Below are 115,343 nucleotides of genomic sequence, written 5' to 3'. Positions count from 1 at the left end.
CCGGTTCTTGTGCAGGAACGTTATTTTCCTTTAGTATGACATCGGATCTGAACTATAATATTACCGTAAAACCGGTTCGTACTGCAAAAGCACGTACAAGTTCAAGTGTGGATAGTAACGGGAATTTTGTGATCCAGATCAAAACCCCGTTCTCTCCTACGGATCCAGATACAGGTAATTTTTACGTTTCAGAATGGGCCGTGAATCTTACTACTCATGATATAGTACAAAGGAGTTCCGGTTCTTGGTTGGCAAACCTGATCACTTCTATCGGTACTGATTTGGCGAATAGTATGGTGGCCGCTCTTGCTCCTAAGATCACGCAAGCGATGTTAGGAGATGTGATCCAAGGTGTTGCTCCTAAGGCATTGAACTCTGTGGTTCAATCTTTAAAAACCCCTGGTTTGGACATCACTCTTCCAAATTATCTACCGGCTCCTCTGGCAAATTTCCCTTTAAGTCTTCAATTACAAGTAGAACAGGACGCTGTAGTTAGAATGAGCGGATCGAATAAAGCGGTAGTCGCCTCCGCAGATCTAGGTCTCGTGACTCCGGCAGGAAGTAGACTTGCCAATACGAATCCGAATTATCATGGCCAAGGTGGCGCTGTAGGTTTTGTGAGTACTCGTCCGGTACCTGCAACCCAAGCTTTGACGGGAGAGTATGCTTTTAATAATAGCGCCGCAAATCCAGGATTACTTCTCACCTTAACCGCTGATACAGTCACTCAAGCAGCTTTCAGTCTTTGGCAGAATGGAGCCTTGAACTTAAGGATCAATCGTCAATTCATAGATACGATTGTTGCTTACGCAGGAGACGATCCTTTATTCCAATTGACCCAAGAGTTGGTGAAAGTTGGGACCTTGATGAACGTACTTTCTCCAGGAAGGCCGCTTAACGGATTGAATCCAACTGATCCTACAAAACTTATCCGAAGTGTGAATTCTACGGACGATGTGGACATAGATGTGTATGCGATCCATGCTCCGAACGGTGAATTCAAGTGGGTGGGAACTGCTGCTCAGAAACCTACATTAGTAGTTAACTTTACGGATCTGGAATTAAGGATTTTTGGAAGAAGACCGAACGGAACTAATATCGGGACTGATGCCGCTCCGGTGATTTGTAGCAGTGCAGCTGCGGATACCGCTGCAAATAGTTGTCGTTATCTTTTGAATAAGGCCAGGGTAAGTATTAAGGCGGACGGAGTTTTTGATTTCGTACCTTTTGTGAACCCTACGGGAAATACAACGTATGATAAGCTCAATGCGTTAAAGTTGGTGTTGAACAAAGATGTGGGAAAGATGTCTTATACACTGGACATTTTAGAGGGTAACGCTTTCAATCCATTCGGTTTAGATCCTAAAGGGATTTTCCAAGTAGTGGATCCATTGATACGTTCTTTGATTGTTCCTTTGGTGAATAACGTGTTAAGACAGGTGCCTTTGCCAAGAACATTAACGATCAGTTCACTATACCATCCTACGAATAATACAACCTGTAATATAAAGGCGGATACTGATAATCTCATGTTGAAAACTTTCAATGTGACCCCGGGTTCCGAACCTTATCCGTATCTATTCGGAGCATTACAGTTCCAAGGAACTGCGGCTTCTAATCCGGCCTCTACGATTGTTTGTCCTTAGGGTAAAAAAAAAGAGGCTCGGATTTTCGAGCCTCTCATGCATTCCAAAATCTTAATATGTTAAGATTTACATTTTTCCTCCGCCGTACGTCTCATCGCTTGGAACGGAATCCTCCGGAGTCCAACCTTGAGGGGTATGACAGGATAAACAGTTCTTTAGGGAAATATTCTTTTTCATAAGATCCTTAAAAGGAGGAAGAGATTTAAATTTTACGATAATCCCTTCATACGAGCTTCTTTTTGGTTCTGCTCCGTCTCCGGGATAATAACCGCCATTTCCTTTTTCCTGCATGGTCCCGTCTTTAGGATCTCCTGTCCCGTTCATCAAAACCTTACCTTCGCAAGTACAGAAAGAAGAGTCCTTGGTTTTATGATCGTGGAAAGCAGAGAATGCAGTTCCTCTTACCCCGGCAGTGGTAGTAGGGGTGGTGACTTCGAATTTTTTACCTTTTAGGTTCACAAGCTGGAACCAGGCAAATCCGCTTTGCACTTCCAGCTTACCGTCCTTGGATTCGTTGTATAGACTGGAAATTTTTAGTTTTGTATTCGGCAGGACTTTAAACTCCGAACCCTTATAGAGTAGGGTGGTTTTAGAAGCATTACCCGTGGAAACTATATCTCCTTCGGAAACAAGGTCCCCAAGTTTTAAAATGTTCCAACTTCCCTTACCGCCTTTTTGCAATTGTACTTTTCCGATCAGGAAGGAAACTCTTGCGTCCTTCTCCTTATTCTCTTGGCTCACTAAAACCAAAGAACCGATGGAAAGCATTAAGCTTAAGATCATCCAAACTTTCAGTTTCATAAACTTCTCCTTAAAATTCGATGGTGGTCCAAAGAGTTAACTCTTTGGTCAGACGGCCGTAGGATACGATCCCATTGTTCGCGCCACCTTGAAATTGTTGTAAATACTCCGCTTTGGTCCTTTCATTTCCGGACCCGTCCACATAGGATTGTTCTCTGTCTCCATCCTTATCCCTGTTCCTGGATTCAGTGTATCCTAAAGAAACACGTAAAGAATCCGTAATATTCCATTCCATGAATACGGAACCTCTTCTGAATGAAGAGTGGACAGAATAACCGGAAGAACTTACCAGAGGCCCTATTGTATTGGTTTGTATATTCCAATAGTCCGATTCGGGACTTCCTGGCATGATCTGGTTGATCTGAGCTCGGTTTGCGGCAAGCATTCCGTCTCGTCCGCTTCCTCCTTCTAGTCTACCCACGATCCTAAAATCTCCCCATCCTAAAGACAACCAAGCGTAAGCAGCATTACCTGTGGAATCCAAACCTGGAGTCACAGCTCCGAAAGGTTTGGAAATATCCCGGACTTCTCCGCCTTTTTGTTTTCTGAACACGTATCCAAGTCCGAAGTTAAGAATTTTTTTACGATCAAAATTAGCTTCCACAGCATAAGAGTCACTTTCTAAGGAACGAACATCTTTTCGGAGGGTGGTAGAAGTATTATTATCCGACGCAAGACAGGCTGTTCCTTCCTTACAATCGGAAGAAGAAGCACCAGTTAAATTAGAAGACCTATAAAAGAAATGAAGTCCGATACGGTTTTCATCTCCTATTTTAGGTTCGTAAGAGATTCTAGAAGAAAGATCGAAACCTGTGGAGTCGGTGTTTTGAGTTTGCCTGTAACCTTCTCCATTGGAAAGAATAACCTGAGCGGATACTGTATCCCATTTTCCTGTTCCGCCTAACCCGATATCTGCGGGAGCAGGTGCAAATCCTAAACTTTCCAAAGGTCCCTTGTCCACATATCTCCATCTCCAATAATTTTTCCATTGGGTGTATGTATGTGGAAGTTCCTGCATTCCGAAAGTAAGTGAATATTCTCCAAGTCCTGTCTCCCAGGTCTTGCGGATAAGTGCCCTTCTGATCCCTAAAATGTAGGGATTAGATTTAGTCCCTCCGTCCATTCTTGTGTCAGCGCTTACTTGCGCAGAACGTAATAATTCTCCCCATAGTTCTAGGCTTACCCCTGTTTCCTTAAACTCTTTATTAATCGTCAAAAGGGTCCAAGGTGTGGAGAAGCCCGGTTCTTCATTAGGATACGCGTTAGTTAGTCCTGAGCCGCCGTCTCTCATTCTTTGGTTATAAGAAGGGGAGAGGATACCTCCTATCTTCAAACCGTAAAAACCGTCTGGTTCGTCCTTCTTAGTGGTAACGATTTCCTCAGCGGATAAATGTACGGATCCCATAATAAAGCAGGCAGCGGTGATGAATTTTCGAATAGATGTCCGTTTCAAAGAGGTCCCCCTCGATTACTTGCCGACAAAAGTCGTAAAGAAAAAATTTCGTTTAGATAATCCTATCCTTACTCTCTTGTCTACCAGACTTTCTATTTAACAATCGGGTCGATCCGATTTCCGTAGTTTTCATTCGATTGGAATAAACGATACTTTCCCTGGAATAAGATTGTAAAAAGGGAATCGACGGGTTAAAAGAATAAAGGATCAGTGGAGTCGGACCGGAAAAAATTTCGACCATTATTCTATGCGCACTTTTAAGATATTGTTCTGGCTAACCATCAACACCGTGATTGGCACGATGAATTCGCTGTTAGTCGCTCATAATTCCAAAGCCCCTTTTTGGAAGGTGTTCTTGGCCACTCAGGTAACCACACATTGTGTATGTTCCATAGTGGAGTTTTCGGTAGAATTTTTGAACCGATTGAACAAAGGAGCATTCTTTACAGGGGCCTTTTTGGTAGTCGCTTCGGCGATCGCTTCCGTTCTGGGAGTTGCGTCAGGCGGGATCATTCATGTATTATTATTGGCTGGAGAAGGTGTGGAAAGGCCCCACGGAGGATCTTATAATATCCTTCTCAGCAGCTTAATATTGGCGTTATTCATTTCCTTTTTGGAAAAATCCATGCAAATCCTGATAGAAAGAAGGAAGAAGATGGAAAGTGAGTTGAAGGATATCCAATACAGGACCTTTCAGAACAGAATGGATCCACATTATCTATTCAATACATTAAATACAATCCATTCCTTACTCGTCACCGATCCGCAAAAAGCGGATAACGCGCTCATTCTACTTTCTGAAACCTATAGATTTTTATCCGATCGTATCTTCGAAAAAACCATACCTTTTTCTGAAGAATGGGATTTCACGGTAAACTATCTGGAACTGCAAAGGATACGTTTTTCCGATTCCTTGACGATCAAGATCAGGAAAGTGGGAGACTTCTCCAGACTTAGGATACCTCCTCTCACATTGCAGCCGTTAGTCGAAAATAGCTTTAAGCACGGACTAGAAAATCGTTCAGAAGCAGGGATATTGGAGATCAGTGCCACTGAAAGTTTCGGAAGGATAAAAATAGAGATCAAAAATAACGGGAACGATAAACAAGAACATCATCTATTGCCGGAATACAAAAAGTCCGAATTCTCTCGAACCTTAAATAATATAAAATCCAGGTTAGAGTATAATTTCGGAGAAGCGGAACTCAAATTAGAAAAAGATAAATTCGGGATCACCACATTAAGATTGGAATTCGCATCAAGATGAATAGTGTGCTATATAAAGTTTTAGTGATAGAAGATGAAGTTCCTGCTAGGGACCTTCTCCGCAAATTTTTGGAAAGTTGGCCCCAGTTCGAAGTAGGGGGGATCGCAAGAACAGGCTCCCAGGCGATTGATCTTCTCAAAAAGGAAAAATTCGATCTGGTCTTTTTGGATATTAATCTTCCGGAAAAAACAGGACTGCAGGTTTTAGAAGAGATAGGGGAAAATTTTCCCGTATTGGTATTCACAACCGCTTATAGGGAGCATACGCTCAAGGCATTCGAAGTGGGAGCCTGCGATTATCTTTTAAAGCCGTATACAAAGGAAAGATTTTCCTCATGTATGGAAAGGGCACTTCATCATCTTCAGTTAAAATCGATTTCTAATTCCAGAGCAAGCGGCGAGCCTGATCCAGTATTCGTTTTTCGTGATGGAGGTTTGATCCACAGGGTGTTGTATGCGGATCTCTACTATCTCACAGCCAACGGAAAACGTTCTGTTCTTCATACCAAGGATGGCGATTACGAGACTGCTAAACTGCTCGGCGACTTAGAAAAAGAATTACCTAAAACGGATTTTTTGCGTATCCATAGAAAACATATGGTAAACCGAAATCTTGTCTCTGCGGCAAAATCCCAGGCAGGTGGTGCATATACAATTTACCTAAAGGACGAGGACGAGACAAATCTACCGGTCGGAAGAGAGTTTGTAGAAGGAGTCAAAAGCCTCTTCGGTAAGTGAGGTGTGAATGCAATGTTGGAGTTCCTACATTGCGGATAAAACCGCCCCCACCCAGCTTCGGGAGGGGGGAGTGGCTCGTGGGAGAGCGCTTACACGCCTATCACATAATCCTTCTTCCGTCAACGAAATCCTCGTCCTCGAATCCATGTAGGAATTCCTACAAATCTATCTCAGGGCCACTGCGCCTTCCTTCACCAAGGAATCTCTTTTTTATCTCTCAGGAAAATTCCGGAAGGACCGCTCTTATCTAATTGAGCCGCCCAAACAATTGTCTCCGCACCATGTTCCACGGAGCGAGTCGCGGACTTACCTCCCATATCGGTTCTTACCCAACCTGGACAAACAGAATTCACTTTGATATCTTTTCCGGAAGATTCGGAATGAAGGATGCGAGTGAGAGCATTCAAAGCGGTTTTAGAAATACGATAAGCGGAATAGCCTGAACTCATGTCATAAAGTTGGCCCATTCCAGAGCTTACATTTACGATCCTTCCGTAACCGTTCTTTTTCATTAAACCTAAGATCTTTTGGGAAAGAAGGAAAGGCCCGATCAGATTCGTGTTTAAGGTTCCTTGCAACATTTCTAAAGTAGTATTCTCGATAGATCCGCTATCCAAGTATACTCCTGCGTTATTCACAAGAATGTCGATTTTAGGATATTTTGAGAGAATCTCTTTCAGGAATGTTTGGATGGAATTCGGATCGGAAACATCCAAAGCGAAAGCTTCTGCGGAGCCTCCTTCTTTTTGGATGGAGACGACCGTTTTTTCAGAATTTTCTTTTTTGCGGGAAGCGCAGATGATGTGGATCCCTGACCTGGAAAGTTGTTTAGAAACTTCTTCGCCTATGCCGCGGCTTGCGCCGGTAACGATTGCAATTTTTTTGTCCATAAGACTTGGACTAATCTTTGAACCAATTTTTATACTTAAAATATAAAATCATACCACCCGGGATGGTAAGCATTGTGATTATAGACGCGCTTAAGACCAGTTTGTTCTCATAAGGAAGTTCGGTAAAATTCATCCCGAAAAACCCGGTCAAGAAGGTGAGTGGCATAAAGATCATCGAAACCAGGGTTAGGCGTTTGATGATATCATTTGTTTTCTGGGAAAGAATCGAAAAGTATGCGTCCATGGAGTTCCCGATCAGATCCCTATCCATGTCTATGGTCTCCACTAACCTGCTCAAATGATCATACACATCCCGGAAGTAAAATCGTACCCTTTCCGAAAGGAATTTGTCTTCGTGTCTCATGATCAGATTGAGCACTTCTCTTTGCGGAGAAAGCACTCTTCTCATTCGGACCAGATTCCTTTTCACATATAAAATATTCATTATGAAGTCGGGTTCTATCTCGCTCGTCAATATCTGGTTTTCCAAGTCGGTGATCTGCTCGGAGATCTGGTCCAGGATTGGAAAATTGGAATCCACTAAAAAATCGAAAAGAAGATAGAGAACATGGTCAGTTCCCTTGGAGTTAAAATTCTGTTCCGTCAGAGTCCGATTCCAAAGAGAATCTATCAGAGGTTCCTTATGTTCATGGACGGAAACGATAAACCTACGATTGAAAAACACATGTGTTTCTGTGGCTGAAAAAGATTGTTCTCCTTCCGATCTGAAACTATGGAGAACGATAAATGCATGGTCCTCATAGTCTTCGAACTTAGGCCTTTGGTTCCTATTCACACAATCTTCTATCGCAAGATCATGGAAGCCGCAGTTTTTAGATAAAAAAAACAGATCTTCCGGACTTGGATTTTCTACGTCGATCCAGACTTTTTCTTTGTGTAGGGTTTTTTTAAGAGAGAAGTTCTTATAGAATGAAGCGTCCGTTTTATGAAGGACAGCCTTGGGAGACGGATTTTTTTCTTTGGGAGTAGGGAAGGAAAGAAAGCGCATCATCTTTTTGCTCTAATACGACTCTTTCCTAAAATCTGGAGATCAGGTATTCTCCAATGCGTAAACAATGTACGCACGGAAATCTTCCAAAGTGAATTCTCTCTTATTGGTCAAATGATTGATCATATAACCTATAATGGCAGAAGTGAGATTTTTCACTTCGAACTCGGTGTAATTCGGTTTTAACGCCAAGATGATCTTTTTGGAATTTTCATAAAAGATCAGATTTACCAAATGAATATTGCGTTTTTTTAATCTATGGATCTTCGGCTGGAGCATAAGGCTCCAATACAGACGGAGATATTCTTCATTCTCCTTTACCAATTTGATGATCTGTCCACCCAGAAATTGGATGAGCTCGGCTCTATTCTCCGTAGAGTTCAATTTTTCGGGGAGATATTTTTTTAGGATCGTATCGTGAGACTCGATAATCCCTTCTAAGATCGATTCCTTGGATTCGAAATAGCGATAGGCAAGCCCCAAAGACAGACCGGCCCTCTGGGCGATTTGCCTCATGGTAGAGCCGTGATACCCTTGTTCTGAAAATAATTTGAGGGAAGTTCTTAGGATTAGGTCTCTTGTATCTTTGGCCATTGTTTACCGAATGGAATAGAGAACCTTTCTGGATCCGATCCTTTCCCGATTGGTTTCCATTCTATTCTTATAACCGTAGGCCTTTTCAGGTTTTAAAAGAGAGAACAGATCGTACAATTCTATCTCGAATTGGAGCATAACTTCTGCTACTTCTTCCGGAAATTTTTCCAGAGATTTTGCTGCGTCTACACAAACATGCCTGGAGTTGATCTTGTCCGGACGGATCTCTTCTGCGATCTTTCTAAAATTTTGTTTTGTGATCGTCCCACCCACAGAAGTTTTTTTACCTCTGTCTTTGGAGATAGCAATGATGGTGCGAGTGACTTTCATCACTTCTTTATCATCGGGGATCATACCCATAGATGAAGAAAGATCCGATCTTGCTGCAGTCACTTGGTCCAGATCCTCGAATGCACTCGAGTCGGCGATCTCTAATAAATTTTTGTAACCTGTGATAGTCTCCAGGTTGATCGCCTTTGTGACCTTGGAAAAAGTCACAGGACTTAGCATACTTTTAAGGGTAGAAATAAAATTTTTCAGTGCGTAAGAAGATTCGATCATAGGTGCGGAAATCCCCTCGATCTCTTCTTTTACAAGCATACGGATATCGGTCCTGGCTTCTGGCCCGCCGATCTTAACCGTGACCGGAACCAAATCCTTGGCAACGATATGAAGCGCTCGGATCTCGTCCGAATCCATATCTTCCGTTTCCGTGCCACCTTTCAATCCAACGATAGGATAGCTCTGTTTCAGAGAAATCAGGTGGCGGCGAAGTTCGATAATTTTGCGGTCTATCTGCTCTTTCACGTTTATAGTATCGTCCGTTTCCAAAAAAGAGTAAGGATTTTTGAAAATTTTAAACTTTTGGAGGGGTCTTTTAGGGGAAGGTTTGGCCGCGTCCTCGCAAAAGCTCGGACCAGGCTCTCGCCTCCGGTCAAAAAATCGCATTCACGATTTTGTGACCCCGGCTCGATCCTTCGCGGGAACTTATTGAATTGCTACGGGATCTCAATAACTAAATGGCTCAAAAACTTCCTTTATTACCAACACTTAGTTTATTTCTCTTTTTGGGATGTTCCGGAGAGGAGATGGACAAGCTTAAAGGAAAGAAAAAGGAAGAATTCAATCCGGTTGCTAACTATTTTGTTTGTGTAGCTTCGACCCAGGCCTGCATAGATACAGATGGAGAGGATTGTTTTATCATACAAAATGATCCACAATACTTCACTAGCGGAGGTGGCGGGGTAGAAGCTTTCTGTTTCGATAGAACAGCAGAAACATATCTCGTCACTGAAACCGGCGGAATGTAACGATTGCCTCTGTGATCTCAGTGCGAAACTGAATGGGGAAAGTGGGTTTCAGTCTTCCGAATTGACGGGAAATACCGATTCCGTATCAATAGGCCTATGAGCCAGCCGAAGGGCAGTACCTTTTTGAAAAAACTTCTTACTTGGATCCAGGAAATATTTGGAGAAGAATCCGTAGATTCCACTTTCTCCTTCTTTTTTATCGTTTTATTAGTCTTAGCTTTTAAATCTTCCGTACTGGACGCGAACAATATTCCTTCCGGATCCATGCTCCCCACATTGAAAATCGGGGATTTTCTATTCGTAAATAAGATGAGATATTCTCTTCGACTTCCTTTTACGGATATAGAACTCAAAAGATATGATGATCCAAAAAGAGGGGATATCGTAACCTTCATCCCTCCCGATGGAGCTGTCTCTCCGGAGGAAAAGGAAGGCTGGTTCCCGAAAAGATTCGTTAAAAGAGTGATCGGTCTTCCCGGTGATAGGATCCGTATTGTAAAAGTCCTGCACGAAAGAGATGGATTCCCTACAGTTTATGGCAGAATAGAATACATGGAAAAAGGGAGTACAACCTTCTCCGCTTATGATTTTAAGGACGAAGAAAAGAGAAATCTATTCGACGACTTGGACGATGATGCTGCAGTCCAATATTATCTTTTTAAAGAAAAGAAACCTGGCTTCGATCATTACGTTATCGAAGGGAACACTCGTCCTTATACTCACGAGTTCAAAGATGCTGAATGTTTTCAGGTCACTGGTTGTGTGATCCCTGAAGATCATTATATGATGATGGGAGACAACCGCACAAATTCTTCCGACTCCAGATTCTGGGGATTCGTTCCTAGAGACAATATACTCGGAAAAGCAGCATTGATCTATTTCTCCATCAATTGGAAGGATCATGTATGTGCTTACAAAAGTGCAGAAGACCTTGGAATGAACGGAGACTCCGCACAAAAATACGATCCGGAAGAATTTAGATCGAAATGTGGGGATATAGGCTCTAATATGAACTGGTTCAAGAGTACTATATTTTATAGAATTCCTAGAATGCAGGTCCGTTGGTATCGAATCGGAACCGTACTGGAATAAATATGAGCGAACCGGATCAAAAACCTCCTGAAAAGAAAGATGTCTCCCCTTGGCAGCTTGCGAGCGTAGGAACCGAGTTCGCTTTTATCATCATAGCTTCCGTTTTTATAGGAAGGTATTTGGATGGACGTTTCGGTTGGTCTCCTTTTGGGATCTTGTTCGGCGCAATTTTCGGATTCGGTTACGGGATTTATTATCTTCTTATGAGAGTTGGCCAATTCGACAAAAAGGAATAAGTCCGGTCTTTGGGATGAAGGACTTGGACGGGGTATTACAACCTAAAAAGTATTATATAGGTTTTGTTTTACTTCTTATAGTCTTCGGATTATGGTTTCGACTCTACGAGGTTTCCGACCTAAGCTTTTGGAAGGGAATTGTAATATCTCTTTCAGTATCTTTGCTTCTTTATAATTTTAGATTTTATCTACTTTGGAAACATTCCAAAGAAGGTTTTTTGATCCAATTTGGAACGACTGTTCTGTCTTTTTTTATTCATTTAGCCGTTTTAGTACTGTTTATCTGGAGAGGCGAACGTGAAGGTTTTGTGATCGGTTTTTTTATTGCCCATTTCGCCAACCTTTTAATATTGGTATTCGCAAGGTAACCGCTTAAAACGCTTCAAAGAACGTTTTAAAGGTATATTGCGGGAAATAGAACCCTGGGATGGTGCTCCCAAAACTCTTCTTTCCTGTCGTTTACGAGAGGATCCATTTACAAGTATGTTGAAACAAATCTTCGCGACCGCATTATTATTGTTCTCACTTCCATTATTCGCCTCCGAGGGAGGAGCCTCCAAACCTTTTGATCTAAACGAGGTTTTAGTTCATCACTTGATGGACCATGCGGAGTTTCCTTTCAATATAGGCGGAAAGAAAGTTTTCGAGGGTCACGAAGGTTTCGATCCTCATGCAGAAAACATTTTTGTTGAGCATTCTACCGGCCATAAATTCCATTTTGTTGGCGGTTTGGATCTGCATATCACTCGTCGTGTCACGATGATGTGGATCGTTTCCTTCCTTCTTCTCATCGTATTTATTCCTGCCGCTCGACTGATTGCAAAAAACCCTTTAAAGATACAAAGTAGATTCGCTAACGGCGTAGAAGCTTTCGTGAGTTTCTTGAAAAAGGATGTAGTGGATGCAAATACAGACGGTCACGGACACGCTTATTATCATTATATTTTTACATTATTCTTCTTCATTCTATTCTGTAACTTAATGGGACTCATTCCTCCGGTGGGAGAAGTGATCCAACTCGGAATGGAATCCATAAATGCAGGAGAAGAAGTTCCGGCAGCTGCACATACTGACTCAGGTCACCATGAACCGATCTGGATCGCAAAAGTTTGGAACGGTATCACAGTGACAGGTGATGTTTCGGTTACCGTTACACTCGCACTCATTACTTTACTTCTGATCTACGGAACAGGATTTGTTTACCAAGGACCAAAGTTCATTCTTCATTCCGTTCCGAACGGAGTGCCTTGGCCTTTATACATCCTGATGTGGCCGTTGGAGTTTATCATTTCTCCGCTTGCTAAAGCATTCGCACTCACTGTGCGTCTTTTAGCGAACATGACTGCGGGACACGTAATCATATTAGCGCTACTCGGATTCATTTTCCAATTCCAATCCTGGGGAGTGGCACCGATCTCGGTTTTCGGAGCAACCGCGATCTATTTCTTAGAATTGTTCGTAGCCTTCTTACAGGCTTACGTTTTCGCTCTTCTAACCTCGCTCTTCGTGGGCTCGAGCATGCATAGGCACTAATTTTAATTATAAGCGTTTTGATTTCAAATAGGAGAATATAGTACAATGGAATTCGGACTAGGATACATCGGAGTAGGAATCGCAGCTGGACTCGCTATTTTAGGCGCAGGTCTCGGAATCGGAAGAATCGGTGGCTCTGCCGCTGAAGGAATCAGCCGTCAGCCTGATGCAGCTGGAAAGATCCAAACTGCGATGATCATCTCTGCAGCACTAATCGAAGGTGCGGCTCTGTTCGCAATCGTGATTGCGTTCCTCGCAGGTGGAACTCTGAACAATGCAGTTAACAAAGCAGCTGCTAAAACTGAAGTTTCCGCACCAGCTGAAGGTAAGTAATCTTGTTTCTCTTAGCAGCTGATAAAGGATTAGGCGGGCTACTAGACGTTAATCCGGGTCTGATTATTTGGACCCTGGTTACCTTCGTTATAGTCGTCATTATCCTTAAAGTTTTCGCTTGGGATGTGATCCTCAAAGCTCTGGATGAAAGAGCTGAGACCATCCAAAACGATATTCGTAAGGCTGCTGACGTACGTTCCGAAGCGGAAGCTTTGCTTAAAGATTATGAAACAAGAATCGCACAAGCAAAAGACCAAGCTAACGGAATCGTAGCGGAAGCGAAATCGGACGCTACTAACCTGAAAAACAAAATGTTGGATGATGCTTCGAAAGAAGTGAAGGCGCTAAAAGACGGCGCAATCAAAGACATCGAACTTGCAAAATCCAAAGCATTAGCAGAACTCCAAGGACAGATCGTAGAAATGACCGTTCAGGTCGCTGGATTGGTTTTGGAGAAACAGTTAAAGGCAGACGATTACAAGTCCTTTATTGAGACCGAGTTAGGTAAGATCAAAAAACTGAGCGCGTAAACAAATGAGCTATTCAGCGATCCCAAAAACATACGCGGCCGCATTTGCGGACGCTAGCTCTTCACCGGAAGAAGCCGAACAAGAATTGGATTCGATTGTAGGAATTTTCCGCGTTGAACCTTTGTTTCGTAATTTTTTCGATACTCCTGCGGTTAAAAGAGAAGAAAAAGAAGCGGTTTTACTCAAAACCTTCCAAGGAAAAGTTTCAGATCTTACTCTGAACTTTTTACAAGTGCTTCTTCGCAGGGGAAGATTTTCCTTTCTTTCCGAAATCCACGATGCCTTAAAGGAAGAGCTGGATCGCAAAGCCGGAAGAGTTCGCGCTAAAGTTAGAAGTTATCCGTTATTGAGTGAGGCTGAGCTCTCCAAATTACGGGAAGTATTAAAAGAAAGATTCAAATCAGAGTTTATCTTGGAAGTTAAGGAGGACCCCAGCCTTATCGGTGGGTTTGTGGTTCGTTTCCAGGATTTGGCAATCGATGGTTCTATGAAGAACCAACTCAGAAAAGTAAGGCAAACCTTGCTGGATAGTAAATTACCGGTCGGAGTTGTGTATGAAAATTAAAACAGACGAAATCACGTCGGTTCTCAAGCAAGAAATTTTAAATTATAAAAAGGACCTCGCCGTAGAAGAAGTAGGTACCGTTCTGGAAGTAGGGGACGGTATCGCGAGAGTTTTCGGTCTTAGAAACGTAATGGCCGGAGAACTTGTGGAATTCCAAAACGGGATCCGCGGTCAGGCATTCAACCTGGAAGACAATTCCGTGGGTGTGATCATTTACGGTGAATATAAGAACATCAAAGAAGGTTTCTCCGTTAAGAGAACCAATAAAATCTTAGAAGTTCCGGTCGGTCCCGAATTGCTCGGTCGTGTGGTAAACCCACTCGGAGAGCCTGTTGACGGTAAAGGCCCGATCAATGCAAAACATACCCGCGCGGTAGAAAGTCCTGCTCCTGGTATTTCCAAAAGACAACCTGTAGAAGAGCCTCTTCAAACAGGTATCAAAAGTATCGACGCAATGATCCCAATAGGCCGAGGCCAAAGGGAGTTGATCATCGGAGACCGTGGAACTGGAAAAACTTCCATCGCTCTGGATACGATCATCAACCAAAAAGGTTCCGGAGTTATCTGCGTTTACGTAGCGATCGGACAAAAAGCTTCCACTGTTGCAACCATCGTGGAAAAACTAAAAGCTGTAGGAGCTTTGGAATATACAATCGTAGTTTCCGCGACTGCAGCAGAGCCTGCTCCTCTGCAATACATCGCTCCTTATTCAGGCTGTTCTATGGCCGAATACTTCATGTATAACGAGAAAAAAGCGACTCTGGTTGTTTATGATGACTTATCTAAACAAGCAGTAGCATATCGCCAGATGTGTCTTCTTCTTCGCCGTCCTCCGGGTCGCGAAGCTTACCCTGGAGACGTTTTCTATCTTCACTCTCGTTTGCTGGAACGTGCTGCGAAATTAGATGAAAAATACGGAGCAGGATCACTCACCGCGCTTCCTATCATCGAAACCCAAGAGGGTGAGGTTTCCGCATACATTCCGACTAACGTGATTTCCATCACTGATGGTCAGATCTATCTTCAATCTAACTTATTCGCATCTGGGGTTCGTCCTGCAGTGGATGTGGGTATTTCAGTATCTCGGGTGGGATCCGCCGCTCAGATCAAAGCGATGAAACAAGTCGCAGGAAAAATGAAACTGGAATTAGCTCAGTTCCGCGAGTTAGAAGCATTCGCTCAGCTTGGAACCGATCTGGATCCTGTCACACAATCACAGTTGGATAGAGGATATCGCATCGTAGAGATGTTGAAACAGCCTGTTTCCAGCCCTTATCCTGTAGAAGAGCAGGTAGTAGAAATTTTTGCGGTTACCCGCGGTCATATGGACAAGGTTCCTGTACCTAAGGTGAGAGAGTTCGGAGCACATTTATTGAATGTTCTTCGCACCCAACAGCCTGAAGTATTGAACGCAATTCGTACTGAAAAGAAAATTTCGGATGAAGGAAAACTGGGAGAGGTAATCGCCTCTATCGCAGCGGACTTTGTTAGGAACCTGAAGTAAGCGGAGAAAAATCTTGGCTACACCCCGGGAAATAAAGAAACGGATTAGTTCCGTTAAGAACACTCGGAAGATCACTCGAACTATGGAAATGGTCGCTACGGCCAAATCCAAAAAGTTGAGTGATCGGGTGAACGCGTCTCATCCGTTCTCTAATAAGATTAAAGAACTGGTGGGTGCGCTTGCATCCCTAGCTTCCGTGGTAAAAAGTCCTTATTTAAGAAAACCGAATACGATTCGTTCCGTCGCTATACTTGTGATCACCGCTAACAGAGGTCTTTGTGGAGGATATAACTCCAAAACGATCAGGTTGGCGAAAATACGTATCCAAGAGTGGAAAGACCAAGGAGCGAACGTAAGACTTTTCGTTGTGGGTAAAAAAGGAATTTCCTATTTCCAATTTGCAAAAGAGAAAATAGAAAAATCCTACACTCATATAGATGATAAGTCCGGTTATAAGGAAGCGGAGGAATTCGCGGACTTCTTCCTGAATCTATTCGCAAAAGAAGAAGTGGATGCGGTGGAAATCGTATCTACAGTATATCATTCTTCTGCAAATCAGGAGCCGGAAGTAACTAAGGTTCTTCCGTTCGAAGCGCAAGGTGAATCAAATATAGGTTCCAACGTATTATACGAGCCGAGCCCGGCAAGTATCCTGGAATCTCTTCTTCCCTTAGTTGTTAAAACAGCATTTTTAAAAGCGATCTTGGAAGCGAATTGCTCCGAGCAGATCGCAAAACGCGTGGCCATGAAATCCGCAACGGACGCGGCCTCCGAGATGATCAAACTCCTGACCCGCGGTTATAACCGTATCCGTCAGGCGAAGATCACTCAGGAGATCTCGGAGATCGTAGCGGGTGCGGACTCGCTAAACTAGTTCTGGTATTGGAGTACTTGGATGAGCATAGGTAAAGTAAAACAAATCATCGGATCCGTTTTGGATATCGAGTTCGAATCCGGACATCTGCCCGAAATTTTTAACGCATTAGAGATCAATGCGGTAATCAACGGCCAAAAGGAAAAAATCGTCGCCGAAGTGCAACAGCATATCGGCGATAGCGCGGTGCGCGCGATTGCACTTTCTTCCACCGACGGGTTGACCAGAGGCCAGGAAGTTTCTGATACAGGAGCTCCTATTTCCGTTCCGGTAGGGGACGTGACTCTCGGAAGAATTTTTAACGTATTAGGTGAGCCTGTAGACGAAGGCGCTCCGATCCAAGTAAAAGAACGTATGCCAATCCATAGAGCGGCCCCTACTTACGAAGAACTTTCTCCTAAAACAGAAGTATTCGAAACAGGGATCAAGGTAATCGACCTTCTTGCACCTTATATCAAAGGTGGAAAGACCGGATTATTCGGTGGAGCCGGAGTTGGTAAGACGGTTCTTATTCAGGAATTAATCAATAATATCGCAAAACAACACGGTGGATTCTCAGTATTCGCAGGTGTGGGCGAAAGAACCAGAGAAGGAAACGACCTCTGGAGAGAGATGAAAGAATCCGGAGTTATCAACAAGACCGTTCTTTGTTATGGTCAGATGAACGAGCCTCCTGGTGCTCGTCTTCGTGTGGCTCTTTCTGCTCTTACAATGGCGGAACATTTCCGTGATTCCATCGGAACAGACGTACTACTATTCGTAGATAATATCTTCCGTTTCTCCCAAGCGGGATCGGAAGTATCTGCACTTCTGGGACGTATGCCTTCTGCGGTTGGATATCAACCGACTCTTTCCACAGAGATGGGTGCTCTTCAAGAGCGTATTACTTCTACTCGTAAGGGATCCATTACTTCCGTTCAGGCGATTTATGTTCCTGCGGACGACTTGACTGACCCTGCTCCTGCAAACGCGTTTGCTCACTTGGATGCAACTACGGTTCTTTCTCGTGCGATCTCAGATAAAGGGATTTATCCTGCGGTTGACCCACTCGATTCTACTTCCCGCGTAATGAACGCAGAAGTTCTGGGTGCGGAACATTACGGTGTTGCTCGTGAGGTGCAAAGGATCCTTCAGCGTTATAAAGACCTACAAGATATCATCGCGATCCTTGGTATGGACGAACTTTCCGAGGACGATAAGGTCCTGGTGGCACGTGCAAGAAAGATCGAGAAGTTCCTTTCTCAGCCTTTCCACGTAGCGGAAGTATTCACAGGATCTCCTGGAAAATACGTAAAACTTTCCGATACAGTTCGTTCTTTCAAAGAATTGATCGCCGGAAATTGCGACCATCTTCCAGAACAAGCCTTCTACATGGTAGGAACCATAGAAGACGCGATCGAGAAGTCCAAAAACCTGAGAGCATAATCGATGGCAGCCAAGCTAGACGTATCGGTAATCTCTCCAGAGAAACTACTCTTCCACGGCGATGCGGACAGTATCGTCGTGCCTGGAAGCGAAGGGTTTTTCGGAGTGTATCCGGGCCATACCTCTCTTGTCTCCCTGCTTGGGATCGGCGTGTTGGAAGTCCGACAAGGAAATAAAACCAAAATCGCCGCGATCGAAGGCGGGTTTTTCGAAGTAAGAGACAATAAAGTTACGATTTTGACGGACCATGGTAGCTTGAAAGAAGATATCGACCTGGCTTCCGCCCAAAAAGCCCTAGAAGAAGCGGAAGCTCTTCCTGCCTCCAGCGAGAAAAATACTCTCGTCCTAAAAGCAAAAACCCGAATTTTAGCGGCTTCCCGCTAATATTTAGGGGTTCCAAATTCCGAAAATTATTAAGGGACACTTCTGTCGGTTAAGGCCGAAGAAGTTTCCCATGTAAGTGAAACGGTCCTCTAATATATAAGGGGATTGTCTCGGAACATTTTCGGATTGTATTTCCTGCAACTTAGGAGATCCTCCGAATTATAGAGACGGATTTTTAGCATACTGTAGGAAGCATGGCGGACGATTTTACGATAGACGAGGGAGAGGGGTTTCCAGCTGGAAACGGAGAGGATTTTGATCCGAGTGAAATGAGCTTGGACGAAATAGATTCTCTCTTGGCTAGCGATGGCGACTCCTCCGATTTTAATTTCGATTCCGTTCCAGGAGATTCTCCGGATAGCCAAGGCTTCGAGGAATTACTTGCTTCTTCCGGAGACGATTATCCGGACGATATTCCTAACTTTGAACCGGAAGAAACTGACTTTGGCTCCGACCTAAGCCAACTAGATGAGTCTGTTCATCTAGACGAAGACTTTGATTTCGAACTCACTGATCCAATGATCGATGCAGAGATCGATAGACTTCTGGATATTGACGACGATCTGAATTCTACTGCGACTTCTTCGTCCTCCGCTCCTTCTTGGAGAGAATCTGCTCCTTCCGTATCTTCTCCACCTATCGAAAGTAATGAGGAAGCATTCGGAGACCTGGGTTCCTTGGATCTGGGAGATTTTTCTCAGCCAGGAGATATTCCTTCCTCTGCATTCCATTCTGACGACCAACCATTCGATTGGGGGGGAGAAGTTTCCGACCAAGACGAAGTAGTGGGACTCTCCGACGTAGACCTGGATGATGAGGCTCCGATCTCACTATCCGACGACGAATTACATAATATTGATATAGGATCGAATCTTGCGGACTTTTCCATGGACGAGGAAGAAGTTTCCGCTCCAGAAGATTCAGGTTCTAAAGCCTACGAAGACGAATTGATCTCCGACGACGAAGGTCCAATTTCTCTCTCCGAACATGAGTTAGACGATATCATGGCAGAGGACTTCAGTCCTAACCTGGAAGAAGAAGGATTTGGAGATCTAGGCGGGGACGATATTTCTACTCCTTCTTCCGAATTAACGGAAGATATTAATTTTGAAGGCGAAGAAGAAGAGGACATCGCACTTTCGACAGATGAATTGGATCATCTTTTGGAAGGCGATGGGTCTTCTTTCGAAAACAAAAGTTCTTTCGAAGAATTGGGAGATTTCGGAGACCTGGATATAGGTTCCGTTTCGGAAGAGCATACTTCTACCAGCTTAGATATGGAAGAAGAAGCTAACGAACCGATCGCACTCTCAGATGACGAGCTAGGAAATTTATTATCCTCTGGAGATGAGGACGAAATCGAAAGTATCCAACTAGACGATCTTGATTCTGTAGGAGCTCCTACAGCGGATTCAGAGTTTGGAATGGAAGAGGCAGATTCTTCTTCCGAATTGGATCTAAGTGATTTTAATTTTGATTCCGAGCCGGAAGAAACCAAAGACGAATTCGGCGGAGAAGATGAATCTATTTCTCTCCCTGTTTCCGATTTCGAAAACTTCGGAATGGGCGAAGAAGAAAATCCTTTGGATACCGGATTGGATCTGGAAGATTTCGAGGATAATGCTAAGTCCGAAGAAAAAGCATTCGAAGAATCTTTAGGAGACTTCACTTCCGCAAGCGACGAGGATATTCTTGGATCTTCAGATTCCGATTTAATGGATTTTTCTCCTACGGAAACTGCCGAAAAAGATTTCTTCTCCGAAACCGTGGAAGCGGACGAACCGATTGCACTCTCCGACGATGAACTTGGAAATTTATTATCTTCCGGAACAGAAGAGGAAGAAGAACATACTGGAACTTCCTTAGATCTTTCTTCCGACTTAGACGATAACGAACCGATTGCACTTTCAGACGATGAACTTGGGAACTTGCTCTCCGGAGAAGAAGAAACAGTTTCCACTTTAGATTCTGAAGAAGACGAACCGATCGCACTCTCGGACGACGAACTGGGAGACCTATTATCTTCGGGAGAAGAAGAAGCTTCAGATGCGGATATATTTGCAGGAGCTCCACCGGAAGAACATGACGATGCTGCTCCAGTAGAATTCGGAGATTTCAGCTTAGACACCGAAGCAGACGAACCGATAGCCCTTTCCGAAGATGAGTTAGGACATTTATTGGAAGAAGAACCTGAAGCGGAAGTCGCGTCTTCCAATTTGATGGAAGATTCTGACGAACCAATTTCACTTCCGATCAACGAGTTAGACGACATCGGAACGCCTGATGTTTCTTCGGAGTATGATATTGATTGGGACGGGCCTGTTGCCGATCTAAGCGGTCTTGGAACTGCGGATGAGAACGCAGTTGCCGCACCTTCTGACTGGGATCTGACAGAAGAAGCGGATGAACCTATCACTTTGTCCGACGATGAGTTAGGGAATTTACTCTCTGACGAAACTCCACAAGAAGTGGATTCAGAGGACTTGGATTCATTATTATCATCTCCTCCTGAAGCAAATGAATTAAACGCGTTAGGCTCCCTGGAAGACGATATCCAAATTTCAGGTTTGGATTTTGCGGGAAATATAGGCGGAGAGATCATTCCAACGATAGAGAAATTAGCTCCGGAACCGGAACTAAACTTTATCTTGGACGAGTATGCAGATGAGGATGAACTTTCTCCTCTGGAAGAAATTCGCCAAGCGGGAGCTGCAGCTGAAGAGCCTGAATCCGGTGAAACAACTCCTACTCAGGACGAGATGAAACGTATCCTTCTATATCTGGATGAACTATTAGGAAATCTTCCGGATGAAATGATTCGTGACTTCTCTCGTTCCGACTATTTCGAACTTTATAAGAAATTAATGAAACAAATCGGCGTTTGACGATGGGGTTGCTGGACAAGGTCACTCGTCTCATTCGTTCCGGGAATTTGGAATCCGGAGCTAAAACTTCTTCGGTTGCAGTTTCCGGAGAAGAAAAACCTTCTCTTTTAAAAAAGTCCATGGCTTTACGTGCTAAAGGGCTGTTGGAAAAAGCGATGGATTTCGGCGGCCGAAAAGAGAAAGCCGCTTCGGCCTACGAAGACCATACTAACTTTGAGCCTGCAACTGCATCCACTTCCTCCGAAGAAGATTTTAGTTTCGATTCTCCTTCTGCCGATTTCGGTGATATCGATTTTGGTGCGGATGCTTCGAGTGATAACTTTGGAGAAGAACATACAGATGCAGAAGTTTCTTTTCCAGATTCGGCTTTCGGCGAGGAAAGTTTTGGAGAAGAAGCGAACAGCGATTTCGATCTATCCTCCATGGATTTCGGTAATACCGCAGAAAATGGATCCGATTTTGAATCAGATCCTGATCTTGGGTTAGGATTAGAAGATTCGGATCTGGGTGCGGACTTCGGCGAACTTCCTGAGGAAACTCCAAGCAAAGGATTATTATCCAAAGCGGAAGAAGCAAAAGAAGAAGAAAAGTTCCCGCCAGGGCTTTCTAAACCGGATGCGATTAAAGATCCTTTCGACGATTGGGTCAAGGATGCGGAGAACCAAGCAAACCAAGAAGCTGGTCGTCCTTTCAGCAAAGAACAGAAGGACGCGGAGAACGCGCAGTTCTTATTCGATGATGATTCCGACTATTCTACTCTGCCTATCGATGTGCAGATCGCCTCCCGTAAAAAATTAGAGAACTATTTATCTGCATTCGAAATTTCTAAAGAAATTTCCGCTTCCAAAGACTTTACCAACTTTTTTGAGAATTTAAGTTTTTCCATCCAAGGACAGATCGGTGCAGAATCCATAGTCATTTTCTCTTCTACAAATGGAGAATATGATGTTCTCCGAGTTGTAGAAGCCCAAGGAATAGGGGCAGATCCTGATTGGGTTTTAGAGGTAGGGGACGAAAGTTACCAGGCAGCGTTAAAAACTCCTTCCGTTGTGTATGCGAAAGAGATCTTAAAACATTCTCCTCCCAAAAAAGAGAAAGAGATCCTGGAAAAAACCGAAGCAGAGATGCTCGTTCCGATCCGTAGTTACGACGAATTTTATGGAATTATAATATTAAGCAAAACTGTAGCAGGCGAAGACTATACGATCGAAGATCTGGAGTTTTTGAAGATCGTAGGAGAAATGGCAGGATCCGTTTTAAGAAGAATTATGGATCTGGAAGCGCTTCACTTGGAAAACGATCGCCTGAACCAAGTAGTCAAAAGTAACGAAAGAATACTCGCAACTGCGAGAGACCTAGCCGGAGTCCGCGATATGGACGAGGCATACGACTATCTGGTAGAAGTATTAAAGAAAGAACTCGGACTTAGACGTTGGAGTTTCTTACTTTTGGACAGAACTACTAGAAAGGAATACAAAGTATTCGGAACAAACCTTCTCACACCTGATACTTCCGGAAAATTTAGATTGGGGTTGGATTCTAATTTAGTCGGAATTGTAGCTAACGTCCCTGGAGTATTTAGAATAGCAAATTTCAGAAAGAATCCGGAACTACTCTCACAATTGTCCAACGATGAGATCGGGTTAATGCACGATTTCGATATTCTTCCGTTCTTGAATCTGAACTGGCTCGTAGGGATGTTATTCATTCACGAAACAGAAAGACCTTGGACGGACACTGATCGAGAGACAGCGGTAGGGATCTCAGAAATTGCCTCTCCAGTACTTTCCAATTTATTAATGCTGGAAGAAAGAGACGCAGTATTCAGGGACCCATTCAGTCCTGTGGAATCCAGAATAGATGAGGCAATTTCTAGAGCTTCTAAGATAGGAACTCCTTTCAGTCTTACTGTTTTTAAAGTTCAAAACGCAACTAGAATGGTCCGCATGAAGGGCGCAGGTTTTTTTGCACATTACTGTGAAGAGCTTAGAGCCTCCATTCAGGAAAATTTGGGTGAGACTGATTACTGTTACCGAGTTGGCCAAGGAAAATATGTTGTCGTTCTGGATGGAAAAGACAGAGAAGAAACCCAGATTGTAGTCCGTAAGATCCGAAACAGAATTGTAGAATTGGACAGAAAAAACAAAGACTTCCAGACTTCTACTGCCAACCAAACTCTTTGTTATCCTGCGGATACCAGAGAGAAAGAAAGAATGTTGGAACTGATCGAAGAGTCTTGATCATATTTTGAAAATCTTGTAGGAGTTCCAACACCGTTTTTAAGACCGCCCCCGCCCAGATTCGGGAGGGGGGAGTGGCTCGTGGGAGAGCGTTTACACGCCTATCACAAATACCCTTCTTCGTCAACTAGATCTCTTCCTTCTCCCTCATGTTGGAACTCCTACATCGACGATATCTCTCGTTACAAATCCTATATTCGACGGTCCTTCGCATTTCTCCTTTTCCAAACTCATTCCGTAAAAGAGCCAGAAATCTATTTTCAAAATCCATTATTTAAACATTGACTTAATTAAATGATTATTTAATTAATGGATTCATGAATGCTTTTGCCGCACTTGCGGATGATACAAGAAGGGAAATTGTGAGATTGGTAGCCAAAAACGGCGAACTTACCTCAACCGAAATCGGGCAGAATTTTAAGATTAGTCCTCCTGCCATTTCGCATCACTTGAAAGTATTAAAGAGCGCTAAAGTCCTTAATATGAAAAAGGAAGCACAAAAACGTATCTATAGCCTTAACGGATCAAGCATTAATGAAATGGAAGATTGGTTAGTGGATATAGTCGACCTATGGAACAAACGTCTGGATAAATTGGATAAATATGTATTAAAGATCAAAAAGGAGAGAGCTCGTGATAAAAAATAACGTCGAAACAATTGTCGAAGGTAACAAGGTCATTTATAAAAGATACTTTGATGTGCCGACAGAACTTCTCTTCGAAGTATGGTCAATGCCGGAACATCTTTCCGAATGGTGGGGGCCAGACGGATTTACATTAACTACTAAGAGTATGGATTTTACCAACGGCGGAATTTGGGAATTTATTATGCATGGACCAGATGGGCACGATTATAAAAACAAGATCCAATTCACCGATATCAAAGAGCCTCATTACATTTATTATAAGCATCTAGGAGACGGCGAAGGCGACCAGGACGTCCATTTCGAATCAAAAATTATATTCGAAGGTGCGGGAGAAGGTACGAACTTAACAATGGAGCAGATCTTCCCGAGCAAAGAAGAACTTGAAAGAGTAAATGAAAAATACGGCGCGATCGAAGGTGCCAAACAACATATCGGTAATCTTAGCAAATATTTGGAGAAACTCAAATAGTCGGGCCGCAAGACTTATTTGTATGGAAATCTTATGTTTCAGTCAAAAATAATTTTGCAGTTAGTATTTTTAACAAGTTTCGTACTCATGCTTGGCTGTGCGACTTCCAATTCTATGAAAGGTTCGTCGGTTGACGATACTTCCGAGAAAGACAAGTTTATCATCAGTCATTCTTTTGATTCAGATATCAAGACAGTATTCGAAATGTGGGTTAGGCCCGATCGATTTTCAAAATGGTTGGGCCCCGCAGGTGCTTCTATGACTTTCATCAGTGTTGGAGTGAAAGAAGGCGGAACTTCTCAATGGTCGATGACAACTTCCGATGGGGTTACAAAATACGGGAAATTGAATTATAAAAAGATAAGTCCTTCTAACCTTTTGATCTATACTCAGAACTTTTGCGACAAGGATGGAAATTTATCTAAACCTCCGTTTGCTCCAACTTATCCAGATATACTTTTGACCACTGTGAATTTTACAGAAGAGGGTAATAAGAAAACGAGAGTAACAGTGAAATGGGAAGTTTTTGGAGAGGCTACTGAAATGGAGCGTCAGACCTTCAACGGACTAAAACCTGTCATGACAGTGGGTTGGAATAGTTCTTTCGATAAACTGGATTCTTTCTTAAAATCTAAAAAGTAAAGGAAACTTGTAGGAGTTCCTACAAGTGAAGAATGCAACCTTCGCAGGACTTTACTTCTTCTTAGTAGAATCCACTAAATCGTAGAATTTCTGGAACAAATACCTACTATCATTCGGACCAGGAGAACTTTCCGGATGGTATTGAACCGACAGGAGAGGATAACCAGATTTCAGAATACCTTCAACTGTGTCGTCATTTAGATTGATAAAAGAGATTGGTTCCGTTTCGGAAGATTCGGCAACCACAGCGAAGCCATGATTTTGGGAAGTGATCTCAACCTTACCGGTCTCCAAATTTTTAACCGGTTGGTTTCCACCTCTATGACCGAATTTCATTTTTTCGGTCTTCTTGCCTAGGGTCAAACCGATGATCTGATGACCTAGACAAATCCCGAAAAGAGGATAATTGTTTTCTAATATAGCTTTCGTTGAATCGATCGCGTAAGTGCAAGCTGCCGGATCTCCGGGACCATTGGAGAGGAAGAAAGCATCCACACCATCTTTCATAATTTCAGACGCTGGAGTTTGGGCAGGATAAACAGAAACCGCGAAACCCGCAGCGTCCAAGAGCCTAAGAATGTTCGTCTTTACACCGTAATCATAAACTGCGAGTTTATATTTTTTTCCAGCGCGAGATCCGAACTCATATTTTTTATCGGTTGTGACAACTTTCGCAAGGTCTGCATCTGCAATCCCCGGGAACTTCTTCACTTCCGCTAAGAAAGAATCAGAGTATTCATTCGCTACGAAGATCCCACCATTTGGAGCTCCGTTCGTACGGATAAAGCGAGTCAACTTTCGAGTATCGATCCCTTGGATCCCTGGGATTTTATAATCTTTTAAAAATTGAGATAATGTCTTTTGGGCTTTGAAGTTGGAAGGACGATCCACATATTCCTTCACGATCATTCCGGCGGCTTGGATCTTTCCGGACTCCATGTTTTCAGGATGGATCCCGTAGTTCCCAATCATCGGGTAGGTAAGAGTTACGATCTGATTGGCGTAGGAAGGGTCGGTCAGAATTTCCTGGTAACCCGCCATGGAAGTGTTAAAGACGATTTCCCCGACGGAGTGGGTTTCGTAGCCGAAGGATTCACCTTCGTATACGTCCCCGTTTTCTAAAACCAAGAACGCTTTCATTAAGGACAGGCTTTCGCACCGAAGGCAAGGGTCAAGTGGAATCACCCAGAATTTTGTAGGAACTCCAACAGGTCAGAAAGGTAAAGATTTGGGCGGCCCGCTCGCTATCGCTCGGACCAGGCTGCTACGGGCTACGCGTTCGCTTCGGTCCTTCGGACTTCCCCTTCGCATCCTTGCCGCAGGAACTGTTAGGGAATCTTCTCGCCTTCGCGTGAGAAAAAGCGGCAGCGATGCGTAGATCTTTAGTCCGGGTGAAGCCCGGATGAGCGCGAATGCGCAAAATCGAAGCAGCGCGACCCGAGCAAAGCGAGCGGGCCGCCCCGCAAAATCCGAACGCCAAAAATTCTTTCTATGTTGGAGTTCCGACACCGTTTTTAAAACCGCCCCCACCCAGCTTCGGGAGGGGGGAGTGGCTCGTGGGAGAGCGCTTACACGCCTATCACAAATTCCCTTCTTCGTCAACAAACTCACTTATGTTGGAATTCCTACAAACTGGCTCTTCTAAGACGCTTGCGAAAAAAACCGTGTATCGACGGAATGGAAGCAGGGGTAGCTGTGGCAGTTCAAAATCAGTCAGTCAAATTTATTTTACCGGATGGAAGCTCTAAAGAAGTATCCGCCGGCTCCTCATATAAGGATTTTATAGAATCCCAACTTCCGTTCTTAAAGAACAAGGCGCTAGCAGTCCGTTTGAATGGGACAGACGTTTTGGATCTTAGCCGGACCATTGATTCCACAACCACCTCTAACACCACACCCAAGTTGGAAGTTTTGACCTTCCAAGACAAAGAAGGTTGGGAAACCTTCCAACATTCTGCGGCTCACTTACTAGGAATGGCGGTCCAGAATTTATACAAAGATGCAAAATTAACCGTAGGTCCCGTCATCGAAAACGGCCCCGGCTTCTTCTATTACGATATTGATTTCACAGAGACCGTGATCACTCCAGAAGATTTTCCGAAGATAGAAGCGGAGATGAAGAAGATCGTGGATTCAGACTTCGAAGTTTTCCGCAAGGTCTGGGACAAAAAAGAAGCAATTTCCGTTTTCGAAAAAATGGGAGAGAATTACAAGATCGAGATCGTGGGTCAGATCCCTGACGAAAAAGTTTCCATCTATGGAATGGGAGAATGGTTCGACCTTTGTAGAGGACCTCATATTCCGCGTTCCGGATTTTTGAAAGCATTCAAGTTGACTGCACTTTCCGGAGCTTATTGGAAAGCGGATAAAAACAATCGTATGCTCACCCGAATTTACGGGATCGCATTTCCAAGTAAGAAGGAATTGGACGAGTACGTCTTCCAATTGGAAGAGGCCAAAAAAAGGGACCACAGAAAGATCGGAAAAGAAATGGATCTATTCTCGTTCCAACCGGAAGCGCCAGGATTTCCATTTTGGCATCCGAAAGGGACTACTCTATGGAACGCATTAGCTGATTATATTCGTAAAGAATGTGCCAGACGAGGATACCAAGAGATCAAAACTCCTGCTGTACTTTCTTCTGAGTTATGGAGAAGGAGCGGTCACTGGGACAATTTCAACGAGAACATGTATTTTGTTGCAATCGACGAAGAAGAATTCGCGATCAAACCGATGAACTGTCCTGGCTGTAGTTTGATCTATAAGCACCATCTTCATTCTTATAAGGAACTTCCTCTTAGATTCGCGGAATTAGGAAGCGTGCATCGTCATGAATTGCATGGAGTTCTTCACGGACTTTTCAGAGTGAGAGCCTTTACCCAAGATGATGCGCATATCTATGCACCTTTGGATTATCTGGAAACAGAAGTATTGGATATTATAGACTTCACTTTTAACGTGTATAAGAAGTTCGGATTTCAAGAATTTAAAACTTATATAGCCACTCGTCCGGAAAAATCGCAAGGTAAGGACGAAGATTGGGAGTTTGCGACCAACGCTCTCAGGCAAGCTTTGGAAAAGAGAAATATTCCATTCTCCATTAAAGAAGGAGAAGGCGCATTCTACGGACCTAAGATAGAATTTAATATCAAGGATTCTATCGGAAGAATGTGGCAATGCGGAACTGTGCAGATAGACTTCTCCATGCCGGATCGTTTTGAATTGGATTATACCGATTCTGACGGAGCCAAAAAAAGACCGGTCATGATCCATCGGGCGATCTACGGATCATTGGAAAGATTTATCGGGATCCTAATCGAACATTTCGAAGGAAAGTTCCCACTTTGGATCTCTCCCAACCAAATACGTGTTCTGACCGTAACCGAAAATGTGCAGGATTACGGATCCGAGATCTTGAAAAAGCTCATTGATTTGGGCTTTAGGGCAGAAGGCGATTTCCGTAACGAGAAGATCGGGGCCAAGATCCGTGATTCCATCCTCAAAAAGGCAAATTACCTTCTGGTATTGGGCCAAAAGGAGAAGGAATCCGGAACGGTTGCAGTGCGTAAGCGAGGAAGTGAGGAAACGATTTCTATGTCGTATTCCGAATTTTACTCTTTGCTCGAAAAGGAAGTCTCGGAAGGACTTTGAACTAAATTCTACTTGATGTACTTGGCCGTCTGCGGAGAAAATCGCTTGAAACCCAGCCTATTGGCCAAAAAATTGGAAAAAACCGGAGATTGAATGCAGAAGAGGCCTCAACCGAAAAACACCGATAAGATATTTAATCATAGAATTAATGAAAAAATTACCGGGGTATCCCAGGTAAGATTGGTGACGGACGACGGTGTAGTGATCGTTTCTTTTGACGAGGCTCTGCGGCGTGCAAAGGAAGAAAACTTGGACCTGGTAGAAGTATCTGGAGACCAAGAAATCCATGTATGCAAGATCATCGACTACGGTAAGTACAAGTTCGAATTACTTAAAAAAAGTAAGGAAGCGAAGAAAAAACAACACGTAATCAACGTGAAAGAAGTGAAGATCCGTCCGCGGATCGAGCAACATGATTACGAGATTAAGAAACGCCATGCGGTGGAGTTCCTTCAAAAAGGGGACAAAGTAAAGGTCAGTCTTCGCTTTCGCGGCCGTGAGATGATGCATTCCGAACTCGGAATGAACGTTGTCAACAGAATGGTAGAAGATCTGAAATCCGTAGGTACTCCGGAAAGAGAACCTGTGTTAGACGGACGTCAGATCGTTGTAGTTATTTCGCCTCTTTCCGCGAAGTAAGAGAAAGAGTTAGAGTCAGGAGTTATCGAGGTAAGGAAATGCCTAAGCTTAAAACAAATAGAGCCGCAGCAAAACGGTTCAAGTTTTCCAAAAATAACAAAATAAAACGGAAGAGTATGAACACCCGTCACATTCTTACCAAAAAAGGCCCTAAAAGACGTCGTCGTCTGAGAGGAATGACTTTGGTAGTGGATGCGGATTGGAAAGCAATCGTTAGACTCATGCCTTACGGAGTTCGATAATGCCACGCGCAACAAACGGAACCATACACAAGAATCGTCGTAAAAAAATCCTAAAAACCGCTAAAGGTTTCAGGGGAGCGAGATCCAAACTTTACAGAACCGCAAAATCCGCGGTAATGAAAGCGGGTCAATGGGCGTACAGAGACAGAAGAGCTAAAAAACGTGATTTCCGCAAACTGTGGATTATTCGTATTAATGCTGCAGCTCGCGAAGCTGGACTTTCTTATTCTCAGTTCATCCATGGTCTGAAAAAAGCCAACATTTCCTTGGACAGAAAAGCCCTGGCAGAACTTGCATTTAGCGACAAAGAAACTTTCAACGCTTTAGTTGAAAAAATCAAGGTAGCGGCATAATCATATTGCCCTAACGGAGGTCCGGTTTTCGGACCTTCTTTGCCTGAAAAAGCCCGTAATTCTACGGGCTTTCTTCGTTTTTAGAAAAAAAGGTTTTTCTCTTTTTTAGAAAGATGAAAAATGGGATGGATTTTGCCGATGGGCAGTCTGAAATATTTAGACGAAATTTCGCTCTAAGTGTATTTTTATAAAAAAAAACCACTCCAATAAAGGAGAACGAGGTTCGCACTATGTTAACTATGGAGACAATTGAGGAGCTCGAGAGTAAAGTCCTAAAAGCACTCGAACTCATTAGCGACCTTCGGGCGGAAAACGGTCGCCTGGAAACAGAAAACGAATCTCTTCGCGCAGAAAACGACCAGATGAAACTGGCGATGGAAGAGAAAGAAAAAGAACTTTCTTCTCTCCGTGAACAACTCCAGAAAGCAAATGCTGAATTGGAAGGAATTAAAGAGAGAGAGCGTGCACTCGAGGCTAAGATCAATCAGCTTCTCGGACGTTTGGATGGTCTTCCTGCTTCCGGTAGCGGATCTTCTCCCTCTTCTTCACCTAAGCCTAGCTCTACGAGTTCATTTGCTACAGGCGCTGCAGCTGGCGCAGTTGCAGGAGCGGCAGCAGCATCTGCGGCTCCGTCTGTTGTTAGAGATTCTTCGGACGAGGACTTTAACGAAGATGATGAGATCATTCTTCTAGATGATGAAGACGATGATATTTCTGTTCTAACTGAATCTTCCGATTCTTCCGGAGGAGACGACGAGATTATCATCACTGACGAACCTATCGACGACTTCAGTCCTGTTTCCGCCGACGATGATGATATCATTATCGAAGACGATGATGATGCGATCAGCGTATTCGATGCGGACGAGGACGACGACTTCCTAGTCATCGAAGACGATCCTAAGTAATTTTTATGAGTGAGAGAGTCAAAGCTCGTATACTGGGCGACGACTATACCATAGTAGGCGATACCGATCCGGAATATATCCATAGGCTCGCCGAACTGGTGGACCGAAAAGTCCGAGAGTTACAATTAGGAATGCCTAATGCACCTAAATTGAAACTTGCGGTACTCGCCGCTTTAAACTTCGCAGACGAATTAGAACAATCCAAAAACCAAACCGGCGAATCAGGACCTTCTTCTCCCGAGGCGGAAGAAAAGACCAAAAAATTGATCACTCTTTTAGAAGAAGGTTTGATCGGAGATCTTTGATTTGGTTTCTAAATCGGAAGCCAGAAAAAAAATAAAATCTCTTCTCCTGGAAGTTCCTTCCAGGAAAGAAAAAGAAGAAAGGATCCGTTCCAATCTTTTGGAATTTCTGAGACATAGCTCAAGTTCTTCTAACCTAAAGATCATCTCCTATGTTGCTGATGATTTTGAAATTTCTCCTTTTCTACCGTTAGATTCTTCTTCGCAGACGGGGAATTTTGTTTTAGACATATTTTTTCCAAAAGTAACAAATTCAGGACTGGAATTTAAGCCAGGTTCCGGATTTTCCAAAGGTGCTTTCGGTATTTTGGAACCGACGGGAGAAGGGAATCTAAAACCGGAAGATGCGGATTGGATCTTAGTTCCTGCTCTGGGTTGGAATGGGGAAGGGGCGAGGCTCGGAAGAGGAAAAGGTTTTTACGATCGTTCTCTAAAGGATATAGTTTCGGAAAAAATGATTGGCCTTTCTTTCGAGGACCTATACCCTTGCGATTTTTCCGCGGAACCCCATGATCTGAAAGCAGGTACTGTGATTACGGAGAAAAAAAACCATTGCTTTCCCGGTAAAATGGGAGAAAAATCAGTCGGATAATTCGATGGGGAGTTTCTTTTTCAGGGGGCTCTCTACCGACAATGTACTAAGCCGGGAACTTGGCCCAAGGTTTCCGTTTTGAAAGAGTAAGTGGCGGAGAACCGGTGAAAACCTTAGATAAAAACAACCACGCGGAACAAAACCAAGAAGAGAGAGAATTAGAGTCCCTCCAAGAATTTCTTACATTCGAAGTGGATAAGGAAATTTTCGGGATCGATATTCTTTACATCCACGAGATCCTAAAACCGGTACCGATCACAAGAATTCCCAACGTGGAAGGTTTTATACTGGGAGTGATCAACTTAAGAGGTGAGATCATTCCGATCATGGATCTGAAGGAACTTTTCGGATTAGGTTTTTGTGATATTCTTCCTTCCACTCGGATCATTGTAGTGGTCGCAGGAGAAAAAAGGGCAGGGCTCCTAGTTGACTCCGTTAAACAAGTGGTTAAGATCCGTAAAGACAAGGTCAGCCAAGCTGACGAAGACCTGAGTGTGAATTATAGCGAACTTATAGAATCTGTCAGCCAGTTCGAAGAATCTCTGATCCTGAACTTGAATCTTTCTAAGGTCATGGATTATGCAGGGGAGGAAGCGTAAATGGCAGGAGTACTCGGCGAATACACAGAACTCTTTTTGGAAGAATCCGAAGACCAGATAGAAGAGCTAAATGCGAATCTTCTAAAGCTGGAAAAGGACCAATCCGATCCTCAAACCATCAATGATATTTTTCGCGCGGCTCACTCTTTAAAAAGTTCCGCTGCTTTCGTTGGATTATATAATCTTTCCGACCTGGCCCATAAAATGGAGAACCTTCTCCAAAGTATCCGGGATGGAAAACTTGCGGTCAATCTATCTCTCGTAAATCTTTTATTCCAATGTTTTGATCTTATCAAGAACGTGATCGTGAATGTTTCTGCCGGTAAAAAAGTGGATACTCCGTATACGGAAATGATCCAAAGACTAGAAGCTTACGAAAAAAATCCGGATGTTGCGGCCGCTCCAAAAACTTCCGGAAGATCTATCTCTCAATCTGCTACTCCTGTCGCTAAACAGGAAGAACTCCCAGGTAACGGAATCGACTTGGACTCGGACGATCAGAAAGAACTGGAAGAAATCCTTAGAAACGGTTCCGGAAAACCTTGGCTCTTAAAAGTGGGACTCAAAAAAGATTCTCCAATGAAGGGCTTACGTTATACTCTTATTGTCCAAAACCTGAAAAACTTGGGCCATGTATTCCGCACCAAGCCCAGCGGGGAAGAATTGGAGAATGGAACAGAGGCTCCGTATCTTTCTATCCTGATCGTAAGTTCCGAATCCCAAGAAGAACTTACTAAAGCTGCTAATGTAGACATGGTAGAAAACCTGATGATCCAAGAGTTTAAGCTCAGCGGTTTTTCGGAATCCGGAATTGCTTCTTCCTACCAACTGGATGAAGAAGAGAGAAGTAGCGAAGCAAAAATCACTTTAAAAAGTATTAAGGTATCTTCCGACAAGTTGGACCAGCTCATGAATAACGTGGGCGAGCTTGTGATCACAAACTCTGGCTTCCAGAAAATTTACGACGATCTTCTCCGCACATTCGGGGATGATCAGTTGTTCAACGAACTCAAAGGCCGCATCGATCTTATCAATCGTATTTCCAAAGAACTCCAATCCGGTATTATGAATATCCGGATGGTACCTATTTCCACAGTCTTCCGTCGTTTCTCCCGTTTGGTCAGAGACCTTTCTTTAGAAACTGGAAAAACAGTGGATCTGGTCTTGAACGGAGAGTCCACCGAGCTGGACAAAAAAGTGATCGATGCATTAGGAGAGCCACTTCTCCACTTGATCAGAAACTCGGTGGATCATGGTATCGAATCTCCCGAAGACAGAAAACGGTTAGGCAAACCTGAAACGGGAATCGTAGAGCTGAACGCTTACCAAGGCGGTAGCAATATTATGGTAGAGATCCGTGACGATGGTCGCGGATTGGATCTAGATAAGATCCGCAAAAAAGCAATAGAGAAGGGACTCGTTTCCGAAACGGATGCTCTTGCTTTGGAAGAAAGTGATATCTACCAATTCATTTTTGCGCCTGGTTTCTCCACTGCTGACAAGATCACCGATATTTCAGGTCGCGGCGTGGGAATGAATGTGGTCAATAGCCTCATCCAAGAATTCAAAGGTAAAATTCTCATCCAATCTCAGAAAGGATCCGGAACTTCTTTCGTTCTGTCCTTTCCTCAAGCACTTGCGATCATTCCTTCTATTCTAATCGTAATGGAAGAAGAAGTATACGCGTTCCCACTTTCTGAAGTGAACGAGACCATTAAGGTAAACAACGAACAGATCACTACTTTAGAAGGAAACGAGATCATCAATCTAAGAGGAGAGGTTCTTCCTATCTACAGATTGAATCGTATCTTGGGTCTTCAGGACAAAACTGATAGGGAAGAATTCCCAGTTGTAATCGTTCAATACAAAGGCCGCAAGTTAGGCTTCATGGTGGACGAACTCGTTGGAAAACACGAAACAGTCATCAAGTCCTTGGAGAAAAACTTCAAAAATATCAAGGGACTTACAGGAGCTTCCATCATGGGAGACGGAACCATTATCATGGTTTTAGATATTCCTGGGCTTGTGGAATTTGCCGCAGAGTTAGAAGAGAATGCAAGATATGTAAACTATCATCTGGAAACGATGAAACGTATCAGCACGATCCGAACCATCGAAACGGAAGAAGAGAAATATATCCAAAAAACTTCTAATCCAACCAACGTTTATAATCATAAACTTCACGAGATCACTACTCGAGAAAGAGAACGTCGTAAGAAGAACGAACGTAAAAAATCGGACGACTCCAAAAAAGTGATCGTAGCAAAAGAAGAACTAGAAAGAGAAATTTCTTCCACTCCGATCAAGTCCACTATGGAGATCCGACCTTCCGAGGACAAATTGATCACTTCTTCGGATAGTACTTCCGAACTTTCTTCCAACACCGCGGTTCTGGAAAGACCTGCCGCTAAAAAAGAAGGAATGGAAGAAGCTTACAGATCTCATATCAATGAATTGATCTCTGATTCTCCCGTCTCGGACGAAGAGAGAAAAAGAGCAGATCATATTATAGAAGGTTTCTTAGAGCAGAAAAAACAGAGAATGATGTCTGTTTCTCACACTAAGGACTTCACCGGAAACCTGACCAAGGAACAGATCAAGAAGATAGAATCGGTTGTAAACACAGGTATGATGAATGCCGGTATGGTCCTTTCTCAGATCCTGAACAGGAACGTGGACCTGTTTATTCCTGAAATTATCATGAATGATAAGGAAGGTCTGGCTTCTGAGATCCGTTTTTCCGACGATAAATTCTACGGAATGAAGGTCAGAATGAACGGAGATCTGAACGGGAATATGCTTATGATGTTCTCCAGAGAGAACGCCAAGAATCTGGCTATAGAACTTTTGGATACTACCGCAAGCGGAGACGCTTTGGACGATGATACTAAGAGCGTTCTATCCGAGATTGCAAACATAGTTTGCGCTTCCGTTTTGAACTCTATTTCCAATAAGGCGAAAGTGAGTGTGATGCCTGATGTTCCTGAACTTGTGGAAGGAACCTTCCTAGAAGTTCTAGATGCAGTTAAACCAGAAAGAACTAAGTTCTTAAGTATGCTCACTGAATTTAATCATGAGGGAAACAACCTGTTAGGAGTACTTTTATTCCTTCCGGACTTCGATGAACTCATGAGTTTGCTTCCGAAATTTTAAACACTAGGATTTTGTCGTGGTAGGAACTCCCGCGGATCATTCGATTCGGGTCGTGATCATAGACGACTCTCTTTTGGTGCGAAATATTATTTCGGACCAGATCAAAAAAGAAAGTAGGATCCAAGTTATAGCTACCGGTAAAACCGGAGTGGATTGTATTGAACTCGCCACAAAACTCAGACCGGACATCGTCATTTTAGATGTGGAGATGCCTGTGATGGATGGGCTTTCCGCGTTACAAGAACTTCAGAAACGAAAATTGGGTATTCCGGTAATGATGCTTTCCGTTCTAACTCAACACGGAGCGGAAGCAACTTTCAAAGCGTTAGAATATGGAGCCATCGATTTCGTTCCGAAACCTTCTTCCAGTAACCAATTCAATCCGGAAGAAATCGGTACAGTCCTTAGGAATAGAATACTTGCTTATTTCGAAAGCTTGAGACCAAGTCATGCGGGCCTTGATCCAAAAAAACTAGTAGATGCGGTCAAAAGTAAAATTTTCAAAGATGGAAAAAAAGCTGTGGAAGCTGTTTGTATAGGAACATCTACCGGCGGCCCAAAAGCATTACAGACGGTTTTTTCTGATTTTCCTGAGAATTTTCATCTACCAATTTTCGTCGTACAACATATGCCTGTAGGTTTTACAAAAGCTTTTGCTTCTCGTTTAAACGATCACTCTAAAATCAACATAAAGGAAGCCGAGGATGGAGAAGAAGTTCGTCCCGGAACAGGTTACGTGGCTCCGGGTGATGCACATTTGAAGATCGAATCTAAGGCAGGACGTAAATGGATTGCCTTAGGTAGGGAAGCACTGGTAAATGGACACAGGCCCTCAGTCGAAGTTTTATTCGACAGCGCAATCCGGGAATACGGGAGCGCCTTAGTCGGTGTGATTATGACCGGCATGGGTAAGGATGGAGCGGCGGCGACTTTCAGAATGAGAGAGGCCGGAGCTTCTACCGTCGCCCAAGACGAGGACAGCTCCGTGATCTTCGGAATGAATCGCCAAGCCATCGAAATGGGTGGGGTTCAGTTCGTAGAACCAGTAAGCGCAATAACATCAAGGATACTTTCCATTCTTAAAGAAAGGGGAAACTAATTATGGCCAGAATTCTCGTAGTAGACGATGCAAAATTCATGAGGACCATGGTGAAGGACGCACTCGTCGCCGGAGGGCATGAGATCGTCGGCGAGGCCGAAAACGGAAACATCGCTGTTGATCAGTACAAAGCGATCAAGCCGGACCTAGTCACCATGGATATCACCATGAGAGAAAAAGACGGGATCGAAGCAGCCCAGGAAATTTTTAAATTGGATCCGAAAGCGCGTATCATCATGGTAACTGCTCTTGGTCAGGAAGAACTTCTTGCGAAAGCGATCAAGATGGGAGTGAAGGATTTCGTTGTAAAACCTTTCTCACCTGAAAGATTGCAACAGGCGGCAGAAAAAGCACTGAATTCCTAAAAAGATGGAAAGAGAAAACGCCACACAATCCTTCGTAGTTCAATGGAATAATTCCGAAGGTGGTATTACGGAGGGACCTTTAAGTCTTCTCTGGTCTCTAATCGAAAGTTATAAGGTGGATATATTCGAAGTAACCCTTTCTAGGATCACCCAAGACTTTCTAAACTTCATTAAGATTTCTGCAAGTATTCATATAGACATGGGAGCGGAATACGCTCTTATGGCCGCTAATTTAGTTTATCTCAAATCTAAAGCTTTATTACCCGATCCGGGTTTCGAGGAAGAAGATTATGATCCTCCTCTTCCTCCCGAACTGGTCGAAAAACTTCTAGAACATAAAAAATTTCAATTAACTGCCCAGAAGATGGGAGATGTGGACAAGGTCCAAGCGGGAGTATTTTCCAGAGAGACCAATCAGGTTATAGACGAGTCCGAATCCTGGCTAGATCTAAGCCTTTTAGACCTGATCTCCGCATTTAATGAGATCTTGGAAAAACGAGAAGATGAAGGCGAGATTCCCGCTTTACTTACCGCGCCCCACCGGTATTCTGTCGAGGAAAAGATGGGTACCATTTCCGAACTGCTCGTCGAACGTTCGGATATCTCCTTTGAAGAATTGTTTTCTACGGTCAAGCCCGAGAAAGCCGAGATTGTAGCCGTCTTTCTGGCAATGTTGGAGCTCTGCAAGCAGAGAATTGTATCCATCCGCCAGCATAAAACTTTCGGCGAAATCCGTATATTCTTGGTGGGAGAACCGTGGAACGCGACAAAGCCGGCTTAAAAGGACTGATAGAAGCGCTGCTTTTCCTTTCCGGGGAGCCGCTTAAACTAGCAAGTATCGCAAAATCCATAGACTGTGAAAAACAGGAAGCTCGTGATATATTGGACGAGCTGATCTTGGATTACCAAGAGAAGGACGGAGGATTCGTTCTTAGAGAGATCGCAGGCTCTTACCAATTTTCCACGAACGAAAAATATTCTGAAATTTTAGCAAGGCTCTTCAAAGAGAAGAAGAGAGAACAACTCTCCCGTTCCAGTTTGGATACTTTGGCGATCATTGCTTATAAACAACCCATCACATTATCTGAAATTGATGATATACGCGGAGTTTCTTCCAGAGCAATGGTGACTTCTCTTATTTCTAAAAAACTGGTAAAACCGGTGGGTAATAAAGAAGTTCCAGGAAGGCCTGCATTGTACGGGACCACTAAGGAATTTTTGATACATTTCGGATTAAATAAACTGACCGATTTACCTGCTCCTGTGGAAGTGAAGGAATTAAAATTCGAAAACCTGGATGATTTGATAGAGAATGGCCAAGAATGACGACAAACTGAAAGAGTTCCGGGAAAGGATAGATTCCCTGGACAAAGAAATCGTAAAGGCTATCCAGGCCAGGGCGGAGATTGCCTCCGAGATCGGAGAGATCAAACGAGAGAATAACGAGCCGATCTATCGTCCAGACAGAGAAAAGGATGTATACGAAAAGATCCTTGGACTAAATGGAGGACCTCTTCCGGATAAGGTTCTCATTGCAATTTATAGAGAGATCATGTCCGGCTCCTTCTCCGTGGAGAAGGGATTAAAGATAGGTTACCTAGGACCGGAAGGATCTTTTTCTCACCAAGCAGTTCGTGCTAGATTCGGAACTTCTGTCGAAGCTACTGAGTTTCCTTCTATTCCGGAAGTTTTCCGAGCGGTCGAAACCGACAAGGCGGATTACGGAGTGGTCCCTGTGGAAAATTCTTCCGAAGGACTTGTGAACTCCACTCTGGATCAGTTCTTAGTTTCCGATCTAAATATTTATTCTGAAATTTATCTTAAGATCCATTTGAATCTTTTAGGATTCGAGCACGATCTTTCTAAGATCAAAACTTTATACGGGATCAAGATCGCAAATTCACAATGTCGGAATTGGATCGCTGCAAATCTTCCTCATGTGGAAATTTCGGAAACTCCTTCTACTTCTAGGGCTGCAAGTATTGTTGCGGAGAAGAAGGAGGCCTGCGCTGCAGTAGCTTCTTCTATCGCTGCCGAAATTTACGGCCTAGATTTGGTTCGAGAATCTATCGAAGATATGTCGGACAATACCACTAGGTTTTTGATCATAGGAAAAAATCAATGTCCTCCAACCGGGAGTGATAAAACCTCTGTTGTGTTTTCCATCCCGGATAAACCCGGATCTTTGTACAATGTATTAAAACCGATCTTTGATAAAGGGATCAATATGACCAAGGTGGAGTCCAGACCTACTCGTAGGACTTCTTGGGAGTATAACTTCTTCATAGATTTCTTAGGTCATAAAACGGATCCTAAGATCGAAGAGGTACTGAACGTATTAAAAGAAAATACAATCTATCTCAGGATTTTGGGGTCTTATCCGATCTCTCCACCTAACCCGTGAAAGCTGAATTTTCTAGAATCCTGATTTACGGCCTGGGAATGATGGGTGCCTCCCTCTCTTTGGCCTTACGTAAAAAAAACTCCTCCGCAGAGATAGTGGGAGTGGTAGGATCTCTCTCCAGTAAGGAGAAGGGGATCCGTCTTAAATCTGCGGATCAAATTTTCACTTCCGAAGAATTTTTGAGATCTCCGGACTGGGAATCTTATGACCTGATCGTTTTCGGAGTTCCTGTCAATACAACTGTTGAGGTGATCTCCAAACTTCCTTCCGGTTTCAAAGGCCTTTTGACGGATATGGGTTCCACCAAACAAGAGATCGTTCACGAGGTTGAGTCGGTTCTGAAAGGAGAACATAGATATGTTTCTTCTCATCCGATGTGCGGCTCCGAAGAATCCGGTTTGGAATTCGGAAATGCTGACTTGTATGAAAATCGACTTTGTATTTTGACTAGACCAAAAGGTGCGACTGACGAGGCATATTCAGAGATAGAAAATTTTTGGAAATTTTTAGGAATGTCTACTACCGAAATTCCTGCAAAGGACCATGATAAGATTTTGTCATATGTTTCTCACGTTCCTCATTTGATCGCTTCTCTTATGACAAACTGGGTTTGGGAAAACAGGTGTGTAAGGGAGTTCACACAAAATTCCCCTCTGCCTTTGACCGGCGGAGGGTTTAGGGACATGACAAGAATCGCGGGTTCCAATCCAAAAATGTGGTCGCCGATATTTTCTTCCAACCAAGAGGAGATTTATAAGGCGCTTTTGGACTATAAGGATAGATTGGATAAACTTCTTTCCGAGCTGAATCCGGAAAAGCCGCTCGACCTAAAACATTGGGAGTCCTTCATGGAAAAATCTCATATCGATAGGGACGCAATTTTAAAGAAACAAAATGATTCCAAGAATCCTTAGTTCTTCCGGCAGAGAGATCACAGTTCCGGGAGACAAATCTCTTTCTCATAGAAGCGTATTATTCTCCGTATTGTCCAAAGGGACTTCTCATGTTTCCGGGTTTTTGGAAGCGGAAGATCCTTTGAACACGATGAAAGCTTTCACCCAACTCGGATTGAAAGTCGAAAAAATTTCCAAGGGTGAATATGTTTTTACAAGCCCAGGTAAAAACGCTCTCCATTCTCCTAAATCCGTTTTAGATTTTGGGAATGCGGGAACTGGGATCAGACTATCCGCCGGATTACTTTGCGGAATTTCAGGGATGAAGGCAACCTTAACCGGAGATCATTCTCTCCAAAAAAGGCCGATGTCCCGTATTATAAAACCTTTAAATTCCATGGGTGCTTCCATTTCCGGAAAGGATGATAAGGCGCCACTCGATATCGTCGGAAAAAAACTATCCGACTTTCATTATAAAAGCCCTATTGCTTCCGCTCAGGTAAAATCCTGTCTGATGCTGGCCGCTATGGCTTCTGAAACTTCTTTGGAGTACGAAGAGGATATTCTTTCCCGGGACCATACGGAAAATATGTTCCGATTTTTGGGAAACAAACTGACTTATCTTTCTCCTACTCATTTTAAAATGGAACCTCCTTATATTTTCGAGGCAAAAGAGTTCAAGGTGCCTGGAGATATTTCTTCTGCTGCATTCTTCTTGGTGCTCGGAGTTTTATTAAAAGAAGGTTCCGTCCTTGTGAAGAATGTAGGATTAAATCCTTCTCGTATCGGGATACTTCATGCGCTCGAGGCGATGGGCGCAAAAATTATAGTCCATAACAAAAGGATAGAATGTGGGGAGCCTGTTGGAGATCTGGAAGCGGTCTCATCTAATTTACATTTTTCTGAAATTAAAGAAGAATGGATCCCTTCTCTCATTGATGAGATCCCTATCCTTACGATTGCAGGTCTGTTTGCAAAAGGTGGATTTGTGATCCGTCATGCAGAAGAACTTCGTGCAAAAGAATCCGATCGAATTTCCGCCATGGTGGAAAATCTTCGAAATTTAGGGATCACAGTCCATGAATATCCGGACGGGTATGAGATCCCTGAAATCGGCTCTAGTACACAATCTTCGGAACTTTCTTCTTGGCTTTCCGGAAATGCAGTGAATATTTTTACTAAAATGGATCATAGGATCGCAATGAGTTTTATGATCGTCCAAGCGGTGAGCGGTTTGGAAATTCGCCCGGATGAAACTTCTTGGATAGAAACTTCTTTTCCTGGATTCGAAACTTTGTTGGAAGGTTTTGTGCAATGACGGAAAACGTGATCGCATTAGATGGACCAGCCGGAACGGGAAAGAGCACAGTAGCTCGAGAACTTTCTAAAAAACTGGGATTCGAATATCTAGATTCTGGAGCATTCTACCGCGCATTAACTCTTCATATTTATAAGATCTATAAATCCAAAAATTCTTCGATCTCCTTTTCGGATTGGTTGTCCGGTAAGGAGTTCCTACCATTAACCGAAGGTGTAAAAATTTTCTGCGAATTTTCAGAAGCAGGTGAGAATCATATTTTCCTAAATGGAGAAGATGTTTCCGTAGAGATCAGAACTCCAGAGATCACAAGAGAGATCAAATACATCGCCGACAAAGCCATATTTAGAGAATTCGTAAATTCTCAATTGAGAAAACTTTCCGAGACCCATCGTTTGGTGATGGACGGTAGAGACATAGGTACCCACGTATTTCCGGACGCTCGTTACAAATTCTTTTTAACAGCATCTTCCAGAGTTCGGGCAGAAAGAAGATACAATCAATTATTAGAGCAAGGTATTCGTTCGGATTTAGAAGAAATCGAAAAGGAAATCGTGATCCGTGACAAATCCGATACGGAAAGGGAAATCGCCCCCCTCCGGAAAGCAGAGGACGCAATCCTCATTGACACAGATAACCTGCCAAAAAATAGTGTAATTAGTAAGATCCTTGGGTGCCTAGAGCCTGGCATTTATAACGATTCGCACTAATCCCAAACAACACCGAGTAATTCAATCCGTATGAGTAGCCAACAAGACAAATCCACTTTTGCTGAAGTTTTCAAACAGTGGGAAGAAAAGAAAAACGACGAAGCTGAGATCCGCAAAGACCAAGTGGTCGAAGGTAAAGTCGTATCCGTAGACAACGATAACGTCTATGTGGCAATCGAGGGATTGAAACAAGAGGGAAGAATTCCTCGCTCCGAGTTCGATGAAAAGCCGGAAATCGGATCTTTAGTTACTGCACTTGTAAAAAGAAAAGAGTCCACAGACTCAGGATGTATCCTTTCCAAAAAAGAAGCCGACCAAAGAAAAGGTTGGGAAGTTGTTAAAGACGCATTCAAAAATAATTACCAAGTCAGCGGACGTCTGGTAAACGAGATCAAAGGAAAAGGTTACATCGTTAACGTAGAAGGTTCAGAACTTTTCCTTCCTGCATCTCAACTTAGTTATAAATTCTCCGATGGAGAAAATTACAAAGGTGTGGAACTCGATTTCAAAGTGATTGAGATCAACGAACGCACCCGCTCTGGAGTCGTTTCCAGAAAAAAACTTCTAGACGAAGTGAATAACGAGAAATGGGACGCACTCGCTGAAAAAGTTAAAGTAGGAGACAAGGTTAAAGCAACCGTTTCCAAAATTGCAAGCTTCGGAGTTTTCTGTGATCTGGAAGGAGTTGTAGGACTTCTCAGACAAAGAGATATCTCTTATAAAAAATTCGCACCATTCAAACAATACTTCACCATCGGCCAAGAGATTGAACTTCAAGTTCTGGAAATGGAGAAGGAAAACAACAAACTCGCTCTCGGACTTAAACAATTGTATGAAGATCCTTGGGTTTGGGCGAAACGTTCCTTAGAAAAAGAAATGGTGATCAGAGGAACTGTAACTTCTCTCACTAATTTCGGAGCATTCGTTGAATTGAAAGAAGGCCTCGAAGGCTTGATCCATACTTCCGAATTGACCTGGGCTAAAAAACCTCCTCATCCAAAAGAACTTCTGAAAAAAGGCCAAGAAGTAGAAGCACTTATCTTAGATATCGATTTCGAAACCAGAAGACTTTCCTTAGGCTTAAAACAACTCCAGCCAAACCCTTGGGACGCATTAGGTCCTGAAGTTAGAGTTGGTAATGTTCTTACAGGAAAAGTAACCGGCATCACTAAATACGGCGCATTCGTAGAAGTGGAAAACGGGATCGAAGGTCTGATCCACATCAGCGATATCACTTGGGATGAAAAACAAAAGAACCCAACTTCTCTACTGAAAAAAGGAGAAGAGGTTAAATACATCATCCTAGACATCAACTTCGATGCACAAAGGATCTCTTGCGGATTAAAACAACTGCAAGAACATCCTTACGAAGCATTAAGAAATCGTTATCCTATCGGTTCCGTAGTCCAAGGAAAGATCAAAAGTATCGTGGACTTCGGTATGTTCGTAGAAATCGAACCTGGTTTCGAAGGACTGGTTCACATCTCCGAGATCCCTGGCGGAAAAGACACCAATTTGGCTGAGTCTTACAAGCCTGGCGATATCGTAAAATGTGCAGTCGTTAAGATCGATTCCAAAAACAAAAAGATCTCTCTGTCTATCAAAGATTTCGACAAGGCTTTAGAAAGAGAAGAGATGGCGAAGTATCTAAAAACTTCCGACACTCCTTCCAGAGAAAGTTTAGGCAGCTTTATCAATTCTTCCTTAAAATAAGGACGACTCTCGGAGTTTTGGATGAAACGATTCGAACCTAAAACAGGTGCTTCTATTCAGGATATAGATCCTTATCCAGGTCTAACCGGAGCAGAAAGATTTTTTGCGATTTTATTCTCCAAGATTGGAGAGAATAAGAAGCAGGTTTTATTTGGGATCGGTGTGTTATTCGTTACCGTACTAACTGTTGTTAGTTGGAACGAATACAGAGCGGAACAATTCCGTAAAGGAACTCTTGCCATCGAAAAAGTGGAGAAGGAGCTTGCTCTTTCTCCGATGACCGAGATCACCGATAAGATCAAAAAATACGAAAGTATCGCTTCTTCCTATAGTTCCCCTTCTTTAGATATCAGACTTTCCAAAACTTTGGGGGATCTATATGCTAAAAACGGAGAATACCAAAAAGCGGCAGAGAAGTTAGAATTTGCGGGTAAAAAAATAGACGAACTTCCGGAAGTGAAGGCTTACTATTTTTATATCGCAGGAAACTACAGAGAAAGCGCGAACCAACTTGCAGAAGCTGAATCCGATTACGGAGTTTCCGTTTCTCTCTTAAGCAGTCGTAAGAATGTAGCGGGATTTTACGCTTGGAGCCTATACCAAGCAGGTCGTTTGAAATTGCAAAACGGCAAAAAAGAAGAAGCAGTAGATCTGCTTAAAAAAGTCTTAGACCAAGATATCGCTTCTCCTTCAGAAGAATTTAAATCGGTTAGAGAACTCGCTACTTATCTTCTATTAAAAAGCAGCCAGGGGAACTAATGCTCACTTTGGCCCTTCCGAAAGGACGGCTTGCCGAAGAGAGCATAGAACTCATGCTCCAAAGGGGATGGCTTTCCGGTCGTCCTGACCCTGATTCCAAAGAACTTATCTATAAAGACCAAAAAGGAAAGGTCCGGATCTTACTCGTCCGTTCCCAGGATGTGGCGACTTACGTGGAGCAGAATTCCGCGGATGCCGGTATTGTCGGATGGGACGTATTATTGGAAGGAGGTTACGACCTTCTTCTTCCATTGGACCTCGGGATCGGAAAGTGCAGACTTTCTGTGGCAGGACCGAAAGGTTGGAGTCTCAGCTCTGGAGAAAGAAAAGTCCGTGTGGCGACAAAATATCCTAATATCGCTAAGGACTTCTTCCTGAAAAAGGGGATCAATTGCGAGGTCATTAAACTTTACGGAAGTATTGAGCTCGCTCCTTTGGTGGGTTTATCGGATTGTATCGTGGATTTAGTATCCACAGGCGGGACTCTCAGAGCCAATAATCTGGAAGAGATTGAAGTTATTATGGAATCTACGGCGAGATTGGTGTTCAATCGTTCCGCCTTATACACCAAACGGGCCGAAACTGGTGAATTCTTGGATTCTTTTACTTCTGTTTGAAAAACAGTTGTGAAATCGGCTCATAAAAAAAACATAGTCGTAAATCGACCTTATCTATAGAGAAAAACAATGGCAGTTCCTAAGAGACGAAAATCTAAATCAAAAGTGAGGATGAAACGGGCCCATCATGCGATCGGCAAACCGAATCTAGTTCCTTGCCCGAACTGTAATTCCTTCAGACCTCCTCATAGAATCTGCCCTGTTTGCGGTTTTTACAAAGACCGTGTAGTGGTAGAACCGAAAGTCAGGAAGACTAGCGAAGAGAACTAAGCAATATGTGGGTCGCCGTCGATGCAATGAGCGGCGACTACGGTCCTGACCGGATCGTAGAAGGTGCCGTTAACGCGGTAAATCAAGACGGCAGAAACGTCATACTCGTTGGTAAAGAAGAAGATATCAGCGAGACTCTCCTCAAATACGAATACGATACAAACAAGATCCGGATCGTTCACGCTAGTGAAATCATAGGCATGAACGATTCTCCTTCTATTGCTGTGCGTGCGATGGAAGATTCTTCCGTTGTACAAGCAGCTCAATTAGTCGCAGATAAAACATGCGTTGGTATGTTCTCTCCAGGAAACACTGGAGCTACAATGGCGGCAGCATTATTATATCTGGGTAGAATTCCTGGAGTTCTTAGACCTCCAATTGCCGCTCCTATTCCGAGAGAAAAAGGAGCTCCTACACTGCTTCTGGATGCAGGCGCAAACGTGGATTGTAAGCCGGAATATTTGGCTCAATTCGCCATCATGGGAGAGATCTATTCCAGACTCATCTTCAGTATTCACAAACCAAAAGTCGGGATCTTATCTAATGGAGAAGAGGACAAGAAAGGAAACTCGGTCACATTAAAGGCTTTTGAATATATTAAAAAACTACCGATCGATTTTGTTGGAAATGTAGAAGGTAGAGATCTCTACGGTGGTGGAAGGGATGTGGACGTTGTGGTCTGCGACGGCTTCGTGGGGAATATTGTACTGAAAGCAACCGAAGGTCTTTCCAAATCCATATTCAGCGTCTTAAGAGAAAGTATCGCTCAGTCTAGCCTTGCCCAAACAGGCGCACTTCTTCTCAAACCTACATTTACTGCGATCAAGAAAAGATTGGATTACGCGGAATACGGCGGGGCACTTCTCCTTGGTGTAGATGGAACTTGTTTGATTGGCCATGGTTCTTCTAACGCACATGCAGTCCGAAACGCGATCCGAGTGGTAGTGGAATGTGCCGAAAGGGACGTGAACCAGCGCATCAAAGAAGATATAGAGAAAGCGAAGTTTTAACTTAGCTCGCTTTCTTTGCCAAGCCCAGGGTGAACGCTACACCCAGAATCACTTGACCCCCCAGGCCTGAAAAATACGCTAACCGCAGAATCTGGTAAGGAAAAAACCAATGATCGATTTGAAAGGCAAAAACGCCATTATAACCGGGGCTGCCCGCGGAATCGGTAAAGCAACCGCTCTTAAACTAGCGCAAGCAGGCGCAAACGTTGTCATAGCCGACTTAAACGAAGAGGCAAGTAAAGCTACTGCGGATGAAATCGCAAAAGCAACAGGTGTAAAAGCAATCGGAGTTTCCGTAAACGTAGCAAATGCGGAATCCGCTCAAGCAGGTATCCAAGCTGTAGTGGATAATTTCGGTTCAATAGACATTCTAGTGAATAATGCTGGTATCACTAAAGATACTCTTATGCTTAGAATGAAACAGGAACAATGGGATGCTGTAATTGCAGTAAACCTAACTGGTACATTCAATTGCATCCAGTCCGCTATAAAATTTATGGCAAAAAATCCGAACGGCGGATCCATTATTAACCTTTCTTCTATCGCTGGAGTAAATGGAAATATCGGACAAACCAATTACTCCGCTTCTAAAGCTGGTGTGATCGGTCTGACCAAGGCAGTCGCTCTGGAAATGGCAGGTCGTAAGATCCGTTGTAACGCGATCGCTCCGGGATTTATTGCAACTGAAATGACAGATGCGATCCCAGAAAAGATCCGTACTGCAATGGTAGCTGCTATTCCATTAAAAAGAGCAGGGCAGCCGGACGATATCGCGAACACCATCGCTTTCCTAGCTTCCGATATATCCTCTTTTATTACAGGACAAGTAATCGAAGTGAACGGTGGGGGATTCCTTCCAGGAGTCCAAGCCTAAAATTCGGATCTCAATCTGAATCAATCAGGCAGAAAGCCCGGAATTTTCCGGGCTTTTGTTTTTTTGCAGAACCAACAATGCCTTTTTCTTAGAAAGGTTCTCATCAATTCCATCAACATAAATCCGAACGGCGTTCGAACGAAAGATCGAGAACAGTCTCTCAAGATCTAATATTAGAAATGTGACTTTTTGATTATTTGAATATGAGGACTGAGCCGGAATTTCAGATCCTTTGAGTCGATCGAATTTGTAAGTTATAGAACATCTTCTTTGAAAAAATATGAAAAAGAAACTTGGATAATATTCTGTTTTTTTCCCGTTTCCAATCCGTTAACGCTTGCCAAAACATTTGAGAAAAAAATGTTTAAAAATCGGTGGATGAATTCATCCCCGATTCTAAACCTAACTAAAACTTACATACCACTCCAGTGGTACGGAGGAAACAAATGGCAGATTTCGAAAAGATTAAGTCTATTATCGTTGAGCAACTTGGAGTGGATGAGTCCGAAGTGACTCCTGAAGCACACTTCATTGATGACCTCGGTGCAGACTCTCTTGACACAGTTGAACTCGTTATGGCTCTTGAAGAAGAGTTTGGCGTTGAAATTTCCGATGAGGATGCTGAAAAGATCCAAACCGTCGGAGACGTAATTAAGTTCATCGACACTCTAAAGTCCTAATTGACTGGACCTCCGGGTTCTTACGGGAACTCGGAAGTCTTTCCTTCCTTTTATCAAAATCCTTTGATAAAAAAAAATTACATTAAAAATCAAAATAAATCAGATCCTAAGATCAGAAAGGATCCTTCCCTACTTGCGTCCGAGCTTGGTTTAAGATTTAATAAACCTTCTTACTTAGAGATTGCATTCGTACATAGTTCTTACAGAAACGAAAATCCTGAATATAAAGAAGATAACGAAAGATTAGAGTTCTTAGGAGACTCAGTTCTCGGACTTGTAGTCGCAAAATATTTATATAGAACAAATCCTTCTGCAAGTGAAGGGGAACTTTCCAGAAAAAAGGCCACTTTAGTTTCTACCGCAATGCTAAACGGTCTCAGCGAAAAGTTGGAACTAACTTCTTACGTCCTATTGGGAAAAGGAGAAGGCCAGGGGAGCGCCCAAAAAAAACTGGGAGCCAATCTATTCGAGTCCTTGGTAGGCGCAGTTTATTTAGACCAAGGAATGGAAGCTGCGGAGAAGTTTATACTCGAACATCTTATAGATTACGTCAAAAATTCCGATAAGGTAAGAGAGGCTACGGATTATAAATCCATCCTCCAGGAAATTTGCCAAAAAAAATTCAAACTTCTACCTTCTTACAGATTACTAAAAGAGATCGGACCGGATCACGAGAAAACATTTTACGTTAGCGTATCCATCCGGGACAAACATTCTGCGGAAGGTAAGGGAAAGAACAAGAAGTTCGCAGAACAAGACGCTGCGAAACAATTATTGAAGGCCCTGAAGATCAAGGTTTAACGAAATCTAATATGGAATTCTTTTTTAAAAAGAAAGGTTTGAGGGTCAGGGTGGCCGCTTTGATCCGAAATCGTAAGGGGGAGATCCTTCTTCTGCAGCAAAAAAAGAAGAACGCTTATTATTGGTTATTGCCCGGGGGCGGAATAGAATTCGGAGAAAGCGCCGAAGACGCATTAAAGAGAGAATTAAAAGAAGAACTTTCTCTCGATATTACGAGTTCTAATTTTTTATTTTTGAATGAGTCCATAGATCCTAAGGGGAATCGTCACCTTCTCCAATTAGTATTCTTAGCAACCGTCAAAAAACAGGATCCGGAAGTGAACCTGAAAGAAAAGGCGATCACAGGATTCGGCTATTTTCCTTTGGGAGCGGTTTTAGAAATGGATATAAGGCCGGATATTAAGGAATTTCTTTCTTCCGGAAAATACAAGCCGGCTCCCTTTATACGAAGCCAATGGGTATATGATAAATGAATCCTATCCGGGAAGTACAGATCAGAGCATTTTCAAAAGAATACAAGGTCCAGATCCATTCAGACTTCAGAGGTTTGGGAGAAACGATCAAAAGGTTTTATCCGATCTCTTCCATATTTATACTTACGGAAAGAAAACTTTCGGGATTGTTTTCCAAGTTTTACGAATCGGAACTATCCCTTCTCGGAATTCCATATCACGAAATTTATATAAAGGGCGGGGAGAAGAATAAACATATTCTTCGCACCGCAGAAGTTTATAACAAACTAATAGAATTAGGAGCGGATCGTAAAAGTTTGATCCTTGCCTTGGGCGGCGGAGTCGTAGGCGATTTTGCGGGATTTATCGCTTCCACATTCCAAAGAGGGATCCGTTTTGCTCAAATTCCCACTACCTTGCTCGCCTCCGTAGATTCTTCCGTGGGTGGAAAGGTCGCAGTAAATGCCGACCTCGGGAAAAACATGATTGGCTCCTTCTACCAACCTGAGTTTGTATATTTGCCTCTGATCGCATTATCCACTTTGCCTAAAAGAGAATGGAGATGTGGGATGGCTGAGATCGTAAAACACGGTCTTTTGTCAGGAGGAGAATATCTGGAGAAGGTCCGCTCGAGCGATAAATATGTCTACGATCATACTTCTAATGAACTTCTGGAACTGATTGTAGGTTCTATTTTATATAAGGCTAATATAGTTTCCCAGGACGAAAGAGAAACCGGTTTGAGAAAAGTTTTAAACTTGGGGCATACTACCGCACACGCGATTGAATCTCTCACGAATTACAGAAGATATTCTCATGGAGAAGCGGTTTCAATCGGACTATTGACTGCGATCATTCTTTCCGCCGAAAAGCAAGGATTGGATCCATCTTGGATAGAAGGTTTAAAGAAGATACTGAAGGCATATGATCTTCCGTATCACGATAAGAGTAAATCCACTCAGGTAGCAAAACATACTCTTCACGATAAGAAGAATGTGGGCAATTCTGTTCGTTTTGTTCTTCTTCAATCTCCCGGAAATCCGATCTGGGACATTCCGGTCGAACTGGAAGAGATTGCTTCTGCTTTCAGAAAGCAGAAAAAAATGGATTAGAATTCGCCTTGCCTTGGCTTAGAGTTTCTTTAGCCTGGGTTCTCTTATCATGGAAGAGATACTTCGACTTATAAATCCGATTTCCCTCTTGAACTCCAAGGAAAGATCCATTACGGAGGAGTTCATTCTGGTTGTGTACTTTATCCTGACCTTGGTGATCGTTTATAAAACTTTCGTTTTGAGTTTCGATAGGATCAGTCCTCCTGCTGATAATGCAGTACGATATAATCGCAGAAGAGTCACTCGGATCTTATTTGTGGTCGTGGGAGCAGTGTCCCTTCTGCCCGTAATTTTTTCCGGACTTTCTTATCTTCCTACTGTGATGGGTCTTGCGGGAGCAGGTATCGTAATCTCCTTAAAAGATATCACTTTGAATTATGTAGGTTGGCTTTTGATCCATGGTAGCAACGGTTTCGAAGTAGGGGACCGCATCGAGATCGAAGGTGTAAAGGGGGACGTAGTCAATATTGGGATCAATCGATTTACTTTGATGGAGTTAAGCCAGGATCCTAAATCGGAACAATCCACCAATCGTTTGGTGCATCTTCCGAATCACACGATCATTCTTCATAAAGTTTATGTGGTGAAGGAAAAATTAGGATTTGTTTGGGATGAGTTTCGGATCAAGATCCCTTACGGTTCCGATTGGGAAGCCGCGGAGAAGATCCTGAACGGGATCCTAAAGAACGGTTCTGTGATAGACCAACATAAAATAGATTATTCAGTAAGAGAACTTTCTAAAAACTATTTAGTTCGTTTAGGCAAGACTACACCTATAGTTTACATAGGTGTAGAAGAAGGCGGAGTGTTATTCTCTCTTCGTTATCTCACCCATATCAAAGAAAAAAGAAATCAGAAGGCAAGTATTTCCAGAGAAGTCCTGAAGGAATTTGCAGAAGCCGGAATACATATCCTCTAATCTATCTTGATCGATCTGCGACTGGATTGGTAAAACAAGACGGGAGAAATTACTAGCCAGATTAGGATCAAGATCCAAAATTCACCCGCAAAAATATTATGGACCTTTAGGAAATCCTTATATGGATTTTCTGAAACCCGAAAGAACATTAAGAATTCGAAAAGATCCGTCATAAAAAACCAGATAAGACCTATTACAAAGGATTGCATCCGGTCTTTAAAAGGCCATTTTTTGGAAATGTATAATATCGGTATGGAAATAAGTATGAGCCCGGTAAAAACGGAAATCTGGTGAGAGAGATGTTCTTCGAAAAAATCCTTATAAGCCAATTCTCGGATGGCAGCGTTCAATAACGCAGCTAAAAGAAGAAGGAACCAACTCAGAATATACTTGATCATGATCAGTTTTTATCCTCTTCTATAGGAATAAAAAAGGAAAAAACGATCTTACGGAGTTGATATATGTTGGTTTTCGGATCTTAAGGACGACCCGACTTATCGTATTTTATAAATTTGTAAAAAGTCTACGGACTTGGCCTCTCCTCCCGGTGCTCCGGAAAGAATTACCACGATATCACCTTTGGTTAGCATTCCATCTTCCGGAAGTTTTGTTTCCATATAACGGATCATATCGAAAAAAGTTTCCATGAACGGCATAACGTAAGGCTGAACTCCTCGATACAATTTCATCTTTCTTGCTGTAGCTAAATAAGGAGTAAAAGAAAGGATTGGGACCTTAGGTCTCATCTCTGAAGTGATGAGTGCAGAATATCCGCTTCTTGTAAAATTCACGATCGCCTTTGCATTGATACTATTTGCGATCTCTCTCGCCGCGGAGCCAAGAGCGGCTCTTTCAACTTCTAGATCGGATTTTTTTAAATTCCAATGGATCTCATAGATATGATCTAGATTTTCCGCTTCTCTCAGGATTTTTACCATCATCTCTGCGGATTCTACCGGATATTTTCCGCTTGCAGATTCTCCAGATAACATGACTGCATCCGTTCCATCCATGACTGCATTTGCGACATCGCTTGCTTCCGCTCTTGTAGGTCTAGGATTTTCCACCATAGATTCCAACATTTGAGTAGCTGTAATCACAGGTTTTCCTGCACGGTTTGCTTTATAGATAAGTTCTTTTTGGAGGACAGGAACTCTTTCTGTTTCCACTTCTACTCCTAGGTCTCCCCTTGCGATCATGATCCCGTCTGCTGCTTCTAAAATTTCATCTATATTACGGATCGCTTCCGGTCTTTCAATTTTGGCAATGAGTCCGATTTGGGTTCCTCTCATAATTTCTCGGGCGAGTTCTAGATCGGAGGCTCGTCTTACAAAACTTAATGCGACGTAATCCACTCCTAAACTTAGGGCAAACTTTAGATCCAATAGATCCTTTTCGGAAAGTGCAGGAGCTGAGATAGGAGTTCCCGGCAAATTAATTCCTTTGTTGCTTTTTAGAATTCCTCCTATTATAACTTTTAAAACGGCTTCTTTGCTTGATTTGGATTCGACCTCTAGTACGAGTTTACCGTCATCTACTAATAGTTTGTCTCCCGAACGAAGATCTTCTATCATGGCAGGATAGGTAGTGCCAATCGCCTCGGAATCTCCTAGATATTCCGCGTCGGGTAAAAGTCTGATTTTGTTTCCCTTTTCTAATTCGATTTGGGGAACCCGGAGTTTTCCGGTTCTGATTTTAGGGCCTTGCAGATCCGCCATGATGCCGAGGGGAACGCCGGACTCGGATTCGCATTTTCGCAAAGTTTCAAAAACTTTTTTGTGAACTTCGTGAGTGCCGTGAGAGAAATTCATTCTCGCGATGTCCATTCCGGCTCGGAGAAGTGCGGTGATAATATTTTCATCTGAGGAAGAAGGACCTATGGTACAGACCATTTTGGTTTTTTTTTCCGGGCTAAACATGAATGGGAACCTCCGAAAATTTGGACGTATTTAAGAATGCTATTTCGTTCTTTACGGGGCGAAACGGAAGGGTAAGCTTGGGAAAAAAAAGGCACACCCAATTGCGCCAACAGTTAGAACGGCTCGCCCTAGTTTATCATCCGGAATACAATATGGATCTTGGTCCTCATGTATTCCCCGCACGTAAATACGCAATGATATACAATCTAGTCAAGGAAGATCCTAAACTTTCTTCTTTGCCTGCCCTTCAACCGGCCCCGGTCGGAGAGGAAGAATTAAGCCTAGTTCATACTCCTGAATTCATTTCCGATTTTATGAATTTAAGATATACGGATAGAACCATGTATTCGGAGCTTCCCCTCAACCAAAACATGGTCAGAAGTTTTTGCCTCGGAGTGGGAGGGACCATTCTTGCGACAGAGATGACAGAAAATTATAAATACGTGTATCATATCGGGGGCGGGTTTCATCACAGTATGCCGGACCGAGCAGAAGGTTTCTGTTATCTGAACGACGCAGCCATCGCGACGAAACTTTATCTGCAAAAATATCCGGAACGAAAGGTTTTATTTATAGATTTGGATCTTCACCAAGGAAACGGAAATGCGAGAATTTTCCAAGGTGATCCGTCAGTTTGGACTTTTTCCATACACCAAGAAGAGTTATATCCTAAAAAAGAGAAGTCCAATCTGGATATACCTTTGGAAAACGGGACAGGAGATAAAACTTATCTTTCTCGTTTGGGGGAAGGTTTGGAAAAGATCCGGAAAGAATTCAAACCGGATCTGATCTATTACTTCGCTGGCGCGGACCCTTTCGAGGACGATTCACTCGGGGATCTGAAGCTTACTTTTGATGGGTTGAAGGCAAGAGATAAAATGGTAAAAACTTTCGCGGATTCTTTGGATATTCCTGTGGTAGTTATGCCTGCGGGCGGTTACGCAAGAAATTTCCACGATACTGTACGTATCCATTTTAATACGATACGAGTTTTCGCTTCCTTAATTTAATTACATGAGTATATTTTCCGGTTCAGATAAATCCAGCTCCGGCCAGAGTTATATCGATCCTGAAGCTCTCGGTCTTATAGATGTAAACAGAGAATTCAAAACCCATTTGGGGATGGAAGATACATTATTCAATCGATTCTCTGTGAAAGAAGTCCACGAACTTTTGACCGAGTCGGGAATGTTCGAAATGTTGGAGTTTCGAGGATTCAAAAAAACTAAATTAGAGATTCATGGAATTTCAGAAGTGGATAATCGGATCTATATCAAGACCGAAGAGAACGAAATTTTAGTTCATATGCGCCTCAAGTTCTCGGACTTTTTATTCAAAAAGATCAATGAGTCCTTTCCGATGATCTATATCGATTGGCTCTTAAGCCAAAATGTGAAACTCGGAAAATTGGGAGAGAAAAAGAAATTATTCGAAGGTCAGGAATACCCCGGTCTGAATATTATGAATGAGATCACTTCTTTTATCCGATTAGTTTCCGGAAAAATCGGAGCAGCTGGGGCTTTTAATATTCCTGAATATTTTCATGACGCGGTTCTATTTCATAAAAATTTCAGATATTTATCTCCTGAAAAAGAGGGAGAATTCAGAGCACTACTCAGATGTTTTAAAAAAGAAAATCTGAGATCTCTCTCCGGGGCCATCCATTCCGGAAAAATTTTAGATCGCCAAACCTCTGCAGTATACTCTTGGAGTTACGGAGAAATGGTGTCCGCAACCAATCCGTACCTCGAAAAATCCTTGTTTGACGAACAGTATGATTCTATCGTTGCCAGAATTTCCGAGACCAGGGAATTTTCTAGGATCGATTAGATGACATCAATTACGATTAAGCCGGAAATTCTTATTATAGACGACGATCGGGACGTAGGAGAGGCCCTGGAAATTCTTCTCTCCAAATTAGGTTACAATTCTACTTTTTTTGATTCAGTAGAGAAGGGTAAGGAATATTTCGAAAAAGAATCCAACCCAATCGTATTTTTAGATATCCACATGCCAAAAACCAGCGGGTTGGACGTCCTACCTTATTTCAAAAATTTGAATCCTGCCACCCAAGTCATCATGATGACCGGAGAAAGGGATATCAATAATGTGGTAACTTCTCTCACTTATAAGGCTTCCGATTTTCTTTTAAAACCATTCTCTCTCCAAACAGTGCGCATTGCGGTCCAAAGAGCATTGGATTATTACACTTTGCTAAAGGAGAAGGAAGCAAGAGACGAAAATATCCTCCGGGATCTAAGACTTGCCTCTAAGATCCAAAAAAAGATCCTTTCCGTTCCTGTAATTTCTCCTTTAGAAGTGGCTGTGGATAATACTCCTGCTTCCTTTGTTAGCGGAGATTTTTATGTTCTTTCTAAAATAGAGAATAAGGTAATGGTTTTACTCGGAGACATCGAGGATCACGGAGTGACTTCGGGACTTATCGGACTTCTCATGACAAGTATTGCAAGAGAAGCGTATAAAGAGGACCAGAACCCTTCTAACGTTCTGAAAAGAATGAATCTAGAACTTGCCCAAGAGATAGGGACTCATAGTTTAACCGCTGCAGTTGCTGTGATCGATCTGGAAAAAAAGACGATCTGCTATGCGAGGGGAGGTCATCCTTTTCCTGTTCTATACCAAGCAGCGGGCCAAAAACTTTTGAACGAAAAATCGGGACAATTGCTTGGGATCATGGATAATCTGGAGTTCGAGTCTCATGAGATCCCCTACGAGGCTGGAGACGTTTTATTCTTATACAGCGACGGGCTATTGAATAGTCTTTCCAGTCCTCTATTCAAGGAATTGGAAGATGTACGCAAAAAAGGTTTAGGGATAGAAGATTACCAAGAAGCAATTCAAACTTTCAGTAAGGTAAGCTTGCCGACTAGAGAGTTCAGGGACGATTCAAGTTATCTACTTTTAAGGCTCTAATTTTCGTTCGGAACGTTCCGGTTTTGCATTCGGAAAGGTGCCTTTTCGAATATTGAAAAATACTAATTCAGGCAAGGAGAAGAATGCTGACTGCAGTCCATCCTTGGCTCTTTTGCCCTTGTCGAATGGGCTAGTAAATATCCCCAAGGCAAAATTCCCAATTCCCCAACCTAAATTTACGATCCCATAAACAGGCCTAAGCAGAACTGTATCATCCGTAAAAAATACGAACATCTGATCGTCCGGATTAGGTCGATAGATACTCGAACTGAAAACATTAGATTCCTTTAGATAGGTTTTCCATTTTGGACTCGATCCGTACAATTTTTCCAAAGCGGATTTTCTATGAGAAAGTTCCAAGGTTTCTTCTTTTATTTTCCATTTTTCCGTAATTGAATCATAAGCAATAAATGGAATAAATGTGAGAGAAGAATGAGGATCTATTCTTTTTCCCAGAACGTTTTGGTATTCCTTTTCATTTAGGATAAATTCTAAGGAATCGAAAATTTCGGAGGTGCAGTTCTTTGTGATAAGTTTGAACGTGTAAAAACGTTTTAGGTTCTCATAATATGTTTCTTCTTCTTTTTTGGATCGGTTTAGGAATTCTAAAATAAGCTCCTTCTCAGGAGTCGGAAACGAAAATACAAAATTGCCTGAAAGATCTGGGGAAAGTCTATCAAACGTATTTCGGATCGAAATTCCTCTGCTTAATCCTGTTCTCAATTCCCAGTCCCTGTTTTCTAAATCTTCCCAGGTGAGATAATTTTCTTCGTTCAGATTTTCGGATCTTACTCTTTCTTCTCTGTATGTTTTAGAAGCTTCTAATAATAAAGTAGAACTTGCTTCGACTCCTTTTTTGTCTTTGGACCAAGTAGTAGGAGTGATCTGGGAAACGGATTCGGGGAAGGTCACTAAAAAATAAGGTCTTCCTTCTTCGATGCTCTTTTCTAAAACCAAAAATCTTGCCAGGTTGACTAATACGCTATGACCCCAGTTGGAATTTTCTTCTTTTATCAGTTCGGCTATGGAAAGTTTGATAGAGTCTCGTAGGGAGATCAGTTTTGATCTTTCTTCTTCGTTTAAAGGTTTTCCTGAAGAAAGAAAGATCGTCTCCGGATCTAAAGAATATCCCGAATCTAGGATCTCTAAAACGGAAAGTTTTTCTAGTCTGGGCAGAAACCAGGAAGAAATTCCTTCTTTATAAAATGGATATATTCCGTTTTGGACGGAAGGAGCTTCGGAGAATAATGTAAATTTTCCCTCAGCGAACGCGGAGTTTAAATCCTTTTTGATCTGGGTCCTGACTTTTCCGAGCCAGCCTTTACCGAGGGCAGAGTTCAGTTCTTCCTTTAAGTAAGAGATAGATCTGGCTTCTCCCTCTTTTCTGAAATAACCGAACGTCCTGATTCTTATATTCTTTTCGGGTCTTTGTAGTTCTTTTAGAAATTGTACATCTGATCGAATCGATTCTAAATTTTTAAGATGTTTGAATTGTATAAGAGCTAATTTTTCAAAACCGGTTCTGATCTTGTCCAGATCCTTTTCTGAGATCCCTACGCGTGCAATCTTGCTTGTTCGATTAGAGTATGTATTATAAGAATAGGAAAATCTTTCGTAAGATTCACGGACTACTCTGAATATTTCGTCAGGATAATATTGGAAATGGATAACAGTATCATCAAATCTAAGTGCGGAATGCCCTCCGCTGGATTGACCTGTATTTGCATCCACATAGATGAAATCCAAATAGCTGTCTTGGGAATGGATGGAAAAAAAGGGAAAAAATAAAAAAAGAAGAAGTAAGCGACCTTTTGTTAAAGGTCGCCTATACACACTCGATCTCAAATTAGAGGGAAAGATAGCCTCTTTCCAAAGCTTTTGCGATCTCAGGTTTAGAGTTTACGTTTGCCGCAAATTTTTTAAAACCTTCGGAGTCCACTCCTGCTTTTTTGAGTCCTCTTCCGATGGAAACATAAGTGCTTTCGGAATTTTTCCAGTTGGTCACTCCGTTTTTAGAAGCGAGTTCTGCCAGATCGGATTCGAATTCTGTAGAACGAGTGGATCCTGTTTGTAAATAGAAAGCGGTTAGGTTTTCTACATCTCTTTTAAATCCTTTTTTTTCTGCAGCTTCGTCTTTGGAAGAAGAGGAAACAGAAGAAACTACGGAGACTATAGCGTTGGAAAGACTTTGTAGTGAGTCCGAAGATTTAGAAATGGAATTTGAAATAGTATCTAAAAAACAATTTTGGGAGAGAAGGATCCCGAATATTAGAAAACCTATTCCCAGAATTTTGTGAAAAAATTTCATCTATGTACCTCGCCTTGGATCTTCCAAATTTTGGAAGAAAGTTTCTGACACGTTCGCGTCTATTCTCACCCTGATTTAAGTAAGAGTCAACTTTGTTTTCCGGAATATAGGACCACTGTGGACCAAGGTTCCATTTCAATTTTGAGAATTTTTTTACGAGAATCTATTTCCAGGGAGTCCGGTTTCTTTCCGGTCCAATAATCTATCGAATTCTTTTTATCCCAAGGAAAGAATAAGGAGAGCGAGATCTCTTTTTTCTCGTCGCTTGGATTCCAAATCCCTAAATAACCGGAAGGATTGTAGAGAGCGCTCGGGAAGAATTCGCTCCCAAGCCCAACCGGTAGAGGAGTTTTACCTCTACATTTGGATTGGAGTGCTAAACTTTTTTGTAATAATTCCAAACGATCTTCATTTACCAGAGAAAGATCGTCTGAAACGAATAACATTCCTCCGGAGACGGACATGATACTTGCCATGATCTTTGTCTGGGCCTCTGTCATGCTGTTTTTCTTTTTTCGGACCAAGAGACAATCCGGATCGTTCAGCCAAAGCGTTCTGTGCATAGAGGCTCTGGTAATATCGTTGATCAATGCTCTTTCGGTGCAGAGTCCGTTCCTATCTTTTACTAGTATTCTCGATTTTTCTCTGTACCAGAAAGGCGCTACATCACAGGAAATTCTCATCGCATCGAATAGTCCGATGGAAGGAAGCATTGGAGCCCCACAACCTAGGATGAATATATCTTTTCCGACCACTTTTCGGATAAACTTAATCGCATCCACATAACGAGTATGAGGTGATACGCTTCGGTCGTAAGTCCAACCTGGCAATAATGCGGAATACAAGAAGTCCAGTTTTAAGTATTTGTATCCGTACTCCTTTACGATAGTTTTGAAAACTGTGGCTAAAAATTCTTTAGAAGCAGGGTGGGTCACATCCAAACTATACGTATAATCCACTCCCCAGTTCGGATTCCAAAGCGCAGGCACTGGATTTCCATCTCTATCTTTTAATACCGCTTCCGGGAATTTTTGGAAAAATTTGGATTTTTTGCGAACTAAGAATGGAGCAAGCCAGATCCCAGGGAGTAATTTTTCGGAACGGATCGCTTCTGCCAAAAGTCCCATCCCACCCGGAAAACGATCGTTAGTTTCCAGCCAATCTCCGATCTCAGCTTGGTAACCGTCATCTATCTGAAAAACTTTCAAGCCTAAGTTTTTGGATCTGAGTTCTTTCAGATTTTGTAGAATGATCTTCTCTGAAATTTTCGTATAGTAATGATACCAAGAGCACCAACCGGTAGGCACCTGAGTTTCCGGAAGTTTGACTTTTAGATTTTTTGCAAGTTCAGCAAAATAATTTTTTATAAAGATCGCTTCGTCACCCGTAAATTTAGAAACGCGGATCTGAGTAAGAGGGAGTTTATTCCCTTTGAAATCTTCGAAGCGGTAAAAATCATAAACCACTCGAATATCTCCGCTGAAAAAATTGTCAGAATTTTTTTTGGAAGAAGGTGAAGTTAGAATTTTGAACTTAACTCCTTCTTCTCCTTTGGAGACCGCTCCTGCGAAAAATTTGGAGTCTTCGTTTTTAGGTAATAAGATAACGTAGGCCTCTGAGATCCAGTCACCTTCTTCTCCCGAATGCTCTGAATAGATATTTTCTTGGGAGAATTGTAAAAATCCTAACTTAGGCGAAATATCTGCGTCTTCTAAATTTTCGGAAGCGGAGAGGCTCCAGGACTGGTATCCATGTCGGAAGATCCTACCTTCTTTGATCCCATGAGAAGGAAGTTCCCATTCCAGGGTCAAAAGTTCCAAACCTGCAGGAGGTCTCCTTTCCGCTATCCATTCTAAAACGGGAGCGTATGTGGATTTGCCCTGGGACTTGACTAATTTAAAGGAAAACTTGTAATTCCCGCAATCGCTCTTGGTCTCGGTTTTTCCTGCCGGGAACTCAAACTGAGATCTTTGTTCTTCTTCATAGATACGGGTTCGCAAAACTGCTTTCATTCTGGGACGATGGTTTACGGATTCGAAAGATAGAAAAGGAAAAAAACCGGTGGAGGGCCCAGACTTTTCTTGCGGACCTGAGATCTGGTTCGATTATTTTGGCTTTATGGCATCTAACCGCGCGAACAATAAACCGGATCTGTTTCCGGGAGATCTTTCCGAAGAGAGACTAAATGAATATTTAGAAGACGATCATTTGGCAGTAGATTGCGAAATGATGGGTTTAAATCCCAGAAGAGATCGTCTTTGCGTGGTCCAGATCTGCGATTCTAAAAATAGGGTGAGCCTGGTTCAAATTCTACCGAACCAAACGGAGGCTCCAAGACTAAAAAAATTATTCGAAAATCCTGATATTATCAAAGTATTCCATTTTGCCAGGATGGATACTCTGTTCTTAAGATACAGACTTGGGATTTTGACCAAAGGGATTTTCTGTACAAAGATTGGATCTAAACTTGCACGCACTTATACCGACAGACATGGCCTGAAAGATATTATCAGAGAATTTTTCGACGAGACTTTGGACAAAAAAAATCAGTCTTCCGATTGGGGAGCCAAAACTCTTACTAAAGATCAGATCGATTATGCTTCCGGAGATGTTTTGTTCCTAATATCTCTTTCCCAAAAACTCACTCAGATACTTATCAGAGAAGGAAGATATGAACTCGCCCAAGAGGCGTTCCAATGTCTTCCTGTATTCAACCAGATCGATTGGCTCCAAATGGAGAATTTATTCGAACATTGAAAAAGAAAATTTCCAAAACCTTTCTTTGCCAATCCTGCGGACAGGAATTTTCCCGTTGGGCAGGCAAATGTGAATCCTGCGGTAAATGGAATACGATCGTGGAAGAATCGGGAGGGGATCGTTTTTCTTCTTCTCCTAGTTATAAAAAATCCGCGGTTTATAAGGAACCCGTTCCTATAAATTCCATTTCGCAAGACGATACAAAACGTCTGAGTTCTGGTCTTGCCGAATTGGATTTGGTTTTAGGCGGGGGACTTGTTCCTGGAAGTTTAATCTTAGTAGGTGGAGAACCTGGAGTAGGTAAGTCCACTCTTATCTTAGAGATCAGCAGAAGTATGATCTCTAACGGAAAGAAAATATTATACATATCCGGTGAGGAATCTGCGGCGCAAGTCGGGCTCAGAGCCGCAAGGATGAATGTTCTATCAGAGAACCTTCTTCTTTCTTCCGAAACATACGCAGAGAATATTTCCGCAATGGTCGAGGATGTTTCTCCCGATCTGGTATTCGTAGATTCTATCCAAACTCTTACAAGAGAAGCACTTCCGAACCAAGCCGGCACAGTTACACAACTCAGGGAATGCACACAGGTTCTTTTGGAAACTGCAAAACGCACCGGCATTCCGATCTTAATGACAGGTCATATCACTAAAGATGGTGCGATCGCAGGCCCTAAGGTGTTAGAACATTTAGTCGATACGGTACTATACTTCGAAGGGGACAAGCTGAATTATTTTAGACTTCTTCGTGCCGTAAAAAACAGATTCGGCGCGGTAGGAGACCTTGCTGTTTTTGAAATGTTGGAATCCGGATTAAAAGAAGTAAAAGACAGACAAAGAGTATTTATCAGTTCGCTTACGGAAGGAAAGAGCGGTTCAGTCATCAGCTCCGTCGTAGAAGGAAGCCGCGCACTCAGTGTAGAGGTCCAAGCCTTAGTGAGTAGGACCAACTATTCTCAGGCAAGAAGAATGGCAGAAGGTCCCGACACCCGAAGGCTCATCCTGCTTGCAGCAGTCATCGAAAAATACTTGGGACATACATTATCAGAATGTGATATATTCGGGAACCTGGCAGGCGGACTACAAGTAGACGAACCCGCATTGGATCTTGCCATCTGTGCTTCTATACTTTCGAGTTATACGGAAAGACCGGTCCAGTCAGGATATGCTGTCATCGGAGAAGTAGGTCTTTCCGGAGAAGTTCGATCCGTGGGACAGGTCTCCCTCCGCTTAAAAGAATTAAAAGGTGTAGGAATAGAAACCGTATTTCTTCCAAAAGGAAATTTGGCAGAACTCGAAAAAATACCTGGAATGGAAATTGTGGGGATCAGCGCCCTAAGAGAACTAGAAGGCCTTTTTAAATGAAACCTCGGTTTTGTCCAAATCTGTCCGCGCGAGCCTCATATATTACAAAATTATTATATACAATCCTTCCGCTTTCCGCCTTGCTGATCTTTGTTTCACCTGCTTTCTCCCAAGAAGTGGATCCGCTACTTCGTCAGCCTTGGTTTGGAGATCAGGAAAAAAAAGAAGAACTACTTTATAACAGACTTCAGACTGCGTTTCGTTTAAGCGCTCATTATGTATGGAAAACGGATTCAAGATCCAGAAATTATCGTTTTTACAAAGATGGAAAAGTGGAAATGATCCTGGATCGGAATTATAGGGAAGTATTTCCGAACAGACAAGAATTGGATCTGCATTACAGCGAAGCGGAAAGTCTGCAAAAGCATGCAAATCCATATTCTGCCATTCGACTCTTAAAAGGTTCTATGTATTGTTATCGATTAAGATACGGAAAACTGGTACCGGAAGGTTATGAAAGAACCGCAAAACTTTTGGGAAAATTTTTGGACCAATATTCTCATAAAGAAAAAGAACTACAAAGATTCACAGACCCATTCGGCTGCTGGACACCTGAAGTTTTAAAGATTAGAAGTTCCGACTTTGCATATTCATTGGATCTTCCTCCGGATCTGACCTATTTATTTCCGGACGAGGACAGAGAGTTTTCAGGAGAAGACTCGGATTATCTCTGGCAGGTACATAGATTCTATCAAGACTTCCCGGTGGAAGGAGGACCTTCTAGTTGGGAAAAAGAATATAGAAAGAGTAGCGAAGGGATCTTATTCTTTCGACCGGATCGGATCGTATTCACGATAGGCACCACACTTCATTTTCATCCTTCGATCTTTAACGCTCAAAACTACTATATTGTATGGGATTCTCTCAGAGGGATCAATTCCAGAACGATGAGAGAATGGAATTACCTTCGCAAAAAAGAAGGCGATCTATATAGAACAAGTTTCGATTTCGTGGGAGAAGATGGTCGTAAGAGCAAGATTATCGTTTTGGAAAAATTTTATTTAAGAGGAACCAGAGGAATACTATTCTCTTTGGCTTATCCGAGCAAATTAGAAGCCCTTGGCACAAAAATCTGGAGTGGATTTTCTTCCTCTATCGTCGTAGAATAGGAAGGAATGTTTGCCTTAGTTAAAAACTGGGAAAACCAAAAACCTAAAAAGCCGGAACCTCCTTGGAGATTATTGGGTTTGGGGCTTCTGTTTGTTAACGGAATGGCCGCTCTATTTTTGCCTATCGGGCTTTTCGGAACCTTGATCTCTACAATCGCCTGCCTTGGTTTTTTATTTCTGCCCATGTTCTTCTTCACCTTGAGGCTGACCAAGTTTTATGGAAATAGTATATTCTTCGCCTTGTTCCTTGGGTTTATATCTGCACCAGTATCCGCTCTTTATTTAAGCCATGCATTCGGTTTTTTCCTGGGGTTAAAATCCCCAGAGCAAACCATCTTCCAAAAAGATAGCGGTGTTTCCAATTCTCATATCTATAGATTCACAGATTCTAAGTTTTTATACAAATACCAGGTCACTAAGACCACTCCAGGTTCTATTAAGAAAACATTGTATTTTCATGTGGCGCCTTGGGTTTCTTCGGATTGGAAAGAAGGAGACGAGGTCCTCACCTGGGCGGTCTGCCCACAATTCTCCGAAAAAGTATGTGATTGGGATAAACAAAACGCAAGGGTAGGGCAGTCTCTGTCCCATTCCAATATCGCAGGATTAAACTCGTATTATGCGGAAGCTGTCCAAGAAGCTTGCAAAAAATTCGGATTCGATCCGCCCAAAAACCCAAGGATCCTTCTACCTATCTCCAATCCGGAAGAAGTTTTGTTCAATATGGGGGTTCTGGGGCTTGCGGGCCTTCTCGCCTTAAACTATATCTGGATTATTGGGATCCTTGTATGGAATAAGAGACGCGGAGCTTGAAAAGAGGTCCGAAGTTTATATTCACACAGAGGCACAGAGCCGCGGAGGTTTGGTTTTGTTGGAGTTCCTACAAACTCAAAAATCTCTCTGTGACTTAGTGTCTCGGTGTGGCAAAACCTCAGTATCTCTTATAAGCTCTGTCTTCTCCATGCGAAACCTTTCAAGTGTCGAATTATGTCTCATAAATTGGGCGGGGCTTAAGGCCACTTTTCGGTCTAAGGGGGGAATTCTTTCGATTTTTTCTTCTGAACCGCAAAAAACTTTTTACTTGGCTAATTTTGGAACTTAGGCTACCGATATTTATACACAGAGACGGGAAGGAGAAATCTATTTGGACCCCGAAATCCTAACGGAGAAGGTCGCCACTCAGAACAAAAAGTTTCTGGTAGATCTAAAACGGAACGAGAACGGATACTACTTAAAAGTTTCCGAATGGTCCAATAGTAAAAAATCTTCCATATTCATTCCGGCAGAAGGTGTCGGAAAGATGATCGAGGTATTGCGTAAATTCCAAGACCTGATACAGGATGGGGAAGTTACGGACATCCCTCCCTCTCAGAATTAGATTGGATTGCACTAAATCTTTAGGAGATGTTCTCATGGGGAAAAAGACGTACTTATTAGCTAGCGTTCTCTTTTTCTTGGCGATTACCGGAACTTCCGGTCAACAGCCTGCGGGAGGGAACCAAGGCGGCCAAGGTGGCCAAGCACCGGATCCCCTCGAGAAAATTATACTCGAAAACTTCGAGGAGTCCGAAGACTGGAGAGCTAAGTCTACTACTCCCCTGGGAGAGACTAAGACTCTTAAGATGGTTCAAAGAGGTCTGATCCGAGACGTATTCGATGAGAATACTGTTCCGGATAATGGTGGAGACCAGTTGGAAAAGAACCATATCCTCGGGATCAAAACTTATTATAACGATAGAGGATTCGATCGTGTAGAAGTTTTCCCTCCTCACGAATATATCGTAAAAGGAAAAGCTCGCCAGGTCTCTATTTGGGCTCTGGGAAGAAAATTCCGCCACACTCTGTTCGTTAAACTGAGAGACTATAGAGGAAAAACCCATAATATCAGAATGGGCCGCTTGGATTATTTCGGTTGGAGAAAGTTAACTGCAACTGTTCCGGGATTCGTTCCTCAAAGTACCAGATTTGCATTATTGGACAAGAACCTAAGATTCGTTTCCATTTTCGTGACCTCGGATGTTCATGAAGTGGGAGGGGGCTTCTACTTTTATGTGGATGATTTGGAAGTTCGTGCCGATAAATCTGATACAAAGTATCCTGGTTCTGAAATTAAGGACAATTGGTGATCTTTCGGTAGGACACGTATGAAAAACCTCAGCAAAAAAATTAAAATCACCGCGGCAATAGCAGTAGGTATTTCTTCCATCCTTCTACTTGGGACCGTGAGCGCGCAATTTATCAAAAAGAAAAAAGGCGGGATCGAATCTCCTACCGGTATCGACGTAAGTGGAATGGAGTTACGCTCCATCACTGTAGAATCCTGGGACAATCCTCCGGGTTCTGCTCCTTACGGTTGGGAAGTTACTACCGATAAGGATACCCAAGTTCCTCAAGGACAACAGGGGCAATACCAGGCTACTGCTTCCAACGCGCAAGCATTGAGAGAAGTTAAACTTCTTCCCGGAAAGCCTGGAGACATCAAGAATGTAGACTCAGCAACCGGAAAAGTTTTGGGCATAAAATTCGCCTTCACTTTCCCTGGAGACAACTCGGTTAGCATCCGTCCTCCTCGTACTCCTGAATACGAGATCACTCGTAAGATGGCCTACTTGGATGCGAACAACAAAAGAAAAGAATTCAAGATCTATGGTGTTGAATTCCCTGGGATCGTAAAAGCGGTTTCCGTTTGGGTTTGCGGTCGTGGTAACGAGTATAACTTGGAAGGTTGGTTAGAAGATTGGAAAGGTGATTCTCATATCTTCCAATTCGGAGATCTGGACTTTATCGGTTGGAGACCTCTTACTTTTGAAATTCCTCCGGGAGTTCCGCAAGACGTAAACTCTTTCCCTCAGGTGAAGACACTTGTATTCAAACAATTTAAAATTCGCTCTCGTAACGATACGAGTGGAGAAACTGTTTATCTCTTCTTCGATGAGCTAAGAGTTCTTTCTGACGTATTCGAAGTTCACTTCGACGGAGCTTCTATCGACTTCGATGCGGATGACTGCCGCTCTAAACGTAAGTTGGATAAGATGTTGAAAGTGAAAGCAGAGAAAGAATGTGAAGGTGGTGGAAACGGCAAGTAAGCCTTTCCTCTCAATCTGATTCTGACAAAAACGCGGGAACTTCCCGCGTTTTTTTATTTTAGTCCTTCCTCTAAATTTTTCCCACGCAAAGGCTTTAAAGAAAAAAGAGATTTTTATAAGAACAAACTACCTTCTTCTCTTAGCGGCTTGGCGTGAAAATTGCTCTTTTTCACCCGAATTCTTACCTAAGTAACAGCGAAACGCCTCCTGTACAAGCCTAAGCCCAAATTCTGGTTTACGGATAAGCCTAAGCTGCTATAATTGATCTGAAAGGGCTCTTAAGAGACAAAAAAACCGCCCATCCGAACCTATTTTTGAATGCCGACCCCGTCGGCGGAGTAATTCCTATGTCTAACGAAACTGCGACAACCGCGGAAACTAAGCCTGCCAGCGAACTGGACAAGCTGACTTCTCTTTTCAACGAGGAGATTTATGTACGCTCGGACGCAAATTCCATTCCCGCATCTAAATTTAAAATTTACGACGATCTTATAGAATCCTTTCAATCTTCCGGTCTTATAGATTCAGCCAAAACAAAATTGGAAGAACATCTTGCGGATCATCCTGAAAGTATTTCTGCAAGATACATGCTCGGGTTACTCGGACTCCAAAAAGGAAGTATAGACGCAGCTTCTTACTTCAAGACTCTACTGGATTCTTTCAAACAAGCCAGCAAATGGGTCATCATAGAACATATCACTGACAATATTTTAAAGTTCGGAGAGGATCGTTACGCTCTTCGTTTCAAAGCAGAAGCTCTTGAAAAACTAAAAAAGAACAAAGAGCTGAAGCCTATCCTGGAAAAACTTGCAAAACAAGACCGCAAGAATCCGGAGATCGCTAAAAAATACGCATTAGCAATTCTTGATGAAAACAAGGAAAAAGCAGTCGCTTATCTAAAACAGGCGATCGAAACTTTTGCGAAAACAAAGGAATACGTACAGTTCGAAGAGATCTGGCCGATCTTTGTCGCCAACAGTCACGATGATATCCAGTTCGTAGAAAAGATAGAACGAATCCTTTTAGGTCATCGTGAAAAGACCCGTCTTGCAGGTTATCTTTATCCTTTAGTCGATCCATTCAAGATCACCGAAGATTGGGACAGAGTGATCTATCTTCTGAAAAAGATATTAGATCATGAACCTGTTTCCAACAAAGCTAGAAACGAACTAATTAGAGTTTATAAACTGAAATATGCCAACCACAGCTTGTTGGAAGATTTCTTAAAAATGTCCGAGTTAGGAAATAACAGAAAACCTGTTAAGGTCTGTATTTCCAACTTCGAAAGAAACATCGTATTCGATACCGGTAACTACGTTCTTCATAGGAACTGGGGAGTAGGTAAGATCGTTTCTATTTCGCCTAACGGAGATTCTATCTTCGTGGACTTCAAGGATAAAAAGAACCATAAACTTTCGATCCAAATGGCGATCACCAGTTTGAAACCTCTGAAAGGGGACCATATCTGGGTAAGATATTACGAGGACAAGGCTTCCGTCGTTTCTCTATTCGAGAACGATGTTCCTGGGTTCTTTAAGGAATTATTAACTTCTTTCGAAAACCATATGTTGGTTGCAGAAATGAAAGCGGAGATCGCAGGAAAATTTATCCCTGCTGCTGATTGGTCTAAATGGTGGAACAAAGCTAAGAATGTTATCAAAAAAGAAGATAACCTAGGCTTTAACCCTAAGAAAAAAGACGAACTTTGGTATAGAGAGAAACCGATCACTTACGCGGAAGAATTGACCGAAAAATTCAACGCGAACTCTGATCCTGCCAAACGTTTGGACATCGCGATCGAGGCCCTCAGAAACAAAGAAGAGGCAGAATCTGCGATCGATACTTTTGCTCATCATTATTTCGAAGAAGAACAAACCCACGATTCTTTCCGTAAGATCGTTGCTTATCTGTATTTGGACGAAGTCGCTTCTATTATGGAAGGTGATGACGGAAGTCCTTACGATTTCCAAAGATACCAGAAATTGGATGATGTTTCCAAACTCGTTAAGTCTCTGAAAAGAGAAGAGGTTCTGGAATATTCTTCTAGGATCAGCAACTTGGATATCAAAAAGTCTTTCGTGGACTTAGTTAAGAAATCCCATTCTGATTGGGTCAATATCTTGGTCGGTCTTCTCTTCGAAGTGCCTGTTAAGAATAATAAATACGTTGTTTCCGTTCTGGAAGCTGACGGAAAGTTTGCTGAACTAAACTTATTCATCGAAACTTCATCTAGTCGTGCAAAAGAAAATCCTGAAGTATTCCTATGGGTGGCAAAATCTATCCTTCTCAAAACTTGGGAAGAAGAATGGATGAATGTTTCTAGACAGGATTTGATCCTGAGAGTTCTTCGTTTATTAAAACCTCTCAACAAAATCGAGGAAAAAGGGACAAAGCTCAAGAACACCTGCCAAGAGATCCTTTTCGGAAATGATGCGGCTGTGATCAGCGAGGCAATCCAAAACGGAGACTCCGAATATATTCGTAAAGTTTACGCTCTTTATAGAGAAGTTCCTTATATCGAAGAGACTGAAAAAGACAAACTGATGTCTCTTATCCAAACTCTGAAACCGGATCTGATCTGGGAAGAAGATGACGACGACGAAGAAGAAGAGGACGTTCTGGCAAGAATTCCAGAAAACGCAGTTCTTGTTACTCGCCGTGCTTTGAACGCAAAAAAAGCAGAGTTCGATCATTTGGTCAACGTAGAGATGCCGGAAAACTCCAGAGATATCGGAGAGGCTCAGGAAAGAGGGGACTTACGAGAAAACGCGGAATACAAAGCCGCCATGGAAAAACAGGTCCAACTCCAAGCTCAGATCAAAAAACTGGAAGCCGAACTAAAGGCAGCTATCGTTCTAGATCTTTCCAACGTAAAAACGGATCGTATCAATATCGGAACCACTGTAAAACTTAAAAACGAGTCCAGTGGCGAGGATCAAACCTACTCTATCTTGGGAGCTTGGGACGCGGATACTGAGAGAAATATTATTTCTTACCAGTCACCGCTTGCTAAATCTCTCTTGGGTAAAAAGGTAGGAGATAATGCTACTTTAAATCTTGGCGGAGCGGAAACTAAGTTTAAGGTTCTGCAAATCAGCAGATACTCTCTCCAAAACCAGGACTAAGAGAAAGGGAATATTTCCCTAATCTGGAAATCCCTGCGGTGTTTTCATCGCGGGGATTTTTTTATGCCTTCTTAGTTTTATCTAATTTCTATATCGGAGATGAGAACTGCAGAAATTTGGCCGTCGCTTAGGATATGATTTGTTGTGGCCTGTATTTCTTCTTTTAGATCTATTTGAGACGGAATACTTTGAAATTCTTCCGAAATTTTAGAGGCTACAATCAGATTCACTATGGAACGTATCTGAGTAGTTCTTTCGGTTAACTCTTTTTCTAATTTAGGTTGGTTCGGTCCGTATGCAAATGCCAATTTGAATTTTATTGATTTTGAATCTTTGGAGTTGATCCTAAAAGAATCTTTAAACTTATAATAGACTTGGTCTTTTAAATCCTGACTTGGATCTTGTTTGTATTGGTTAGAAGCGATAAACCTCGCCAAGAAATACGCACCAGAAAAAAGAATATTACGTGCACCAATTAGGAATAAAATTACAATACCTACGATCAGAAGCACTCGTTTGAGTTTTCGGTCCATAAAAAATCTCCTCTGTTTAAAACCGCACCAGATCAGTAAACCAATCAGAAGAGTTACCCGCTCTGTCTTTGATCCGGATTTGTAGTAGCATATACTTTTTCCAAGCGGCGAAACTTTTTGGGAATTTGACGATCAACATCTTACGATCCGCATCGAATTCGCTAGGATAAACTTCTCCTTCCAGTAAAACTTCTGCGCCGCCTGCGTAACCGGAGCCTGTATCCGAGACGGTATATAATCTTTCTTCGATACCTTCTTCTTCCTGGCCCTTGATCCTTCTGTTTCTTGTGATCAGATATGGATAATTGACTGCGGGCTTTGCATCGTCAGTAAGGATCGCCAATGCTCCAAGTTTAGTGAGTAAACCGACCTGGCCTTTTTGTTTTAATGCCGACCATTTTTTAGAAGCTTTATCGTAGATATAGATCCCGTCTTTTTTACCAAGGGCAGCACCTCTCCACGTAAGCTCCGCTTCTCCCACCCAAGAAAGATCAGAAGATTCTAATTCGTAAATGGCAGCCTTTGATTTGAGTCCTTCCGGAAGTTTTAGATCTTCTTCTGGTTTTTCTATTTTTTTGAAAAGCAAAGATCCTTGGCCGTAAGTCGTCTTCGGGGGAGTTTTGATCTTTAAAATTCCATCTGCGGAAGTGAATTCAGTTTTTGTAATAGATGGTTTTTTGGAATTTACGGTTCCAACTTCTATTTCTAAGGGAAGAATGGAATGATTTCCGGCATGATCGGATGCTCTGAGAGTGAGTTTGACAATGCTACCTGTTTCGAAATTCCTAAGATCTATGCTTGGCCCTTTTGCAGGGAATAGATTATAAACGTAAACAGGAGGATTTAAAGAAGAACGATTCGAGTCGAATATATCGTGGTGGATCCTTGCTTCTTCATAACTCATTCCTCTAAAAGATCTTTCGTATAAAGGAGCGTCGTCCTTATAGATCCCTGCAAAGAATAAATTGTTTTTGTTCCGAGAAGTCATTAGGTCGTAGGCTCCCAATCTAAAACGGACACCTCCGGCAAGATTCAGTTTTTGGTTCCCTGGAAGTGCAAATTTACCTTCTCCCTTTTTTTCCAAAGTTAATCTGGCCTGGACCCCGTCTTCAGAGTCCACGTACAATAACAAAAGTTCGGGAGAATATCTGTCTTTTCCTCTCAAAGGTAAATAGGGGAGAGGGTTTAAGGTTCCATTAGGTAAATGTAATTCAAAATGAAGATGGCTGACTCCTGTTCCGGATTCTCCGAGCCTTGCTACATTTTCTCCTTTAGGTAGAAGGTAAGAACCTGGGGAAAGTTTTACCTGAAATTCTCCACCACTGAGTAGCGCCAATGCTTCTCTTAGTAGGTCTAAATCCTTTCTGAATCCTTTGAAATCGAGTAGGTGAGCAAACTTTGCTTTTAAGTTGGAGCCGGAAGATTTTAAAATAATATTAGAGCCGTATCCCTTTGTGGATTGGCCGATCGATTCTACATATCCTTGGAAAGGAGAAATGGCAGAGATCCCATTCGTATGAAATGTCTTAAAATCGCAGCCCATATGAAGATGATGCACTCTATATTCTGCATAAGAACCCGAGATAGGAGTTTCCATTTCCATCGGAAAACCCAGATTTCCCAAATCTGCTAGAACTTCAGGTGTGAGATCATCCCAAACATTTTTTTGAACGCCAGGGTTTGTTTTCAGATTGGGAGAAATTGCAGAGACTTTGGAACCGGTCTCGCCTGCTTTACTTTCTCCCCCAGGCAGAAATGCCAAAAGAAATACTAGTCCGAATCGAAGAGGGATTTGTGGAAAAAGTTTTAGGAAATTTTTTCCCATTTGCGAATTCAGATCCGGTTCCTTTAAATTGTAAAGCCTGAAATCTGAGAAATTTTCTTGCCGCCTCATACTTGGAGAAAAGCCTGATGTTATGAGGCTACTCCTTCCGATTTTTCTGGTATTTTGTCTAAGTTCTTGTACCTATCTTACTCGGGAGCCTGGCAATCCTCCTAAAATCGACGGGATCCCTATCCCAGATTCGAAACGTACCGTGTATGTGCAGAATTTTCGGAACAATTCCTATGGGATCGCAATGCATACCGCTCTCTCCGACTTAGTCAAACAAGAGATCAATTATCGGGGAAGGTTTATCCAAACCAGGGAGAAGTCCCAAGCCGCATATCGTATCTATGGAGAGATCAGTCATTATCAACAGGTAGGAGCTCTTTTAGATCAAGGCGGCCAACAGTTGAGTAAAGAGATGTTCGTCGTCTGTAAGGTAGAGCTCCAAAAAGCAGGCGGTGAAAAAATCCCCTTAGAAAGAACGGAGATCCCTGCTAGGATCATCTATTCCGACCAAGTTGGTTTTATGGAAACAGAGGGTCAGGCCCAGACCAGATTACTCAAAATTCTTGCAGTCCGTATCGCGGAAGAAATGGAAAGAGCCTGGTACTATTCTATAGCGGGCAAGATAGAAGGTGAGGAAGAGTAAGTATTTCATTTCCTAAAAATGAAATTCCACTTGATAATTCTCATAACCGGATCTTAAATTGTGGAAAAAGAATGTGAACGTACCAGATTCCTTGATCCGAAAGGAAAAATTCTGCATCAGTTCCATATCTTCTCCTGAAAAATGAATAAAGACCGAGAAACTGAAATTTTGAAAACCGTAGACGATTCCATCCGGATGGAGATGAAAACTTTTTCTGACTACTTACAGAAGAAGGGACTGAAAATCACCAACCAAAGGATGTTAGTCGCAGAACGTATTTTCTCCCTGCACAATCACTTCACTGCGGAAAGTCTCTTGGAAGAATTCAAAGACCAGAGGGATAAAATTTCCAAGGCCACCATTTACAGGATACTCTCCATCATGGTAGAAGCTAAGTTATTGCAAGAGCATAACTTCGGCCAGGATTATAAGTACTACGAACATATTATTGGTCATACCCATCACGATCATATCATCTGTGGAGACTGCGGAAAAATCGTCGAATTCATCGACGAAAGGATCGAGCAATTGCAAGAGCAAGCAGCTGCAAACAACGGATTTAAGATCACAGGTCATAGCCTGAATATTTACGGTTCTTGTTTGGATCCGAATTGCCCGAACAAAAAATGATCTTTAGATCTAGGGTTTCAGATCCAAATTCTTTTGCTCGCACCGGAACCTTAAACCTTAATGGAATTGAAATTCCGACACCTGTATTCATGCCTGTGGGCACAAGGGGTGCAGTCAAATCCTTGGATTCTGACGACTTAGATGAGTTAGGTTACGAACTTATCTTAGGAAATACCTATCATCTTTATCTTCGCCCAGGCACTGAGGTTCTCGAAAAATTCGGCGGGCTCAAAAACTTTGTTTCTTACAAAAAAGCTCTACTCACCGACAGCGGCGGCTTTCAAGTTTTCAGTCTGAATTCTCTTGTGAAATTCAAACAAGAAGGAGTGGAGTTCCGTTCTCATATCGACGGGAGTCCTCATTTTTTCACTCCAGAGAAAGTGATCGATATCCAGAGAGCGATAGGTTCCGACATTATGATGGTTTTGGATGATTGTCCTCCTGGAGACGGAACTGTTTCTCGGATCAAAGATGCTCTGGATCGGACTCATCGTTGGGCAGAAGAAGCAGTGAATTATTGGGAGAAAGACAAACGTAATCAATTTCTCTTCGGAATTTTCCAGGGTGGGACCAATTTAGATCTAAGATTGGAGAGTTTGGAGAAGATCCGCTCGCTTCCGTTCTCCGGAATTGCGATCGGAGGTCTCTCAGTGGGAGAACCTAGACCGGATTTTATCCGAACTATGGAAGGAATTTCCTCCTTCACCGACAGGACTAGGCCATTATATCTGATGGGAGTCGGTACTGTTCCGGATATTTTGGAAGGGGTTCGAAACGGAGTGGATATGTTTGACTGTGTTCTTCCCACACGCAACGCTAGAAACGGCCAAGTATTCACTTCTCGAGGAAAAGTGAATCTCAGAAATGAAAAATGGAAGTTCTCAGATGAGCCGATGGACCCGGAATGCGAATGTAAAGTGTGTAAAAGATACAGTATTGGGTATATTCGACACCTACATCACGTGAAAGAGCTAAGCGCTTTCTCCTTGAGCACGTACCATAATCTGTATTTTATGAAAAAGTTCATGAAGGAACTCAGACATTCTATCGAAGTTGGAAATTTCAGTGAGTTTTTCGTTAAATGGAAAAATTTGTACGAAAGAGCGGAAATTTCTCGTTGACTATATAGAGAATGACCCCCCTATTGTAGGATGGTTCAAACAGATAAAGAAAGGAGTTGCTGATTTTTTATGGAAATCACCAGAAGGGAAAGCGGTAACATCGTAATTCTGGACATCAATGGGGAGATCGATTTATACAATGCCCCTGAGATTAAGGATGTGATCGCAAAGCTCATCGAAGAGCAGAAATACTACACGATTATCAATCTGGAAAAGGTCTCTTATATCGACTCATCCGGAATCGGTGCTTTGATTTCCAGCCTCTCTAACTTAAAAAAAATACCAGGGTGGACTTAAAATTATCAACGTTGCAGGTTCCGTACGAAAGGTATTCGAATTAACTAAATTAACGTCATTCTTCGAGATCTTTGATAACGAAGCTGATGCCGTCGCTGCCTTCAAATAAGTAAGGCACTTTTTTAAACGATTCCTCTGGCTGGTGCAAAACAAATGAAAACTTTTCGAGCTATATCGTTCCCATCATTGGTACTGGGAGTTTTAGGATTCCTAGTTGCCTGTGGTTCGGAACTACCCGTAAAAGAATTGGCGGAGGCAAAAACCGCTATCACGCGCGCTAAAGAAGCAGGCGCAGAAAGATACGCTTCCGGAGAATTCGAAGAAGCTCGTAAAAGTCTTTTGACTGCTCACGAAAAAGCTTCTAACGAAGACCTGGGCGAGACCAAAAAAAGCGCTGAATACGCAAAAAGTAAAGCGTATGATGCATTAGAGAAATCTTATCCTCAATTGACCGAGGAGTCCAAGACACAGGCTAACACTTCTATCAACGAAGCGGATGAGGCTTATGCTTCTCAACTCGCTGCAGAACCTTATAATAATGCAGTTGAGCTGAAAAAAGAAGGGGACACACTAAGAGATAATGCGGACCGCACTTTAGAATCCTATCCTAAGGAATCTGGAGACGACGCAAAACTTAAGACCCGTCTGGCTGCTTTCGATCAGTACGAACAAAGTAATAAAAAATATCTGGAGTCCAAAAAGGCGGCAACTGATGCCAAGTCTTTGGCTCTTTCCCAAAAACAACAATTGATCGATTCTCTTGCAGATATCGAAAAAAATCTGGATGATGCGGACAGATATGCGGGTGGACAAGACCCTGAAGTAGCTGGGACAAGAGAACGTTTGAACGCTGCTAAGGCAAAAATCGACGAAGGAAAGATCAAAGAAGGTTATTCCGAAGTTGATGATATCCGCAAAAAATCAGCAGAACTCGTAGCAAAAAATATCCAGTCTTATGCACTCAAGAAAAAGGCAGAAGCAAAGGATTCTATCGGAAAAGCTAAAGATAAACTATCTACGATAGACCAATCCAAACTGAAATCCAGCAAGGATCTCCAAACTTCTTACCAAAGAGCTGACGAGAACCTAAAAGCGGCGGATGAGTCTTTGGCTTCCGCAGAAGAGTTATATTCTTCCGAAAAATATGAAGATTCTATCGGTAGATCCGAAGAAGCGATCAGACTTTCTCGCATCGTAGTAGATCAGTCTGACGATATCGCAGAAAGATTACGCACTGGATCTTCCGTTGCAGGTCGCAAAGGTGATGGAGGAGATTCTACTTCCTCTACCAAAAAAGGAGAAGATACATCTACTTCTTCTTCCGGAGAACTTCCTGAAGGTTGGAAAAAATACGTAGTTCGTAAGAAAATCCCTGCAGATTGCCTCTGGAGAATTTCCGCTTACAAACAACATTACGGTACTTCTAAACTTTGGAAACGTATCTACGATGCGAACCGCAACAAGATCAAAAATCCAAACTTGATCTATCCTAAACAAGTATTGCTAATTCCACCTGCTAAAGGATCCACTAAGTTTGATCCTAAAAAAGCTCCTAAAAAGCAGACTGGAAGCGACAAAGTAGAAGCATCTACTCCAGAAGTGAAGAAGGAAGAGGCTACAACACCTCCTCCAGCTTCAACTTCTGAGCAAGAACCGGAAGAAGAAGAGCCTTCAACTCCGGCACCTTCTACAGAAAATGAGCAACCTTCTGATTCGGGTGAACAAGAAAGCGACGAAGAAGCTCGTTAATACGGTCTAACATTTTAGCAACTCACACATATGCGAGGCTCGGATTTTTCCGGGCCTTTCTTTTTTGTAGATATTGAAAATTTCGAATTCCGCTTGATCCTCATTTATTATTCGAAACTGTCTTACTTAGCGGTGAACTCCAAGTGAAGAGGGCTTATACTAAGCCTATATCAGAGACGAGCGCAGCGGATTATTTTCCACTGGCTAAAATGGCATGGGACGAGGATTGTCCTGACCAAGATATAACGTCTGTTTCCTTATTCTCTCCAGATCAAAAGGCGATCGCATACTTGAACGCAAGGGAAGAAGGGATTCTTTGCGGTAGCGGTGTTTCTACTGTTCTTTCTGAACTTTCTGACGGAGATTTGCAGTTTCAATTCTTCTTTAAAGATGGAGAAAAATTCGTCAAAGGAGACAAGATCGCAGAGATCCAGGGCAGCCTTCTCTCCATGTTGCGTGTAGAAAGAATCCTTCTAAACTTCTTACAATATCTTTCCGGTATTTCTACATCGACTAGAAAGATCGTGGATCAGTACGGGTCTAAGGGTATAATGATCTTGGATACCAGAAAGACACTCCCGGGATACAGGAAACTTGCAAAGTATGCGGTGTACTGTGGAGGAGGTTCTAACCATAGATTGGATCTTTCTGAAATGGCGATGATTAAAGACAATCATTTGGCTTTATTCGGATCCGCAAAGATCCCGGTTGGAAAGATCAGATCCAATTTTCCAGGAAGAATGGTGGAATTGGAAATCGATTCTTTGGATCAACTGGAAGATGCTCTCGAAGCTGAGCCAGACGTTTTAATGTTAGATAATTTTAATATATCCGATACGCGCAAAGCCTTCCACAGAGCTAAAGAAAAAAATCCTAAGATCCTGATCGAATGTTCTGGAGGGATCACTCCGGAAAAACTGGAAGCATTATCCGAATTTCCCGGAGTAGGAGTGAGCATGGGATACCTGACTCATACTACCAGATTTTTGGATCTTGGTTTGGACATAAGGACCTAAAAGAAAATGGGATTTATTAAGGCTCCTGCCACCAAAGAAATGTTGCTCGAAGGAGTTCGAGAAACCATGGGCCCTGAGGCCTTGGAAATGATCGAAAAGGCATATAAGGTTTCGGAAGATTCCCACCAAGGGCAGTTCCGTCTTTCCGGCGAACCTTATATAGTTCACCCTCTTCAGGTTGGATTTATTTTATACGAGTTAGGTCTGGATGAGAAAGTAATCTCTGCAGGTATTCTTCATGATGTGATCGAAGACACAAAATACACAAGAGAAGATATGGTCCGTGATTTCGGAACGGAGATCACTCAACTTGTGGAAGGTGTGACTAAAATTTCTCAGATCAAAAGCCAGTCCAAAGAGACTGAAGCTGCGGAGAATATCCGAAAGATCATCATCGCCACTATCCAGGACATTCGGGTCATTCTGATCAAACTTGCCGACAAGACCCATAATATGAGGACTCTTTCTTTCCAGCCTCCTGAAAAGCAGAGAAGGATCGCTAATGAAACTCTTTCCTTATATGCACCTATCGCTGGAAGGTTGGGTATCTATTCCGTAAAATCTGAGTTGGAAGATCTAGCATTCCAAGTCATCTTTCCGGAAGAATACCAGGACATTAAAAAAAGGATCAGCGCCAAAAAATCGGAAAGAGAAGATTATATAGAAAAATTGCAGCTAATCCTGAAACAGAGGCTCGCAGAAATACAGATCAACGCGAATGTAGAGGGAAGAGCAAAACATTTCTTCTCCATCTATCGTAAGATGAAAACGAAGGAAAAGACCTTCGACGAAATTTTCGATCTAAGAGCCATCCGTATCGTTACCGACGAGATCAAGGATTGTTACGGAGTACTCGGAATCGTGCATACACTTTGGTCTCCTGTACCCGGTAGATTTAAGGATTATATCGCAACTCCAAAAACGAATATGTACCAATCACTTCATACTACTGTGATCGGTCCCGATGGAAAACCTTTGGAAGTCCAGATCCGAACTGCAGAGATGAACGCAATCGCCGAATTCGGGATCGCGGCTCACTGGGTATACAAGGAAGGTAAGACCCATGCCAATGAAAGACATCTAACCGTGAAGTGGTTGGAAGTTTTACAAACCTGGCAGGATTCTTCTTTAGATCCGAAAGAATTTTTGGAAGAGCTTAAATACGACCTTCATGAGGACGAGGTATTCGTTTTCACTCCTAAAGGAGAAATTATACAACTTCCTAAAGGTGCAACCGTCCTGGATTTCGCATTCAGGATCCATACGGATGTAGGTTTGCATTGTAAGGGAGCAAAGATCAACGGTAGAATGATCCCTCTTCGTACTGAACTACGCAGTGGAGATCAGGTCGAAGTTGTCATAGACAAAAGATCTAAACCTTCTCCTATTTGGCTTCGAATCGTTAAAACTCCTTCTGCTAGACAAAAGTTACGCGCTTATTTCAGAAAACTGAGAGAAGAAACCAGCAAGGATTTGGCGCAAGGTGCGGAGAGTGCGGCGGAGCTTACTCTGAACGCGGAAGTATTAGAAGAACTCAAACGTAAACCTTCCGAAAAAGTTTCTAAACAGACTCATCAGCAAGGCCAAGCAGCCGGCGGAAAAATTTTAGTCGCTGGTTTAAGAGATATTCCTGTTCGTCTTTCCGGTTGTTGTTCTCCTCTTCCGGGGGACCAGATCATCGGTTTCGTGACGCGAGGAAGAGGTGTTTCCGTTCACAAAAAGAACTGCAGTGTTGCATTAAAACAAAGAGAAGAAGAACAACTCAGGCAGATCACAGTGGATTGGGATTATGGACAGACGGAACCCGTGCCTGTTCGAGTAGAAGTGAAGGCAAAGGATCGTCAGGGAATTTACTTGGAGATGGTAAAAAGTATCTCCGGGACCCAGACAAATATCTTGGAAGCAGGAGCTTCTACAGTGCAAAAGGATACATTGATGGCCCGCTTCATGATAGAAGTGGAACATTTGGACCAATTGAAGGAGATCCTAGGCAACTTAAAACGGATCCCGGACGTGGTCTTTGCACATAGGGTTAAATAAGGATTAGCTGTAAGGCTCGTCCTTCTATCTTTTCATCAAAAATTTTACATTTAAGTTTGCCTGAAATCGGGTTTTCCCGGAAGCTTTCGAACACGAACATTCCTAAGAGGTGTGCTTTGAACGTTGCTCTAAGAAATTCCAAATTCCTGAAAATTTGCTATTTTACACTTTTATTATCCGTAATCACGTTTGCATTGAACGGCTGTAAAGAAAAGGAAGAAGTCCAAATTTCCGTGGCGACTGAAGATCTTCCTTGGGAAGGGGATCCGAATAGTATTCCGGAAGCGTTAAGAAAACCGAATCCTTCTACTTCTCCTAACGCAAAAAGGGGAGGGATCTTCAGGATTTATAGCCACCAATACCCTAAATCCTTGAATTGGTATTTGGAAAATTTCTCCACCACTGCCGAGATTTTTACTCAGATGTTCGAGCCACTTCTGGAAAGACATCCTATAACGTTAGAGCCTCTTCCTAAACTTGCTTCTTCTTGGAAGATATCTTCGGATAAAAAAACGTTTACATTCAATTTGGATAAAAACGCCAGGTGGAGCGACGGAAAACCTATTACTGCTAAAGACGTATTATTCACTTATGAAATCATCATGAATAAGAAGAATAATACTGCACTTCATAGGATCGATCTTTCCCGTTTTGAAGCTCCAAAATTAGTTAATGAATACGAAGTGGAATTCACTCAAAAAGAGATCCACTGGAAGAACTTTGAATTTATCGCATACGACTTCTTTATTTTGCCTGAACATTATTATAATGGAAAGGATTTTAATAAGGAGAATTTCGAGTTCCCTGTGACCTCCGGGCCTTATGAATTGCAATCCGCCAAAAAAGGGATCTACGTGAAAATGAAACGTAGGAACGATTATTGGATGAGAGCGTATCCTTTTTACAGAGGAACGGACAATTTCGATACCCTCATCTTTAAAGTATTTAACGACGATGCAGTCGCGTTCCAAGCATTCAAAAAAGGTGATATAGATCTGTATCCTGTATATAAGGCGGCGACCTGGGTCCAGGATACTACCGGAGAACCTTTCGATAAGAATTATATAGTAAAACAAAAGATCTATAACGATAAAAAGTCAGGCTTCCAGGGCTGGGCGTTCAATATGAGAAGAAAACCTTTCGACGATGTACGTATCAGGAAGGCAATCGCTCATTTAGTGAACAGAAAGCTCATGGTGGATAAACTTGCATTCGGGGAATACCAACTCACTGATTCTTATTACGGTTCCGTATGGGAAGAAGGACAATTACCGAATCCTGCGATCGATTACGATCCTGAAGCGGCTAAAAAACTTTTTGCTGAAGCCGGATGGAAACCGAATGCAAAAGGATTCCTGGAAAAAGACGGACAACAGTTTGTGATCCATATCCTGGAAAGGGATAGAAGTGTTGAAAAATATTTCACTCTATTTATGGAAAGAGTAAAGGAGTTGGGAATCCAAGTCACGATTGAAAGCACGGATCTTGCTAACTGGTCCGAAAGAATGGATAAGTATGATTTTGATGTTACCTGGGCTGCTTGGGGAGCAGGAAGTTCTTTCCCAGATCCGGAGCATCATTGGGATTCCAAATACGCTAACGAAAACGGACAGAACAATTATAACGGTTTTAAAAATCCGGAAGTAGACAAACTCATAGAGCAGCAAAAAACGGAATTCGATATTAAAAAAAGAACGGAAATCCTAAAGAAGATAGATAAGATCTTAACGAAAGAGGTTCCATACGTTCTTCTTTGGGGAATTAAATCCACAAGAGTCCTTTATTGGAATAGATTCGGAACCCCTGAAAATCCCCTCTCCAGATATTCAGGAGAAGGTGCGGCCAAATCTTTATGGTGGATCGACGCAGAAAAAGACAAGGCCTTGGAAAATTCTAAGAAGAATAAGACGGCTCTTCCTACTTACAAAAGAGACTTGTACTACCATTCCAAATAAGGTTTGGGATTTTAATGGCGAAAAAGGGAAGATTTAGCGAATTCGGAGAGGCGATCCGGAATTTTTGGAACTCTCCCGGAATTCCCAGCTTTATCGAGATCCTGGAAAAGGGGCTAGATAAAGAATTATTTTTCGATCCTGACCGAACGGATTCTCAGATCCCGAAAGAGGATTTGCCTATCGACTTTCGTCTTAGGCAGTCCGGTTTCGCCCGAAAATTGTACGAGAAACTTTTTCCTGTATCTCATGTGTTTCGCATAACGCATCGATATGGCCGTGAATTTTTAGATAATTTTATGCCTCTCGCAGCAGAAAATTATATAGGAAGAGGTTCTTATAAATTCGTATATACACTTCCTTGGAACCAAGTAGTTAAGATCGGAAAGTCCAAATTACCTTCCGATCCGATTTTTGGTTCTCTATATAAAGAAGTGCAGAATAACCTAGAACGTTATTTGAAAACCGAAGAAATCGGCCTCATGCATCATTTGCAAAAATCTGCATGGGGAGAATCCAAAAGGGACGAGATCCGTTTTAAGTTTGCTCGTTTAGGATTGGAACGACTACATTATTGGAAATTAAAAAGTCTAATCCCTGATCTTGTGCTTCCCACTCGATTTTTCATGGGTTTACGTTTTAGGAGAAGTCCTTTCGGTATTCCCGTGGTCACTCTCACTCCCTGCGATAACCAAAATTTATTACCCGGAAAACATTTAAAAGAATTCATCCGACTGAATGAGAAGGTGAGACAGAACCCTATCCAGGACGCACTTTTTCCTAAATGGAAATTGAACTTCGATACTCATAGATTCGGGATTATCAGTAAATCAAAACTCAAAAAGATCGCTTTGGACTTTCATAGAGTCATCGAAGTGACTCGTTATCTTGCTCAGGAAGAGAAACTGATCTTCGATATCCATTCGGAAAATATTATCATTACTATTCCGGACTTTGAACTGAAAATTTTCGATTATCATGTTTTTGACGAACATCTATATGAGCCAAGTAAAGAGAATCCTTCTCCGGAAGTGGATCATATCAATCTGATCAAAGAATTTGTGAGCTCTTTTGAGTTAGGGTAAAAGGCGTAGAATTTTTATTTACCCTTTTTGCGCGAAGATTTGGAGAGATCGACCAAGGATTTTAATCTTAGTCTGAATATTTCCTGACATTCCTTAAGAATCGCTTTTCCTTGTTCTTTTTCGATTTCCCCTGCAAAACGAACGATCGTCCCCATTGTATGGCTAAGAAAGAGCGCAAAAGGTTTTAAATCGTTTTCCTTTAAGCCAGGTAAACAACGAGATGCAGTCTTTGTTATCAGTTCTGCATTTCTGTAAGTATCTAAAATATCTTCCGAGACTAATTCTGGGACAGCTCTTGCCCCAGCCCAAAGATTTGCGAGCGCAGTATCTTTTTGGAAAAATTCCGCGAATTGTATAAGCGCTTTTTCTCCGGCGGATTCCAACTCTTTCGCATTATGGACCTGATCCAAAATGGCTTTCGTCCCTGCATATATTCTGTCGTAATAATCTCTCATAATAGTCAGCAATAGAGAGTTTTTCCCTGGAAAATATTGGTATAAGGATCCGATCTGTATTCCTGCGGATTGGGCGATTTCCCTCATACTGACCGCATCTATCCCTCTTTCTCCGATCAGTTCCTTTGCGGTCCTTAGGATCAGATCCATTCTTTCTCTACTTCGGGATTGTACCGGGGTGCGCTGGCCCTGCTTCATAGGAAATACAGTTATATTTTCTCATCTTCTTGGACTACTTTTTTCTTTTTCAGCCGATTTTTGTTTGACTCATTTTTAAAAAATGAACAATGCTCATTAAATAAAAGAGATCATTGTTCATTTTTTAGCAAGAGGATATATGAAAGAACAGACTATAATTTCTAATTCGGACGAGGCTCACGATTATTCCGGCCATTACTGCATAGTGGGGGCAGGTCCCGCAGGACTATCTATGGCACGGTCCTTAAAGTCGAAAGGAATTCCCTTTCATGTGATCGAGAGGCATAAGGACGTCGGAGGAATTTGGGATATCGAGAATCCGGGATCTCCCATGTATAAGAGCGCTCATTTTATCTCTTCCAAATATCTTTCCAATTATGCGGATTATCCGATGCCGAACGAGTATCCTGATTATCCATCTAACAGGCAGATACTTGCATATCATAGGGCATTTGCCAGAGAATACGATCTATATCGACATATAAAATTCAATTCGTCAGTTCAGTCCATCCAACAGAAAGGATCTAAATGGTTAGTCAAATTTGAGGATGGAGAATCAGGACTTTATGAAGGAGTAATTTGCGCGAGTGGAATAACTTGGTCTCCGAATATTCCAAAGCTACAAGGTATAGAAACATTTAAAGGAGAAGTTATACATAGTGTAAAATATAAGGATATTTCTTCGTTTCGCGGAAAAAGAGTCCTTATTGTAGGAGCAGGAAACTCAGGCTGCGATATTGCCTGTGACGCCGGAGTCGCAGCAGATCAGGCATTCATTAGTGTGAGAAGAGGTTATCATTTTATTCCAAAACATATTTTCGGAATGCCTGCAGACGTATTCGGTGATGGAGCACATTGGATTCCGAATTGGTTTTCCCAATGGGTTTTTGGCATCATTTTAAAGTTTTTAGTAGGAGATTTGACTAAGATCGGTCTTCCGGCACCGGATCATAAAATTTTCGAAACTCATCCGATCATCAACGACCAACTTCTGCATAATCTTCGTCATGGGGACGTGATCGCGAAGGGTGATATTTCTAGATTGAACGGAGAGTTTGTGGAATTTAAGGACGGTTCCAAAGAAAAGATCGACTTGGTCGTGCTTGCTACCGGATACCATTGGGCGATTCCGTATATGGAAGAAAAATATTTCGAATGGAAAAATGGCCGTCCTGAACTCTATCTTACTCTTTTTAATCGCAATTACGAAAATCTTTATGCTCTAGGTTATATGGAAACCGATGGAGGCGCATACAAGATGTTCGATGAGATGGCTAATTTAATTTCTTCTTATATAGATGCGAAACGAAAGGGAGATAGTTCAGCCAAAAGATTCGGAGCTCTGATACGTACCGATAGACCATTATTAAATGGAGGGATCCATTATTTGAATACTGGACGACATTCCGTATATGTGAACCAAGTCGCTTATAAAAAATATCGATCAAAGATCCAACGTAAAATGGGATGGCCTGAGTTGAAGTCAGGACAATTCGATATTTTGAAAAAGGTCGATAATTCTGCCGCAACATCTGCAGATCTTGCAAGGGCAGCTAGATGAGTTCGCGGACGCAAGGATCTTCCTTTTCTAAAACCGCTTTGATTACAGGTGCGGGAGGTGGAATCGGAGAAGCGATTGCATTACGTTTAGATAAAGCAGGGTATCGTTTGATACTTTGCGATATTGAGAAAGAAAAGATGAAGTCGATTTCAAGTAGGCTTTCCAAAAATCCTGAATTGATCGCCTGCGATTTGACGAAATCTGAAGAATTGGAATCACTAGTTTCGATAGTTAAATCCAAATTCCCCGATGTAGAGGTTTTGGTAAATAACGCAGGGTATGCTAAAGAAGGCCCCTTTCTAGAACAAAACATTTCGGAAATAGATCGCCATGCTGGCATCAATTTACTCGCTCCGATTAGATTGATACGAGCTATCGTTCCTATGATGTTGGAAAGAGGAAAAGGATCTGTAGCAAATATTGTATCTATAGGTGGGATCATCTCTCTTGCAGATTCTGCGTTGTATTCCGCTACCAAATTCGGTCTAAGAGGTTTTTTAACTGCAATCCACGAAGAGTTAAAAGGAAGTGGTGTCAAAATTTCCGGTATCTATCCTGCAGCAGTGGATACTCCGATGCTTATGCATGAAGCAATGAACGGAGGAACCGTTTTGAATTGGTTGAATGCAGTGAAATCTCCGGATGATGTTGCGAAGGCTGTATTAAAAGGCATCCAAACGGGTAGGCTTGAGATATATGTTCCTTATAGCGACGGACTTACTTCTAGATTGGCTGCTGTGTTTCCTTGGTTAGTCGGTTCACTTTCTCCCATATTAAAATGGTTCGGAGAAAAGGGACGCCGCAAATGGCTTCGCAAAAAAGGGATCGATCCTGATAGGAAGACGCAGAGTTAAGTGAGATTCTAAGATATTTTCACACAGAGGCACAAAGACGCAGAGGTTTTAAGGGTTTTTATAAATACATGTTTGGATTCCTGCCTACTCATTTCTCAGCGACTCCGCGTCTCTGTGTGACCAAGGCTCTGTGCCTCTTCTAAACTCAGTGCCTTTTAAAAACGTTTTACGGATCGACCCCGGATAAAAATCCTATCAATGGGGGTATTTCCCCAAGGAAATTGGAATGATTGATCGGTACTCAAATCCGGAGATTTCTAAAATTTGGGAATTGGAGAACAAATTCGATATTTGGAAAGAGATCGAAATATTGGCCACCGAAGCCCGGATGAAAAAAGGAGAGGTCCCTAAAGAAGACTTCGAAGAGATCCGTTCCAAGGCAAGATTCAACGTGGACGAAATTTTGGAAATCGAATCCAAAGTTCATCATGACGTAATCGCATTCTTAACTAATATGAATTCGTATATCGGGCCTGCAGGTAGGCACGTGCATTATGGCCTAACTTCTTCCGATATTGGCGACACTGCACTTTGTGTGCAGATGGTCCAAGCAATGGATCTGATCCTAAGAAAGACAGACCAGCTGATAGAAGCGATCAAGGAGAAGGCAATCCAGTATAGAGACCTTCCTTGTATCGGAAGATCTCACGGAATACATGCGGAACCAATGACATTGGGCTTAAAGTTCGCATTATTTTACGAAGAAATGAAAAGAAACAGGGTACGCATGGCCCTGGCAAAAGAAGAAGTAGCTGTAGGAAAATTGTCAGGTGCAGTCGGAACATATTCCAATATAGAACCTGATATCGAAGAATACGTCTGCGAAAAATTAGGGCTCAAACCTGATCCGATCGCGACTCAAGTAGTTTCTAGGGATAGACATGCGGCTTATATGTCCGCGTTAGGCGTAACTGCAGCGAGCTTGGATCGTTTTGCAACTGAAGTTCGTCTTCTTCAAAAAACGGAAGGTAGAGAAGTAGAGGAACCTTTTTCTCCTGGGCAAAAGGGATCTTCTGCGATGCCTCATAAAAGAAATCCTGTGATCTGTGAAAGGATTTCCGGTATTTCTAGAGTGATCCGTTCCAATGTTTCTACCGCTTTACAAAACGTGGCCTTATGGCATGAAAGAGATATTTCTCATTCTTCTGCAGAAAGGATAGTTGTTCCGGATTCCACGATTGCTCTTGAGTATATCTTGGATAAAATGTTATTCGTAGTAAAAAATCTACATGTATATCCTGATGCGATCGCAAGAACATTGGAAACCACAAGAGGTTTGATTTTCTCTCAAAAGGTACTTCTTCATTTGATAGAAAAGGGCGGGATCACTAGAGAGGATGCATATACAATTGTACAAGGGCACGCGATGGCTGTTTGGGCGGATATTTCCCAAAATCTGAAGACCAGACTTGCGGAAGATCCTAAGGTACAAAAGGTCCTGAAGCCCGGAGATCTGGATTCCATCTTCCAAATTTCTCCTTATTTGGATAAGGTGGGACTGATCTACAAAAGACTCGGTTTGGAGTAATGCCTAAGTTTGTAGTTTTTGGGCTGGGATACACCGGCTTACGTATTCTAAATACATTAAAAAAAGAGAATACTGTTTTAGGAGTTTCGAGAGAAACAAAAGTAGAAGATTCTATTTTGTTGGATTTGTCCGATCCGGCGGCCTTGGAAAGTTTCCGAAAAGAGAACGAAGGTGAAAAGTTTGATGCAAGCCTTATCACATTCCCCGCCCAGAAGCTCGAAAATAGAGAGCAAGTTTTTGATACAATATTCTCTCTCTCTAAAGCGGTTTGGATGTTCGGGTCTACTAGTATCTACAAAAGAATTACTTCTGATATCACTGAAAAAACAGCTTTAGATCCGGAACACGATCGTTACGAAACAGAGTTAAATTTTTTGGAGAAGGGCGGCAAGATCCTTCGACTTTCCGGGATCTATGGACCAGATAGAAACCCAGCGAATTGGGCAAGAAAGGGCCATGTTAAAAAGACAAAACGTCAATTGAATCTGATCCATGGGGACGATATTTCGGAAGCGGTACGTTTACTTCTTTCCTATCCGGGAAATGATCTGCCTTCCGAGCTAATTTTATCCGACGGGCAATGGCATACCTGGTTGGAGATCTTTCGATTCTTAGAGGATCATGGTAAGATCCAGGTTGTCCCCGAAGAAAAGATGGATAGAGAGGACAGTTTTATAGACAGCAGTTTGATCCGGAAATTTCTTCCTGGTTTACAAACAAAGGACTTTTGGGGAGAATTGGAAAAACTGGAAGAACTCATTTGATCTCACAGATCACGGACATATTACATTTATTCTGTCTTTCGAATTTAATCTTTATCATCGGACTTCTCGGATGGAGATACTTTTATGATCTGAGGATACGTATCGCTGGAGGTTTTTCTTTCGGGATCGTTTGTTATATTCTACTATCCTTGGATCCTGATCTTAAGATCCCTTATTCCATCCGAGTATTCTTGTTTGCGGGTCTTATCAGTTTACCTTTTTTCTTTTGGATGACTAGTCTTGCTATCTTCGAGGATCATTTCGAGATCAAATATTGGTATTGGTTTTTGCTTCTCGGTAAGGTCGGGGTCTCTGCTTGGTCTGTCTATCCTGTATTAGATCTGATCAATATGAGAGGACCTATCGTTTCTGAAACGGTCCTTGCTCATATCATCATTCCTACTCTTCTTTCCTTGGGCTTTGTTGTGGCCGCCATCATCCGAATTTATTCAGGCAGAAAGGACGATCTTGTAGAGACAAGAAGAAGGCTGCGCGAAGTCCATATTTTGATGACTGGAAGCGTAATCACTTTTAATATGTTCTCCCACCTGATCTTAAGAGGCAGGATCTTATCCGAAATTTTAGATTTGGCGAATGTGATCTTTGCTTGGGGACTTATACTTGCATTCATGTACTTGGTCTTCGAATTGAAAGATGGTTTGGTGGATCCAAGACCCGAAGAAAGTGAGGACAAAGAAGAGAAAGCAGTATATGCAGATCCTGCTTTGAAGAAAAAATTAGTCTCCGCATTCGAAGAAACAAAACTTTATAGAAAAGAAGGTCTGACAATCGGGCAGCTCGCTGAAGATCTGGAAATTCAGGAATACAAGCTCAGAAGGCTTATCAACCAGGCCATGGGTTTTCGTAATTTTCCGGATTTCCTAAATCGTTATCGGATCCAAGAAGCCTGTGAGATCCTTTTAGATTCCGGAAAAGACGAGATCCCTATCATTAGGGTCGCTATGGATCTAGGCTACCAATCCTTGGGGCCATTCAATCGTGCATTTAAAGAACTTACTGGAGTCACTCCAACCGAATTCCGACGCAACCGTGGCAGGGATGGATCCTTAAAAAGTACCGCCGATTTTGAAATCAGCTAGAAATTTTTAAAATTCGGATAGGCTGATCGTTGTCATATCGTGTAAACTGTGTGCACACGGAGAGAACGGGATGAACGAAATTGTGGATCAAATAGGCTACACTGCTTATTATTTTTTGACCTTAGGTATGTTATGGTTTCGCTATATTTTGATGGCCGGAATCGCTTATGTTTTTATTTGGGTGATCTATAAAGAAAGGCTTAAACACAAGATCATCCAGAATAAACTTCCGGAAAAAGATAAAATTTCCCACGAACTCAAATATTCCGCGATCTCTCTCGCGATCTTTGCTGCTTCCGGAATTCTGGTGGTCTTAATGAAGAATGCAGGCTGGACTTTTATCTACGATAAGGTAGAAGATTACGGGGTTCCTTATCTTCTATTCAGCATCGTTGCCTTGATATTCTTGCATGACACTTACTTTTATTGGACCCATCGTTTGATGCATCATCCTCTTCTTTTCAAAAGAATGCATCTGGTCCATCATAAGTCCACGAATCCTTCCCCTTGGGCTGCATTCTCATTTCATCCGTACGAAGCAGTGGTAGAGGCGGGAATTGTTCCTCTAGTGATCCTGTTTTTACCAGTGCATACTACTGCTCTATTGATATTCTTCTTTTACAGTAATTTTCTAAATGTGTTAGGGCATCTTTCTTTCGAACTTTTTCCGAAAGGGTTTATAGAAAATAGAATATTAAGACTTCATAATTCTACCACGCATCATAATATGCATCATAAATACTTTAACTGTAACTACAGTCTGTATTTTAATATTTGGGATAGGATCATGGGCACTAATCACGAAAATTATTTCGATACTTTCAGGGAAGTAGCGAATCGAGAGCCTGAGGCAATAGGAGATGTTGAAACTCCAACATCGGCGATTACCTCGGGAATTTAAATGCTGGCATGTTGGAATTCCAACAAAAGAGAACTGTAAAATTTGATTGTTAAGATCTCAATTCTGTGATAGGCGTGTAAGCGCTCTCCCACAAGCCACTCCCCCCACCCAAAGTTTAGGGTGGGGGCGATCTTGAAACAGTGTAGGAACTCCTACACGCGAATTCGCGATAACTACAAATTCCTAATATGAAGCGGGGAAGCGTATCCTAGTAACGGTTCCTTGCTCGGAAGAAAGATCTATCACTGAACCCTTTAGCTGTTTAGTCAAAAGATCTACAAGTTCAAGACCCATGGAATCCTCCGGTTTAGGATCCAAGGATTTTCCTTTTCCATTATCCGTAACATCCAAGTTGATCCAATTTCCATCCTTGTAAAAAGAGATCTTGATGATCTTTTCCTCGGAATGTTTTTTTACTGAGAATGCGTGTTTTAGAACGTTAGTCACTAACTCATTCAGGATCAGGCCGATCGGGATGGCAGAATTTTGTTTGATTGGAAGAGATTCACAATTCAGGAAAATCTGGATTTCTTCCTTTTTGTGACCGAAGGATTTAAGAAGACTGTCTACAAGCCTGCTTACGAACTCCGGGAAAAATTCGTCGCTGATCCTATGCGCTCCGTACAAGGACTCATGCACATAAGCCATGGATAGGATCCGATTTTGGGACTCCGTTAAGACCTGAGTTGGATTAGTTGCTTCTCCATCAACCTGTTCCAATTGGATGGAAAGTAAACTGGACAAAACTTGCAGATAGTTTTTAACTCTATGATGCACTTCTTTGAGTAAGATATCTTTTTCCTGGAGAGAATTTGCCATAATTTCTTCAGCTAGTTTTACTTGGGTGAAGTCTGTAATAAAACCTTCCAAGGCGATTAATTCACCGTTCTCTCCTCTGACCCCAGAGCCTTGCTCGAATGCCCAGCGCATTTTTCCACTTCTTTGATAGATCCGGTAAAAGAGTCGATACGGAATATTCTTAGTTACGGCTTCCGTAACTTCTTGAAATACTCTTTCCGCATCTTCCGGATGAATGATCTCTCCAAAAGAAATAGTACGATTGGAAACAAAATCGGACGGAGAATAGCCGGTAAGTTCGAAACAACCCTCGCTAATAAACTCCATTGTCCAATCGGGATTATATGCACAGCGATATGCGATACCCGGAAGATTTCGAATTAGAGTAGAAAGTTGTCTTTCACTTTCTTTTAATGCGGTTTCCGTTTTTTTATAATAAGTAATATCAGTACACATTGCGAGTGCACCGTCATAATTTCCTTGGGAATCGAAGATCGGATTTGTGGACATTAAAAGCCATACAGATACGCCATCCGGACGTTTGAAATAGAAATCATGGACCTCTGCTTGTCCTTGTTTTCTTTCTTCTAATCTTTTATTGACTGAGTCTAACGTATCTGCGGTGATAAAGTCGAATAAACTTTTACCCACGAGTTCTTTTTCGGTCATTCCTAGGAATTCTGCCATTCTGGAATTTACGAATCTAGTTTTAGCGTCCTTGTCGATGAGCCAAATTCCTTCCAAGGTTGTATCTACTATCTTTTTATAATTTCCTTCCGTTTTAGAAAGTGCCGCTTTTGTTTCTTCGAAGAATACGAGTAGAATTACGATTGCTGAGGCAAATCTAAAAAGACCAGCGAGGAAAAAACCTATAAAGCCGAATTCAGGATGAAATCGTAAGAATGGATAATTGAGTACGTGAATTCCCCAGAGAATAAAGATCCAACCTGCGATAATCTTGCCTATGCTAGGGATCAGGTTTTTTGTCTTTAGAAATATGATCCCAGTATAAATTTGGGATCCGCCTATTAATATATAGATAGGCCAAATCATATAAGCATCCCGAATCTTTTCAAAATCCAGATACAAAGCCCAAAGACCTGTTAACGAAAATAGTATCTGAAAAGGTCTGGAGAATGATCTATTTAGAAAATATAAACATCCCAAGAATTGGAGAAGTGCTCGGATGAAATCAATAGAGAAGGCAGGAAAATATCTGTAAGAGTCCGCACCTCCTACTTGCATAATATTTCCTAAATAGCCTAAAAGATGGAATGCCCAGCAGATGGACCAGGCAAGCAAAGCCTTCTGTCCTTCTTTCTTATATAAATATAGATAGATAAAAAATAGAAAAAAGGCGGAAGGCGTAGCCGCGATGATGGTGGGTAATAACCAAGGATGAGTCACGATGCCTTGAGCCGTTTACCGAAACAGGTTTCGGCTTAGTCCAATTATTTTTTAATAAGACGAAATTCTTTGAAACAATAATCTCCGTCAGGGCGTTTAATTTCTTTGATCAATTCCAGGGTGATCCCTAAACTTTCTGCTCTGGAAAGATACTTGTGAGGTAGCTCGCAGGATGGGCCTATATACACAGCTTTGTCAAACTCGTCCCAGGATTTCCATTTGTATTTGCTATCGTTGCGATATTTACCTTTTTCGACCGTTTTTTGTCTGAATAAAAGATCAAATTCGGAGGCGAGAATTCGCCCCCGCACCTGGAAGTTCTCCTCATCGTGAAACGCGTTGAATGCGACGTATTTTCCTTGAGGATCTATCTCTTTTGCAAATTCTCTCGCAGGATCGAATGTGACTGTGTCGAATCCTTTTAGACAGAATTGGTTTTTGGAAAAATAGGTTTGGCTGAATAGTCCGCCTTCTCTTATAAATAAGCTCGAGGCCCAAAGTAAGAAGAACAGGAAAACTCCGTAGAAGAGTAACTTTCTATTCTTCTCGGAAACTTGGACTAATCTGAAAGACCAAAGACTTAAGATCGTAAGTAATGCAGGCAAAGGATAGAATACATGTCTAAGTTGTTTGTTTCCAGTGCTCGCATCGATAACTATATATTGCAAGAATACGATAACAGTGATTGCGAATAACGAATCTTTTAGGAATTTCGGCCAGCTGATATTCTGAAGCTTAGCGAGTAGAGAATCTATTCTTCCTTCTCCCTTTGTTTGCGGAGAAGCAGTTCGTTCTTTTCGATTTAGATAAAGCCAGTATCCGATAGCGCTCAAAGAAAATAAGAAGAAGGTCCTAAAGATCCAAGGCTCACTGAATACATGGCTCGCCGGAAATTTATCCTCTGGAGATTCGAATAAACTTAAGATAAAACTACGAACGAATTTGTTCACGATCATCTGAGCGTTTACTAAACTCATTACCCTGTCCAGGTTTGTGAATAACCAGATAAAACAAGGAAGGATCGCATACAGATAGAGTATTTTGATAGAAGGAGGGGAAATTTCTCCTAAATCCTTTCTGTTTCTAAATAGGAAATAGTTGAAATCCAAGAAAAGAAGAACTGTCAGAAAATATAATACTTTTTTAAAGGACCTTTGGTCCAGGTTCCAATCCGTAACTACTCTTAAAACAGGCAATGAAAGTACAAGAAGGACCACGATGATCAGGAATAAAAGCCTGACCCCTTTATAGTGAACCTTCACAGAGAATCGAATGAATCCGATCCATTCCGGAAATCTGGAAATTAACTCGAATAAAAAGATCGAAATGAATAATAAAAGTCCATACGGATATTTCGTAAAAAATAGAAGGATCAAAACTACCGAGACCAAAGCCGCTACCTTGGAGCCCGCGGGCAAACTTTCTCCAGGTTTTAAGTCCTTTACGGAATCATAAAGTTTGTAGAGACCCCAATATACCCAAAGAAGAATGAACATCCCTTGGGTTTCTAGCATAGAAGAAAGACTATAAGCAGGAGTTTCAGAAGTATGAAGGGTCAATGCCAATACGAAAATGGAAACCAAACTTCCGAAAAGAAAAGATCCGGAAATCCTGGAAACGATATAAATGATAGAAGGAAAACAAAGAGCATAGAATGCCAGACCTAGAAAGGAATCTTTCCAAGTGATGGGCCATTCTCCCGGACTTGCCAAAAGTATAAGGGAAAATATTGGACGCAAAGGTGGCCATGTGGCCGCCTCTAAGAAAGGAAGAGTTGCTCTCCAGATTTTGCCGTCTCTATAATCCTGGAACTGATCGTATACAGCAGTTAAGCGGATATTCTCGTCCCAAGTAAGAAGGTCTGTAATAGGACAGATCTCTAAGAATGCCTGCCAGTTCTTGGAGATCATAACTCCAGTGGCAAACAACGCGACTAAGCCGAATATAATTCCTAAAATTCTATCCCAGGTGCGGTTCATTTTTTACTTTTTGGTCGTACTGAGTATATCTTTTCGATCACATACAGAGGGCGGTTCTTGGACTGATCGTTTACTCTGCTCAAATATTCGCCAATCATACCTAATGCGATGAGCTGGATCCCACCTAATACCAGAACTACGATCATGACCGAGGTCCAACCTTGGATGGTATTATCAGTAAACAATTTTAAGTAGAGAATATAGACCGTATACAATGCTCCGAAAAATGCGGAAGCAAATCCTAAATAAGAGGAAAATTTGAGTGGAGCAGAGGAGAAGGAAGTGATGCCATCCAATGCGAACTTTAACATCTTGCTGACTGAAAACTTGGTCTCTCCATCAAAACGTTCGTCGCGATCATATTCCAAACCGGTTTGTTTGAAACCGATCCAAGCGATCAGTCCTCGGATATAACGATGCTGTTCTCTCATGGAGACTAACACATTCGTCACTCTTCTGCTCATGATCCTGAAATCTCCAGTATCGATCGGGATATCGAAGCGAGTGATTTTTTTTAGGATCCTGTAAAATACATGAGCGGTGATCAGTTTGAAAAAGGACTCACCTTCTCTTTTTTTCCTTCTGGCATAAACTACGTCGTAACCTTCTGACATCTTTGCGTAAAGGTCGGCTACGAACTCTGGAGGATCTTGCAAGTCTCCGTCCATGACGGCGACTGTTTCCCCTCTTGCAGTGTCGATCCCTGCAGTGATGGCCAATTGGTGTCCGTAATTCCTAGATAAGTTCAGAAGAAAAAAAGAAGGCTCTGATTCGCAGAATTTTTTTAATACATCGAAGGTTCCGTCTCTTGAGCCGTCGTTTACAAAAAGAATTTCCGCATCTTCTTTTCCGAAGCGGTGTTTTTCTTTTAAGATACTGAGTAGGCCCCGGAGTCTTTTCACAAGTTCGGGGATGGTTTTTTCCTCGTTATAAACGGGAATGACTAGGGATAAAAGAGGGGGCTTAGCGGGCATTGCTGACCTTGGTACGATGTTTGTATTCGGTCAAAATGTCGACAATATTTCCTGTAATTTCTGTCCGAGTTAAAACCTAGTTTCTCTTTGATTTTTGGGAGCTTTCGAGGGATCCGGCTGGCCAATTCCGCAAAAAAGCGCTTTACAAGGAGGCCGGAATGCAGATCTTATATAAGCACAAAAATCCAAGAAAGGGTTATGAAAATCAAAGTCACCACTAAAAACGACGTTCACATCATCAAGATCGAAGGCCCGATTAAAGCGGGTAACGAATTCGAACTTGGTCAAAAAATCGAGGAGTATATCTCGAAAGGTGACGTTCCTAAGTTTATCATCGACCTGAAAAAAGTTCCTTTCATCAACTCAGCCGGTTTGGGGATGTTCCTTAATATCTACAAACATATCGACGGCTTGAAGGGTCGCATGGTATTTACCAATTTGAATAATGATATCGAAAATTTAATGGAGATTACAAAGTTAGCCAGCATTTTCGAGATCTATAAAACGCTGGAAGAGGCTATCGAATCCTTCGAGTATTAGCCTAAACATTTCGGTTGGCTTCCGAGTTCTTACAGTATTTGAAAAAGAAAAAGCTCCGCCTTGGGATCATTGCGGGGATTTTTCTCTTCTATCATCTCCTTTTCAACTCAATCACAGGACAGATCCTATTCGATAAAATCGCCTCTTCCGTTTTTGCGGGAAAGTTCGAGGCGAATGTCAGAAGTTTTTCTCCACTCTATGGATTCAGATTCACTGATGTAAAATTGTATCCCACAACCGACTGGGGTCAGAAGCCTGTAATGACCGCTAAAGAACTGGGGCTCTCCTACAATCTTCCACTCGCCATCTTCGGAAGATTGAAAATTTCCAAAATTTCCATCCAAGGATTGGAGTTGGACCTCCACCAAAGAGGAAACCTTTGGAATATCTCCTCTGTTTTCCCTCCTAGCAAAAAAGAAGAAGTTCCTGTCGAAAAAAGTGAACCTCTTACTGAGATCCGTACCTATATTCCAGTCAGCGCATTCTTAGAACTGGACCTGAAAGACATCAATGTTCATGTGAATTCGGAAAACGGTTCCAAGTCTTACTCTGCAGGGCTGGAAGGGTTGGAACTTGGATTTCTTTTGGATACGGATCGTTTCACTCGGATCCCATTCGATCTAAAAATTTTGGATCTGATAGATGAGTTCCAAGTGAAGTTGAATCCGGAGAATCAGATCAAACTTCGATTCCAAGATTCTTCAGGAGGACTAGACCATCCATTCAGATGTACATGGATTTGGGAAAGGGCAGAAGGTTCCAAATCTGGATTTCATTCCAAGCTCGACCTTGGCTCCGAAAAAATACCTATACGAATCGCAAACAGAGTCAGCGCACCTTTCGGTTTTTCATTGAAATATGACTTGGATGTTTCTCCAGAGAAGAAGGAACTCCTACTTAGGAATTTAGAATGGAAAGTAGGAGAAGACACTTGGTTAGAAGGGAGCGGAAAAATTTCCGACTTCGCAGCGGATTCCGGAAAAGTGAATCTTGCCATCCAAAAATCCAGAATAAGACTTTCGCCTTTATCAGATTTTTTACATAGTCTTGGATTCGATTCTTTCTCCATGAGTGGAGAAGCAAGCCTTGCGCCGATTTTGGCGGAAGGAGGCTGGGACAATTTAAGAGTCCTAGGAGAAATCCGAGGAAACGGATTGGATTTTAGGATCGGGAAGAAGAGACATTCTGTCCCTGTATTCAATTTGGATTGGGACGTTCGGATCGATCCTCAGAGTGAAAAAGATCCGGGACCCAAGATCCCTCTTCCATGGATGAGATCTTTTACATTCAAAAATTTGAAAGTAATATATAATGAGATCCTGTTGGAGGGGAATTTAAATTATTCTCAGGCGGAAGGACCCAACTTAAATCTGAAATTGGATAATTTCGGGTTAGGAGATTATCTAAAAGGATATTCCGGAAAATTCTCCGCAGAACTTTCCGCCTTAGGAAAGGATTTTTCGCAGCTGGACGCCGGCCTAAAATTAAGAGCCAAGGGTTTTAGATTTCCGCTGGGTAGGGGCAATTCGGGAAATATACATTTGGAAGGGGGCTTAAAAGCTATATTCCATTTTCCTAAAAAAGCCTGGGGCCTAGAGGAAATTTTAGTATCTAATCTAGGCTTGCAGGCCTTCTCCCCTGAAGGGAACTCAGCAGCAAAATTGGATACGGGCGGAAGGATAGGACTTGGAGAACCTTTCGTATTAGATCTGAAAAAAGCGGGATTGGATCTGGACTTAGAACATCTTGTTCCACTTCTTCCTTTATCTCTCCGGGAAACTTTGATCCCGGTTCGAAACCAAGTAGGAAAGAAGGTCGCATTGGATGGAGACTTTTATTATTCGCTTGGAAAACATGGACAGAATATCCAAGGAAGTCTTGGCGTCGATCTGCCTGGGATGAATCTGAGAGATGGAAAATTATCTATAGATCTAAAAATGATCGGAAGTCCAAGTTCCAAGATCAAAATAGATAAACTCGAGTTAAGTGCATTCTCCCAAAAATTACATTTAGGATTGGGTGGAGAACTGACCAAGGCCTCCAAAAATGGACCACCCCCCTCTATGGGAGAGTTTGTTCCGAATTTAAAAGGAGAATTAAAACTTTTATCTTCCAAGGAAAGCGGACTGATCAAGGGGCTTTTCTTCCAAGGAGAAGCTGGGATCAAATTTAACTGGTATGCGAATGTTATCCAAGGAAATCTAATATCTAAAAATTCTAATATACTTTTGCAAAGTGGGGTCTGCCCAGGATACGATTGTAAACTATATCGGATAGACGGATGGAATGCGGATGTTCCATTTGCTCACGATCTTTCCGTAAAAGAGACCAAAAATCTGATCGAGGGGAACAAACGAAAATTCGTGATGAACTACGGTAGGACCCCGGCCCCGAATTTTACGATCCGACAGATTATAGGAAATCATCCTTCTTTAAAAGGAACACCTTTTGAATACAGTAGGCCTAAGGCTGATTCTCCGGGACTTTCTGCCAACCTGGAATACTCAGAAAATTATTTACGAATGGATTATCTCAAAGTATATACTCTGGACGGAGAAATTTGGGGTAAGGATATGATCGTTAACGTGGGCTCCGGCGATCCTGAAAAAATGGAATACTCCGTTTCTTTGAGAGTAAAGGATATAGATCTAAAACAATTGCTTCCTGCAAAAACTCAACCTAAGATAGATGATGGAAAAGTGAAAGCGGACCTGAATCTATGGGGAAGAAATCTGGGGGATCCTGTGCCTAACTTAAATCTATTTTTTAGTATCTATCAGATCGGAAACGATTTCGGAAAAAGTGCGATCAACATTTTTGCACCTTCCAACATACTCACTGATTTTATTTACGGAAGTTATGCAGTGGATAAGATAGAATTGGAATTGTCCAAGGGTTTGGTTTACGCAGTTATCTTATTCAAACGTTCCATTTTAGGAACGATCATCCAGTTGGAAAATAACCAGGTGTCTCAGCAAAGAATGCCTTTGGCGAATTTTCTCAAACGTGCTCAGAACGAGATCGAAACTTTCAATCAGTAGAACTTATGAAGAATATTCCAAAATCCACTATTATTCTTTTTGCATTCTTTCCTTTGGTCGTGTATTGCCCGATTAAGGCTCCTCCGATCACGTTTACCCAGACACAAACCGCAGCTGAAAAACAAATGTTGGGAGAGGATCGAAATCTGGAAAAAGACGGATGGCTCATTGCATCCATTAAAACTTCTTCTTCCGGCTCCGAGATCTGGGAAAGAGATCTGATCAAGGAAGAATTTGGAAATGCTTCAGATAACCAATTCTATATGGCGCTTCGTATTCTGGCCTATCTTGCAAGGGAGTTAAGAGAATATAGAAGTCTAGGAATTTTGGCGGAAGGCTTGGACGGGAAAGTAAGATGGAATCCAAAGATTAGAGAGGCTGGAGTGGAGAAGATCTCTAAAGATCCAAAGCAAAAGTCTCGTATAGATGATATTGTTAAACTTACGAATGAAAATAGAGAGATCGTAATTAAAGAAAAACTAAAGAAGGCGTTTGCCGATCCAAACCGCAGCCTCTCTGAGAAAGAAAAAAATTCTATCAAGGAAAGTGTCCAAACCACCTGGCTTCGGTCTGTGGACATAGGGGAATATTACGAGGCCTCCGCTGGGAATTGGAAAAAGAGGGAATAAGGAAAATGAAACGGAGTATTTTCCTTTTACCATTTTTCTTCTTTTATTGTACTGTTTTTAAATCCTTAGAAAGAGTAAGGCCTATCGAATTCGATTATGGTCCTATTTCTAAAAACTATTTCAATCCAGAAAATGATAAACCGTTTCCATTGACCGTGCAAAGGGGAAATAACCTGTATAACTCCACCACAAAGGATGGAAGATATCTTTTTTATACTACGGGACAAAAGGGAAATTATGATATCTGGTTTAGAGATCTCAAGAGCTCTATTGTAGTTCCTGTTACCGAACATCCTTCTTCCGAATATAAACCTGCAATCAGCCCAGATGGTAAAAAACTGGCATTCGTATCGGAACAATTTGATACAGCGGGAGATATCGTTCTTTTAGAAATTGAGCCTGAGGTCTGGGCTAAAAAAATCTTAGAAGGAAAAAGATTCTTAAGCGACGATTTCGAGTTTATCACGAATCCAGAATATTCCGATATTTCCAAGTCGGATAAATTTTCGGATTCCGATCCTGTTTGGGGAAGGGATAGTAGAGTGTTATTATTCTCTTCAGATAGGCTGACCCCGGGAACTCCCAATCTGATCTTATGGGATACTGAGGGAAAGGAAAAACCGATTTTACTCACCCAATCCGGAGCGGTAAATCCATATTGGTCCCAAGACGGAAGTACGATCGTATATCTTTCTTATGCGGATTCCAGAGAAGGAGAGATCTACTCTTTGGATCTATCCACCAGAAAGACCAAAAGACTGACTAACGATGCTTACATTGATTTTTCGCCCAGCTTGTCCTCCGATGGAAGATATTTGTTTTATACGTCCATTCGTTCCGATTCTGATGGAAATCGAAAATTGGACGAAAGAGATAATAGCCTGATCATTCGATTGGATCTTTCCGATATGAAAGAAAGAAGGCTGACCTCTGGAAATTTTTCTTTATTCGATACGAAATATTCTTCCTTTAATGGAGGAAGTATCCTATTCACTGCCGCATATTATGGAACCTTAAATATCTATTTTCTTCCTTTGAGCGGATCTATTCCAAAGGCTTCTAATATTTCCGCGCAATTCGAACTGGCCAAAGAATACGGCAAAAAACAATCCTTAGACGATTATCTATTGGCGTTAGATTCTCTGGAATTGTATTATAAGGAAGATCCGCTTTATCCTATTTTTAGAGCCAAAGTCCTAAACGAAAAATATTCACTCTATAAAAAGTCGGGCAAAACCTCGGAGATCAAAAAAGAGATGGGAGCGTCTCGTTTAGATCCCAAATGGGGATTTGCTTACGTATTCTACTTGGAATCCGAAAACAAGGGACTCACTGAGATTAAAGACTATTTTTCTAATATAAAATCTCATGCGGACGCGCAGGTGGCAGGTGCGATCTTAGAAGAGATCGGAAATTTAGAAGAAAGATCCGGCAAAATAGAAGCTGCACTGAATTCCAAACAGGAGCTAGTGGCTCGATTCCCGGGATATTATAATATTCACGAAATATTAAGAAATATCGGTTCTCTACAACTTAAGGAGGCGAAGAAGAATGACTGGACCATTCCTTCTACACTTCTGCAAGCAGCAAATGAAGCCGAATCAAAGACAATAGAACTTAGGAATTTGTACGGTCTTTTTGAAGAGCAGATCTTGGCGGGAAAATCAGACTCGGAAAAAATATCTCTCTCCGAAAAAATAGAATCTTCTAATAAGATCAAAGAACGTTCTCCCGTATTGTATAGATTCTTAATATATACTAAAGCGGCTGGACTTTCCGGACAGGGTGCATTTGCAGATAGTAATTCTCTGTTGGAGCCTTTATTAAAAGAAATCGCTCCTAAAGATCCGCTCTTTCTGAAAATCCATCTATTAAGATCTTCTAATTTTAAAGGACTTGGGAGTGTGCGCTATTCTCTGGAATCTCTTCGCACATTTCTGGAAAATTACGACCATGATTCCGGTGTAGAGATCTCTGATAAGGAAATGGAAAGGTTCTTTATTTATTTTGAGAACCTCGCTCGGAACTATGAGAACAGATCCGACTTTTTTCAGGCTTCTCTCCACTATTTTTACAATACGGAGAATATGTTCTTGGCAAAGAGTAAAAGTCTCTTTCAGGACACTGTTTATAAGGATTACGCGATCTATTATCAAAAACTGATGGTGGACACTTCTTTCAAATTGGCCAGATCCATAAGCGAAAAGAATGCCTCAGGTATTTTAGGAAATTTGAATCCTCTCGAATTCGATCCACTGGATAAAAAAGAAGGACTCGTATATATAGACCAATATTTCGAAAAGGAAAAGATTCTACCTAGGGCCCGAACCTTCTTGGATCTTGCCACATTGTACGGATACGCATACTACCTTATCAATCGTTCCGTGATCCGAGAAACTTATTACTATAATTCCGGGACAATGGATCGTGTCAAAAAGGAAGCTGCTCTAAGGGATTATAAGCAGGCTGAATACGAACTCAGATGGATCATATTTGCGGAACCTACTTATCATGATGCATACCAACTTTTAGGTTGGTTATACCAATATGTGGACATCATGAAGTCCAGAAAACCAAGCGATAAGGAACCGACCGACGAGGATAAATATAAGGATGAATATTCCAAATATTTCCCTGAGAAAAACTTTGAAGAGAATATAGAGCTATACAGCCAGATCTTGGAACTGCTCGGAGAAAATTTCCAAAACAAAAAAGCTCTCTCTGATCTTAGGTTGAATTTAGGTAATAATTATTTCTTACTGAAAAATTATCCTAAGGCGGATGAACAATACTCTTTAGTAGAATCCTATTCAAATTATATAATATCAAAAGCGCAATTCGAGGACTATAGGCAGAAGGCGGTTTTTTTATTCAATTCTGCACGCGCCTCCATGTATATGTCCAAGTATGGTGACGCAGTCCGAAAATTAAAAACCGCATCGGACATTTATTCTAAAAACGAATTTCTTCAATTATATTCCGGAACGGATTACTCCAAAAGCCTTCAAAGTTATAGAGAAAAATTAACGTTACTTAGGACTTTGACAGGCCTATCTCATATGGAATTGGGAGAATATGCGCTGGCTCTTCCTTATCTGACGGAGGCGCTTGAATTGAACGAACCATCTAGGTTGGTGGACCCGATCAATATCAGAAACGCATTGGCAATTTCTTATCAAAAGCTAGGCTATATTTCCAAATCGGAAGAAAATTTAAAGGAAGCGGAGAAGGAAGCTTATTCACGCAAAACCCTTTGGTTACCTAAAAAGGTAAGCCCAAAGTTCTGGGAATCTGTCTGGGATTCCATGTGGGATTTCGTTTTTGAAACTGTTCTTCCTGATTCTGTTCGTATTTCCGGCTCTGGTAGATTCCCGGAGGCAATTCCTCCAGTATTCCAGCCGTTATTATCTTCCGGTATAAGAGTGAATAATCTTGTATTAGAGCAAAACTATCGCTTAGCCGCGGAAGAAACAGACAAACGATTGGAATATGTAAGTAAAAAGGGCTTGAGCAAAACCTTAGCCGGGCAATTGGTCCAGTCTCAATCTTATGCGGATCTGGGATTTTTTCAGTATAAAAGAAACGAATTCGAAAAAGCTAAATTAGCATTTTTAGAAGAAAACGAATTTCTAAAAGACTCTGCAAATCTTTCCGGAAGATCTACGGGGAGTTTTAAGAGATACTTATATTCATTATTCGCCTCTATAGAAGCTTCCGATAAAAAGGAAAAAGGCGGATATTCGGAAGAATTAAATAAGGCCTTGGAAGAACTGGACAGGTTCAAAAGAGAATCTATGGAAAACTGCCTTTCTTCCTGGTCGGAAGATCTATTGGAAGGAAATTCCGTATGCTCCGAGTCTTTTTATAAACAATATTATGATTTTGATATATTGAAAGCCACAGTACTTTATTATTCCGGAGATGAAAATTTTAAAAAAGGGGAATGGTTAGAGGGCTTCGAAAAATTAGGGATCGCGTCTTCCTTACTCGAAACTCCTTCCGGGTTGCCCAAAGAGATCGTAGGACTTTCTAAGGATCCTTTTCCAAGGAAAGAAAGGGTATTTCACTTTTTAAGCAGGGCCAGCGTCTTTTATAGACTAGGGGATCTGGAAAAAGCGGAAGAATGTTTAAAAGCTGCTGAGGAAATGGCTAACGTATTCTATTTCGGCGCGGAATTGATCCAAACTTGGGTCTTACAAGCGAGGTTAGATCTAATCTCTAAAAAGCCGGATAAAGCAAAGGCAAAATTAACCAAGGCAGAAGAACTTCTTAAAAAACAATTCCATCTTATTTCAGATAATAAAAGTTTTCTGCTAAGAGATTTATACGAAACTAAGATCAGAGCAGAGTTGGATTCCGGAAATACAAATACTGCATTTAATGAATGGACTAGACTCCAAAGATTATTAAATTTTCGTAATTTTCAAAAAGGAAATTGGGAATTTGTAGAAGCCAGGGCAGAATACGTAAAATTCGAGTCCGATTGGAAAAACTACAGAAACACTTATTTTAAATACCAGACCGCTTTGGAAACCAGAGGGGATATTAAAAAAGAAGAACTTGCACTTGCCCAGGCTGCTTCTCAAGTCTCTAAATCTTTGGAAGTTTTAAGATCTAAACTCCCTAAAAAGGCGAGTTTTTTGGATCCTTTTGGTGTAGTTACCGAAGATGTTTTAAGACAGAATGAGACTGAAATTCGTTTATTAGAATCCAGGGGTGCCGTATTTGCTCGGATCAAAAATTCCTCTTCTTTAAAATTCTTGAATTTCGAAAACGAGTCCAAGGCAGAAAACTGGATCAAATCCAATTTTGAAAATTCCGGCCGAAATCTTACTTTAGATCCTGGTAATACTTCTATAGGTGAGATATTACATTCTCAGGTTTCCGGGATCAGTTTTAAACTATCTTCTTCTCTTTCATACGGAGAAGATAGAACTCCAAAGGTGATCTCTTCATTTTTTCCGATTTCAGGATGGAATTATAGAAAAGTGGATTCCGATTCCTGGACGGATATATTAGAAGATACTGATATTCTTGTGAGCTCTTTTCCGGAGATCAAAGGAGACTCCGCCTTTGGGGAAAGAAAGAAGGACGCATTAGGGCTTAGAGAAATTTTTTCCAGAGATCATAGATTGGGAGCTGTTATATTAACGTATTCTGAAAAGCCAAGTTGGAATCAGATCTTAAAAGCTTACACTGGACTTTCCGGTTCCGGAGTAAATCTAATGTATCTATGCCCAGGGGAATCTTGCGTAAAAGAATCTTTGGAGGAAATTTTTGCAGGCAAAGGATCAAAATCTGCAATTCGGTTCGGAAAACTTATAGAAAGAGCCGGAAATAGAAACCAAGAAGCGGAAAGACTTTTTGCCAAATCCAGAAAGGATGAAAGACTTTTTGACTCTTCGGAAGTGTTTTCCGATCTACATAAGGCCCGTTCTTATGCAGAACCGAATTCTAATTTGGCTTTTAAAATCGAATCGGATCTTTTAAGAGCATACCAAAGATTAAAGCCTGATCTTTCTTTGGATAAAATTTTTGCGTTACGTTATGAGGATCGAGATCTGAACTCTCAGAAGGAATTGGGGCTCAACTTATGTTTGTCCAGATTGCTGGAAACAGAGTATAAGGATTGTGGTGAAATTCCCTTGCCGGATCCTAAGAGTGGAATTCTAAACGGAATATTTGCTTTAAAAGAAGGAAAATTTCCGGGCGCTTCTCTCAGCTCAAACATGTCTGCGGAAAGATATGATCCGTTCTTATTTAGATTAAAACTTTCTAATTTAGCTCTGGAAGCTTATTATCCTGATCTAGCTTCTTCTCAACTAGGACTTGCAAAACAATTTATCTCTTCCGGATCGGACCTGGAGACTTGGAAAAAGATGGAGGCGCGGATCCGAAAGGAAAAAGCACTTTTGGAAGAAGATGAAGATTGGGCCGAAAGTGTAAATCAAATTGAATTAGATCCTCAAGAGAGGAATTATCCGAGGCATTTAGCATTTTTAGAAAATCGTAAAAAGCTGGGACATCGGATCTCTCCTCTTTCTCTATATTCCGAGATACACAGTTCTTCTAAGGCCTTATTCCAAACATTGGATGCAGAGTCTAGATCTTCCGTGTTGGATTTGCTACGTTATTCTCTTCCTGAAGAAACTGGAAAGGAAATGGAAGAATTTTTGAACTCTTTCGTGGATCTGGAAGGATTAAAGAAAAATTTTCCGAGACAAGCAAGGATCATGTTGGAGTTTGCGAAAGCTTATCTTTCCCGAGGAGATTATGATAAGGCTAAATACTGGATCTCAAAATCGAAGGGAATTTCGGATGAGTTCCATTCTTCGGAAATAGAATTTATCCATTCTAAAATCTACTATTTGGAAGGCAAAAAGCCGAATAAAATATCCGAATCGGGTTTTTCTGAATATCTTTCAGAATACGAAAATGCTTCCACTAAAAAGTCCTCCGAGTTTGTGGATTTGGCAAATCGTTTTGTTAAGCATAGAAAAAAGAAAAAATTTAGCCCGGCAGAAAGAAGAGAACTTAACGATTTTATAACATATTTACAGACTCTTTCTTTTCAGCAGAATGATTCTGAAACATTCTTCGATTTAGGATTGATCAAAGATAAAATTTCCGCAGTTCGTTCCGCTTTATTTGGGCGTTCTGTTTCTTATTTTGATCTTCCTAATTTTAATAAAGTTTCCTTTGCTTTAGAGGAAAAGATTCCCGAAAATCAAGAGTTTTTGGCATTGATGGATCTTGGACTAAAAACTTTTTATATCAAATTTACTAAGGGTAAGTCCAAGGGAGATCTTGCATTCAAGGACAACCGAAAGGTAAGAGCTTCTATTTATAAATACAACGAAGAGGCGGATAAGGGAGGAGCGGAAGTTTTATTGAGAGAGGCTCTGGAAACAGAGATCCGTCAGAATATTCGTCCTTCTAAAAATAAGACCACGTATCTGTATCTTTCTTCTTATCATTTTTTAGCTCCTATTTTGCCTAAGTCGGAAGAAGAGATCTATTATGTTGCAGATCCGGAGACATTGCTTAAAAATCCGGTCCACAAGGAGAAGGAAGAATTTTGGGATGGATTCGGGATCATTACTAAGGATGATCCGAATTTATCGGATTGGTATTCTCAGTTACTGCAGCTGGAGAACTTGGAACTTTCTCCTAAGGGAAATCCTGGGATCACCCCTTTTCATGTGGTTCGGGTCCCTTTGGTAGAAGATAGAGAGAAAGGTATCTTGTTCGGGAATCGATCCGTTTCTGAAGTGGAGACCGGCACATTGCAAGGTGTTTGGATGTTAGCTTCTTCTTTCTTGGAAGGTTTTGGAAACGCTTCTTTGAGCTTAAAAGATTCATTATATTATTTGGGAAAATTCTGGAAAGGGCCGGGGATTGTGAATCTTGGATTTCAGACAGATACTCATAATTCAAGATTTTTAAGAGAGATCTCTTCTAGAAAAGAGGACTCTAAAACTTCTCTTCGAAATCGTTTTCTAAAAACTATGGAGACGATGAGAGAAGTGTATCCTGTGGATAAATACTGGAACGGTTATCGATTGTTTACAACTTCTTTTATTTCGAAGGATTAGATTGTATTGTAGGAACTCCAACAGGGGATTGAGATCGCCCCCGCCCAGGTTCGGGTGGGGGGAGTGGCTCGTGGGAGAGCGCTTACACGCCTATCACAAAATTCGAATATTTACAACTAAATTTTGCAGCTTAATTTTGTTGGAATTCCAACATTAGTTCTTTCAGAAAATCACTTTTCCTCTAACAGCAGCTTTCTCTCTTCCGCCGTTTTCTCCTGTAACTTCCTCATCTCTTCATGAAATTTGGAAAAATCCTTTCCAACTTCTAAAAATCTTTTCCTAAAATACTGGGCCCCTGAGTTGTATCGAAGCATCCCGATAAAGTCTTCATTATTCCAATCTCTTTCCGAAAGTTTTTTGGAATTGATCTTGGTCCATTTTGTTTGAAGAAGTTTCTTTCGGAAGTCTCCAATGATCTCCGTTTTTTTCTTTAGTAATAGATCTTCTGTGCCTCCTTCTGAGTATGCGGTTTTGAGTAGATTTGCGGTCTCTAGAATTATGTTTTTATAAAGTTTGTTTTCCTCTTCCGATCTTTTTCTATCTGTTAGAAGCTTTGGGCCGCCTATCTTCAGGACATATTCGTCCGAGCCTTCGTCTTCTACAAAGCTCGCATAACTTTCGTTAAATAAAGAGTCTCCCGGAAAATACACCGTGGCATGTGCCATTTCATGAATGACTATGGAGGCTAAATCGCCTGGATCTTCGTAAAGTTGAGAAGAAAATAATGGATCTTCGAACCATCCCAATGTCGAATATCCTGCAGTGACCCGTATTCTTGTATCGAAGCCTTGGTCTTTCAAAGATTGTTCTTCTTCTTTCGCTTTTTGTAATGAAAAATATCCTTTGTATGGAACTCTGCCTGCGATCGGGAACCACCAGGTATAGGATTCGAATCGTAATGGATGGCAGGCGCTTACATGCCAACCGATTGCTGGTCGGTCCAGTTGCACAAAACTTTTAAATCCACCCTCGGGAGAGAGCGCCAATTCTTGGATGCCGAATTCTCTGATCTTCTCCACCTCTTTTAATTTTGTTTTGGTGGTTTCCGGTATTTCTGGATCGGCTAAAACTTCCGAGATTGCTTTTCTTTGTAATAGGATCTTTGCCTGTTCTTTTCCAAGATGATAGAGATAAGGAATACAACCTTGGCCGGAGAAGAATAGAAAAAACAAAACGGGTATCCCGGAAAAGAATCTGAGTCGACGATTCTTTCTATTAGGTAGAAGGTGGGTTGAGTCTGATTGCATGAATATTCGTCTTCCTAAAATCGTTTGGGTCAATATCGGACTTTTGGTTTTATTCCTATTCGTCCTTATTCTTCCGGGAGAAGGAGGTTTGTCCTCCTTTTTCCGAGGCGGCAAACCTCTCGGTTATTCCGACCAAAGAGCCGGGATCGAATTGCAGAATGCTTTTCGAAATGTTTATAATTTCGCAAAGGGTTCGGTGGTTTCTGTCCGTACCAAAAAAACAGAAGCGATCACAAGCCCGTACCAATATTTCGATTACCGCACCGAAAAACTTTCCTCTTTCGGGAGCGGGTTTCTCATTCATGAAAAAGGATACGTTGTCACAAATTTTCACGTTATCTCAGACGCGGAAAGTATAGAAGTAATCGCTTCCGATGGTAGTGTTTTTCCTGCTAAATTTGTGGGAAGCCACGAAAGAGCGGATATTGCTCTTCTGAAAATTAAAGAAGGCAGTGGACTTAAGCCAGTTTCTTTCGGTGATTCTGACAAAATTGAAGTAGGAGATTGGGCGATTGCGATCGGCTCTCCTTTCGGGTTGGAAAGATCTTTTTCGGTAGGCGTGGTTTCTGCAAAATATAGAGAAGATCTGGACGAAACCGGCCAAACCCATATCCAAACCGATAGCATGATCAACCCGGGTTCCAGCGGAGGACCTCTTCTCAATATTTACGGAGAAGTCATCGGGATCAATCGGTTGATCCGAAGCGACTCCGGTAGAAATACCGGCATCGGTTTTGCCATCCCGATGAATTATGCCAAAAAGATAATCCAGCTGATCGAAGAGAATAAAGGAAGGATTATCCGGCCTGCTACCTTAGGTGTGATGGCGACTGTCCCACTTCCGGATCATAGAAAGGCTCTTGGAATTCCAGCCGATTGGAATGGGGTCTTGGTATATGATATGGATTCAGGATCTTCTGCGGAAAGTTCCGGTTTAAAACGATATGATTTCATTATGGAAGCAAACGGAGTCCAAGTTAAAAATATTAATGATCTGAGGGAACAGGTAGGAATAGTAGGATTAGGCGGCAGGTTAAAACTTAGGATCTACAGGGAAAAATCCCTGCAAGAACTGACCGTTCGATTGATACAGAAATAATTTTTCTAAAATCATAAGGCTAGACATGAGAAGAAATATCGTTCATAGCGGTGCTGATGCTCTCATTTACGAGATCCGTCAGATCGTAGGAGTCGCTAAAAAGTTAGAAGCTCTCGGAGTTCCGATCACTTACGAGAATATCGGGGATCCCATCCAAAAAGGAGAGAAGGTCGCTCCTTGGATGAAAAAAATCGTTTCGGATCTGATCTTGGAAGATAGATCCTGGGCCTATACGGCTACCCAAGGATTCGAAAAGACCAGAAATTTTTTAGCAGATAAAGTGAACGAAAGAGGCGGAGCTCAGATTACCGCAGATGATATTTTATTCTTTAACGGACTTGGTGACGCGGTCGCTAAAATTTTCGGCTTTTTAAGAAGAGAGGCACGGGTCATTGGACCAAGCCCTGCGTATTCTACACTTTCTTCTGCGGAAGCGGCTCACTCCGGTTATGAACATATGACCTATAATTTAAATCCGGAGCAGGGTTGGATGCCCGATCTGGAAGATATCGAGAATAAGGTCAAATACAACGATTCCATCGCCGGGATACTTCTTATCAATCCGGATAATCCTACCGGCGCTGTGTATGATAAAAACGTAATGCGTGAGATCGTAAAGATCGCAGAAAAATACGATGTAATGCTTATCTGCGACGAGACCTACGCTCATGTGAATTATTCCGAAACAGGAACAATCCATCTTTCGGAAGTGATTGGAAATAAGGTGCCAGGAATGGCTCTTCGTTCCGTATCCAAGGAATTTCCTTGGCCAGGAGGAAGATGCGGTTGGTTGGAGATCTTTAACAAAGACAAGGATCCTGTTTTTGCACGTTATGCAAAATCCCTTTTGGACGCTAAAATGTTGGAAGTATGTTCTACCACTCTTCCTCAGATGGCGATTCCGGAAGTATATTCCCATCCTCAATTCCTTCCTCATTTGAAAGAGAGAAATGAGAAGTTCAAGAAGAAGGCGAAACTCGCCACTGAGTCCTTTAAAGGACTGAAAGGTGTTACGGTTGTGGAACCGAAAGGCGCTTTTTATCTTACCGTTGCATTCGATAAGGGAGTGCTCGGAGATAAGATGACTCTTCCCATCTCTAATTCAAAGGCAGAAGAATTTATACGCCCTTTACTTGGGAATTGCGCTCCGGATCGTAGATTTGTGTACTATCTTCTGGCTTCTACAGGGATCTGTGTGGTTCCACTTTCTTCTTTCTGTACAGATAGGGACGGTTTCAGGGTCACTCTTCTCGAAGAAGACGAGGAAAAATTCCGTTGGATCTATCACACTTTGAGAAAGAGTATAGAGGATTATACTACTTCCGCCTAGGATATGAAAAACGATAAAGAAAGAGTTCCTAAGATCGGAGTGATGGATTCCGGAATGGGAGGACTTTCCGTTCTAAAGGAACTCTTGGATCTTCCATATCCTGCTGATTTTCTGTATTACGGGGATCTGGCCCATGCTCCTTACGGGGAGAAACAAACTTCAGAAGTTCTGGAACTGACTCGTAATGTGTGTAATATTTTCTTGAGGGAAGAAGTAGACGCGATCCTTCTCGCATGTAATACCGCAACCTCCGCCTCTGCCTCCAAACTTAGGGAGGAATTATCCGTACCCGTATTTGGTATGGAGCCTGCGATTAAACCTGCACTTCTCGCACATCCTGGAAAAAAAATTGCGTTACTCGCCACCTCGGTCACTCATAGGGAAGAAAAATTACAAGAGTTAAAATCAGAATTAGGCGCATCCGAAAGGGTGGTCCATCTGAATTGTGACGGTCTTGCTACATTGGTGGATCATGGGAAATGGGAAGAAGCGAAACTTCTTCTTAAAAACATATTAAAAATCCCGCAAGAACAAGGGATTCATGCTCTTGTGTTGGGATGCACACATTACGTATTCTTGAAAAACGAAATAAAAGACCTATATCCAGAGGCAATTCTTCACGATGGGAACCAGGGAACCGTCCGCCATTTAGTCAGATCTCTTCATTTGGATGAACGACAAGGGCATCCTAACTATACTCTGTTCTTTTCTTCCAATTCAAACAGGGACGAAACGGAAGGTCTAGCCTCCCGATTATTGCAAAAGGGTTCCGGATCTCATCCCCATAATAGGTAGAAATTTTTTTCCTAAAGGGATTTTTTTTGGTTCCCGGTCTAGGCGCTTTGTATTAGCTTTATGAATCCGTATGAACCCTCTATCCATCTCAAAGCTAGTTACGATCCTATTAGTCCCAAGCCTTTTGTTCTTCTGCAAACCTAAAGAAGAAGAAACTACGGATGCAATCGTCTCCTTTCTCGTAGGAAAAGCGACTGCGGAAAAAGCAGGCTCGGTCTTAAAAGCAAACGATCGTGTTGTGGAATCCGAAATCGTAAAAACGGACAAGGATGCCACCTTAGATCTAACCACTACTTTAGGGACGGTTCGTCTCTTGGGCGGCTCCGAGGCTTCTATCGCTGCATTGAGAGCGGACCAAAATTATATTAAGATCAACTCGGGCAATATTCTGGTAAAAGTTGCCAAACTGAAAAAGAACGAATCCATCTCCATTGATACTCCTACTGTGGTGGCAGCAGTCAGAGGCACCCAATTCTGGGGCCAAGTGAATCCTGCCAACGAAACCGGAACGTTTGCAGTTCGTGAAGGTAGCGTTCAGATTACCAGAAAAGACGATGAGGCCAGAGTTTTGATAAAAGCGGGAGAAGCTGTGGACTTGGGACCCGGCATCAAGGCCTTAAAAGTTCGCCCTGCGGCTGCAGGAGAGCTGTCCGCAATGGAACAAATCGACCAAATGAAATAGCTTTTTTTCTGGGCATTAGACCCGATCCGGGAATTCTGTTCTGGAGCGGGTCCATGCAAGAAGACATCAGTTATAAATCCGCCGGAGTCGATACGGAAGCCGGCCAAGAATTCGTTAAAAAGATCAAACAAAACGTGGAATCCACCCATGGCCCCAGAGTTCTCGGGGGACTTGGAGGATTTTCAGGCGCTTTCGACGTTTCTTTCCTCAAAAATTATAAAAACCCGATATTGCTCAGCGGCACGGACGGAGTGGGAACCAAGGTGGAACTCGCTCGTTTATTCAATATTCATGATACGATCGGCATAGATCTGGTCGCTATGTGTGTGAATGATATTCTTGTCTCGGGTGGAGAGCCTTTATTCTTCTTAGATTATATAGCCTGCGGTAAATTAGTCCCGGAGAGAATGGAAAGAATCGTCGCAGGTATCGTAAAAGGTTGTAAACTTTCCGGAGCGGCGCTATTAGGCGGAGAAACTGCAGAACATCCTGGCACCATGGATCCGGACGAATACGATTTAGGCGGGTTCGTTGTAGGCGCTGTAGAGAAGGAAGACTTAATAGACGGATCCGAGATCAAAGAGGGAGATATCGTTTTAGGTTTGGAATCTTCCGGTCCTCATAGCAACGGATTTTCTTTGATCCGTAAATTGTATTTAGAAGGTGGAAGAAAGCTTCCCGCAGATCCTGAGTTAGTCGGTTTCTTAAAAGAATTCGCACTTCGTCCTACAAGGATCTATGTTCAGAGTATACTGAATCTGACCAAGAAGGCAGAAGTCAAAGGAATGGTGCATATCACCGGAGGAGGTTTTTATGAAAACATTCCTAGAGTGCTCCCTGATCCTTTGGCAGTAGAGATCAAAAGAGAAAAACTTCCTGAGAATCCTTTCTTTGCAAGAGTCCAAAAGGATTTTCCTTCTTTATCCGAAAAGGAATTGTATTCCACTTTTAATATGGGAATCGGATACATAGTCATCGTTTCTCCCGAGTCCGAGTCCGACGCGATCTCAGCCTTGGAAGAAAAAGGAGAACTGGTCCATAAAATCGGAGTAGTCACTTCGAAAAATAAAGAGCCTGTTCTTTTTGTCTGACATTTTCTGACCGGCATAAATATGGATCGGATCCAAGCTCTTTTTAAAAATCCAATTTTCATCTTATCTAAAAAGAATCCATTTATGCTTTCCAGATGGAGTATTTTATACGTACTCCTAGGATTATTTGCCGGAGTATTCTCCGCTGTGTTTTGGAAAGTTCTGGAATATCTCACCAAACTTTTAGCAGGTTTCCAAGGACATTATATAATTCTGATCATGACCTTGTCAGGTCTTGGTATAGGCCTTCTCATTTATTTCCTGGGAGAACCTGGAGAAATTTCATTAGTAATCGATAATATTCGTTTTAGGGGAGGGAAACTCGACCCTAAGAATAATCCTTCTATGAGTTTGTCTTCTTTACTTAGCATATCTTCCGGAGGAAGCGCTGGTCCTGAGGCGCCGCTTGTCCAGATCACAGGTTCTTTCGGGAGTTGGTTTGCTGAAAAGATAGGATTAGAAGGAGAAGAATTGAGATCCATGACGATCGCCGGAATGGCGGCAGGATTTACTTCTTTATTCGGATCCCCTTTAGGCGGAGCATTATTCGCGTTGGAGATCCTACAGCATAGACATGTGGTAGAATATTACGAGGCGTTATTACCTGCGTTTCTTTCCAGTTGTAGCGCATATTTTGTATTTCTATTCATGACAGATATGGGGATCGGACCTACTTGGGAATTCCCACAATATGTTCCCGGCGGAATAGAGGACTTCCAATACGCGATCGGGTTCGGAATGGCCGGAGCGGCGGTTGGTTGGATCTTCTATGGGATATTCAGAATTACTAAATTTTCTTTTTCTAAAATAGCTCTTCCTATTTTTATGAAGACGACGATCGGCGGATTATTATTAGGTTGTATTGCGTATTACGAACCGTTGACCCGTTATTTCGGCCATGACCAGCTAAACGAGATCGTAGTTACCAAAGGGGATTGGATCTTTTTTGGGACCTTGGCTTTATTGAAGATATTGGCGATCAATATCACTGTTTCCAGCGGCTGGAGGGGTGGTATTATCATACCTTTATTTTTTGTCGGAGCGGTGGCCGGTCGATTTTTTATGGACTTCTTCCCGTCTGAGAACGAATCATTTTTGCTCATCTGTCTTATGGCATCCGTGAACGCTTCCGTGACCAAAACACCTATCAGCACCACAATATTACTCACAGGATTAACCGGAGTTTCTAATTTCACTCCGGTATTATTCGCCTCTTTGAGCGGATACTTTTTGTCTCCCAAAGCTCCGTTCATCAGTTCTCAGGCCGATTCGGTTTAATTTTAGATCCGATTCCAGCATCCGATTTTGTCCTGGACGATTTCCGGCAAATCGATAAAAGATAGCCAACTCTATGGGAATTTTCTCTAAAAAGGATCCGTTCTTTCTTCTTGCGGCATTCTTGTTTTTCACATATTGTTCGCCTTCTCCTAAAAAAGCTCTATTAGAGAATGGTGTTATAGATTGGGAAAAATCCCTGAACCAGGGAAAATGTTTTCGAATGACCGGAGAATGGAAGTTTGCCTGGTTAGGCACCACTCCGGACACAAGTCTTCCAAAAGAACCTGAAAAATTTTCTCTAAGCGTTATCCCAGGTAGCTGGACCAAGCACGATTGGCCAGGTTCCGACGAGGGAGAATTCCCTAAGTACGGAAAAGCATTGTATAGAGTGGATTTAGTTTCTTCTTCCCCTGTAGAAAGTTTGCATCTAGTTTCTTACGATCAAGGAACGAATTACAGGATACTATTTAACGGAAAACTAATCAATGAAGTGG

The 115,343-nt window shown here is 42.1% G+C and carries 103 protein-coding genes and 1 pseudogene (2 of these 104 cut by a window edge); 85 read left to right on the top strand and 19 right to left on the bottom strand.

What is annotated here, in order from left to right; genetic code table 11:
• On the top strand, positions 1-1,646 hold the 3' portion of the coding sequence (locus LPTSP_RS06290) for an Ig-like domain-containing domain (RefSeq protein ID WP_108927962.1). It extends 1,564 nt beyond the left edge of the window; the window shows 1,646 of its 3,210 coding nt (coding positions 1,565-3,210); its start codon lies off the left edge, out of view; its stop codon occupies positions 1,644-1,646.
• Between the two features lie 66 nt (positions 1,647-1,712).
• Here LPTSP_RS06290 and LPTSP_RS06285 read toward each other — a convergent pair whose 3' ends face one another.
• Positions 1,713-2,447: a FecR family protein gene (locus LPTSP_RS06285; protein WP_108927961.1), complete on the bottom strand. Its 735-nt coding sequence runs from the start codon at positions 2,445-2,447 to the stop codon at positions 1,713-1,715.
• A 10-nt stretch (positions 2,448-2,457) separates the two neighbouring features.
• Complete coding sequence (locus tag LPTSP_RS06280) at positions 2,458-3,900, bottom strand: hypothetical protein (protein ID WP_108927960.1); 1,443 nt, start codon at positions 3,898-3,900, stop codon at positions 2,458-2,460.
• Between the two features lie 301 nt (positions 3,901-4,201).
• On the opposite strand from LPTSP_RS06280, the gene LPTSP_RS06270 reads away from it, so the two are divergent.
• Together LPTSP_RS06270 and LPTSP_RS06265 are read left to right on the top strand one after the other, a co-directional pair.
• On the top strand, positions 4,202-5,167 hold the full coding sequence (locus LPTSP_RS06270) for a sensor histidine kinase (protein ID WP_108928190.1): 966 nt from the start codon (positions 4,202-4,204) through the stop codon (positions 5,165-5,167).
• Positions 5,164-5,904 carry a LytR/AlgR family response regulator transcription factor gene (locus tag LPTSP_RS06265; RefSeq protein ID WP_108927958.1) on the top strand — a complete coding sequence of 247 codons (741 nt, stop codon included), beginning with the start codon at positions 5,164-5,166 and terminating at the stop codon, positions 5,902-5,904. The genes LPTSP_RS06270 and LPTSP_RS06265 overlap by 4 nt, the downstream gene beginning before the upstream one ends.
• Positions 5,905-6,095: 191 nt before the next feature.
• On the opposite strand, the gene LPTSP_RS06260 is transcribed toward LPTSP_RS06265, so the two are convergent.
• From LPTSP_RS06260 to LPTSP_RS06245, 4 genes are read right to left on the bottom strand one after another with little or no spacing between them, the layout of a single operon-like run.
• Positions 6,096-6,794, bottom strand: a complete 699-nt coding sequence (locus LPTSP_RS06260; RefSeq protein WP_108927957.1) for an SDR family oxidoreductase — start codon at positions 6,792-6,794, stop codon at positions 6,096-6,098.
• 10 nt (positions 6,795-6,804) lie between these two features.
• Entirely contained in the window at positions 6,805-7,806 is a 1,002-nt protein-coding gene (corA, locus tag LPTSP_RS06255; RefSeq protein ID WP_108927956.1) for a magnesium/cobalt transporter CorA, read from the bottom strand.
• Positions 7,807-7,845: 39 nt separating this feature from the next.
• Positions 7,846-8,397 carry a TetR/AcrR family transcriptional regulator gene (locus LPTSP_RS06250; protein WP_100768526.1) on the bottom strand — a complete coding sequence of 184 codons (552 nt, stop codon included), beginning with the start codon at positions 8,395-8,397 and terminating at the stop codon, positions 7,846-7,848.
• Positions 8,398-8,400: 3 nt separating this feature from the next.
• Positions 8,401-9,204, bottom strand: coding sequence for an aldolase/citrate lyase family protein (locus tag LPTSP_RS06245; RefSeq protein ID WP_108928189.1), 804 nt, complete (start codon positions 9,202-9,204; stop codon positions 8,401-8,403).
• 281 nt (positions 9,205-9,485) lie between these two features.
• Here LPTSP_RS06245 and LPTSP_RS06240 point away from each other — a divergent pair, with 281 nt between their 5' ends.
• The 17 genes from LPTSP_RS06240 to LPTSP_RS06160 all read left to right on the top strand — a co-directional run bounded on the left by LPTSP_RS06240 (position 9,486) and on the right by LPTSP_RS06160 (position 25,066).
• Entirely contained in the window at positions 9,486-9,707 is a 222-nt protein-coding gene (locus LPTSP_RS06240) for a hypothetical protein (protein WP_245915483.1), read from the top strand.
• A gap of 96 nt (positions 9,708-9,803) precedes the next feature.
• Complete coding sequence (lepB, locus tag LPTSP_RS06235) at positions 9,804-10,799, top strand: signal peptidase I (protein WP_245915482.1); 996 nt, start codon at positions 9,804-9,806, stop codon at positions 10,797-10,799.
• 2 nt (positions 10,800-10,801) lie between these two features.
• Positions 10,802-11,035: an AtpZ/AtpI family protein gene (locus LPTSP_RS06230; RefSeq protein ID WP_108927954.1), complete on the top strand. Its 234-nt coding sequence runs from the start codon at positions 10,802-10,804 to the stop codon at positions 11,033-11,035.
• A 14-nt stretch (positions 11,036-11,049) separates the two neighbouring features.
• A complete protein-coding gene (locus LPTSP_RS06225) occupies positions 11,050-11,403 on the top strand; it encodes a hypothetical protein (RefSeq protein WP_108927953.1) in 354 nt (117 codons plus the stop codon).
• A 115-nt stretch (positions 11,404-11,518) separates the two neighbouring features.
• Positions 11,519-12,568, top strand: a complete 1,050-nt coding sequence (gene atpB, locus LPTSP_RS06220) for a F0F1 ATP synthase subunit A (RefSeq protein ID WP_108927952.1) — start codon at positions 11,519-11,521, stop codon at positions 12,566-12,568.
• A 45-nt stretch (positions 12,569-12,613) separates the two neighbouring features.
• On the top strand, positions 12,614-12,901 hold the full coding sequence (gene atpE / locus LPTSP_RS06215; RefSeq protein WP_108927951.1) for an ATP synthase F0 subunit C: 288 nt from the start codon (positions 12,614-12,616) through the stop codon (positions 12,899-12,901).
• Positions 12,902-12,903: 2 nt separating this feature from the next.
• A complete protein-coding gene (locus tag LPTSP_RS06210) occupies positions 12,904-13,431 on the top strand; it encodes a F0F1 ATP synthase subunit B (RefSeq protein ID WP_108927950.1) in 528 nt (175 codons plus the stop codon).
• A gap of 4 nt (positions 13,432-13,435) precedes the next feature.
• The gene (gene atpH, locus LPTSP_RS06205) at positions 13,436-13,996 is read left to right on the top strand and encodes an ATP synthase F1 subunit delta (RefSeq protein WP_108927949.1); all 561 of its coding nucleotides are present in this window, start codon (positions 13,436-13,438) and stop codon (positions 13,994-13,996) included.
• Complete coding sequence (gene atpA / locus LPTSP_RS06200) at positions 13,986-15,500, top strand: F0F1 ATP synthase subunit alpha (protein WP_108927948.1); 1,515 nt, start codon at positions 13,986-13,988, stop codon at positions 15,498-15,500. Before atpH ends, atpA begins: the two co-directional genes overlap by 11 nt.
• A 13-nt stretch (positions 15,501-15,513) precedes the next feature.
• Positions 15,514-16,374 carry an ATP synthase F1 subunit gamma gene (gene atpG / locus LPTSP_RS06195; protein WP_108927947.1) on the top strand — a complete coding sequence of 287 codons (861 nt, stop codon included), beginning with the start codon at positions 15,514-15,516 and terminating at the stop codon, positions 16,372-16,374.
• Between the two features lie 21 nt (positions 16,375-16,395).
• The gene (atpD, locus tag LPTSP_RS06190) at positions 16,396-17,799 is read left to right on the top strand and encodes a F0F1 ATP synthase subunit beta (protein WP_108927946.1); all 1,404 of its coding nucleotides are present in this window, start codon (positions 16,396-16,398) and stop codon (positions 17,797-17,799) included.
• 3 nt (positions 17,800-17,802) lie between these two features.
• Positions 17,803-18,183 carry an ATP synthase F1 subunit epsilon gene (gene atpC, locus LPTSP_RS06185; RefSeq protein ID WP_108927945.1) on the top strand — a complete coding sequence of 127 codons (381 nt, stop codon included), beginning with the start codon at positions 17,803-17,805 and terminating at the stop codon, positions 18,181-18,183.
• Positions 18,184-18,377: 194 nt separating this feature from the next.
• Complete coding sequence (locus tag LPTSP_RS06180; RefSeq protein WP_108927944.1) at positions 18,378-21,068, top strand: hypothetical protein; 2,691 nt, start codon at positions 18,378-18,380, stop codon at positions 21,066-21,068.
• Positions 21,069-21,070: 2 nt separating this feature from the next.
• Positions 21,071-23,308, top strand: a complete 2,238-nt coding sequence (locus LPTSP_RS06175) for a GAF domain-containing protein (protein ID WP_108927943.1) — start codon at positions 21,071-21,073, stop codon at positions 23,306-23,308.
• A 317-nt stretch (positions 23,309-23,625) separates the two neighbouring features.
• Positions 23,626-23,955, top strand: a complete 330-nt coding sequence (locus tag LPTSP_RS06170) for an ArsR/SmtB family transcription factor (RefSeq protein WP_108927942.1) — start codon at positions 23,626-23,628, stop codon at positions 23,953-23,955.
• Positions 23,942-24,424, top strand: coding sequence for an SRPBCC family protein (locus tag LPTSP_RS06165; protein WP_108927941.1), 483 nt, complete (start codon positions 23,942-23,944; stop codon positions 24,422-24,424). Before LPTSP_RS06170 ends, LPTSP_RS06165 begins: the two co-directional genes overlap by 14 nt.
• A gap of 33 nt (positions 24,425-24,457) precedes the next feature.
• Entirely contained in the window at positions 24,458-25,066 is a 609-nt protein-coding gene (locus LPTSP_RS06160) for an SRPBCC family protein (RefSeq protein WP_108927940.1), read from the top strand.
• A gap of 51 nt (positions 25,067-25,117) precedes the next feature.
• Here LPTSP_RS06160 and carA read toward each other — a convergent pair whose 3' ends face one another.
• Complete coding sequence (carA, locus tag LPTSP_RS06155) at positions 25,118-26,206, bottom strand: glutamine-hydrolyzing carbamoyl-phosphate synthase small subunit (RefSeq protein ID WP_108927939.1); 1,089 nt, start codon at positions 26,204-26,206, stop codon at positions 25,118-25,120.
• A gap of 537 nt (positions 26,207-26,743) precedes the next feature.
• Between carA and thrS the strand changes: the two genes are divergently transcribed.
• The 28 genes from thrS to LPTSP_RS06015 all read left to right on the top strand — a co-directional run bounded on the left by thrS (position 26,744) and on the right by LPTSP_RS06015 (position 51,501).
• Positions 26,744-28,717: a threonine--tRNA ligase gene (gene thrS, locus LPTSP_RS06150; RefSeq protein ID WP_108927938.1), complete on the top strand. Its 1,974-nt coding sequence runs from the start codon at positions 26,744-26,746 to the stop codon at positions 28,715-28,717.
• A 93-nt stretch (positions 28,718-28,810) separates the two neighbouring features.
• On the top strand, positions 28,811-29,356 hold the full coding sequence (infC, locus tag LPTSP_RS06145) for a translation initiation factor IF-3 (protein ID WP_100768545.1): 546 nt from the start codon (positions 28,811-28,813) through the stop codon (positions 29,354-29,356).
• A 38-nt stretch (positions 29,357-29,394) separates the two neighbouring features.
• The gene (rpmI, locus tag LPTSP_RS06140) at positions 29,395-29,598 is read left to right on the top strand and encodes a 50S ribosomal protein L35 (RefSeq protein WP_010514334.1); all 204 of its coding nucleotides are present in this window, start codon (positions 29,395-29,397) and stop codon (positions 29,596-29,598) included.
• Positions 29,598-29,951, top strand: coding sequence for a 50S ribosomal protein L20 (gene rplT, locus LPTSP_RS06135; RefSeq protein WP_020771497.1), 354 nt, complete (start codon positions 29,598-29,600; stop codon positions 29,949-29,951). The genes rpmI and rplT overlap by 1 nt, the downstream gene beginning before the upstream one ends.
• 230 nt (positions 29,952-30,181) lie before the next feature.
• Positions 30,182-30,859, top strand: a complete 678-nt coding sequence (locus LPTSP_RS06130; protein ID WP_108927937.1) for a hypothetical protein — start codon at positions 30,182-30,184, stop codon at positions 30,857-30,859.
• A 5-nt stretch (positions 30,860-30,864) separates the two neighbouring features.
• Positions 30,865-31,164, top strand: a complete 300-nt coding sequence (locus tag LPTSP_RS06125; RefSeq protein WP_108927936.1) for a cell division protein ZapA — start codon at positions 30,865-30,867, stop codon at positions 31,162-31,164.
• Between the two features lies 1 nt (position 31,165).
• Positions 31,166-31,753, top strand: a complete 588-nt coding sequence (locus tag LPTSP_RS06120; protein WP_108927935.1) for a 5-formyltetrahydrofolate cyclo-ligase — start codon at positions 31,166-31,168, stop codon at positions 31,751-31,753.
• Positions 31,754-31,857: 104 nt separating this feature from the next.
• A complete protein-coding gene (locus LPTSP_RS06115) occupies positions 31,858-32,352 on the top strand; it encodes a chemotaxis protein CheW (protein ID WP_108928187.1) in 495 nt (164 codons plus the stop codon).
• The gene (locus LPTSP_RS06110) at positions 32,353-35,505 is read left to right on the top strand and encodes a chemotaxis protein CheW (RefSeq protein ID WP_108927934.1); all 3,153 of its coding nucleotides are present in this window, start codon (positions 32,353-32,355) and stop codon (positions 35,503-35,505) included.
• A 16-nt stretch (positions 35,506-35,521) separates the two neighbouring features.
• Entirely contained in the window at positions 35,522-36,604 is a 1,083-nt protein-coding gene (locus LPTSP_RS06105) for a protein-glutamate methylesterase/protein-glutamine glutaminase (RefSeq protein WP_108927933.1), read from the top strand.
• Between the two features lie 2 nt (positions 36,605-36,606).
• Positions 36,607-36,969, top strand: a complete 363-nt coding sequence (locus LPTSP_RS06100) for a response regulator (protein WP_008594408.1) — start codon at positions 36,607-36,609, stop codon at positions 36,967-36,969.
• A gap of 4 nt (positions 36,970-36,973) precedes the next feature.
• A complete protein-coding gene (locus LPTSP_RS06095; protein WP_108927932.1) occupies positions 36,974-37,750 on the top strand; it encodes a segregation and condensation protein A in 777 nt (258 codons plus the stop codon).
• Positions 37,751-37,755: 5 nt separating this feature from the next.
• Positions 37,756-38,295, top strand: a complete 540-nt coding sequence (gene scpB / locus LPTSP_RS06090) for an SMC-Scp complex subunit ScpB (protein WP_425268552.1) — start codon at positions 37,756-37,758, stop codon at positions 38,293-38,295.
• Entirely contained in the window at positions 38,282-39,373 is a 1,092-nt protein-coding gene (gene pheA, locus LPTSP_RS06085; RefSeq protein ID WP_108927931.1) for a prephenate dehydratase, read from the top strand. The genes scpB and pheA overlap by 14 nt, the downstream gene beginning before the upstream one ends.
• Entirely contained in the window at positions 39,370-40,287 is a 918-nt protein-coding gene (locus LPTSP_RS06080; protein WP_108927930.1) for a prephenate dehydrogenase, read from the top strand. Before pheA ends, LPTSP_RS06080 begins: the two co-directional genes overlap by 4 nt.
• Entirely contained in the window at positions 40,268-41,584 is a 1,317-nt protein-coding gene (gene aroA / locus LPTSP_RS06075) for a 3-phosphoshikimate 1-carboxyvinyltransferase (protein WP_108927929.1), read from the top strand. The genes LPTSP_RS06080 and aroA overlap by 20 nt, the downstream gene beginning before the upstream one ends.
• On the top strand, positions 41,581-42,294 hold the full coding sequence (gene cmk, locus LPTSP_RS06070; RefSeq protein WP_108927928.1) for a (d)CMP kinase: 714 nt from the start codon (positions 41,581-41,583) through the stop codon (positions 42,292-42,294). Before aroA ends, cmk begins: the two co-directional genes overlap by 4 nt.
• Positions 42,295-42,324: 30 nt before the next feature.
• Positions 42,325-44,007 (top strand): 30S ribosomal protein S1, encoded by a 1,683-nt coding sequence (locus tag LPTSP_RS06065; RefSeq protein WP_108927927.1) that lies wholly within the window; start codon positions 42,325-42,327, stop codon positions 44,005-44,007.
• Between the two features lie 21 nt (positions 44,008-44,028).
• Positions 44,029-44,766 carry a tetratricopeptide repeat protein gene (locus LPTSP_RS06060; RefSeq protein ID WP_108927926.1) on the top strand — a complete coding sequence of 246 codons (738 nt, stop codon included), beginning with the start codon at positions 44,029-44,031 and terminating at the stop codon, positions 44,764-44,766.
• The gene (gene hisG, locus LPTSP_RS06055; RefSeq protein WP_108927925.1) at positions 44,766-45,383 is read left to right on the top strand and encodes an ATP phosphoribosyltransferase; all 618 of its coding nucleotides are present in this window, start codon (positions 44,766-44,768) and stop codon (positions 45,381-45,383) included. Before LPTSP_RS06060 ends, hisG begins: the two co-directional genes overlap by 1 nt.
• A gap of 69 nt (positions 45,384-45,452) precedes the next feature.
• Positions 45,453-45,653: a 50S ribosomal protein L32 gene (gene rpmF / locus LPTSP_RS06050; protein ID WP_008593555.1), complete on the top strand. Its 201-nt coding sequence runs from the start codon at positions 45,453-45,455 to the stop codon at positions 45,651-45,653.
• A 5-nt stretch (positions 45,654-45,658) separates the two neighbouring features.
• Positions 45,659-46,663 (top strand): phosphate acyltransferase PlsX, encoded by a 1,005-nt coding sequence (gene plsX, locus LPTSP_RS06045; protein WP_108927924.1) that lies wholly within the window; start codon positions 45,659-45,661, stop codon positions 46,661-46,663.
• Between the two features lie 109 nt (positions 46,664-46,772).
• Positions 46,773-47,537 (top strand): 3-oxoacyl-ACP reductase FabG, encoded by a 765-nt coding sequence (gene fabG, locus LPTSP_RS06040; RefSeq protein WP_108927923.1) that lies wholly within the window; start codon positions 46,773-46,775, stop codon positions 47,535-47,537.
• Positions 47,538-47,983: 446 nt separating this feature from the next.
• Entirely contained in the window at positions 47,984-48,217 is a 234-nt protein-coding gene (acpP, locus tag LPTSP_RS06035) for an acyl carrier protein (RefSeq protein WP_008594933.1), read from the top strand.
• A 63-nt stretch (positions 48,218-48,280) separates the two neighbouring features.
• Positions 48,281-49,018: a ribonuclease III gene (gene rnc / locus LPTSP_RS06030; RefSeq protein WP_439956996.1), complete on the top strand. Its 738-nt coding sequence runs from the start codon at positions 48,281-48,283 to the stop codon at positions 49,016-49,018.
• Positions 49,019-49,029: 11 nt separating this feature from the next.
• On the top strand, positions 49,030-49,491 hold the full coding sequence (locus LPTSP_RS06025) for an NUDIX domain-containing protein (protein WP_108927921.1): 462 nt from the start codon (positions 49,030-49,032) through the stop codon (positions 49,489-49,491).
• Positions 49,488-50,582, top strand: coding sequence for a 3-dehydroquinate synthase (aroB, locus tag LPTSP_RS06020; protein WP_108927920.1), 1,095 nt, complete (start codon positions 49,488-49,490; stop codon positions 50,580-50,582). The genes LPTSP_RS06025 and aroB overlap by 4 nt, the downstream gene beginning before the upstream one ends.
• Positions 50,583-50,631: 49 nt before the next feature.
• The gene (locus LPTSP_RS06015; protein WP_108927919.1) at positions 50,632-51,501 is read left to right on the top strand and encodes a mechanosensitive ion channel family protein; all 870 of its coding nucleotides are present in this window, start codon (positions 50,632-50,634) and stop codon (positions 51,499-51,501) included.
• Here LPTSP_RS06015 and LPTSP_RS06010 read toward each other — a convergent pair.
• Both LPTSP_RS06010 and pyk read right to left on the bottom strand, forming a co-directional pair.
• Positions 51,498-51,899: a hypothetical protein gene (locus tag LPTSP_RS06010; RefSeq protein WP_108927918.1), complete on the bottom strand. Its 402-nt coding sequence runs from the start codon at positions 51,897-51,899 to the stop codon at positions 51,498-51,500. The genes LPTSP_RS06015 and LPTSP_RS06010 overlap by 4 nt on opposite strands.
• A gap of 96 nt (positions 51,900-51,995) precedes the next feature.
• Positions 51,996-53,420: a pyruvate kinase gene (gene pyk / locus LPTSP_RS06005; RefSeq protein ID WP_108927917.1), complete on the bottom strand. Its 1,425-nt coding sequence runs from the start codon at positions 53,418-53,420 to the stop codon at positions 51,996-51,998.
• Positions 53,421-53,521: 101 nt separating this feature from the next.
• On the opposite strand from pyk, the gene LPTSP_RS06000 reads away from it, so the two are divergent.
• The 3 genes from LPTSP_RS06000 to LPTSP_RS05990 are packed head-to-tail and all read left to right on the top strand — an operon-like array spanning position 53,522 to position 56,354.
• A complete protein-coding gene (locus tag LPTSP_RS06000; protein ID WP_174704437.1) occupies positions 53,522-54,430 on the top strand; it encodes a histone deacetylase family protein in 909 nt (302 codons plus the stop codon).
• A gap of 4 nt (positions 54,431-54,434) precedes the next feature.
• Complete coding sequence (locus LPTSP_RS05995) at positions 54,435-55,250, top strand: hypothetical protein (protein ID WP_108927915.1); 816 nt, start codon at positions 54,435-54,437, stop codon at positions 55,248-55,250.
• The gene (locus LPTSP_RS05990) at positions 55,251-56,354 is read left to right on the top strand and encodes a SpoIIE family protein phosphatase (protein ID WP_108927914.1); all 1,104 of its coding nucleotides are present in this window, start codon (positions 55,251-55,253) and stop codon (positions 56,352-56,354) included.
• Here the strand turns inward: LPTSP_RS05990 and LPTSP_RS05985 are convergent.
• The 3 genes from LPTSP_RS05985 to LPTSP_RS05975 form a co-directional block, all read right to left on the bottom strand.
• On the bottom strand, positions 56,343-58,100 hold the full coding sequence (locus LPTSP_RS05985; RefSeq protein ID WP_245915481.1) for a hypothetical protein: 1,758 nt from the start codon (positions 58,098-58,100) through the stop codon (positions 56,343-56,345). The two genes, LPTSP_RS05990 and LPTSP_RS05985, sit on opposite strands and share 12 nt — an antisense overlap.
• 100 nt (positions 58,101-58,200) lie before the next feature.
• Positions 58,201-58,662, bottom strand: a complete 462-nt coding sequence (locus LPTSP_RS05980; protein WP_108927912.1) for a putative lipoprotein — start codon at positions 58,660-58,662, stop codon at positions 58,201-58,203.
• An 86-nt stretch (positions 58,663-58,748) separates the two neighbouring features.
• On the bottom strand, positions 58,749-60,674 hold the full coding sequence (locus LPTSP_RS05975; RefSeq protein WP_108927911.1) for a glycoside hydrolase family 36 protein: 1,926 nt from the start codon (positions 60,672-60,674) through the stop codon (positions 58,749-58,751).
• Between the two features lie 106 nt (positions 60,675-60,780).
• Between LPTSP_RS05975 and LPTSP_RS05970 the strand changes: the two genes are divergently transcribed.
• The 8 genes from LPTSP_RS05970 (at position 60,781) to greA (ending at position 70,103) form a co-directional block, all read left to right on the top strand.
• Positions 60,781-61,419, top strand: coding sequence for a ribonuclease D (locus tag LPTSP_RS05970; protein WP_108928186.1), 639 nt, complete (start codon positions 60,781-60,783; stop codon positions 61,417-61,419).
• The gene (radA, locus tag LPTSP_RS05965) at positions 61,416-62,783 is read left to right on the top strand and encodes a DNA repair protein RadA (protein WP_108927910.1); all 1,368 of its coding nucleotides are present in this window, start codon (positions 61,416-61,418) and stop codon (positions 62,781-62,783) included. The genes LPTSP_RS05970 and radA overlap by 4 nt, the downstream gene beginning before the upstream one ends.
• Positions 62,780-63,892 (top strand): LIC10775 family protein, encoded by a 1,113-nt coding sequence (locus LPTSP_RS05960; protein WP_108927909.1) that lies wholly within the window; start codon positions 62,780-62,782, stop codon positions 63,890-63,892. The genes radA and LPTSP_RS05960 overlap by 4 nt, the downstream gene beginning before the upstream one ends.
• A 6-nt stretch (positions 63,893-63,898) precedes the next feature.
• Positions 63,899-64,705 carry a hypothetical protein gene (locus tag LPTSP_RS05955; protein ID WP_108927908.1) on the top strand — a complete coding sequence of 269 codons (807 nt, stop codon included), beginning with the start codon at positions 63,899-63,901 and terminating at the stop codon, positions 64,703-64,705.
• A 331-nt stretch (positions 64,706-65,036) separates the two neighbouring features.
• A complete protein-coding gene (locus LPTSP_RS05950; protein WP_108927907.1) occupies positions 65,037-65,270 on the top strand; it encodes a DNA-binding protein in 234 nt (77 codons plus the stop codon).
• A 34-nt stretch (positions 65,271-65,304) separates the two neighbouring features.
• Complete coding sequence (flaA2, locus tag LPTSP_RS05945) at positions 65,305-66,018, top strand: flagellar filament outer layer protein FlaA2 (RefSeq protein WP_108927906.1); 714 nt, start codon at positions 65,305-65,307, stop codon at positions 66,016-66,018.
• An 18-nt stretch (positions 66,019-66,036) separates the two neighbouring features.
• Positions 66,037-66,978 (top strand): flagellar filament outer layer protein FlaA1, encoded by a 942-nt coding sequence (gene flaA1 / locus LPTSP_RS05940; RefSeq protein WP_108927905.1) that lies wholly within the window; start codon positions 66,037-66,039, stop codon positions 66,976-66,978.
• A 347-nt stretch (positions 66,979-67,325) separates the two neighbouring features.
• Entirely contained in the window at positions 67,326-70,103 is a 2,778-nt protein-coding gene (greA, locus tag LPTSP_RS05935; protein WP_108927904.1) for a transcription elongation factor GreA, read from the top strand.
• A 77-nt stretch (positions 70,104-70,180) separates the two neighbouring features.
• Here greA and LPTSP_RS05930 read toward each other — a convergent pair whose 3' ends face one another.
• On the bottom strand, positions 70,181-70,636 hold the full coding sequence (locus LPTSP_RS05930) for a flagellar basal body-associated FliL family protein (protein ID WP_108927903.1): 456 nt from the start codon (positions 70,634-70,636) through the stop codon (positions 70,181-70,183).
• Positions 70,637-70,652: 16 nt separating this feature from the next.
• Entirely contained in the window at positions 70,653-72,461 is a 1,809-nt protein-coding gene (locus LPTSP_RS05925) for a M23 family metallopeptidase (protein WP_108928185.1), read from the bottom strand.
• Between the two features lie 91 nt (positions 72,462-72,552).
• Here LPTSP_RS05925 and lptE point away from each other — a divergent pair, with 91 nt between their 5' ends.
• From lptE to LPTSP_RS05885, 9 genes and pseudogenes are all read left to right on the top strand, one after another.
• Positions 72,553-73,113, top strand: coding sequence for an LPS assembly lipoprotein LptE (gene lptE / locus LPTSP_RS05920; protein WP_108927902.1), 561 nt, complete (start codon positions 72,553-72,555; stop codon positions 73,111-73,113).
• 141 nt (positions 73,114-73,254) lie between these two features.
• Positions 73,255-73,743 carry a Fur family transcriptional regulator gene (locus LPTSP_RS05915; protein WP_108927901.1) on the top strand — a complete coding sequence of 163 codons (489 nt, stop codon included), beginning with the start codon at positions 73,255-73,257 and terminating at the stop codon, positions 73,741-73,743.
• Positions 73,740-74,864: a tRNA guanosine(34) transglycosylase Tgt gene (tgt, locus tag LPTSP_RS05910; protein ID WP_167396413.1), complete on the top strand. Its 1,125-nt coding sequence runs from the start codon at positions 73,740-73,742 to the stop codon at positions 74,862-74,864. The genes LPTSP_RS05915 and tgt overlap by 4 nt, the downstream gene beginning before the upstream one ends.
• A 69-nt stretch (positions 74,865-74,933) precedes the next feature.
• A pseudogene (locus LPTSP_RS05905) lies at positions 74,934-75,270 on the top strand (STAS domain-containing protein).
• A gap of 44 nt (positions 75,271-75,314) precedes the next feature.
• Positions 75,315-76,910 carry a lipoprotein LipL71 gene (locus LPTSP_RS05900; protein WP_108927899.1) on the top strand — a complete coding sequence of 532 codons (1,596 nt, stop codon included), beginning with the start codon at positions 75,315-75,317 and terminating at the stop codon, positions 76,908-76,910.
• A 143-nt stretch (positions 76,911-77,053) separates the two neighbouring features.
• Entirely contained in the window at positions 77,054-77,926 is an 873-nt protein-coding gene (gene nadC, locus LPTSP_RS19200) for a carboxylating nicotinate-nucleotide diphosphorylase (protein WP_174704436.1), read from the top strand.
• A 6-nt stretch (positions 77,927-77,932) separates the two neighbouring features.
• On the top strand, positions 77,933-79,966 hold the full coding sequence (locus tag LPTSP_RS05895) for a RelA/SpoT family protein (protein ID WP_174704435.1): 2,034 nt from the start codon (positions 77,933-77,935) through the stop codon (positions 79,964-79,966).
• A gap of 116 nt (positions 79,967-80,082) precedes the next feature.
• Positions 80,083-81,921 carry an extracellular solute-binding protein gene (locus tag LPTSP_RS05890; protein WP_108927898.1) on the top strand — a complete coding sequence of 613 codons (1,839 nt, stop codon included), beginning with the start codon at positions 80,083-80,085 and terminating at the stop codon, positions 81,919-81,921.
• Positions 81,922-81,935: 14 nt separating this feature from the next.
• Positions 81,936-83,003 (top strand): hypothetical protein, encoded by a 1,068-nt coding sequence (locus tag LPTSP_RS05885; RefSeq protein ID WP_108927897.1) that lies wholly within the window; start codon positions 81,936-81,938, stop codon positions 83,001-83,003.
• A 14-nt stretch (positions 83,004-83,017) separates the two neighbouring features.
• Here LPTSP_RS05885 and LPTSP_RS05880 read toward each other — a convergent pair whose 3' ends face one another.
• Positions 83,018-83,608: a TetR/AcrR family transcriptional regulator gene (locus LPTSP_RS05880; protein WP_245915480.1), complete on the bottom strand. Its 591-nt coding sequence runs from the start codon at positions 83,606-83,608 to the stop codon at positions 83,018-83,020.
• Between the two features lie 187 nt (positions 83,609-83,795).
• On the opposite strand from LPTSP_RS05880, the gene LPTSP_RS05875 reads away from it, so the two are divergent.
• From LPTSP_RS05875 to LPTSP_RS05850, 6 genes are all read left to right on the top strand, one after another.
• A complete protein-coding gene (locus LPTSP_RS05875) occupies positions 83,796-85,217 on the top strand; it encodes a flavin-containing monooxygenase (RefSeq protein WP_108927895.1) in 1,422 nt (473 codons plus the stop codon).
• Positions 85,214-86,071 (top strand): SDR family NAD(P)-dependent oxidoreductase, encoded by an 858-nt coding sequence (locus LPTSP_RS05870; protein ID WP_174704434.1) that lies wholly within the window; start codon positions 85,214-85,216, stop codon positions 86,069-86,071. The genes LPTSP_RS05875 and LPTSP_RS05870 overlap by 4 nt, the downstream gene beginning before the upstream one ends.
• A 226-nt stretch (positions 86,072-86,297) precedes the next feature.
• Positions 86,298-87,599: an adenylosuccinate lyase gene (gene purB, locus LPTSP_RS05865; protein ID WP_108927894.1), complete on the top strand. Its 1,302-nt coding sequence runs from the start codon at positions 86,298-86,300 to the stop codon at positions 87,597-87,599.
• The gene (locus LPTSP_RS05860; RefSeq protein ID WP_108927893.1) at positions 87,599-88,363 is read left to right on the top strand and encodes a Rossmann-fold NAD(P)-binding domain-containing protein; all 765 of its coding nucleotides are present in this window, start codon (positions 87,599-87,601) and stop codon (positions 88,361-88,363) included. The genes purB and LPTSP_RS05860 overlap by 1 nt, the downstream gene beginning before the upstream one ends.
• Entirely contained in the window at positions 88,360-89,463 is a 1,104-nt protein-coding gene (locus LPTSP_RS05855; RefSeq protein ID WP_108928183.1) for an AraC family transcriptional regulator, read from the top strand. The genes LPTSP_RS05860 and LPTSP_RS05855 overlap by 4 nt, the downstream gene beginning before the upstream one ends.
• Before the next feature lie 70 nt (positions 89,464-89,533).
• Entirely contained in the window at positions 89,534-90,364 is an 831-nt protein-coding gene (locus tag LPTSP_RS05850) for a sterol desaturase family protein (RefSeq protein ID WP_108927892.1), read from the top strand.
• A gap of 183 nt (positions 90,365-90,547) precedes the next feature.
• Here the strand turns inward: LPTSP_RS05850 and LPTSP_RS05845 are convergent, their stop codons facing one another.
• Genes LPTSP_RS05845 through LPTSP_RS05835 form a run of 3 tightly spaced genes read right to left on the bottom strand, consistent with a single transcriptional unit; the run spans position 90,548 to position 95,522 of the window.
• Positions 90,548-92,569, bottom strand: a complete 2,022-nt coding sequence (locus LPTSP_RS05845) for a PAS domain S-box protein (protein ID WP_108927891.1) — start codon at positions 92,567-92,569, stop codon at positions 90,548-90,550.
• A gap of 44 nt (positions 92,570-92,613) precedes the next feature.
• The gene (locus LPTSP_RS05840) at positions 92,614-94,548 is read right to left on the bottom strand and encodes a hypothetical protein (RefSeq protein WP_108927890.1); all 1,935 of its coding nucleotides are present in this window, start codon (positions 94,546-94,548) and stop codon (positions 92,614-92,616) included.
• On the bottom strand, positions 94,545-95,522 hold the full coding sequence (locus LPTSP_RS05835; RefSeq protein ID WP_108927889.1) for a glycosyltransferase family 2 protein: 978 nt from the start codon (positions 95,520-95,522) through the stop codon (positions 94,545-94,547). The genes LPTSP_RS05840 and LPTSP_RS05835 overlap by 4 nt, the downstream gene beginning before the upstream one ends.
• Positions 95,523-95,720: 198 nt before the next feature.
• Here LPTSP_RS05835 and LPTSP_RS05830 point away from each other — a divergent pair, with 198 nt between their 5' ends.
• The 4 genes from LPTSP_RS05830 to LPTSP_RS05815 are packed head-to-tail and all read left to right on the top strand — an operon-like array spanning position 95,721 to position 107,327.
• Positions 95,721-96,062 (top strand): STAS domain-containing protein, encoded by a 342-nt coding sequence (locus tag LPTSP_RS05830; RefSeq protein WP_008594836.1) that lies wholly within the window; start codon positions 95,721-95,723, stop codon positions 96,060-96,062.
• Positions 96,063-96,076: 14 nt separating this feature from the next.
• Positions 96,077-99,103 (top strand): LIC_11026 family protein, encoded by a 3,027-nt coding sequence (locus tag LPTSP_RS05825; protein ID WP_108927888.1) that lies wholly within the window; start codon positions 96,077-96,079, stop codon positions 99,101-99,103.
• 5 nt (positions 99,104-99,108) lie between these two features.
• Positions 99,109-99,732, top strand: a complete 624-nt coding sequence (locus LPTSP_RS05820; protein ID WP_108927887.1) for a DUF1318 domain-containing protein — start codon at positions 99,109-99,111, stop codon at positions 99,730-99,732.
• Between the two features lie 5 nt (positions 99,733-99,737).
• Positions 99,738-107,327, top strand: coding sequence for a PD40 domain-containing protein (locus tag LPTSP_RS05815; protein ID WP_108928182.1), 7,590 nt, complete (start codon positions 99,738-99,740; stop codon positions 107,325-107,327).
• A gap of 170 nt (positions 107,328-107,497) precedes the next feature.
• Here LPTSP_RS05815 and LPTSP_RS05810 read toward each other — a convergent pair whose 3' ends face one another.
• Positions 107,498-108,574: an aminopeptidase gene (locus tag LPTSP_RS05810; RefSeq protein WP_108927886.1), complete on the bottom strand. Its 1,077-nt coding sequence runs from the start codon at positions 108,572-108,574 to the stop codon at positions 107,498-107,500.
• Here LPTSP_RS05810 and LPTSP_RS05805 point away from each other — a divergent pair.
• From LPTSP_RS05805 to LPTSP_RS05775, 7 genes are all read left to right on the top strand, one after another.
• Positions 108,573-109,673, top strand: coding sequence for a S1C family serine protease (locus tag LPTSP_RS05805; RefSeq protein ID WP_108927885.1), 1,101 nt, complete (start codon positions 108,573-108,575; stop codon positions 109,671-109,673). The genes LPTSP_RS05810 and LPTSP_RS05805 overlap by 2 nt on opposite strands.
• A 25-nt stretch (positions 109,674-109,698) precedes the next feature.
• Positions 109,699-111,003: a pyridoxal phosphate-dependent aminotransferase gene (locus tag LPTSP_RS05800; protein WP_108927884.1), complete on the top strand. Its 1,305-nt coding sequence runs from the start codon at positions 109,699-109,701 to the stop codon at positions 111,001-111,003.
• Positions 111,004-111,006: 3 nt separating this feature from the next.
• A complete protein-coding gene (murI, locus tag LPTSP_RS05795) occupies positions 111,007-111,798 on the top strand; it encodes a glutamate racemase (RefSeq protein ID WP_108927883.1) in 792 nt (263 codons plus the stop codon).
• A 70-nt stretch (positions 111,799-111,868) separates the two neighbouring features.
• Positions 111,869-112,480: an adhesin Lsa19 gene (gene lsa19, locus LPTSP_RS05790; protein WP_108927882.1), complete on the top strand. Its 612-nt coding sequence runs from the start codon at positions 111,869-111,871 to the stop codon at positions 112,478-112,480.
• A 53-nt stretch (positions 112,481-112,533) separates the two neighbouring features.
• Entirely contained in the window at positions 112,534-113,571 is a 1,038-nt protein-coding gene (purM, locus tag LPTSP_RS05785; protein ID WP_108927881.1) for a phosphoribosylformylglycinamidine cyclo-ligase, read from the top strand.
• Between the two features lie 21 nt (positions 113,572-113,592).
• Positions 113,593-114,849, top strand: a complete 1,257-nt coding sequence (locus LPTSP_RS05780; RefSeq protein WP_108927880.1) for a chloride channel protein — start codon at positions 113,593-113,595, stop codon at positions 114,847-114,849.
• Between the two features lie 73 nt (positions 114,850-114,922).
• A protein-coding gene (locus LPTSP_RS05775) for a sensor histidine kinase (protein ID WP_108927879.1) crosses the window boundary here: on the top strand, positions 114,923-115,343 show its beginning. It continues 1,616 nt past the right edge of the window; only the first 421 of its 2,037 coding nucleotides appear in the window; the start codon lies at positions 114,923-114,925; its stop codon lies beyond the right edge, outside the window.

This window comes from Leptospira johnsonii, assembly GCF_003112675.1.
GTDB classification, from domain to species: domain Bacteria; phylum Spirochaetota; class Leptospiria; order Leptospirales; family Leptospiraceae; genus Leptospira_B; species Leptospira_B johnsonii.
Note: the sequence above shows the minus strand (reverse complement) of the source record. Positions and strands in the feature narration are given on the sequence as shown.

What these genes read in the sequence shown, in the direction of transcription:
- LPTSP_RS06285 (WP_108927961.1), bottom strand. Translation starts at nt 2,447, where the DNA reads ATGAAACTGAAAGTTTGGATGATCTTAAGCTTAATGCTTTCCATCGGT.
- LPTSP_RS06270 (WP_108928190.1), top strand. Translation starts at nt 4,202, where the DNA reads ATGAATTCGCTGTTAGTCGCTCATAATTCCAAAGCCCCTTTTTGGAAG.
- LPTSP_RS06265 (WP_108927958.1), top strand. Translation starts at nt 5,164, where the DNA reads ATGAATAGTGTGCTATATAAAGTTTTAGTGATAGAAGATGAAGTTCCT.
- LPTSP_RS06260 (WP_108927957.1), bottom strand. Translation starts at nt 6,794, where the DNA reads ATGGACAAAAAAATTGCAATCGTTACCGGCGCAAGCCGCGGCATAGGC.
- corA (WP_108927956.1), bottom strand. Translation starts at nt 7,806, where the DNA reads ATGATGCGCTTTCTTTCCTTCCCTACTCCCAAAGAAAAAAATCCGTCT.
- LPTSP_RS06250 (WP_100768526.1), bottom strand. Translation starts at nt 8,397, where the DNA reads ATGGCCAAAGATACAAGAGACCTAATCCTAAGAACTTCCCTCAAATTA.
- LPTSP_RS06240 (WP_245915483.1), top strand. Translation starts at nt 9,486, where the DNA reads ATGGACAAGCTTAAAGGAAAGAAAAAGGAAGAATTCAATCCGGTTGCT.
- lepB (WP_245915482.1), top strand. Translation starts at nt 9,804, where the DNA reads ATGAGCCAGCCGAAGGGCAGTACCTTTTTGAAAAAACTTCTTACTTGG.
- LPTSP_RS06230 (WP_108927954.1), top strand. Translation starts at nt 10,802, where the DNA reads ATGAGCGAACCGGATCAAAAACCTCCTGAAAAGAAAGATGTCTCCCCT.
- LPTSP_RS06225 (WP_108927953.1), top strand. Translation starts at nt 11,050, where the DNA reads ATGAAGGACTTGGACGGGGTATTACAACCTAAAAAGTATTATATAGGT.
- atpB (WP_108927952.1), top strand. Translation starts at nt 11,519, where the DNA reads ATGTTGAAACAAATCTTCGCGACCGCATTATTATTGTTCTCACTTCCA.
- atpE (WP_108927951.1), top strand. Translation starts at nt 12,614, where the DNA reads ATGGAATTCGGACTAGGATACATCGGAGTAGGAATCGCAGCTGGACTC.
- atpH (WP_108927949.1), top strand. Translation starts at nt 13,436, where the DNA reads ATGAGCTATTCAGCGATCCCAAAAACATACGCGGCCGCATTTGCGGAC.
- atpA (WP_108927948.1), top strand. Translation starts at nt 13,986, where the DNA reads ATGAAAATTAAAACAGACGAAATCACGTCGGTTCTCAAGCAAGAAATT.
- atpD (WP_108927946.1), top strand. Translation starts at nt 16,396, where the DNA reads ATGAGCATAGGTAAAGTAAAACAAATCATCGGATCCGTTTTGGATATC.
- atpC (WP_108927945.1), top strand. Translation starts at nt 17,803, where the DNA reads ATGGCAGCCAAGCTAGACGTATCGGTAATCTCTCCAGAGAAACTACTC.
- LPTSP_RS06180 (WP_108927944.1), top strand. Translation starts at nt 18,378, where the DNA reads ATGGCGGACGATTTTACGATAGACGAGGGAGAGGGGTTTCCAGCTGGA.
- LPTSP_RS06175 (WP_108927943.1), top strand. Translation starts at nt 21,071, where the DNA reads ATGGGGTTGCTGGACAAGGTCACTCGTCTCATTCGTTCCGGGAATTTG.
- LPTSP_RS06170 (WP_108927942.1), top strand. Translation starts at nt 23,626, where the DNA reads ATGAATGCTTTTGCCGCACTTGCGGATGATACAAGAAGGGAAATTGTG.
- LPTSP_RS06160 (WP_108927940.1), top strand. Translation starts at nt 24,458, where the DNA reads ATGTTTCAGTCAAAAATAATTTTGCAGTTAGTATTTTTAACAAGTTTC.
- carA (WP_108927939.1), bottom strand. Translation starts at nt 26,206, where the DNA reads ATGAAAGCGTTCTTGGTTTTAGAAAACGGGGACGTATACGAAGGTGAA.
- thrS (WP_108927938.1), top strand. Translation starts at nt 26,744, where the DNA reads ATGGAAGCAGGGGTAGCTGTGGCAGTTCAAAATCAGTCAGTCAAATTT.
- infC (WP_100768545.1), top strand. Translation starts at nt 28,811, where the DNA reads ATGCAGAAGAGGCCTCAACCGAAAAACACCGATAAGATATTTAATCAT.
- rpmI (WP_010514334.1), top strand. Translation starts at nt 29,395, where the DNA reads ATGCCTAAGCTTAAAACAAATAGAGCCGCAGCAAAACGGTTCAAGTTT.
- rplT (WP_020771497.1), top strand. Translation starts at nt 29,598, where the DNA reads ATGCCACGCGCAACAAACGGAACCATACACAAGAATCGTCGTAAAAAA.
- LPTSP_RS06130 (WP_108927937.1), top strand. Translation starts at nt 30,182, where the DNA reads ATGTTAACTATGGAGACAATTGAGGAGCTCGAGAGTAAAGTCCTAAAA.
- LPTSP_RS06125 (WP_108927936.1), top strand. Translation starts at nt 30,865, where the DNA reads ATGAGTGAGAGAGTCAAAGCTCGTATACTGGGCGACGACTATACCATA.
- LPTSP_RS06110 (WP_108927934.1), top strand. Translation starts at nt 32,353, where the DNA reads ATGGCAGGAGTACTCGGCGAATACACAGAACTCTTTTTGGAAGAATCC.
- LPTSP_RS06100 (WP_008594408.1), top strand. Translation starts at nt 36,607, where the DNA reads ATGGCCAGAATTCTCGTAGTAGACGATGCAAAATTCATGAGGACCATG.
- LPTSP_RS06095 (WP_108927932.1), top strand. Translation starts at nt 36,974, where the DNA reads ATGGAAAGAGAAAACGCCACACAATCCTTCGTAGTTCAATGGAATAAT.
- pheA (WP_108927931.1), top strand. Translation starts at nt 38,282, where the DNA reads ATGGCCAAGAATGACGACAAACTGAAAGAGTTCCGGGAAAGGATAGAT.
- aroA (WP_108927929.1), top strand. Translation starts at nt 40,268, where the DNA reads ATGATTCCAAGAATCCTTAGTTCTTCCGGCAGAGAGATCACAGTTCCG.
- cmk (WP_108927928.1), top strand. Translation starts at nt 41,581, where the DNA reads ATGACGGAAAACGTGATCGCATTAGATGGACCAGCCGGAACGGGAAAG.
- LPTSP_RS06065 (WP_108927927.1), top strand. Translation starts at nt 42,325, where the DNA reads ATGAGTAGCCAACAAGACAAATCCACTTTTGCTGAAGTTTTCAAACAG.
- LPTSP_RS06060 (WP_108927926.1), top strand. Translation starts at nt 44,029, where the DNA reads ATGAAACGATTCGAACCTAAAACAGGTGCTTCTATTCAGGATATAGAT.
- hisG (WP_108927925.1), top strand. Translation starts at nt 44,766, where the DNA reads ATGCTCACTTTGGCCCTTCCGAAAGGACGGCTTGCCGAAGAGAGCATA.
- rpmF (WP_008593555.1), top strand. Translation starts at nt 45,453, where the DNA reads ATGGCAGTTCCTAAGAGACGAAAATCTAAATCAAAAGTGAGGATGAAA.
- plsX (WP_108927924.1), top strand. Translation starts at nt 45,659, where the DNA reads ATGTGGGTCGCCGTCGATGCAATGAGCGGCGACTACGGTCCTGACCGG.
- fabG (WP_108927923.1), top strand. Translation starts at nt 46,773, where the DNA reads ATGATCGATTTGAAAGGCAAAAACGCCATTATAACCGGGGCTGCCCGC.
- acpP (WP_008594933.1), top strand. Translation starts at nt 47,984, where the DNA reads ATGGCAGATTTCGAAAAGATTAAGTCTATTATCGTTGAGCAACTTGGA.
- LPTSP_RS06025 (WP_108927921.1), top strand. Translation starts at nt 49,030, where the DNA reads ATGGAATTCTTTTTTAAAAAGAAAGGTTTGAGGGTCAGGGTGGCCGCT.
- aroB (WP_108927920.1), top strand. Translation starts at nt 49,488, where the DNA reads ATGAATCCTATCCGGGAAGTACAGATCAGAGCATTTTCAAAAGAATAC.
- LPTSP_RS06015 (WP_108927919.1), top strand. Translation starts at nt 50,632, where the DNA reads ATGGAAGAGATACTTCGACTTATAAATCCGATTTCCCTCTTGAACTCC.
- LPTSP_RS06010 (WP_108927918.1), bottom strand. Translation starts at nt 51,899, where the DNA reads ATGATCAAGTATATTCTGAGTTGGTTCCTTCTTCTTTTAGCTGCGTTA.
- pyk (WP_108927917.1), bottom strand. Translation starts at nt 53,420, where the DNA reads ATGTTTAGCCCGGAAAAAAAAACCAAAATGGTCTGTACCATAGGTCCT.
- LPTSP_RS05995 (WP_108927915.1), top strand. Translation starts at nt 54,435, where the DNA reads ATGAGTATATTTTCCGGTTCAGATAAATCCAGCTCCGGCCAGAGTTAT.
- LPTSP_RS05990 (WP_108927914.1), top strand. Translation starts at nt 55,251, where the DNA reads ATGACATCAATTACGATTAAGCCGGAAATTCTTATTATAGACGACGAT.
- LPTSP_RS05980 (WP_108927912.1), bottom strand. Translation starts at nt 58,662, where the DNA reads ATGAAATTTTTTCACAAAATTCTGGGAATAGGTTTTCTAATATTCGGG.
- LPTSP_RS05975 (WP_108927911.1), bottom strand. Translation starts at nt 60,674, where the DNA reads ATGAAAGCAGTTTTGCGAACCCGTATCTATGAAGAAGAACAAAGATCT.
- LPTSP_RS05970 (WP_108928186.1), top strand. Translation starts at nt 60,781, where the DNA reads ATGGCATCTAACCGCGCGAACAATAAACCGGATCTGTTTCCGGGAGAT.
- LPTSP_RS05960 (WP_108927909.1), top strand. Translation starts at nt 62,780, where the DNA reads ATGAAACCTCGGTTTTGTCCAAATCTGTCCGCGCGAGCCTCATATATT.
- LPTSP_RS05955 (WP_108927908.1), top strand. Translation starts at nt 63,899, where the DNA reads ATGTTTGCCTTAGTTAAAAACTGGGAAAACCAAAAACCTAAAAAGCCG.
- flaA2 (WP_108927906.1), top strand. Translation starts at nt 65,305, where the DNA reads ATGGGGAAAAAGACGTACTTATTAGCTAGCGTTCTCTTTTTCTTGGCG.
- flaA1 (WP_108927905.1), top strand. Translation starts at nt 66,037, where the DNA reads ATGAAAAACCTCAGCAAAAAAATTAAAATCACCGCGGCAATAGCAGTA.
- greA (WP_108927904.1), top strand. Translation starts at nt 67,326, where the DNA reads ATGTCTAACGAAACTGCGACAACCGCGGAAACTAAGCCTGCCAGCGAA.
- LPTSP_RS05930 (WP_108927903.1), bottom strand. Translation starts at nt 70,636, where the DNA reads ATGGACCGAAAACTCAAACGAGTGCTTCTGATCGTAGGTATTGTAATT.
- LPTSP_RS05925 (WP_108928185.1), bottom strand. Translation starts at nt 72,461, where the DNA reads ATGGGAAAAAATTTCCTAAAACTTTTTCCACAAATCCCTCTTCGATTC.
- lptE (WP_108927902.1), top strand. Translation starts at nt 72,553, where the DNA reads ATGAGGCTACTCCTTCCGATTTTTCTGGTATTTTGTCTAAGTTCTTGT.
- LPTSP_RS05915 (WP_108927901.1), top strand. Translation starts at nt 73,255, where the DNA reads ATGAATAAAGACCGAGAAACTGAAATTTTGAAAACCGTAGACGATTCC.
- tgt (WP_167396413.1), top strand. Translation starts at nt 73,740, where the DNA reads ATGATCTTTAGATCTAGGGTTTCAGATCCAAATTCTTTTGCTCGCACC.
- LPTSP_RS05900 (WP_108927899.1), top strand. Translation starts at nt 75,315, where the DNA reads ATGAAAACTTTTCGAGCTATATCGTTCCCATCATTGGTACTGGGAGTT.
- LPTSP_RS05895 (WP_174704435.1), top strand. Translation starts at nt 77,933, where the DNA reads ATGGGATTTATTAAGGCTCCTGCCACCAAAGAAATGTTGCTCGAAGGA.
- LPTSP_RS05885 (WP_108927897.1), top strand. Translation starts at nt 81,936, where the DNA reads ATGGCGAAAAAGGGAAGATTTAGCGAATTCGGAGAGGCGATCCGGAAT.
- LPTSP_RS05880 (WP_245915480.1), bottom strand. Translation starts at nt 83,608, where the DNA reads ATGGATCTGATCCTAAGGACCGCAAAGGAACTGATCGGAGAAAGAGGG.
- LPTSP_RS05875 (WP_108927895.1), top strand. Translation starts at nt 83,796, where the DNA reads ATGAAAGAACAGACTATAATTTCTAATTCGGACGAGGCTCACGATTAT.
- LPTSP_RS05870 (WP_174704434.1), top strand. Translation starts at nt 85,214, where the DNA reads ATGAGTTCGCGGACGCAAGGATCTTCCTTTTCTAAAACCGCTTTGATT.
- purB (WP_108927894.1), top strand. Translation starts at nt 86,298, where the DNA reads ATGATTGATCGGTACTCAAATCCGGAGATTTCTAAAATTTGGGAATTG.
- LPTSP_RS05860 (WP_108927893.1), top strand. Translation starts at nt 87,599, where the DNA reads ATGCCTAAGTTTGTAGTTTTTGGGCTGGGATACACCGGCTTACGTATT.
- LPTSP_RS05850 (WP_108927892.1), top strand. Translation starts at nt 89,534, where the DNA reads ATGAACGAAATTGTGGATCAAATAGGCTACACTGCTTATTATTTTTTG.
- LPTSP_RS05840 (WP_108927890.1), bottom strand. Translation starts at nt 94,548, where the DNA reads ATGAACCGCACCTGGGATAGAATTTTAGGAATTATATTCGGCTTAGTC.
- LPTSP_RS05835 (WP_108927889.1), bottom strand. Translation starts at nt 95,522, where the DNA reads ATGCCCGCTAAGCCCCCTCTTTTATCCCTAGTCATTCCCGTTTATAAC.
- LPTSP_RS05830 (WP_008594836.1), top strand. Translation starts at nt 95,721, where the DNA reads ATGAAAATCAAAGTCACCACTAAAAACGACGTTCACATCATCAAGATC.
- LPTSP_RS05820 (WP_108927887.1), top strand. Translation starts at nt 99,109, where the DNA reads ATGAAGAATATTCCAAAATCCACTATTATTCTTTTTGCATTCTTTCCT.
- LPTSP_RS05815 (WP_108928182.1), top strand. Translation starts at nt 99,738, where the DNA reads ATGAAACGGAGTATTTTCCTTTTACCATTTTTCTTCTTTTATTGTACT.
- LPTSP_RS05805 (WP_108927885.1), top strand. Translation starts at nt 108,573, where the DNA reads ATGAATATTCGTCTTCCTAAAATCGTTTGGGTCAATATCGGACTTTTG.
- LPTSP_RS05810 (WP_108927886.1), bottom strand. Translation starts at nt 108,574, where the DNA reads ATGCAATCAGACTCAACCCACCTTCTACCTAATAGAAAGAATCGTCGA.
- LPTSP_RS05800 (WP_108927884.1), top strand. Translation starts at nt 109,699, where the DNA reads ATGAGAAGAAATATCGTTCATAGCGGTGCTGATGCTCTCATTTACGAG.
- murI (WP_108927883.1), top strand. Translation starts at nt 111,007, where the DNA reads ATGAAAAACGATAAAGAAAGAGTTCCTAAGATCGGAGTGATGGATTCC.
- lsa19 (WP_108927882.1), top strand. Translation starts at nt 111,869, where the DNA reads ATGAACCCTCTATCCATCTCAAAGCTAGTTACGATCCTATTAGTCCCA.
- purM (WP_108927881.1), top strand. Translation starts at nt 112,534, where the DNA reads ATGCAAGAAGACATCAGTTATAAATCCGCCGGAGTCGATACGGAAGCC.
- LPTSP_RS05780 (WP_108927880.1), top strand. Translation starts at nt 113,593, where the DNA reads ATGGATCGGATCCAAGCTCTTTTTAAAAATCCAATTTTCATCTTATCT.